Here is a 115,343-nt window from a genome sequence, read left to right as displayed (position 1 = left end):
GAGGACCTTCCGCAGTGGAAGGGCGTCGACGTCGGGTCGCCCTTCGACTATCCGAAACAGGGCATCCTCTACGTCGCCAAGCATCTGTCGCGCCCCGCGCGGGACGGGGACCGCGCCGACATGCTCGACGAACTGACCGAGCTGATCCAGGCCGCGGGTGGCCGCACCCTCGGTCTCTTCTCCTCGATGCGCGGCGCCCAGCAGGCCGCCGAGGAACTGCGCGTCCGGATTCCCGAGTTCCCGGTGCTCCTCCAGGGGGAGGAGACCCTCGGTGAACTGATCAAGAACTTCGCCGCGGACCCCAGGACCTGCCTCTTCGGCACGCTGTCGCTCTGGCAGGGCGTCGACGTCCCGGGCCCCAGCTGCCAGCTGGTCGTCATGGACAAGATCCCGTTCCCGCGCCCGGACGACCCGCTGATGAGCGCCCGGCAGAAGGCCGTCGAGGACGCCGGCGGGAACGGCTTCATGGCGGTCGCCGCCACGCACGCCGCCCTTCTGATGGCTCAGGGCGCCGGGCGGCTGGTACGCGCGTCCGGGGACCGTGGCGTGGTCGCCGTGCTCGACCAGCGGCTGGCCACCGCGCGGTACGGCGGGTATCTCAAGTCCTCGCTGCCCGACTTCTGGTACACCACGGACCGTAACCAGGTCCGCAGGTCGCTGGCGGCGATCGACGCCGTGGCACGGCAGACGGAGGCGGCGGCGCAGGCGGAGTGATCGCGGGTTAGCCTGACCGGCGCCGGTCAGGCTAACCCGCGATTGCGGGCAGCCGATCGCCGGGGTCGGGCAGAGCAGGACCCCGGAACCGGCGCAGAGGTCCCGGGGCCCGGTCGGAGGGCGGGCGGGAAGACCGCCCGCCGCGGCGTCACACGCGCCGCAGGACCGCGACGACCTTGCCCAGGATGGTCGCGTCGTCACCGGGGATCGGCTCGTAGGCCGCGTTGTGGGGGAGGAGCCAGACGTGGCCGTCCTCGCGCTTGAAGCGCTTGACGGTGGCCTCGCCGTCGAGCATGGCGGCGACGATGTCGCCGTTCTCGGCCACCGGCTGGCGGCGGACGGTGACCCAGTCGCCGTCGCAGATCGCGGCCTCGATCATGGAGTCGCCCACGACCTTGAGTACGAACAGCTCGCCGTCACCGACCAGCTGCCGGGGAAGGGGGAAGACGTCCTCGACCGACTCCTCGGCGAGGATCGGCCCGCCGGCGGCGATCCGGCCGACCAGCGGGACGTACGACGCCGCGGGCTTGCCGGCGGTGTCCGTGGGCTGCACGGTCACGGCCTGGTCGGAGCCGCGCACCTCGTACGCGCGCGGGCGGTGCGGGTCGCGGCGCAGGAAGCCCTTGCGCTCCAGTGCCATCAGCTGGTGCGCCACCGAGGACGTGCTGGACAGGCCGACGGCCTGGCCGATCTCCCGCATCGACGGCGGGTAGCCCCGCCGCTGCACCGAGTCCCGGATCACCTCGATCACCCGGCGCTGCCGGTCGGTGAGGCCCGAGCTGTCCGCCCGGATGCCTGGAGGTCGGCCCGGCAGGGAACGCTTGTGTCCCTCGGGATTCACGGCTTCGTTCACGGCATGCACCGGGTCGAGTCGGCCCTGGGAGCGGTCCTGGGCGGTGATGGTGGCACTGTCTGCGGTCGTGGTCACGTCGGCCCCTCTCGATGGTCTCCCTGCTGGACAACGGTAGTTGCTTTCGAAAGGTTGCGCCAAACACACGTTCGAGTGAAAAAACGCGTTTCACCGTACGTGATCGCATGTCTGGGTGTATGGCTCACGCGATACCCGGCAGGCAAAAGGGCTCATTGTTGTACTCTTCACCGCCGGAGGACGACCTCCTGGGGTGTGCCCAGTCTGCCATCCGGACCACCGCCGACCGGGATGTCCGTCCCCATCTGCGCCGGAGTCGCACGTGACCTCCGTGCGGCGCCCACGGTATCTCCGTATCCGCCGTAGCGGTACGTGTGCGACACGCGCAACCTGGTGATGTGTCTGCTCATCACCACATCTAGTGGTTGGATTGCTACAGCTACCCACAAGTTGTGGTCCCCCGGGGCTCCGGTCCCTCTGGGATCGCCTATGCTTGGGGCTGCTTCGAGGGACCCATGTGGCCCAGCGGAGCTATTGAGTCTGCTGTGAGGAGGGTTGGAGATCATGCACTGCCCCTTCTGCAGGCACCCCGACAGCCGCGTGGTCGACAGTCGTACGACCGACGACGGCACGTCGATCCGCAGGCGCCGCCAGTGTCCGGACTGCTCCCGTCGTTTCACGACCGTGGAGACGTGCTCGCTCATGGTGGTCAAGCGGTCCGGAGTCACCGAACCGTTCAGTCGTACCAAGGTCATCAACGGCGTGCGCAAGGCATGCCAGGGACGGCCTGTCACCGAGGACGCACTCGCCCAGCTCGGCCAGCGGGTCGAGGAGGCGGTGCGGGCCACCGGAAGCGCCGAGCTGACCACCCATGACGTGGGGCTGGCCATACTCGGCCCGTTGCAGGAGCTCGACCTGGTCGCCTACCTGCGATTCGCCTCCGTCTACCGGGCGTTCGACTCGCTCGAGGACTTCGAGGCAGCGATCGTGGAGCTCAGGCGGGTGGCCCAGGACCCCGCCGCGGACGACGAAGACGCGGCAGTGGGGGGCCAGGAGGACGATCACGGGCCAGGCGGGGGCGCACAGGCGCCCGCACCCGTTCACATCGCCGGCTGACGGGCGGACCGGAACGGGGCGGAGGGCCCGAATCCGGTAGTCGGACGGCGATCCAGGACTTGTCGCGGGTGGCAGTTGAGGGTGCCCGCGACGTGAATACAGAACAGCGTGTCACGGGAACATCGTGGCATTTCAGGGCGTTTTCGCCCGTAGAGGGAGGCGGCATGACAGAGACGGCGAGCGGTCCGGCACGGAGTTCCCGCGCGAAGGGCACCAAGGCCACCAAGGGACTGCGTATCGAGCGCATCCACACCACCCCCGGCGTGCACCCGTACGACGAGGTGAGCTGGGAGCGCCGTGACGTCGTCATGACCAACTGGCGCGACGGCTCGGTCAACTTCGAGCAGCGTGGCGTCGAGTTCCCCGACTTCTGGTCGGTGAACGCGGTCAACATCGTCACCAGCAAGTACTTCCGTGGTGCCGTCGGCACCCCGCAGCGCGAGACCGGCCTCAGGCAGCTGATCGACCGCATCGTGAAGACGTACCGGAAGGCCGGCGAGGACTACAAGTACTTCGCCTCGCCCGCCGACGCCGAGATCTTCGAGCACGAGCTGGCCTACGCCCTCCTGCACCAGATCTTCAGCTTCAACAGCCCCGTGTGGTTCAACGTGGGCACCCCGCAGCCCCAGCAGGTCTCCGCCTGCTTCATCCTGTCCGTCGACGACTCCATGGAGTCGATCCTCGACTGGTACAAGGAAGAGGGCATGATCTTCAAGGGCGGTTCCGGCGCCGGTCTGAACCTGTCCCGCATCCGCTCCTCCAAGGAGCTGCTCTCCTCCGGCGGCAACGCCTCCGGCCCGGTCTCCTTCATGCGCGGTGCCGACGCCTCCGCGGGCACCATCAAGTCGGGCGGTGCCACCCGCCGCGCCGCCAAGATGGTCATCCTCGACGTCGACCACCCCGACATCGAGGACTTCATCGAGACCAAGGTCAAGGAGGAGGAGAAGATCCGCGCCCTCCGTGACGCGGGCTTCGACATGGACCTGGGCGGCGACGACATCACCTCCGTCCAGTACCAGAACGCCAACAACTCGGTCCGCGTGAACGACGAGTTCATGAAGGCGGTCGAGCAGGGCGGGCAGTTCGGTCTGCGCGCCCGGATGACCGGCGAGGTCATCGAGGAGGTCCAGGCCAAGAGCCTGTTCCGCAAGATGGCCGAGGCCGCCTGGGCCTGTGCCGACCCGGGCATCCAGTACGACGACACCATCAACCACTGGCACACCTGCCCGGAGTCCGGCCGGATCAACGGCTCGAACCCCTGCAGCGAGTACATGCACCTGGACAACACGTCCTGCAACCTCGCCTCGCTGAACCTGATGAAGTTCCTGAAGGACGACGGCAAGGGCAGCCAGTCCTTCGACGTCGAGCGCTTCGCCAAGGTCGTCGAGCTCGTCATCACCGCGATGGACATCTCCATCTGCTTCGCGGACTTCCCGACCCAGAAGATCGGCGAGAACACCCGCGCCTTCCGCCAGCTCGGCATCGGCTACGCCAACCTCGGCGCCCTGCTGATGGCGACCGGCCACGCCTACGACTCCGACGGCGGCCGCGCCCTCGCCGGTGCCATCACCTCCCTGATGACCGGCACCGCCTACAAGCGCTCCGCCGAGCTCGCCGCGGTCGTCGGCCCGTACGACGGCTACGCCCGCAACGCCGACGCCCACAACCGCGTCATGCAGCAGCACGCCGACGCCAACACCGTCGCCGTCCGCGTGGACGACCTGGACACCCCGGTCTGGGCCGCCGCCACGGAGGCCTGGCAGGACGTCGTCCGGCTCGGCGAGAAGAACGGTTTCCGTAACTCCCAGGCGTCCGTTCTCGCCCCGACCGGCACCATCGGTCTGGCCATGTCCTGCGACACCACCGGCGTCGAGCCCGACCTCGCCCTGGTGAAGTTCAAGAAGCTCGTCGGCGGCGGCTCGATGCAGATCGTCAACGGCACGGTCCCGCAGGCTCTGCGCCGCCTGGGCTACCAGGAGGAGCAGATCGAGGCGATCGTCGCCCACATCGCCGAGAACGGCAACGTGATCGACGCTCCCGGCCTCAAGCAGGAGCACTACGAGGTCTTCGACTGCGCCATGGGCGAGCGTGCCATCTCCCCGATGGGCCACGTCCGCATGATGGCCGCGATCCAGCCGTGGATCTCCGGCGCCATCTCCAAGACGGTCAACATGCCGGAGTCGGCGACCGTCGAGGAGGTCGAGGAGATCTACTTCGAGGCCTGGAAGCTCGGCGTCAAGGCGCTCGCGATCTACCGCGACAACTGCAAGGTCGGCCAGCCGCTCTCCGCCAAGACCAAGGAGAAGGAGAAGGAGGAGGTCACCGCGAAGACCGAGGCGACCATCCGCGAGACGGTCGAGAAGGTCATCGAGTACCGCCCGGTCCGCAAGCGCCTCCCGAAGGGTCGTCCCGGCATCACCACGTCCTTCACCGTCGGCGGCGCCGAGGGCTACATGACGGCCAACTCCTACCCGGACGACGGCCTGGGCGAGGTCTTCCTGAAGATGTCCAAGCAGGGCTCGACCCTCGCGGGCATGATGGACGCCTTCTCCATCGCGGTCTCCGTCGGCCTCCAGTACGGCGTACCGCTGGAGACGTACGTCTCGAAGTTCACCAACATGCGCTTCGAGCCGGCTGGCATGACGGACGACCCGGACGTGCGGATGGCGCAGTCGATCGTCGACTACATCTTCCGCCGCCTCGCGCTGGACTTCCTGCCGTTCGAGACGCGCTCCGCGCTCGGCATCCACTCCGCCGAGGAGCGTCAGCGGCACCTGGAGACCGGTTCGTACGAGCCGTCCATCGACGATGACGAGGTCGACGTCGAGGGTCTGGCCCAGTCGGCGCCGCGCGCCCAGGAGCTGAAGGCCGTCGCCGCCCCGAAGATCGAGGTGGCCAAGCCCGCCCCGAGGCAGGCGCACACCAGCGCCGAACTGGTGGAGATGCAGCTGGGCATCCAGGCCGACGCCCCGCTCTGCTTCTCCTGCGGTACGAAGATGCAGCGGGCCGGCTCCTGCTACATCTGCGAGGGCTGCGGCTCGACCAGCGGCTGCAGCTGACGAGTCGATGTGACGTGAAGCAAGGGGCGCCGGCCACGGCCGGCGCCCCTTGCCGTTCGCCTGTCACTGGAGGCCGGCCGCCGTCAGGGTCGGCCGAGTCCGCCCATCTCCCGGCTGAAGACGGCCGGGTCGTCCTCGAACCCGTGCAGACCGGGCCGGAAGCTCCAGTCGCCCGAGCCGTCGCGCACGAACTCCGCGACGGTGGCCGCCGTCGCGCCGAGGACCGAGCCGAAGTCGTCCTCGGCCAGCACGGTGTAGCCCTCGCGGACGCGGACGGCCGGGTTCAGGACGTTCACGAACGTCCGGTGCGCGGCCCGCTGCTGGATGACCACTCCGACGACCACGCGCGCGTACCGGCTGTCGAGCCGGTCCAGTTCGAGCGTCATCACCTCGTCCCAGCCGAAGCCCTTGCCGTCCTGACTGTCCCGGTTGAGGAAAATCGTGCCGTCCGGCGAACGGCTGTCGAAGTGCACCAGATAGGCCGGAGTTCCGTACGGGTCGGCCGTCGTGAACGTCCCGGCGACGACGTCGAGATCGGTGGGCGGCTGCCCGGAAGGGCTGGGATCCCACTTCACCGCGACCTCGACCTTGCGGAGCGCCTTGCTGAAACCGCTCACCACGCGTCCCCTTCCCCCTAGAGGTCACTACCCCAACTGATGTCCTGCCAAGGCTCTTTGTCCATCGTGCCACGTGCGCGGGGGCGCATGCGCGGGTGATCTCAGCCGGAGCGTGACCAACGCCACGCCCTGTGGCCTTACGATGGCGCGGTGCTGGTCAAGTGGATTCGCTGCACCGTGGTTGACCGCCGGGGCTTCGAGCGGGGGCAGCGGAAATGGGCGGGGCTTCCGGGGGAGCCGGGATTTCGGGGACAGGGCGGGGGCTGGAGTCGGCAGCGGCCTGGAGTGGCGCACATCTTCGCCTTCTGGGAGAGCCGTGCCTTCTACGACTCCTTCATGGCGCGTTCGCACGACCGTCTGGCCGCGTCCCAGTCCGGCACGTACAAGGATCAGCAGGTCAAGCTGTTCGAGTACCGGTTCGACGTGAAGACCGGCTTCGAACCCCGCTTCACGGACAGTGACCTGGTCCGAGTGGCCCTCTGCAGGGTGCACGAGGAGCGCGTCGAGCACTTCACGCTGATGCAGGAGAAGGTCTGGAACCCGGCGATGGCCGGCTCGCCCGGCATGATCCGCGGCATGTTCGCGGAGGCGCCGGAGAACGAATTCATGATCCTTTCGATGTGGCGGTCGGCGGCCGAGCACGGCAAGTACCGCACCGAACGGGTGGAGCGGCTGGCGCTTCGGGCCCAGACGGAGGCTGACATCGCGGCCCTCACGGGGGACATCGTGGAGCTCGAACCGAGCTGGATCGTTTGAATATCCAACCCTTGATTTGTGTGACCTGCGCCGTATGGGGCCCATCCGAGTGCTCGATTTTTCGTCACTCGATCTAGGGTTTTGGCATGGCACGACCACGGCGCATCGTCCTTGTCCGGCACGGCGAGTCAACCGGCAATGTCGACGACTCCGTGTACGAGCGGGAACCCGACCACGCACTGGCCCTGACCGAGCGGGGCTGGCGGCAGGCAGAGGAGACCGGAAAACGCGTCCGGGAGATCTTCGGCCAGGAGCGCGTCAGCGTGTACGTCTCCCCCTACCGCCGTACGCACGAGACCCTCCGCGCCTTCCACCTCGACCCGGATCTCATACGCGTGCGCGAGGAGCCCCGGCTGCGCGAGCAGGACTGGGGAAACTGGCAGGACCGCGACGACGTACGGCTGCAGAAGACGTACCGGGACGCGTACGGGCACTTCTTCTTCCGCTTCCCCCAGGGTGAGTCGGGGGCCGACGTGTACGACCGCGTCGGCGGCTTCCTGGAGAGCCTGTTCCGCAGCTTCGAGGCGCCGGACCACCCGCCCAACGTGCTCCTGGTGACCCACGGCCTGGCGATGCGCCTGTTCTGCATGCGCTGGTTCCACTGGACGGTCGCGGAGTTCGAGTCGCTCGCCAACCCCGGGAACGCCGAGATGCGGATGCTCGTCCTCGGGGACGACGGCAAGTACACGCTCAACCAGCCGTTCGACCGCTGGCGGGACCCGGAGCACCACTGGATGAGCGGCTAGGCTGGCCGCGATGACCTCCTCCTCTGATTCCCCGATCCCGGGGCGCCTGGAGCGCGCCCTGGCCAGCCTGCGCGGACTCGCGGTCGGTGACGCGCTGGGCTCGCAGTTCTTCGTGCCGGTGAACTACCCGCTGCTCAAGCGCCGGGAGCTGCCCACGGCTCCCTGGCAGTGGACGGACGACACCGAGATGGCCTGCTCCGTCGTCGCTGTCCTGGCCGCCCACGACCGCGTCGACCAGGACGCGCTCGCCCACTCCTTCGCCGCGCACCACGACTTCGACCGGGGCTACGGCCCCGCCGTCAACCGCCTGCTGCGCCTCGTCCGCGAGGGCGGCGACTGGCGCGAGTTGGCCGCGGGGCTCTTCGACGGGCGTGGATCCTGGGGCAACGGCGCGGCGATGCGGATCGCCCCCCTGGGCGCCTGGTACGCCGACGACCCGGAGCAGGCCACGCACCAGGCCGAGATCTCCGCCTACCCCACCCACCAGCACCGGGAGGCCGTGGCCGGTGCCATGGCCGTGGCGGCCGCAGCGGCACTGGCGGCCGCGCCCGGCGGCCCGCCGAGCCCCGAGGCGCTCCTCGACGGGGTCGTCGCCCTGGTCCCCAGGAGCGCCGTCGGCCAGGGCCTGCGGCGCGCCCGCGACATGCTCGACTACGCCGACGCGGGCACCGTCGCGGCTGTCCTGGGCTGCGGACGCCGTACGACCGCCCATGACACGGTCCCCTTCGCGCTCTGGTCGGCGGCTCGTGCCCTCGGCGACTACGAGACGGCGTTCTGGACGACCGCCCAGGTGGGCGGCGACGTGGACACCACCTGCGCCATCGTGGGCGGCGTGCTCGCGGGCAGCGGGACAGGAGCGCCGCCGACCGCATGGACGGAGCGGACGGAGGCGCTGCCGGGGTGGGTGCCGACGGGGGCGGGGACCGGCGTCGGGGGGTGACGGGCGTCGGGGGGCGACCCGTGTCGGGGGGTGACCGGCTGAGGTCGGTTGCGGGCCGCGTGCGGGCTCTGTGCGGGCTGTGGGCTGGGCCGTGTGTGGACGGCGTGCGGTGGCGCCGCGGTTCGGCGGGGCCTCCTCGGAGCCGGCTCGTGTCGAGAGCCGTGCGGCCGCACCGCCCCGGAGATATCGGCGGCACCGGTGGCACCGGTGGCATCACGGACCTGCGGCGGGGCTGGGCACCGGTGTCTCGTGGCGGGCTCCCCGTCCGGAGACCGTCGCGGCGCGTCAGCACGGAGTCTCGTCGGTCCGAGGCCGGATCAGGCCCTGGTGTCCGTGGCCGGAGCCGAATCCCGCGGTCCGCATAGGGAACTCTCCGTACCCGGTGGGAACTCTGCGTGACCGTCGGGCGTTTTCCCGTCGGCCGCCCCACTCGGCGCATGTGCCGGGAGGCGGGTGGAAGGCGTCGGCTGCGGGGAGGTGCCGGTGGTGTGGGTCGGGTCGGCTCTTCCGATGCTGTGCGCCGTGCTGATGATCGCGGCGACGACGGCCGGGATGCGGGCGGTCGGTATGTGGGCGGCCGGGATGCGGGCGGCCGGACCTCGGCCTCTGCCGTCTGTTCCCCGGCGGAGGTCCGGCCGCCCACGGCTCCGTGTGGACCCGGTGAGGTCAGCCCATCCCCGGGCCGGCGGTCCCGGCGAGCGCGTCGAGGTCGCTCTTGCGGACCTTGATCACCAGCCAGGCGGTGAGCAGCCCGAGGCCGGCCATGACGGCGGCGGGGACGAACGCGGTCGAGATGCCGTGCGCGAGCACTTCGTTCCCCCACGGCGCCGGCAGCTGATGGGTCTTGGCGAACTCGGCCTTCTGTTCCGCCGACCCGCCCGTGAGGAACTTCGGCAGCTGCTTCTTCGCCTCGTCCTTGCTGGCCGAGCCGAACACCGTGGTCAGGATGGACAGACCCAGCGAACCGCCCACCTGCTGCATGGCGTTGAGCAGTCCGGAAGCCGCTCCGGCCTCGTGCTGGGCGACACCGGAGACCGCGGTGACGGTCGCCGTCACGAAGTTCAGCCCCATACCGAAGCCGAAGACCAGCATGGGCCCGAGGATTCCGCCGAGATAGGAACTGTCGGGCTTGATGAAGGTCTGCCAGGTCAGTCCGACGACCACGAGCGCCGAGCCGGTCATCATGAACGGCTTCGGACCAAGGACGGGCAGGAACCGCTGCGAGAGTCCGGCGCCGACGGCGATGGCCGCCGTGACGGGCAGGAAGGCCAGACCGGCCCTGATCGGGCTGTAGCCCAGCACGTTCTGCACGAACAGAACGATGTAGAAGAACATGCCGAACATCGCGGCGGCGAGGCTGAGCATGATCACATAGGTGCCGGAGCGGTTGCGGTCGGCGAACATCCGCAGCGGGGTGATGGGTTCCTTCGCCCGCCTCTCGACGAGGATGAAAGCCAGCAGCAGGACCACCGCCGCGGCGAACGACCCGAGCGTCAGTCCGTCGCGCCAGCCGTCCTCCGCGGCCCGGATGAAGCCGTAGACCAGGGCGGCCATGCCGAGGGTCGAGGTCAGCGCGCCGGTGATGTCGAAGCGTCCGGGGTGCCGCTGGGACTCGTTGATGTACTGCGGGGCGAGAACGGCGATCAGCAGCCCGATGGGCACGTTGACGAAGAGCACCCAGCGCCAGTCGAGCCAGTCGGTGAGCATGCCTCCGGCCAGCAGACCGATGGCCCCGCCGCCCGCGGAGACGGCGGCGAACACACCGAACGCCCGGTTCCGCTCCGGCCCTTCGGGAAACGTGGTGGTGATCAGCGCCAGCGAGGTCGGCGACGCGATCGCGCCACCGACACCCTGGAGGGCGCGGGCCGCCAGGAGTTGCCAGGGTTCCTGGGCGAGACCGCCGAGGAGCGAGGCGAAGGTGAACAACAGGATGCCGGTCATGAACACCCGGCGCCGGCCGAGGATGTCGCCGGCCCGCGCGCCGAGGAGCAGCAGACCGCCGAAGGTGAGCGTGTAGGCGCTGACCACCCACGTGAGGTCCGTGGTGCTGAACTCGAGCGCCTCTTGAATGTGCGGGAGCGCGATGTTCACAATCGTCGCGTCGAGTACCACCATGAGCTGGCAGGCAGCAATCACGGTGAGTGCGATGCCGGGGCGCCCCTGCCGACGGGCCGCGCCCGGTATCTGGTCCGGTATCAGTTGAGAGGTTGTCACTGTGGATCCCCCACGAAGGTGTTAGTGAACGCCAGCGTTCACTGTCGCGTCAACGGTAGTGAGTCCTCGGTAGAGAACGCAAGCGTTCACTTAATTGCGCGTCGCGTGCCGCGTCCCCCCTTGCCGTCGCGCGCCGCGTCCCCCGCTCCGGAATTCCCGCTTCCCCTCGCTCGCTGGAGAAACATCAGATGGTTACCTCGCGCTGGACTGCCGCTGCCCCCCAGGCGGCCTCCCCCCGTCGGCGTGGCGCGGTGCTCGAACGGGCGATCCTGGACGCCGCCCTGGAGCAGCTCAGCACGGTCGGCTGGAACGGCCTCACCATGGAGGGCGTCGCCGCCGGCGCCCAGACCGGAAAGGCGGCGGTCTACCGCCGCTGGCCCTCCAAGGAGGAGTTGGTCGCCGACGCGCTGCAGGCCGGCCTGCCTCGTCTGGAGGAGGCCCCCGACCTCGGGAGCGTCCGCGAGGACCTGTTGGCCCTGTGCCGTCAGGCCCGGGACGCGATGTTCTCGCGCCCCGGATTCGCGCTGCGATCAGTGATTCACGAATGCGATCCGGTACAGGTCGAGCGGTTCCATGGCGTGATCTTCGACGGGGTGGTGGGGCCGACCATCCAGCTGATCGGTGACATCGTCACTCGCGGGATCGAGCGGGGAGAGGTGCGCGCCGATGCGGCCAATGGCTATGTGCTGGACGCCATTCCGGCGATGATGATGTACCGGAACAAGATTTCCGGAAGCGAATGGAACGACCAGGAGATCGAGGAGATGATCGACCGGTTCATGCTTCCGCTGCTCCTCTCGCACGGGGCGTGAGCCGCGGCTTCGGCGGTCTCCGGCGCGGTCCGGGAGGCCGGGGTGTCGCTCGGGGATCGGCGCGGCGTACGCTAAGGGCGCCATGCCGTACGAACCGCCTACTCACACCGTCGAGCGCTCCCTTCGCGCCACGACCGGAGCCAAGGTCATCGCCGGTGTCGACGAGGTGGGGCGCGGCGCCTGGGCCGGGCCCGTCACCGTCTGCGCCGCGGTCACCGGCCTTCGCCGACCGCCCGAGGGCCTCACCGACTCCAAGCTGCTGACCGTCAGGCGGCGTACGGAACTTGCCGAAGCGCTGCGGGGGTGGGTCACGGCCTACGCCCTGGGTCACGCCTCGCCGGAGGAGATCGACGACCTCGGGATGACGGCCGCACTGCGACGCGCGGCGGTCCGGGCCCTGGAGGCCTTGCCGGTCCGTCCCGACGCGGTCATCCTCGACGGGAAGCACGACTACCTCGGTACTCCGTGGCGGGTGCGTACGGTCATCAAAGGTGACCGATCGTGTGTGGCCGTGGCCGCCGCCTCGGTGATCGCCAAAGTTCAGCGCGACAAAATGATGGCCGAACTGGGTATCGACCATGCAGACTTCGGATTTGCGGCCAATGCCGGGTACCCGTCGCCCGTGCACAGGGCCGCACTGGAGGAGCGGGGCCCCACCCCGTACCACCGGTTGTCGTGGGCGTATCTTGATGCGCTGCCCCAGTGGCGGCACCTCAAGAAGGTCCGCAGCTGGGCGGAGGGAAGCGTTCCGGAGATCGAGGGTCAGCTCGGCTTCGATTTCTGACGTTCCGGTCGCACGGTTGTGCCACCCGGTTCACGTGACCTGCACCAATGTTTGATAAATATCAGCTCATGCCTCTCATTCCCGAGGAGCCTCAGATTCACGAGAGTGCCCAGGGTCCCCGCGCCACTCCGGCCAGTGGCCGTACCGCGCCGACCCCTCGTCCCGTACCCGGCCCCCGCCCCGCGGCCCCGTCGCGTCCCGGTCGTCCCGGCCCTCTGCGGCCCACGCCGCCGGTGCAGCGCACGCAGCGTGACGCGGCCAAGCCAGGCCAGTCCGGCCCGGCCGTCCCCGCCGCGGCAGCGGCGGCCCCGCAGATCCAGCTGATCCCGGCCTCGGTCGAGAGCGCTCTCGACGCGGCCGAGGAAGCAGTGGACCTGCTCCTCGAATCGGGTCGTGCCCCCGGCGACGTGCTGGTGATCACCACCGGCGCGCAGCACCCGTGGGCCGACCACGAACTGTCCTTCGGTGAAACCTCCTACTGGGCCCAGCACGACGCGGGCGACGACGTCTTCTACGCGGATGTCGCCGTCGCCTCGCGCGCCGTGACCCGCGCCGTGGTCGTCGTCGCCGTCAACGGCGGCCCCGACACCGCCGCCGCCACCGCACTGCCACTGGCCCTCTCCCGGGCCGGCGCCCTGCTGATCGTCTGCGGTGACCCGCAGCGCATCAACTCGGTGCTGGGGGCGGTCGTCTGAGCTGTCTCCGGTACCTCCGGAGCTCCGGAGGTATCGAAGGGACCGCGGCGGTGATGCGCACGGTGGTGCCTTCGGCATGCCCGGGCGAGGAACGGGTGCCGCTGCCCGTCACGGGCGTGCCCGTCGGGCGGGCGTAGGGTCCGGCGCGCGGGCACCGGGCCGGATCCCCCGGGCCGCCGGACATCGGAACGTCCGCTCCTGCACGCCGGAGAGCTGCCCTGCGGCCGAGCAGTCCGTTGGGTGGCGTCAGGACGCCGTGCCCGGCGGGACGTGCCGGGTCGGCGCGTCCTCGTGGAGGCCGCGGCTCAGCGGGCCGCCGCTCGGCGCAGCACCTCGGAGGCGGCGCCGCCGGTACGCGGCGACAGTGGTGGGGCCTCGGACAGGGCGAAGGGTTCGGGAGGCGAGTCGGCGTTGGGACGCCGGCCGCCGCGACCCTCGCCGAGCACCTGCCAGCCGTCGTGCGTCAGCGTGATGTAGGCCCCGCAGCGCAGCCCGTGGAGAGTGCACGCGTCCCGCAGCCCCCACATCCAGGCACCGTCCTCCTCCGTCCAACGCGCGTCCCCCTCGCGGCAGTAGAGCAGGACGGCGGTCCGCACCGGGGTGCGGCGGCGCAGGTCGTGCGGGATGACCCGGCGCAACTGGGCCAGCAGCGCGTTGCGGAACATCCAGCCGTCGGCCGGGGCCGAGCGCCGGCCGAAGGAGGCACTGGCACACAGCCGCTCCTCCGGATCGAGAACGGCCACGACCGCGGTGCCCGGACGCGGGCGATGCCGGGTGTGCAGGCCGCTGACGACCTCACGGGGGTTACGCAGCAGCGGTATTCCGGCGTCGGCCCACTCCGCGGGCTCGAGCAGGCGACTGGCGGACGCGGACGGCGACAACGATGCCGCTGAGGACGGAGCGAATCCGAAGGTCACGTTCCTCCCTTCGGCTACGCGCCCACACTGCGGGCGAGATCGGATTCGGGGCCGCGCGCACCGCAGCAAAGCCCAACCGGATCACGGACGAGCCGTGCGGGGAGCGGACCTCAATTCTTGCTGTCGAACTTGGATGCGGCAACGAGCAAATGGGGCCACCGACTGTTATCTGGTGGTGCGTGACTTATATCCCTACCCGTTGAGGTGCCGGGCGACCCCTGGGACGTTCGACCACGGCACGTCCGTACGCCGCACCCGGCGTCGGATTCGAGCGGCGGCGGGCCGGTCAGCCCTGAACGGCGAGGACCAGCGGCAGCACCCCCGGCACCCCGGACCTGCGGAGCAGGCGCGCCACCACCGCCAGGGTCCAGCCGGTCTCGGTGAAGTCGTCCACGAGCAGGACCGGTCCCCGGACCTCGCCGAGTGCCGCGGCGAGGCCGGGCGGCACGGTCAGGACACCGTCGAGGGCCTTCAGACGCTGGGCGCTGTTGCTGCGCGAGAGCCGCGGCGCCTCGTCGGCGTACTCGACGGAACCCAGCAGGGGCAGCCTGCCGACCTCCGCGATGCGCGCGCCCAGGGAGTGGACCAGCCGCGGCCTGGAACGCGAGGCGACGGTGACGACACCCACCGGGCGCGGCTGCGGGTCGGCCGCGCCCGGAGCCCAGCCGCCGGGACCCTTCGCCCAGTCGGCCAGCACGTCCACCACGGCACGGGCGACGTCGTCCGGCACCGGCGCGTCCGGGGCCTGGGGAGCGAGCAGCGGTCGCAGCCGATTGCCCCAGCCGATGTCCGACAACCGGCCCAAGGCCCGTCCCGCCGACGCCTGTTCACCGGCCGGAATGCGCCCCTTGAGATCGATGCCGATCGCGGGCAGTCCGGTCGGCCACATCCGGCGGGGCTCCACCTCGACGCCCGCGCGGCCCAGGTCGACCCGCGCGGCGTCCAGCGCCGCCGAGGTGGTGTCGGCCGTGAAGCGGGGCCGCGCGCAGTTGTCGCAGCGGCCGCAGGGCTTCGCGCCCTCGTCGTCCAGTTGGCGCTGCAGGAACTCCATCCGGCACTCCGGCGTGGCCGCGTATTCGCGCATCGCCTGCTGCTCGGCCGCACGCTGCCTGGCCACCCAGGCGTACCGGTCGGCGTCGTACGTCCACGGCTGTCCGGTCGCGACCCAGCCGCCCTTGACCCGCCTGACCGCGCCGTCCACGTCGAGGACCTTCAGCATGGACTCCAGGCGGGAGCGGCGCAGTTCCACCTGCGGCTCCAGCGCGGGCAGTGACACGGGGCCGCCGGCCCGGGAGAGAACGTCCAGGGTGCGGCGCACCAGCTCCTCCGACGGGAAGGCGAGCGAGGCGAAGTAGTCCCAGATCGCCTCGTCCTCCCTGCCCGGCAGCAGCAGCACCTCGGCGTGCTCGACTCCGCGGCCCGCACGGCCCACCTGCTGGTAGTAGGCGATGGGGGAGGAGGGCGAGCCGAGGTGCACCACGAACCCGAGGTCGGGTTTGTCGAAGCCCATACCGAGCGCTGAGGTGGCGATCAGCGCCTTGACCCGGTTCCCGAGCAGGTCGTCCTCGGCCTGCTGCCGGTCGGCGTTCTCCGTCTTTCCCGTGTACGACGCCACCGGGTGCCCGCGCTGCCGGAGGAACGCGGTGACCTCCTCGGCGGCGGCCACGGTGAGCGTGTAGACGATGCCCGAACCCGGCAGTTCGTCCAGGTGGTCCGCGAGCCAGGCCATCCGGTGCGCGGCGTCCGGCAGCCGCAGCACGTTCAGGCTGAGGCTCTCCCGGTCGAGCGGGCCGCGCAGCACCAACGCGTCCGAGGTGCCGCCGGTGCCGAGCTGCTCGGCCACGTCGGCAGTCACGCGCGCGTTGGCCGTTGCGGTGGTCGCCAGCACCGGCACGCCCGGCGGCAGGTCGGCCAGCATGGTGCGCAGCCGCCGGTAGTCGGGCCGGAAGTCGTGGCCCCAGTCGGAGATGCAGTGGGCCTCGTCCACCACGAGCAGGCCGGTCGCCGCGGCGAGCCTGGGCAGGACCTGGTCGCGGAAGTCCGGGTTGTTGAGCCGCTCCGGGGAGACGAGGAGGACATCGACCTCGCCGGCCGTGATCTCCGCCTGGATCGACTCCCATTCCTCCGTGTTGGAGGAGTTGATGGTGCGGGCGTGGATGCCGGCCCTGGCCGCTGCCTCCACCTGGTTCCGCATGAGCGCGAGCAGCGGGGAGACGATCACCGTCGGTCCCGCGCCGGAGGCTCGCAGCAGCGAGGTCGCCACGAAGTACACCGCGGACTTGCCCCAGCCCGTGCGCTGGACGACCAGGGCCCGGCGCCGGTCCGCGACCAGCGCCTCGATCGCCCGCCACTGGTCCTCGCGCAGCCGGGCGGCGCCCGTGCCGTCCCCGACGAGACGGGCGAGGACGGCGTCCGCCCGGGTCCGCAGTTCCGCGTTGCTCGTGTGCTCCATGCGTCCCATACAACAGGACGGGACCGACAGCCGGGCGGGCCTGTGGATACCGGAGACGGCTTGTCGTGCTCCTGATTCGACTTATCCACAGGGCAAAACGGAAGCACGGGATCCGCGAGATCGTCTGCGCATGACGAATCACGGCGAAACCACCGGACCCTCCGAAAACGGCGACATCATCCCGGGCGCGGTCCCGCTCGGGCCGTCCGCCCATGACCAGGTCACCCTGCGCACCCCGGCCGAACTGGCCGACGCACTGCCGTATCTGCTCGGATACCGTCCCGAGGACAGCATGGTGCTGGTGGCCCTCCACGACCGCGCCGGCCGCGGCCGCTTCGGCGGGCGCGCCCGGCTGGGCATCCCCGTCCACCAGGACGACTGGGAGCCGGCCGCGCGGCAGCTCGCACAGGGGCTGGTGACCGGCGGCGAGCGCCGGGGGACCCGGCCCGAGCAGATGGTCGCCTACGTCTGCCAGGAACCGGCGCCCGGCGAGTCGGGCCGGGACGTGATGCAACGGCTCGCGCCGCTGACCCAGCTGCTGCGCGTCGAGTGCGGTCGGCTCGACGTGCCCGTGATCGAGGCACTGTGCGTCTCGGACGGCCGCTTCTGGTCGTACTGCTGCCCGACCGAGGAGTGCTGTCCGCCCGAGGGCGCCCCCATGGGCCTGCCCGGCACCTCGGTGCTCGCGGCAGCCGCCACCTACGCCGGGATCCAGGTCCGCGGCAGCCTGCGCGAGCTGCGGGCCAGGCTGCTGCCCTGGGAGACCGGCGCCGTGCTGGAGCAGGAGATCGCCCTGGACGGCGCCGGCATGGCCCTGGTGCCCCGCATCCTCGACGACGCGTTCCGCGCGGACGTGGCCGAGAAGACCCTCACGCTCGCCGGGCGGGTCATCGACCGCTACGCCGCTGCCGCCCCCGTGTCCGGCACCTACCAGGCGGATGTCCGCGACGACACCATGCTCTCCCACGACGAGGCCGCCACGCTGATTCTCGGACTGCAGGACCGTACGACCCGCGACCGCGCGGCCGCCTGGATGGAGGGCGACGAGGCGGGACCGGCCCTGCGGCTGTGGCGAGCCCTGGCCCGCCGCTGCGTCGGCCCCTACGGCGAACATGCCGCCGCTCCCCTCACGCTGGCGGGCTGGGTCGCCTGGTCGACCGGTGACGACCTGGAGGCACGGGAGGCCTTCGCGATGGCCCTGGGTGCGGACCCCGACTACCTCTTCGCCAAGCTGCTCCACCAGGCCTGCAACGAGGGCATCGACCCGGAGTCGATCCGCCGCTGCCTGCGCACGGACCGCACGGACCGCACGGACCGCACGGACCGCACGGACCGTGCGGAGTGCATGGATCCCGCGGAGCGCACGGAATTCACGCAGCGCACGGCACGGATGGAACTCGCGGACCGCGTCGGCCGCGTGCCGGCGGACGGCACCGCGGCGGACAGCACAGCACTGAACGGCACCGCAGCGGTCGGCACCGCAGCGGTCGGCACCGCAGCGGTCGGCACCGCAGCGGTCGGCACCGCAGCGGTCGGCACCGCCGCCGACGGCAACGCCGGCCCACCGCATCACGACGACGCCGACTCGTCCGCTGCCGCTCCCGGCACCCGCCGCGGCCGCCCGCCACTCACCGGAGACACCGCCGACGACCGACGGCCGCGGCCGGCCGGAGCCCGGCCGCGACAGGTGCGCGCGACGCGCACCCGCCCCGGCACCGCCGGGCCGGGCCGCACGCGCACGCGTGCTGCGGAGAAGGCGGAGCGGAGTGAGACAGGCGGCCGAACCGCACAGGAGGGTGGCCGACCCACGACCGGCCACAACGAGCGGGACGAATGAACAGCGAGGGGACGACCGAACAGGGGACGGTCGTGGCTGGCGGCAGCAGGCCGGACCCGGGCCGGTCGCGTCGGCCGCCGGCCTCGGATCCTCGGCCGGACGGGCGCGGGGCGGCACCGCGGTCACCCGCGCTCCGGCAGGCGCCGCACAGGCCCGCCGGACCCAGGACGTTAGCGGCCACCGCCGCAGGCCGACCGAGGCGAACGACGCGGCATCGCACGGACGTCCGATCGGGTTCGGCAATCGGAGGCGTGACCAGGAGGAGTCCCTCTCCGTTCACCTGAGTGGCGGAACGCCTGGACGGGCCGTGCCGCCGTCCGTCCCTCCGGAGCCCTCCGCCCGGCGCCCGGCACATCACGGGCGCACAGAGCACAGAAGAAGCCTCCCCATGCATCAGCCGACTCCGCCCTCCACCGCCACCGACAACCATCGCCTGCGGGACGGCCCACCCTGGCCGCCGCCGGTGGACGCCGGCCTCGGCCCCGCGCAGCCGCGCGGTCGGACACCCCGGCCCACTCCCGCCCGCGCCCGCCCGGTTCCCCAGGGCCCGGGACGCGTCGGCGGCCTGCCGCCCACACACACCGCCCTGATCTGCGTCGCGCTGCCCGGCCTCGCCATCTCCACGGAACACGGTCAGCTGACCGGCCAGGGGCTGGACGGGTTCTACCGCGCGGGCCGGCGGCTGCTCGCGCGCTGCCAGGTCCGTGTCGCAGGCCGGGAACCGCTCGCCGTCCAGGCCCGGATGACGGGCGCGGACTCCGCCCGCTTCGTCGGCACGCTCCGGGCCTCCCCGGCGGCGGGACCGGATCCGGACGTCGTCGTGGAACGGATCCGGCACGCCGACGGGACGGAGCGCATCGTCCTGCGCAACTGCGCACCCCACCCCCTCCGCCTACCTCTGGAGGTGGCCCTCGGTACGGACCTGGCAGACCTGGGCGCCATCGCCTCCGGCGCACCGGGACCCGAAATCCCGGCCAGTGTCCACGACTCCGGCCTCCGCTGGACCGCAGCCGCCGGCAACGCCTCGGTCACGGCGGACCCGCCACCGTCCGACGCGCTGGCCTCGGCGGGTCTGCTGCGCTGGGAGTTCGAACTGCCGCCGGGCGGGACGGTGAGCGTGGAGCTGCGGGTGCGCCCGGACGGCGCGAGCCCCCTGCGTGCCGTGGGACGGGCCGCGACCAGCCCGTTGGCACCGGCCAGAGCCACCGGCGACGACCCGAGGGCCACCGTCTTGCTGAGGGCGAGCATCGACGACCTCCAGGCGCTGCTGCTCCGCGACCCCGCGCACCCCTCCGACAGCTATCTCGCCGCCGGGGCTCCCTGGCGCTGTGGTCTGGCACCGGCCGACGCGCTCGCCGCCGCCCGGATGACCCTGCCCCTCGGCACCCGCCTCGCCGCCGGCACGCTGCGCACCCTGGCCCGCACCCAGCTCCGCGGCCCGGGGCCCCGGACCGGCATGATCCCCGGCCCGCGCCGCGACGCCGGAGCGCACCTGCCACCCGACTGCACGGGGACGGAGGCCACCCTGCTCTTCCCCGTGCTGCTGGCGGAGGCCCGCCGCTGGGGGCTCCCGGAACAGGAGACGCGGGAACTGCTGCCCGCCGCCGAGCGCTGCCTGACCTGGCTGCGGACCACGGTGGGCGACCGGACCTACCTCTGCGACCCGCAGCCCGGCGGCCCCACCCGTGGCGAGACCCAGGCCCACGCCCACCGGGCCGCCCTGCTCGGTGCCGACCTCCTCGACGTCTGCGGACGTCCCGGAGGCGCCGGGCTGCGGCAGTGGGCCACGGAGCTGAGAAAGGCGTTCCGCGCGGACTTCTGGGTCGACGACCGGGGCGGCGGCCGTCCCGCGGCGGCCCTGACCGCGGACGGCCGCCCCCTGGCCCACCTGGGCTCCGCCGCCGTGCACCTTCTCGACACCGGCCTGCTCGGTGCGGGCGAACTGGCCGTCGGACTGCTCGACAAGGTGCAGACCGAGCAACTCGCCCGGCTGCTCGGCGGACCGGCCATGGACTCGGGATGGGGGCTGCGTGGCCTGGGTGCGAAGGAGCCGGGGCACAGCCCGTTCGGACACCGCTCAGGCTCCGTCCGGGTCCAGGAGACGGCACTCGCCGTCGCCGGGCTGGCGGCCGTGGGCTACGAGAAGGAGGCGGGCGGGCTGCTGCGCGGCCTGCTCGCGGCGGCCGAGCACTTCGGTCACCGGCTGCCGGAGATGTTCGCCGGGGAGCAGCGCTGCGAGGGAAGCGCTCCCCTTCCGCATCCCGCTGCCTGCCGTCCGGCCGCGACGGCCGCCGCGGCCGGGGTCCTGCTCCTCACCACCCTCGCCGGCATCCGCCCCGACGCCCCGGCAGGTACCGTCACCCTCCGCCCGGTCCACAGCGCCCCCCTGGGCGAGCTCGGCCTGACCGGGCTGCGAGTGGCCGGTGCGCCCTTCTCGGTGCGGGTCAGCCGGCTCGGTCTGGCCATGGTCGAGGAGGCCGCGGACGGCCTGCAGCTGGGGGCGTGAACTCCTGTCGGAAGAAACGCGAGCGCACGAGGCGCAACGGCCGCGGCGAACGGACGACCGGGTCGGGAACAAGTGCCGGAAGGAACGGAGGCGCATACCGGATGCGCATACCGGAGGCGCATAACGGAGCGAAGTGGATCAGCCGTCGGAGTGAGTTCCGAAGGGAGTGTTTATCGTCAGGCAGACGACTATGATCACCGCATGCCCTACGACCCGTCAGCCTTTCCGCCGTTCGCCGTCACCGTGGACCTGGTCGTGCTGACCGTGCGCCGACATGCGCTGTGCGCGCTGGCGGTACGCAGAGGCGAGTCGCCGTTCCAGGGGCGCTGGGCGCTGCCGGGCGGCTTCGTGAGGGCCGACGAGGACCTGTCGCAGGCGGCGGCGCGGGAACTCGCCGAGGAGACAGGGCTGCGGGCGCACGACCCCGACGCCCCCGCGCAGGAGGGCGGAGCCCACCTGGAACAGCTGGCGACCTACGGCGACCCCAAGCGCGACCCGCGGATGCGTGTGGTCAGCGTCGCCCACCTCGCCCTCGCCCCCGACCTCCCCGCACCGCGCGCGGGCGGTGATGCCAGCAACGCCCGCTGGGCGCCGGTTGCGGAGCTGCTCGCGCAGGGCGGCTACGGCCGGGACGGCGAACCCGTCGCGCCGCTCGCCTTCGACCACGCCCAGATCCTGTCCGACGGAGTGGAACGGGCCCGGTCGAAGATCGAGTACTCGTCCCTGGCCACCGCGTTCTGCCCGCCCGAGTTCACGGTCGGCGAGCTGCGCCGGGTCTACGAGGCGGTGTGGGGGGTGGCGCTCGACCCGCGGAACTTCCACCGCAAGGTGACCGGAACCCCCGGCTTCCTCGTCCCCACCGGCGGTACTACCACTCGCCAGGGCGGTCGTCCGGCCCAGCTTTTCCGGGCCGGCGGGGCAACTCTGCTCAACCCGCCGATGCTCCGACCCGAGGTGTGACCGTCCGACAGCGCGAACTTGGGCGAGGTTAAAACCTTCTATACCCGGAAAAACGGTCATTCCGCGCTATCTTCCCTAAGGTGATCCAGGCCTTCGGACTGACCAGCAACCCCCGCAAGGCGCACCCGCCCGTTGTCGACGACGTGACCTTCGAAGCGGGGGCGGGCCGCGTCACCGCACTCCTGGGCAAGGCGGCTGCGGGCAAGACCACGACGCTCAGACTGATGCTCGAACTCCAACAGGGCCGCGGCCTCACGTACTTCAGGGGCCGCCCTCTGCATCGCATCGCCCACCCCGCGCGCGAGGTCGGCGTGGTTCTCGGTGATGTCCCCGGCCATCCGTCCCGCTCCGTCCGCGGTCACCTGCGCATGCTGTGCGCGGCGGCGGGGGTGCCCGCCCGGCGCGCCGACGAAGTGCTCGAAGCCGTCGGGCTCGTCAGCCTGGGCGAGGAGCGCCTCGGCACGCTGTCGCACGGCATGGACCGCCGACTCGGCCTGGCGTGCGCCCTCCTCGCCGACCCGCACACCCTCGTCCTGGACGAACCCGCGGACGGCCTCCCCACCCGTGAAGCCCACTGGCTGCACCGCATGCTCAGGGCGCACGCGGCGCAGGGCGGCACGGTTCTGTTCACCACCGCCGACCCCAAGGAGGCCGCCCGCGCGGCCGACCGCGTCGTCACCCTGGAGGCCGGCAGGCTCGTCGCGGACCAGGAGGCCGGCGAGTTCGCCCGCACCCGGCTCCGCCCACGCGTGGCCGTCCGCAGCCCCCACGCCGCCCGGCTCGCCGCCGCCCTCACCAAGGAGGCCCGCACCGCCCACCGCTCGGTGGAGGTCGTGCGGGAGGGTGGCAACCGCCTCTCCGTGTACGGCAGTTCGACCGCCGAGGTCGGCGAGACCGCCTTCCGTCACGGCATCCTGGTCCACCAACTCGCCGATGAGACCGGTGACATGGGAGCGGGCGCCGGGGGTGCGTCCCCGACGGGGGAGGGGCTGGACGGGGGAGCGGCACCGGAGGCGATGCGGCCGAAGCAGGACCCCGGTGAACCGGTCGCGGCCGAGGAGGAGTGGTCGACGGGCGAGCGGCGAGGCGCCGGGAGCGCGGGGGAGCAGGCCGCGGCGCACGGTGCGCGGCCGACGTATCCGCAGCCGGCCGAGGAGACGCCTGCCGCCGGCCGGCCGGACGCATCGCCCGCGGACCCGCGCAGGGACGCGGACCCGCTCACGGTCGCACCGCAGCCCAGGACGGAGCTGGGCGGCCCGCAGCCCGTGCTCGCCCCGGGTCTCGCGCAGCAGCCGCGCACCACCGACCAGTCGCGCACCACCGACCAACCGCGCCCGACCGACCAGGAGCAGGGCCGGAGCCGGTCGACGGCCGCGGTGGAACCCTGCGACGCTGCTGAACCCCAGCCCCGCAGCACGGTCGCGGGCCGCACCGGCCGGCCACCCGCCACGTCCCTGCTTCCGAATCCGGACACGGAGCGCACCACCCGTGTCTGCGCCCCGGGCGAGTTCCCCACTCCGGCAACGACCGAGCAGCCGACCGCTGCCTCGGCCGCCCCCTCGCCCGGCAAGCCGTCGACTCCCCTCGGCTCCGCCGGGACCTCCGCTCACGCCGGGGCGACCAGGACAGCGCCCGCCGTGCCCGCCCAGCCACCGGCCGCCACGTCCGCCCCGTCGCCGAGCCGTCCGGTGTCCGGCCAGGACCCGGCAGCGCAGCGGCCGGCCCATGCCGGGGCCGCCGCAGCCCGTCCGACACCCCACGAGGTGTCCACCGACGCTCCCGCGGACCTCCTCTCGAAGGACGGCATGTCCGCCGAGGCCGTCAGCAACGAGCCGCCGGTCCGCTCCGCATCAGCGGACGTCCCCGCGACCTGGCCCGCCGCCCCCGCCGGAGCCGCCGAAACCGCCGCCGTCCAACGGCCCGCCGGGCACCCGCAGCCGGAGCCGGCGCCCCGCAGCGTTCCGGTGACCGACGAGGAGTCCGCCCCGCCGCCGGTCGCCCCCGCGTGGCGCGACGGCGTCGCCGGCGAGCCGGACCCTCTCTCCCCGCTCCCGCCCCCCATCTCCGTCCGCCCGGCCCCCAGTCCCCTCCGCCCCCTGCGCTACGAACTCCGCCGGGCCGCCGGCATCGGCACCGGCTTCCTCACCTGCGGTGCCGTGCTGCTGGTGTCCGCCCTCACCGCCGTACTGCTGGCCCGGGTGGGGCACACCCCGCAGGCCCGGCTGTTCGCGGCCTGGCCGCGGGAGCTGCCGCTGCCCCCGGCGGCGCTCGGCGCGGGACTGCTCGGGGCGCTGGCCTTCGGCGACGAGTTCCGTCACCCCGCGCTGGCTTCGGACCGTGGCACGGTGCCGCGCCGGCTGGGGCTGCTCACCGCGAAGCTGCTGGTCTCCGGGGCGACCGCGGTACTGCTCTCGTTCCTCACCCTGGGCTGCGACGCCGAAGTGCTCTACCTCGTCTACGGACGGGAGCTCGCGCAGGTTCCCGCGGACTGGATCTCCCTGACCGCGAGTTGGTTCGCACTGGTCGTCGGCTGCGCGTGGGCCGGCGTCCTGGCGGCCGGTGTCTTCCGGTCCACCACGGCCGGTCTCGCCGCGGTGCTCGCCGTACCCGTGCTCGTCGTGCCCGTCGTACACAGGGCCGTGCAGGGGGCGGGCGTGCGGATGGCCGCCGGACTCCCGATGCGGATGCGGGAGACGTTCCTGCTCAAGTGGCCCTTCGGGGGAGAGCGTTATCTGGTCGGCGCGGCCCGGGTGCTGGCCCAACCTGAGGGCGCCGCGCTGGCGTTGTCGCTGGTGGCGCTGGTCTGCGCGTATCTGTACAGCACGCTGCGGACCAGAGCTTGATGACCGCGGACCGGGCGCTTGCGATCCCGTGGCGCGCACAACTCCGCGCAGAACGGCCATTTCTTTCCGATAAGGCGTCAATTGCGATGGGGTGAGCGATCACCCTTTCGTGTGCTTTTCACCAAAGACCTCAAGGGAGTTGGAGGCAGCGCCGACAAAGGATCCGTGAGTACCCTTGCGCACACCATGATGACCGCCGCCCGCTCCGCAGACTCTGGTCTGGTCGGCCCGGGCGAACTCGACCGCTACCCGTATGCGGAGGTCCCCGTCACCGATCGGGTCGGCACGCCCGCCTGGGAGGGCACGGATCCGGAGCTGGGCCGTGTGGGCCGGCGCGCCGCGGGCAGCCGTGGCCGCGGACTGCACGGTCAACTCGTCCAACAGCTGGGTCAGATGATCGTCTCCGGCGACCTGGGCGCGGACCGCCCCCTGGTCCCTGAGGAGATCGGTCAGCGATTCGAGGTCTCCCGCACCGTCGTCCGTGAGTCCCTCCGGGTCCTGGAGGCCAAGGGCCTGGTCAGTGCCCGCCCGAACGTCGGCACGCGGGTACGTCCCGTCAGCGACTGGAATCTTCTCGACCCGGACATCATCGAGTGGCGGGCCTTCGGGCCGCAGCGCGACGACCAGCGCCGCGAGCTCAGCGAGCTGCGCTGGACGATCGAGCCGCTCGCCGCCCGCCTCGCCGCCGGGCACGGGCGCGAGGACGTCCAGCAGCGGCTGTGCGACATGGTCGAGATCATGAGCCACGCCATGGCGCAGGGCGACGCGCTGACCTTCTCGCGCGCCGACGCCGAGTTCCACTCGCTGCTCATCCAGGTCGCGGGCAACCGCATGCTGGAGCACCTCTCCGGCATCGTGTCGGCGGCCCTCCAGGTGTCCGGGGGCCCGGTCACCGGCTGCGAGCGGCCGAACGAGGCGTCCCTGGCCCAGCACGCGCGGATCGTCGACGCGCTCGGCACCGGCGACAGCACCGCGGCCGAGTCGGCGATGCGTCAGCTGCTGACCGTCCACCCCGAGGTGGAGCGCGTGGTGCCTGCTCCGCGCGAGCACTGACCCGCGTCGAGAGCGGTGCGCTCGGTCAGCTCCGCGTTCTCGGGGCGCCGTCGGTGCGGGAACCCGCTTCCGCCGGCCGCCGCCGGACCCCGCCGGATCCTTCAGGGCTCCGGCGGGGCCCGGCGGTGCGGCCGGGCCGGGCGCGGTCCGGGCGCGGCGGCCGGTGACGCGGTAGGTCCATTGCGGTCGTACGATCAGATCGGTCGCGCGGTGGCCGGTCGGGGCTCCCAAGGGGTCCGAACGGCCCGGAGAGATCATCAACGACTACCTCTGCCCATGTCTGACCGTTTTTGAGCGCTTATGGGGTGTGACTCGGGCCACGTAGATTGGGCGTAACGCTCTTGCGAACAACGCGATGACCTAAGAGGTGACAGCCGCGGAGGGAATACGGACGCCATTAATGGCGCTGTGCATCTCCCCGGCCCCCGCCCGCGCCGTCGGCCCATCCCCAAGCCGGCGGTCGGCTCCAGTCCGTCCCGGACGGGGCCGGAAGCCGTTTTCCAACGTTCCGAGAGGTTGTTCGTGTCGGCCAGCACATCCCGTACGCTCCCGCCGGAGATCGCCGAGTCCGTCTCTGTCATGGCTCTCATTGAGCGGGGAAAGGCTGAGGGGCAGATCGCCGGCGACGATGTGCGTCGGGCCTTCGAAGCTGACCAGATTCCGGCCACTCAGTGGAAGAACGTACTGCGCAGCCTCAACCAGATCCTTGAGGAAGAGGGTGTGACGCTGATGGTCAGTGCCGCGGAGCCCAAGCGCACCCGTAAGAGCGTCGCAGCGAAGAGTCCGGCCAAGCGCACCGCCACCAAGACGGTCGCCGCGAAGACGGTGACCACCAGGAAGGCCACCGCGACGGCGGCCCCCGCCGTGGCGTCCGCCGCCGTCGCCGACGACCCGGCCGAGGAGGCGGCGCCCGTGAAGAAGGCCGTTGCCAAGAAGGCCGCCCCCGCCGCCAAGAAGACGGTGGCCAAGAAGACCGCGACCGCCGCCGCCAAGAAGACGGTGGCCAAGAAGACCGCCGGGAAGAAGGACGACGCCGAGATCCTCGAGGACGAGGTCCTCGAGGAGGCCAAGGCGGGCGCCGAGGAGCCGGAGGGCACCGAGAGCGCGGGCTTCGTCCTGTCCGACGAGGACGAGGACGACGCGCCGGCGCAGCAGGTCGCCGCGGCCGGTGCCACCGCCGACCCGGTCAAGGACTACCTCAAGCAGATCGGCAAGGTCCCCCTGCTCAACGCCGAGCAGGAGGTCGAACTCGCCAAGCGTATCGAGGCCGGTCTGTTCGCCGAGGACAAGCTGGCCAACGCCGACAAGCTGGCCCCCAAGCTCAAGCGCGAGCTGGAGATCATCGCCGAGGACGGCCGCCGCGCCAAGAACCACCTCCTGGAGGCCAACCTCCGTCTGGTGGTCTCCCTGGCCAAGCGCTACACCGGCCGCGGCATGCTCTTCCTGGACCTCATCCAGGAGGGCAACCTCGGTCTGATCCGCGCGGTCGAGAAGTTCGACTACACCAAGGGCTACAAGTTCTCCACGTACGCCACCTGGTGGATCCGGCAGGCGATCACCCGTGCCATGGCCGACCAGGCCCGCACCATCCGTATCCCGGTGCACATGGTCGAGGTCATCAACAAGCTCGCGCGCGTGCAGCGCCAGATGCTCCAGGACCTGGGCCGCGAGCCCACCCCGGAGGAGCTGGCCAAGGAACTCGACATGACCCCCGAGAAGGTCATCGAGGTCCAGAAGTACGGCCGTGAGCCCATCTCCCTGCACACCCCGCTGGGTGAGGACGGCGACAGCGAGTTCGGCGACCTCATCGAGGACTCCGAGGCCGTCGTCCCCGCCGACGCCGTCAGCTTCACGCTCCTCCAGGAGCAGCTGCACTCGGTGCTGGACACCCTCTCCGAGCGCGAGGCCGGCGTCGTCTCCATGCGGTTCGGTCTCACCGACGGTCAGCCGAAGACCCTCGACGAGATCGGCAAGGTGTACGGCGTCACGCGTGAGCGCATCCGCCAGATCGAGTCCAAGACCATGTCGAAGCTGCGCCACCCGTCGCGCTCCCAGGTGCTGCGCGACTACCTCGACTGAGCCGCGTCCGTACGGCGCCGACGGCCCGGCCTCCCACCGCGGAGGCCGGGCCGTCGTGCTGCGCGGTGCGGTGCGCTGGATGACTCTGGGTGTCCCAGTCCCACCCAGAGTGAGGAGCGTGCATGCGCCGTTCTGTTGCCCCGGCCCTGATCCGGCCGCTGATCCTGGCGGCCGTCAGCGCGGCCATACCGCTGGCCACCACGTCTTCCGCCACCGCCGACAGCGTCGTGGTCGGCGGCTTCCCCGTCGACGTCTCCCAGGCTCCGTGGACGGTCGCACTGTCCAGCCGTGACCGGTTCGGAGGTACGCGCGCGGGTCAGTTCTGCGGCGGGGTGGCGATCGGCCGGACCACCGTGCTGACCGCCGCCCACTGCCTGGCCGACGACGTCATCGGCGGGCCGTCCGGCCGGGTCCGCGACCTCAAGGTCATCGCGGGCCGCACCGATCTGCTCGCCACCCAGGGCGAGGAGATCCCGGTGACCGCGGCCCGGATCAATCCGGGCTACGACCCTGACACGAACACCGGTGACTTCGCCGTCCTCACCCTTGCCGAGCCCCTGCCGGGCCGCGCGGTCATCGCGATGGCCCCCCGGGGGGACACCGCCTACGCGCCCGGTACCAGTGCCCTGGTCTCGGGGTGGGGAGACATCACGGGCGGCGGTGACTACTCGCGCCGGCTGTACGCGGCGCGGCTCCACGTGCTGCCGGACGCGACGTGCGAGCGGGCCTATCCCGGCGGCCCCGACGGCACCTACCGGTCGGACTCGATGGTGTGCGCGGGCGAGACCCGGGGCGGCCCTGACGCCTGCCAGGGCGACAGCGGCGGGCCGCTGATCGCCAAGGGGAAGCTGATCGGGCTCGTGTCGTGGGGCAGCGGCTGCGGGCGGCCGGGCAGTCCCGGCGTCTACACGCGCGTCTCGGAGGTCGTACGGGCGCTTGGTCCCGGGGGTGCCCTCAGCGGTTCACGCGGGCCTCACGGGCGCTCCTGAGGGCCCTGTAGCGGATACGACGAGGGCGGCCGCTCCCTGAGGGAGCGGCCGCCCTTCACCGGCCTGTGCCGGAGCTGGCTCGTCGTGGATGCGAGAGGTCAGCGCTCATCTTCGGAGGCGGTGGCGGGAACGGAGGTCAGCCGTTCCGTCTCGTCCTGTATCTCAGCGGCGATCTTCTTGAGTTCCGGCTCGAACTTGCGACCGTGGTGGGCGCAGAAGAGCAGTTCTCCGCCGCTGAGCAGCACGACGCGCAGGTATGCCTGGGCGCCGCAGCGGTCGCAGCGATCGGCGGCCGTCAGGTGGCTCGCGGGGGTCAGAACAGTAGTCACGTCGCCTCTTCTCTAGCTCGACGAGCTGTCGTACCAGGGTCAACATCCAACCAGCCCGAAAACGTTCCCGCTCGGGGCTTCTCCTCGAAAAAAATCTTTCGAGGTGGCCGTCTGCTGCCGGTTGGCGGCGAATGTGCCGTATTGCGTCGTCTTAGGTGCTTACGGGTTCGCGCGGTTCATCGGTCTCATCCTCCCGGCCGGGTTGCCGGTTGTTTGTGAGGACGTGCCCGGAGCCTAAATGGTTCATGCCTCGAAGGGAACGTGATATGTACTTCACTCCATCGAGGGATCGAACACGCATACGACCCTGGACTAGTGTGAGTTCATGACGAGGGTGGCGTTACAACGGCTCTACCAGGCCTCGGTACCCTCTGAGCGGCGACCGAAGCCGGCCCCTTACCCCAAAGGGGCCCCATTGAAATTCAGCGAGGAGCGAACCGCGTGACCGCCGATACGTCCGTGCCGTCCACAGCGCTGCTGGCAGGAGCAGACCGGGACGGTTCCAACTACACCGCGCGGCACCTGCTCGTCCTTGAGGGCCTCGAAGCCGTGCGCAAGCGCCCCGGCATGTACATCGGCTCCACCGACAGCCGGGGCCTGATGCACTGCCTGTGGGAGATCATCGACAACGCCGTGGACGAGGCCCTCGGCGGGTACTGCGACCACATCGACGTCATCCTTCACGACGACGGCTCCGTGGAGGTCCGGGACAACGGCCGCGGCATCCCCGTGGACGTCGAGCCCAAGACCGGCCTGTCCGGTGTCGAGGTCGTCATGACCAAGCTGCACGCCGGCGGCAAGTTCGGCGGTGGCTCCTACGCGGCCTCCGGCGGTCTGCACGGCGTCGGCGCCTCCGTGGTCAACGCGCTCTCCGCGCGTCTCGACGTCGAGGTCGACCGCGGCGGCAGCGTGCACGCCATCAGCTTCCGCCGTGGGGTGCCCGGGGTCTTCGCCGGTGCCGGCCCGGACGGCAAGTTCGAGGCCGGGAGCGGGCTGCGCAAGACCAAGCGGGTGCCCAAGACCCGGGTCGGCACGCGCGTGCGCTACTGGGCCGACCGCCAGATCTTCCTCAAGGACGCCAAGCTCTCCCTGGACACGCTGCACCAGCGAGCCCGCCAGACCGCGTTCCTGGTGCCCGGCCTGACCATCGTCGTCCGCGACGAGTACGGCCTCGGCGAGGGCGGCAGCAAGGGCGAGGAGTCGTTCCGTTTCGACGGCGGCATCAGCGAGTTCTGCGAGTACCTGGCCACCGACAAGCCGGTCTGTGACGTCCTCCGTTTCTCCGGACAGGGCACCTTCAAGGAGACCGTCCCGGTCCTGGACGAACACGGCCAGATGACCCCCACCGAGGTCACCCGCGAACTCGGCGTCGACGTGGCGCTGCGCTGGGGCACCGGCTACGACCAGAACCTCAGGTCGTTCGTCAACATCATCGCCACGCCCAAGGGCGGCACCCATGTGGCCGGCTTCGAGCAGGCCGTCCGCGAGACCCTCAACGAGGCGTTGCGCGCCAAGAAGCTGCTGCGCGTCGCCGAGGACGACATCGTCAAGGACGACGCCCTGGAGGGCCTCACCGCCGTCGTCACCGTCCGGCTCGCCGAGCCGCAGTTCGAGGGCCAGACCAAGGAGGTCCTCGGTACCTCGGCGGCCCGCCGGATCGTGAACAGCGTGATCTCCAGGGAACTGAAGGCGTTCCTCACCTCCACCAAGCGCGACGCCGCCGCCCAGGCCCGCGTGGTCATGGAGAAGGTGGTCGCTGCCGCGCGGACCCGCATCGCGGCCCGCCAGCACAAGGACGCGCAGCGCCGCAAGACGGCCCTGGAGTCCTCGTCCCTGCCTGCCAAGCTCGCCGACTGCCGCAGCGACGACGTCGAGCGCAGCGAGCTGTTCATCGTCGAGGGGGACTCCGCGCTCGGTACGGCGAAGCTCGCCCGGAACTCCGAGTTCCAGGCCCTGCTGCCGATCCGCGGCAAGATCCTCAACGTCCAGCGGTCCTCGGTGACGGACATGCTGAAGAACGCCGAGTGCGGGGCGATCATCCAGGTCATAGGGGCGGGTTCCGGCCGCACCTTCGACATCGACGCGGCCCGCTACGGCAAGATCATCATGATGACCGACGCCGACGTCGACGGGTCGCACATCCGCTGCCTGTTGCTGACGCTGTTCCAGCGGTACATGCGGCCCATGGTCGAGGCCGGCCGGGTCTTCGCCGCGGTGCCGCCGCTGCACCGCATCGAGATCGTCCAGCCCAAGAAGGGCCAGGACAAGTACGTGTACACGTACTCGGACCGCGAGCTGCGCGACAAGCTCATGGAGTTCCAGAGCAAGGGCGTCCGGTACAAGGACTCCATCCAGCGTTACAAGGGTCTCGGCGAGATGGACGCCGACCAGCTGGCCGAGACGACGATGGACCCCCGCCACCGCACCCTGCGCCGCATCAACCTCTCCGACCTGGAGGCGGCCGAACAGGTCTTCGACCTTCTGATGGGCAATGACGTGGCTCCCCGCAAGGAGTTCATCTCCGGTTCGGCGGCGACGCTGGACAGGTCGCGGATCGACGCGTAATCGCCGGGCCGGGCTGCAGCCGAAGAGGTCGCCGGTGGGCCCCGGTGCCGGTGCCGGGGCACGCGGCGCGGGGCTCGGGGCCTCGGTGGCCGGGGTGCGGTGGGCCGGACGGCCGAAGTGCGCCGTCCGGTCGGCCCGTCCGGCCAGTACACCGGCGCCGACTGTCCGGCCCGGGTCCGACCGGGTCAGATCGGGTCCGACCGGGTCAGATCGGGTCCGGTCGGAGGCCGGGTGGCGGCGGAGCGGTGGTCTGCGCGGTGTCGTGACTGCTCCGGGATGCCTGCTGCGTCCTCCCGCCATAGCGGGATGCCTGCTGCGTTCTCCCGCCATAGGGCGACCGGCTGTGGTGTGAGGCGTCCGTCGATCTTGGCGCGGTATGCCCGGCGGGTGCTCTGCGGCGAGCGCAGGCCCACGTGTCCGCGTTTCCCTGGTTCTGTTTTCGTGCGAGGCCGGTCCGCCGTGGTGCGCCGGGCCCACCGGTCGCCCTGCGGCGGTGTCCAGCGCGGCGGCTTCGCGAAGCGCTTGCGTTGTGACGCCGGCTGAGCGTTCGTGGTGCTTGCGGTGCCGACCGAGCGCCGGCGGTGCTCGTGATGCCCCGCCCGCCGGTCCCACCGCCCCGTCGCTCGGCTCGGCTGCGGCCTGTCGGCCGCCCCTGTGGCGCCGCGTGGGGTTCTCCACCCGGGGGTGGAGGGATCCCGCTCGTCGGAATCCACCCGTGATCCACCCCCGCTCCGATCTGCTGACCTGCGCATTTCCGTAGCGTTGAAGGCGTCGGCAGCTCCCGCTCCCGGCACCGCCCCTTCCCGCTCACGGAGGCTTTGATGCCCGGGCTCGTCAACGCGTTGCTGATCGTGGCCGTCGTCGTCGTGGTGATCGTGCGCCAGTTCCGCGCCCGTCCGATCGACACGGGCAGGCGCTGGTGGCTGGTGCCCGTGGTCCTCGCGGTCGTCGCGCTGCGTGAGCCCGGGATACTCGACGCCCACCACCGCACCGCCTCCGCCGCGCTGCTCAGCACGGAACTGCTGGTGGGACTCGTGATAGGTGCCGCCTGGGCCTGGACCACCCGGGTGTGGCGAGAAGGCGACGGCGTCGTGTGGACGAAGAGCACCAAGGCCAGCGCATTCGTCTGGTTCGGCGGCATAGCCCTGCGGGTGGGGCTCTACGCTCTCGGAGCCGCCGTCGGCGTCCGCCAGGACAGCGCGGCCCTCATGCTCGGACTCGCGGTGACCCTGCTGGTGCGGGCCGGCATCCTCGTCTGGCGCGCGCAGTCGCTCCCCTCCGCCGCCTCCGCGAGCGGTCCTGCCCGGGCGTACGGTGACGGCATGGCCCGGGTCACCAGGAAGGAAGGCGTGTGACGGAGAACGCCTGGACACGCTGGCCCTCGCGAGAAGCGCTGAGCCGGGAGGGGCTCTCCCGGCCCCGGCGGTCCCTCGCCTGGGGCGTGCGACTGATGGTGCTCGCCCTGCTGTTGTGGAGCGCCTTCACCCAGTCGCACGTCCGCGGCTGGGAGGCGGCCGCCGCGGTGGCGGGGGTTGTCGCGACCGCCGTGGTCGCCTGGGGTTTCTTCCGGACCACCTATGCCCACCGGCTCGTGCCGTCCCTGGGGCTCATCAGCGTCCTCCTCGCCATCGCGGTGGTGGCGGAGACCACCGGCTTCCAGGGACCGGCCCTCGTGATCTGGTGCGGCTGCGGCATCTCCGCCCTGGAGCGGCTGCCGGTCGCGATTGCCGTACCCGTCGCCGCGGTGGCCCTGGCCTCGTACTCCGCGTTCAACAACGACGTGTGGCTGACCACCGCGGCCACCGTCGTCGGAATGGTTCTCGCCGGCTATGTCATGCGACTCGACGCCGAGGCCCGGGGGAGCGCCCAGCGGCTGCTCGCCCAGGAGCGTGCCGCGAGAGCGGCGGAGGCCGAGTCGGCGGCGCTGGGGGAGCGGGCCAGGATCGCGCGGGAGATCCACGACGTGCTGGCCCACAGCCTCTCGGCGCAGATGGTGCACCTGGAGGCCGCGCGGTTGCTGATCGAGCGCGGAGCCGACCGGGAGCAGATCCTCGAACGGGTGGTCGCCGCCCGGGGCATGGCCCGCGACGGACTCGCCGAGACCCGCCAGGCCCTGTCCGCCCTGCGTGGTGAGCTCACCCCACTGGAGGACTTCCTGACCGAACTCGCCGGTTCGACCGACGGCGCCGAGGTCACCGTGACGGGTGAACGCAGATCCCTGTCCGCGGAGGCGTCGCAGACCGTGCGGCGTGTCGCCCAGGAGGCGTTGACCAACGTGCGCAAGCACGCCCACGGCGCCAAGGTCCAGGTGTGGCTGGACTACAGCGAGCACGAAGTGGCACTGAACGTACGGGACTCGGGCGGTCGTCCCGGCGAGCTCAGCGGCGCCGGCGGCGGGTACGGTCTGCTGGGTATGCGGGAACGGGCCGAGCTGTTGGGCGGGTCGCTGGAGGCAGGGCGTGACGACGAGGGGTTCGAGGTGAGGTTGAGGGTGCCCGTATGACGGAGACGGAGGGGGAGAGGAAGCCCGCACGGGTCGTGGTCGCCGACGACCAGACGGTGGTCAGGGAGGGGATCGTGATGCTCCTCGGGCTGCTGCCCGGCGTGGAGGTCGTCGGAGCGGCGGGTGACGGGGAGGAGGCGGTCCGGCTGGTCGCGGAACTCTCCCCGGACGTGGTCCTGATGGACCTGAGGATGCCGCGCTGCGACGGCGTGGAGGCGACCCGGCGGATCCGGTCGGAGTACCCCGGGACGCAGGTGGTGGTGCTGACGACGTTCGCGGACGACGAGTCGCTGTTCCCGGCGCTGCGGGCCGGTGCCCGTGGTTACCTGACCAAGGACGCGGGCGGGGACGAGATCGTGCGCGCCGTGCAGAGCGTGCTGTCGGGAGACGCGGGGCTGTCGCCGAGCATCCAGCGGAGGCTGCTGGAGCGGCTGTCACAGCCCGAACCGGCGCCCGTGGCCACCGAGTCGCCCGACGGGCTGACGGCGCGGGAGACCGAGGTCCTCGTGCTCATCGCGGAGGGGTTCACCAACCAGGAGATCGCCCGGAAGCTGCACGTCTCCACCGCGACCGTGAAGACACACATCAACAACCTGTTCGCCAAGACGGGCCTCAAGGACCGGGCGCAGGCGGTGCGTTACGCCTACGGGAAGGGACTGGTGCGGCCACCAGCGGATTGAGTCACCTGATGGGGTGAAGACCCAGGGGAAGAAGAGTCGGGGATGTTCCCGATCTGTCCATCCTTGGGCATGCAGTCAAGCAACGGGCGTCGCCGCGACGGCGGGGACGGCTCCGAGAGTTCGGCCGGGCGACACGAGGACCAGGGCGAGTACGGCGTGGCCTCCCGGGAAGTCAGGTACGAGGACCCCTGGTACGACGCGCTGGCATCCGGCTGGGGTGAGCGGGACGGCACCGGGGAGCCCCCGCCGGCCGTACCCGGCGCGCGAACGGAGCGGGACGGGGCGGCTGTTCGCACCCGTGACGTCTACCTGGAGGTGCAGCGCAGCGCGGCCTTCCAGGAGGTGCGCAGCCGGTACCGCAGATTCGTGGTGCCGGGGGTCGCCGTCTTCCTCACCTGGTACGTGGCATACGTGGTCGCCGCGACGACGGCGCCCGGGCTGATGGCGCGGCCCGTCGCCGGAGCGGTGAACGTGGCGATGGTGGCGGGGCTCGGGCAGTTCCTCACCACGTTCCTGCTCACCTGGGCCTACGCCCGGCACGCGCGGTTGCGCAGGGACCGGGCCGCGCTGGAGTTGCGCTGGGACACCCAGGAGCTGACCCGGGGTGTGCAGGGTGGAGCGTCATGACGGGGCAGCATCAGACGCTGGCATTGCTGCTGTTCAGCGCCTTCGTCGCCGTGACGCTCGGAATCACGACGTGGGTGAGCCGGAAGCGGCATGGTTCGGCGGATGAGTTCTATGCCGGTGGTCGGCTCTTCTCCCCGATGGAAAATGGTTTTGCCATCGCGGGTGACTACATGTCGGCGGCCTCCTTCCTGGGCGTGACGGGGCTCATCGCGCTGTTCGGCTACGACGGGCTGCTGTACGCGGTCGGGTTCCTGGTCGCGTGGCTCGTCGTGCTGTTCCTGGTGGCCGAACTGGTGCGGAACTGCGGGCGGTTCACGCTGGCCGACGTGGTCGCGGCGCGGATGAGCGAGCGGCCGGTGCGGATCGCGGTGGGGGCGTCGTCGGTCACCGTGTCCGTTTTCTATCTGGTGGCGCAAATGGTGGGTGCGGGCAGTCTGGTCGCGCTGCTGCTGGGGCGGACCAGCGGGGCGGCGCAGGCGTGGACGGTCATCGGGGTCGGCGCGCTGATGGTGATCTACGTGTCGCTGGGCGGGATGCGGGCCACCACCTGGATCCAGATCGTGAAGGCGGTGCTGCTGATGGGCGGGGCGGTCGCGCTGACCGTGCTGGTGCTGCTGCGTTTCCACGGCGACGTCGACCGACTGCTGCTCACGGCCGCCGACCGCAGTGGACACGGGAGGTCGTTCCTGGCGCCGGGGCTCAAGTACGGCGGGAACTGGAGTGCGCGGCTGGACTTCATCAGCCTGGGGCTGGCGCTGGTGCTGGGCACGGCGGGCCTGCCGCACATCCTGTCCCGCTTCTACACAGTGCCGACCGCGCGGGCGGCGCGCCGTTCCGTGGTCTGGTCGATCGGGCTGATCGGGAGCTTCTACTTGATGACGTTCGTGCTCGGCTTCGGGGCGGCGGCCGTGGTCGGGCCGGACGCGGTGCGTGCGTCGAACGAGGCGGGGAACACGGCGGTGCCGCTGCTGGCACTCGATCTGGGCGGCGGTGCGGGCTCCACGGGTGGGACCATTCTGTTCGCGATCGTCGCCGCCGTCGCCTTCGCGACGATCCTCGCCGTGGTCGCCGGGATCACCCTCGCCTCCTCCGCGTCGGTCGCCCACGACCTCTACGCCACCCTGCGCAGGCCGCACGCCAGGCAGCGCAGCGAGGTCGCGGTGGCGCGCATGGCGGCGGTCGGCATCGGCGTCGTGGCGATCGCGCTGGGCCTGCTGGCCCGGGACATGAACGTCGCCTTCCTGGTGGGGCTCGCCTTCGCGGTCGCGGCCTCCGCGAACCTGCCGGTGCTGCTCTACTCGCTGTTCTGGCGGAACTTCACGACGCGCGGCGCGGTCTGGGCCGTATACGGCGGGCTCGTGCCCGCGCTGGCGCTGGTCGCGCTGTCCCCGGTGGTGTCCGGGAGCCCCGGGGCGCTGTTCCCGGGGGTGGACTTCCAGTACTTCCCGTTGCAGAACCCGGGGATCGTCTCCATCCCCCTCGGGTTCCTGGCCGGCTGGCTCGGCACGGTCACCTCGGACGAGGTCCCGGACGAGGCCCGGCACGCGGAGACCGAGGTGCGGTCGCTGACGGGGGCGGGGGCCGTTTAGAGGTGCCCGGAGCGGCTACGGCGCCACCCAGGCGTAGCGGTGCTCCGGGCGGCCCGTGTCGCCGTACTTCAGGGAGAGGCGGAGGCGGCCGGCCTGTTCCAGGTGGCGGAGGTAGCGCTGGGCGGTGGAGCGGCTGAGGCCGGTCTCGGCGGCGACCTCGTGAGCGGAGAGCGGGTGGTCGGCGCGGTGCAGGACGCCGCAGATGAGGTCCGTCGTGGGCTCGGACTGTCCGCTGGGCAGGCCGGGCGCGGACGGCGCCGGTGAGGTGCGCAGGGCGCCGAAGATGCGGTCGACCTGTTCCTGGCCCGTCAGCCCCCGGCCGCCGACCCGGTCGACGGTACGGCGCAGGGCCGCGTAGGAGTCCAGGCGGGTGCGCAGGGCGGCGAAGGTGAACGGCTTGACCAGGTAGTGCAGGGCGCCCAGGCGCATCGCCCTCTGGACGGTGGTCACATCGCTGGCCGCCGTGATCATGATGACGTCGGTGCCGTGACCCTGCTCCCGCATCTGGTGGACGAGTTCGAGGCCGGTCCGGTCCGGCAGGTAGTGGTCCAGCAGGACCAGGTCGATGGCGCCGCGGTTCACGGCGGCCAGGGCCTGGGCGGCACTGTGCGCGCGGGCGGCCACCCGGAAGCCGGGAACCTTCCCCACGTACTTGGCGTTTATCTCGGCGACGCGGAAGTCGTCGTCGACCACCAGGACGTCAATCATCAGGCCTCTCCTTCAAGGCCGGCGAGCGTTAAGCCCGTGTTTCGTCTGCGCAGTTGTAGCGCGAGCAAAAAGAGCACAACAGGTGCTTGCGAGCAAAAGAACGGCTTGCGCCCAGAAGACTGCTGTCGTGGTCCGAGTCACACCTACCGTCCCGGCCCATGAGCGCAGACACCAGCCCCGCCATCGAGCTGCGGGGCGCGAGCAAGATCTTCAAGACCCCGTCGGGGGGTCTGCACACGGCTGTGCGCGACCTCGACCTCACCGTCGGACGCGGTGAGTTCGTGGCCGTCGTGGGGCCGACGGGCTGCGGCAAGTCCACCACGCTGACCCTGGTCAGCGGCCTGGAGGAGCCCACCGAGGGCGAGGTGCTGGTGGCCGGTGAACCGGTCGGGGGCGTCGGCGACAAGGTCGGCTTCGTCTTCCAGCAGGACGCCACCTTCCCCTGGCGGACCGTGCTCTCCAACGTGATGGCCGGCCCCCGCTTCCGGGGCGTGCCCAAGGCGGAGGCCAAGGAGAAGGCCCGTGCCTGGCTGGCCAAGGTCGGCCTCGCCGCCTTCGAGGACCGCTATCCGCACCAGCTCTCCGGCGGTCAGCGCAAGCGCGTGGCGCTCGCCGCGACCTTCGTCAACGACCCCGAGATCCTGCTCATGGACGAGCCGTTCTCCGCGCTCGACGTGCAGACCCGGGCCCTGATGTCGGACGAACTCCTCGAACTGTGGGAGGGCACGGGCGCCTCGGTCGTCTTCGTCACCCACGACCTGGAGGAGTCCATCGCGCTGGCCGACAAGGTCGTCGTCATGACCGCCGGGCCCGCGACCGTGAAGCAGGTCTTCGAGATCGACCTGCCCCGTCCCCGCAAGGTCGAGTCGGTGCGTCTGGAGCCGCGGTTCATCGAGATCTACCGCGAGATCTGGGAGTCCCTCGGCGAAGAGGTCCGCATCACCCGTGAGAGGGGTGCCGCCCATGTCGCCTGAGACGCTCAGCACACCGGTCGTCGACACGGTCAAGGCCGGCCCGGATCGCGCGCGGTCGCGGGCCCAGGCCGCCCGCAGACGCAGGGCGATCGTGTTCGCCGTACGCGTGCTGCTGCTGGTGGCCGTCCTCGGCCTGTGGGAGGTCCTGTCCCGGGCCGAGGTCATCGACCCCTTCAACTTCTCCATGCCGTCGAAGATCTGGGACCAGATCTGGACCTGGATGACCCACGGCACCGCGCTCGGCTCCCTGGGCGAGCAGATCTGGTACACGCTCTACGAGGCGCTGCTCGGCTGGGTCATCGGTGTCATCGCCGGTGTGGTCTTCGGTATCGCGCTCGGGCGGATCGCCTTCCTCGCCGACGTCCTCGGTCCCTACATCAAGGTGCTCAACTCGATCCCCAGGATCGTGCTCGCCCCGATCTTCGTGATCTGGTTCGGGCTCGGCGCATCCTCGAAGGTCGCCTCGGCCGTCGTGCTGGTGTTCTTCCCGGTGTTCTTCAACGCCTTCCAGGGCGCCCGCGAGGTCGACCGCAACCTGGTCGCCAACGCCCGGATCCTCGGCGCGAGCGACCGCAGGGTGACCCTCCAGGTCGTCATCCCGTCCGCCACCTCGTGGATCTTCACCAGCCTCCACGTCAGCTTCGGCTTCGCCCTCATCGGCGCCATCGTCGGCGAGTACATCGGCGCCACCAAGGGCATCGGCCTGCTCGTCGCGCAGTCGCAGGGCACCTTCAACGCGGCCGGTGTGTACGCCGCGATGGTCATCCTCGCTGTCGTCGCGCTCGCCGCCGAAGGGCTGCTCACCTTCGCCGAACGCCGCATCTTCCGGTGGAAGCCGTCGGACTCCGACAGCTGACCCCGCTCCGCCGCCCCTCCCCGCACCGCCTTCTCACAAGGACGTGAACCGCATGCGCAAGTCCGCCAGATACAGCACCCTGGCCGCCGCCGGCCTGCTCGCCCTCTCCTCCCTCACCGCCTGCGCCAACGACGCGGCGAGCACGGCCTCCACCGGCTCCGGCAAGGGCACGAAGGTCAAGATCATGGTCGGCGGCCTGGACAAGGTCATCTACCTGCCCGCCATGCTCACCCAGCGGCTCGGCTACTTCGACGCCGAGGGCCTGAACGTGGAACTGCTGACCGAGCCGGCCGGCGTCCAGGCCGAGACGGCGCTCGTCGCCGGCCAGGTCCAGGGCACCGTCGGCTTCTACGACCACACGCTGGACCTGCAGACCAAGGGCAAGGCCGTGGAGTCCGTCGTGCAGTTCTCGCAGGCTCCCGGCGAGGTGGAGGTCGTCTCCACCAAGGCGGCCGGCGACATCACCTCCCCCAAGGACTTCAAGGGCAAGAAGCTCGGCATCACCAGCCTCGGGTCGTCCACCGACTTCCTCACCAAGTACCTCGCCGTCAAGAACGGGGTGAAGGTCAGCGACTTCTCACCGGTCGCCGTCGGCGCGGGGGCGACCTTCGTCTCGGCGCTCCAGCAGGGCTCCATCGACGGCGGCATGACGACCGACCCGACCGTCGCGACGATCCTGGACAAGAAGGCGGGCAAGGTCCTGGTGGACATGCGGACGCCGGAAGGATCCCAGAAGGCCCTCGGCGGGCCGTACCCGTCGTCGAGCCTGTACATGCAGACGGACTGGGTCAACGGTCACAAGGACACCGTCCAGAAGCTGGTCAACGCGTTCGTCAAGACGCTCAAGTGGATGTCCACGCACAGCGCCGCCGAGATCGCGGCCAAGATGCCCGCCGACTACGCCCAGGGCGACAAGGACCTCTACACGCAGTCCATCACGAGCACGCTGCCCATGTTCACCGACGACGGGGTGATGCCGGAGAACGGCCCGGAGACCGTGGAGAAGGTGCTCAAGGCGTTCAACACGAACATCCAGAACACCGATGTCGACCTGAGCAAGACGTACACCACGGAGTTCGTCGAGGCGGCCAAGTAAGGCAAGTAAGGCAAGTAGGGCAAGTAAGACGAGCGGGACGAGCAGGACGAGCAGAACGCCTCAGCCGCGGGTCGCCCACACGTAACGGTGTTCGGGGCGGCCCGCGTCGCCGTACTTGAGGGTCAGCCGGGCCCGTCCGGTGCGTTCCAGGAGCTTCAGATAGCGCTGGGCGGTCTGCCGGCTCACCCCCGTCCGCTCGGCGATCTCCTGCGCCGACAGCGGGCCCTCGGCGGTCATCAGGGACTGGCGCACCAGCTCGGCGGTGGTGGGCGAGTGCCCCTTGGGCAGCCCCGGTTCGGACGGCGCGGACAGGGCGCCGAAGATGCGGTCCACCTCGGCCTGTTCGGCCTCGCCGCCGCCGTCCAGGGTGCGCCGCAGCTGCGCGTAGGCCTCCAGCTTGGCGCGCAGCCCGGCGAACGCGAACGGCTTGACCAGGTACTGCAGGGCGCCGTGGCGCATCGCGGCCTGCACGGTCGACACGTCCCGGGCCGCCGTCACCATGATCACGTCGGTCTGGTGGCCGCGCCGGCGCATCTCCCGGACCACCGCGAGTCCCGTGTCGTCGGGCAGGTAGTGGTCCATGAGGACCAGGTCGAGGCGGGGCAACGTCTCCAACCGGTGCAGCGCCTCGGCCGCGTTGTGGGCCTCGGCGGCCACATGGAAGCCGGGCACCTTGCCTACGTAGGCCGCGTTGACCCGGGCGACCCGGGTGTCGTCGTCCACGACGAGGACCTCGATCATCGCGCCTCCTCCTCGGCCGGGGTGAGTGCCGGCCCGAACGCCGGCTCCGGTTCCGGTTCCGGCTCGGTCAGCGCCTCGGGGAGTACCACCGTGAACTGCGCGCCCCCGCCCTCCGGTTCGCCCACGGACGCGCTGCCGCCCTGCCGTTCGGCGAGCCGGCGCACCAGGGAGAGCCCGATGCCGCGCTTGCCGTGCGCGGGCGGCTCCTTGGTGGACCAGCCCTCCGTGAACACCACTTCCCGCTGCTCCGCGGGGATCCCGGGCCCCGTGTCACGCACCCGGAGGACCACCGCGCGGCCCTCCGCGCACAACTCCACCTCCACGCGCGCGTGCGGAGTACCGGCGACCGCGTCCAGCGCGTTGTCCACCAGGTTGCCCACGACTGTGACCAGCCCCCTCGGGTCGATCAGCCGGTCCGGGAGCCGGGTGCGGTCGGACACCCACAGGGCGACCCCGCGCTCGGCGGCGACGGTCGCCTTGCCGACCAGCAGGGCGGCCAGCAGCGGGTCCCGGATCTTCTCCGTGACCTGCTCGGCGGTGACCCGGTGGTCGCCGACCACCTCGCCGACGAACTCCACGGCGTCGTCGTACATCTCCAGTTCCAGCAGCCCGAGCAGGGTGTGCATGCGGTTGGCGTGCTCGTGGTCCTGGGCGCGCAGGGCGTCGATCAGACCCCGCGTGGAGTCGAGTTCGCGGCCGAGCTGTTCCAGCTCGGTGCGGTCGCGCAGGGTGGCCACCGCACCGCCGTCGTCGGTGGGCATGCGGTTGGCGACCAGGACCCGCTGGCCGCGCACGGTGAGCAGGTCGGTACCGGCGACCCGGCCGGCCAGGACGTCGGTCGTACGGCCGGTGCCCAGCGCGTCGTCGGGGGAGCGGCCGACGGCCTCGTCACCGATGCCCAGGAGCCGCCGCGCCTCGTCGTTCAGCAGCCGGATGCGTCCGCCGCGGTCGAGGGCGACGACGCCCTCCCGGATGCCGTGCAGCATCGCCTCACGCTCCGCGAGCAGCGCCGAGATGTCGGAGAAGGCCAGGTCGCGGGTCTGCCGCTGGACCCGCCGGGAGATCAGCCAGGCGGCCAGCGCGCCGGCCGCGAGGGCGCCGCCGGCATAGGCGAAGAGGCCGGGGATCGTGCTGAGCAGCCGCGCCCGCACGCTGTCGTACGCGATGCCGACCGAGACCGCCCCGATGATCCGGTGCTGCGCGTCGTACAGCGGCACCTTGCCGCGCGCGGAGCGGCCGAGGGTGCCGTTGTCGATCTGCATGACCTCCTTGCCGTCCAGTGCCTCCTGGGGGGAGGTCGACACATGCCGGCCGATCTCCGAGGGGGTGGTGTGCGACCAGCGGAATCCGCCGAGGTCCATGACCACGATGTACTCGGCGTTGGTGGCCAGCCGGATCCGTTCGGCTTCCTTCTGCACCGGCCCGTTCACGGTCGGCGCGGTGGTCAGCACACCCTGGGCGATCTGCGGGTCCTGCGCCGTGGTCTGGGCGATCGCCAGGGCCCTGCGCATCGCCTCCTGGTCCAGCTGCTTGCTCAGCGGTGCCAGGAAGAGCCCGGTGGCGAGCACGGCGACCCCCGCGGCGATCGCCAGCTGCATCAACAGGACCTGGGAGAACACCTTCCGGGGCAGTCGGGGGCGCAGACGGCGCACGGGGGGCGTGGGGCTCATACCCACGACGGTACGTGCGCGGGTACGCCGTGCTTAAGGGGGTGTGGCGTGGATCTCCTGACCGGTTCTCGGGGAAGTCCGGGTCAGCTCGCCGTCGCCGTCCGCAGCTCCCGCAGCGACACCACGTCCATCCGGGCCGGCGACCCCAGCACCGACACCCCGCAGCTCTCCGGGCGCGGTGGCAGCGAGTCGCCCTGGGCCACGCCCACTCGCCAGCGGCGGCCGTCGGTGTGAGCGACCGTGACCTCCCAGCGCGGGGCCGGGCCCTCGGTCCGCACGACGCTCAGCGCGCCGGCCGTGTACTCGCCCGCCGCCTCGCGCACAGCCAGTTCGGCCGCCTGGCCGGGCCGTTCCCAGGCGGAGCAGCCGCGGCACCCGTCCAGCACCACCCGGCCCTCATGGACGCCGTGCAGGACCTCCTTGACGGCATGGGCCTCGGCGCGGCCGTAGGCGTAGCCGTACGGCAGGACGAGCACCGTCGGGGAGAAGCGATGACCACCCAGATGGGTGACCTCCCAGATGCCCTCCACCCCGGACGCGGCCAGCTCCGCGGCGAGCGGGCGGCCCAGCAGGGCGCAGCAGCGGTCGCGCCTGCCGTTGGTGCAGACGAGCGCGAGCGGGGTGCCCGGGTGCGGCCGGCCGCCGAGGACCGCACCGAACGAACGGTGGTCGCCCGCGCCGAGCGCGGCGAGGTCGAGGTCGAGCAGGCGGGCCGGGTCGCTGGTGGTGGCGCTGTGCAGCCAGATGTTGCCGGGGACCGTGTGGGCGACGTACACCTGGCGCGCGGAGGGGATGCCGGGGTCGGCGTGGCGGCCGGGGCGGCGGATGAGCGCGACCCGGACGCCGGTCCCCTCGGCGGCCGCCTCCAGGGCGCGGCCCAGTGCGGGGTCCAGGTGGCTCGAAGTGAGCGCCTTGGGACCCCACGGGCCGGGTTGTTCCAGCAGCAGCCACGTCGTCGCGGTGGCGGCGGTACCCGAAACGGGCTCGTCGAGCATCCGGGAGACGGTTGCGCACCTACTCACAGAGGTGAGCCTAACCTGACTTCGCCCCCGGTGACTTCCGGCCTCGATCGGACCCGCCTCCGGTGCGGGCTATTCCGGCAGGGGCTGCGGTGGTTTCGGGCCGACGTAGTGGCCGCTGGGGCGCATGCGCAGCGGGTGTTCCCCGTACTCCTCCAGGGCGTGGGCCATCCAGCCCGCCGTCCGGGCAACGGCGAAGATCGTCTCGCCGGCGGTGGCCGGCATCCCGCACGAGGCCGTGAGCACGGCGAGCGCCAGGTCCACGTTGGCGTGCAGTGGGGCGTGCCGGGCGGTCGTCGCGACGACGTCCCGGGCCGCGAGCAGGGCAGGCTCTGCGCGGGGGACGTCCTCCAGCAGGGCGAACAGCGCACGCGCGCGGGGGTCCTCGCCCTGGTAGAGGCGGTGGCCGAGGCCGGGGATGCGGCGGCCCGCGCGGAGTTCGTCCGCGATCACCGTGACCGCGGTGCCCTGGTCGAGGACGTCGAGCAGCATCCGGTGGGCGAGGCCGCTGGAGGCACCGTGCAGGGGGCCTTCGAGCACGCCGAGCCCTGCCGACACGGCCGCGTACGCGTGCGCGCGGGCGGAGGCGGCGACCCGGACGGCGAGCGTGGAGGCGGCCAGGTCGTGGTCGACGAGCAACGCGAGCGCGGTGTCCAGGACGCGCAGCTCGGCCTCGCCCGGGGCGGTGCCGGTCAGCCGGCGCCACAGGCGGTGGGCCAGCGGGCCGTCGTCGTGCCCCGGCCCGCGCCGCACCGGCAGGGCGGCGACGAGCGTGGGGATCAGTACGCGCGCGGTGCCGAGGACGGACTCCTCGGACAGGTCGAAGCGCAGCGGGTCCTCGGCGGCCGCGGCGATCGTGGCCACCCGCAGCCGGTCGGTGGGCGAGGTGTGCTCGGGCAGCGCGTCGACGGCCCGGCGGGCCACCGCGACGGTGGCCCCAGGGGCGGTGAAGGTCGTGCCCCGGATCATGCGGCCCGTCCACAGCCACTCGGCCACCTCCTCGTAGGAGTGGTGCGCGGCGAGTTCGGTGGCGTCGACGCCCCGGAAGAAGTACCGGTCCTGGTCGATCAGCGTGATCCGGGTGCGCACCGCCAGGTCACCGCCGGAGCCCGGACTCCCCGCGGCCTCCCGTCTGTTGCGCCGGGCGAGCGCCGCCACCTCCCCGGCGTCGAAGGTGCTGGCACGGCCCCCGGGCTCGCGTCTGCTGCTGAGCTGACCCCGGCTCACGTAGGCGTACACGGTCTCCGGCTTCACACCGAGCAGTTCGGCGGTCTCCCGGGTGCTCAGCCGCCGCGCGGGACTGCCGGGAGCGGTGTGTTGATCGTGCATGGGCGTCACCGTAGCCGCTCCGGCATGGATTGACTTGATCAATGTTGATGGAGGCCGGGCGGCTCGCGGGAAGACGATGGTGTGGTTGCCGTGCCGGACGCCCCGGCCCTCCGCGTGCCACAGCACGGCCCGGGAGAGCGCGGCCCGTTCCCCCCGTCCGCGCCCCGGCGCCGGAGGTCGGCGCCGGAGGCCGGCGGCGGAGGCCGGCGGCGGTGTCGGCATGGGTGACGCGGACGACGTCCTGTTCGATGATCGGGCCCTCCGGAGCGCGGAAGACGGCGATCCACGCGGAGGTCGCGCGTTTCCCCCCGGCGGTCAGCTTCGCGCGCGGTGGAGCGGCGGTGGAGCGGCGCCGCGAGCCCCGCCGGCGGAGCGCTCCCGTCGCCGCCGGTGACGACAGCGGTCGCCGGGACCATAAGCTCACTGCATGACCGACCACACCCGTACCCTCTCCCTGGTCCTGGGTCTGATCAGGAGCGGAGCGGCCGTGACCAGGCCGGACCTCGGCCGGCAGACCGGGCTGGGCCGGACGATCATCACGCAGCGGGTGGACCACGCGGTCCGGGTCGGCCTGGTGGCCGAGGGTGAGCCGGCCCCCTCCACCGGCGGACGGCCCTCCCGCATCCTGCGGATCGCGTCCGGCCGCGGTGCCGTCCTCGGCGCGGTGTTCGGCGCCACCCATCTGCACGCCGCGGTGACCGACCTCGACGGGACGCTGCTCGCCGACCGGCGGGTGGTGTGGGACATCGAGTCCGGCCCCGAGGCGTCCCTGGCCACGCTGGTCGCAACGGCGGAGCGGCTGCTGAGCCCGGAGCTGCGGGAGCGCCTGTGGGGGGTGTGCGTGGGCGTGCCCGGGCCGGTCGACTTCGCGCGCGGGATGCCGGTGCGGCCGCCCATCATGGCCGGCTGGCACGGCTTCCCGCTCCGGGACCGGCTCGAAGCCCACTACGACGTGCCCGCCTGGGTCGACAACGACGCCAACCTGATGGCGCTGGGCGCCTGGAGCCGGACCCGGGCGGCCGCCGGTGACAACATCCTGCTCGTCAAGGCGAGCACCGGCATCGGCCTGGGCCTGATGTCCAGGGGCCGGCTGCACCGGGGAGCGCGCGGCGCGGCCGGCGACCTCGGGCACACCATCGTCGCCGAGGAGTCCCGGCACCGGTGCCGGTGCGGCAAGTTCGGGTGCCTCGAAGCCTTCGCGGGCGGCTGGGCCCTCAGCCGTGACGCGCGTGCCGCGGCCCTGGAGGGGCGCAGCCCCTTCCTGGCCGAGCGGCTGGAGCGGCTGGAGCGCCGGGACGCGCCGCTGGCCGTCACCGACGTGCTCGACGGCTGCCGGGCCGGCGACCGGGTCAGCACCGAGCTCGTCGCCAGGGCGGGCGAACTGGTCGGCGGGCAACTGGCGACGCTCGTCAGCGTCTTCAACCCCTCGACGGTCTACCTCGCCGGAGTGCTGGCGCAGGCCGGCGACGTGTTCCGGGACCCCGTGGCCGAGGTCGTGGCCAGACGGTCCCTGCCGCTGGCCACCGACGAACTCGTCATCGCCCGGGTCGACCTCGGCCGCGCCGAGGGAGTCGTCGGAGCGGCGACCCTGGCCACGGACGGGCTGCTGCACCCCGACCTGCTCGATCAGTGGGTCCGGCACGGCAGCCCGCGCGGGATCCGCGCCCGCACCGGCGACCTCACCGGGCCGGTTCCCCTCGACGTGCCGCTGGCCGGGGCGCGGTAGCGGCTCACCCGTCCGCGGCCGCTACGTCGACCCAGCCGCCGCCGCGCGCCGAGTCGACGACCGCCCCGGCGAGCTCCGCCGCGCGCAGTCCGTCGGCGAAGGTCGGCATCCCGGTGACCTGTTCGCCGCGGATCGCGGCGTAGGCGTCGGCCACGAAGTCGGCGAAGGCCTCGTAGTAGCCCTGGGGATGCCCGGACGGCAGACCGGCCGCCCGCCCGGTGGGGGCGCCGGGCCGGTTCGGGTCGCGCAGCAGCACCTCGTTGGCGGCCCGGCCCCCGATCCACAGCGACTCGGGGGTCTCCTGGCGGAACGCGTAGCTGGCGTCCGGCCCGTCGAAGGAGAACGACAGTGCGTTCTTGTACCCGGCGGAGACCTGGCTGACCACCACCGAGCCGATCGCACCCGCGTCGGTCTCGAGGAGGACGACCGCGCCGTCCTCGGTCTCGACCGGGCGCGGGGTGCCGTCGGCCCCAGGTCGCGCCGGGACCGCGCGGGCGAAGGACGCGTTCACCCTGGTGATCCGCTGCCCGGTCACGAACTCGGCCAGATCGCACCAGTGGACCCCGATGTCCCCGAACGCGCGCGTGGCACCCCCGTCCGCCGGGTCCACCCGCCAGTTGGTGGCCTCGGGGTCGGCGAGCCAGTCCTGCAGATAGCTGCCGTGGATCAGCCAGGGCGGCCGGTGCCCGGGCCGCCGGATCCGCTCGCGGGCCTCCCGTACGGACGCGTAGTAGCGGTAGACGAAGGGCACGGCTGTGACGAGCCCGCTCTCCGCCGCCAGTTCGGTGAGCTCGCGTGCGGTCGCGGCGTCGGTGGCCAGCGGCTTCTCGCAGACGACCGGCACCCCGGCGGCCAGGGCCGCGCGGCAGAAACCGGCGTGCGTGGCGTTGGGCGTGCACACGTGCAGGACGTCCACTCCGTGCCGCAGCAGGTCCTCGACCGAGTCGAAACCCTGCCCGGCCCGGAACTCCGCGGCGGCGCGTCGGCCCTTGCCGGGCGTCGACCCGACCACGCCCACCACGTCGCCGCCGGCCACGAGCGCGGACCGGGTGTGCACGGCCCCCATGAAGCCGGTACCGATGACACCGACGCGCATGACACGCACCTCTTCTCTCTTCCAGGAGCTGACGGAGTTAACGCGTGAACAGATCGAAAAAACGGAGAGCGATGCCTTCCGCAAGGTCGACTTTTGCTCACCGTAAGCTAAAGTGACGGGAACGCCAAGGAGGCCGCACATGAACCAGAGCCAGGCACAGAGCCGGGAACCGGCCCGGCAACCGGTCACCCTCTTCACCGGTCAGTGGGCGGATCTGCCGTTCGAGGAGGTGGCGCGGCTGGCGAGCGAATGGGGCTACGACGGACTGGAGATCGCGGCCTCCGGCGACCACCTGGACCTGGCCCGCGCCGAGGCCGACCCCGACTACCTGCCCCACCGGCAGGCGATCCTGGAGCGCCACGGGCTGAAGGTCTGGGCGATCTCCCACCACCTCGGCGGCCAGGCCGTCTGCGACGACCCGATCGACTTCCGCCACCAGGCGATCCTGCGCCCGGAGATCTGGGGCGACGGCGACCCGGATGGCGTCCGGCAGCGCGCGGCCGAGGACATGAAGCGCGCCGCCCGTGTCGCCCGCAGGCTCGGCGCCGACACGGTCGTCGGGTTCACCGGATCGAAGATCTGGAAGTACGTGGCGATGTTCCCGCCGGTCTCCCAGGCGGTGATCGACGAGGGGTACGAGGACTTCGCGCGCCGCTGGAACCCGATCCTCGACGTCTTCGACGCCGAGGGTGTGCGCTTCGCCCACGAGGTCCACCCGTCCGAGATCGCCTACGACTACTGGACCAGCGAGCGCACCCTGGAGGCGATCGGCCGCCGCCCCGCCTTCGGCTTCAACTGGGACCCCTCGCACATGATCTGGCAGGGCGTCGACCCCGTCGGCTTCATCACGGACTTCGCCGACCGCATCTACCACGTCGACTGCAAGGACACCCGCCTGCGGCCGCCGTCGGGACGCGCCGGGATCCTCGGCTCCCACCTGCCCTGGGGCGACCCGCGCCGGCGCTGGGACTTCGTCTCCGTCGGCCACGGGGACATGCCCTGGGAGGACGCCTTCCGCACCCTGGCCGCCATCGGCTACGACGGGCCCGTCTCGGTGGAGTGGGAGGACGCGGGCATGGACCGGCTGCACGGCGCGGCCGAGGCCGTCGGCCGGATCCGCTCGGCTCTGTGGCCGCTGCCGAAGGCGTCCTTCGACTCGGCGTTCAGCAACCAGTGACCGCGCCGGGCGGCGGTCGATCGACCCCGCCCGGGTCGCAGCCGCTCCCCCTGCCCGGGCAGCGGCCGGTCACCGTGCCCGGGTCGCAGCAACTCCCCCTGCCCAGGCAGCGGCCGGTCACCGTGCCCGGGACGCAGCAACTCCCGCCGCCCGGGCAGCGGCCGGTCACCGTGCCCCGGTCGCAGCCGCTCCCCCTGCCCGGGCAGCGGCCGGTCACCCCGCCCGGGACGCAGCAACTCCCGCCGCCCGGGCGGCAGCCCGTCACCCCGCCCGGACGCCTCCCGTCCGGCGCCGGGCGCGGACGGCCGGTGCGGGGCGGGACCGGCGGGTCGTGTCGTCGTCCCGTGGCTCATGGCGAGGACGACAGCAGCGCACCGCACGGCGGCGCCGGGCCGGCCGGCTCCGGCAAGCCGACGTCGGGCGTCCGGCAGGGCCGTCCGGCGGGCGGCATGGCCGGCATCGACGGCCGCACGGTACGCGGGGCCGCGGCCTGAGGTGGCCGGCACCGTCGGCGGGTAGCCGGAACGGGGCGCGGTGTCCGGTCCGGCGGGATTTCCTATCCTGGACCGGCCCGCCACACCCCCGCGCGAAAGAGGCCCCCGTTGGAGCACCACCCCACCCCCCGGCAGATCCCGGTGGTCGTCCTCGCCGGATTCCTGGGGTCCGGGAAGACCACGCTCCTCAACCACCTGCTGCACCGCAGCGGCGGCAGCCGGATCGGGGCGATCGTCAACGACTTCGGGGCCATCGAGATCGACGCGATGGCCGTGGCCGGCGCCCTCGGCGACTCGACCGTCTCGCTCGGCAACGGGTGCCTGTGCTGCGCCGTCGACGCCGGCGAACTGGACGTCTACCTGGCGCGGCTCACCGCCCCCGGCACCGGTGTCGACGTCGTCGTCATCGAGGCCAGCGGTCTCGCCGAACCCCAGGAACTCGTCCGGATGCTGCTCGCCAGCGAGCATCCCGGCATCGTCTACGGCGGCCTCGTCGAGGTCGTCGACGCCGCCGAGTTCGACGACACCCGCGCCGAGCACCCCGAGATCGACCGGCACCTCGCCCTCGCCGACCTGGTCGTCGTCAACAAGCTCGACCGGGCCGCGGAGGGCGGGGAGCGCGTCCTCGGGCTCGTGCGGTCGCTCAGCGACCGTGGAGCCGCCGTCGTCCCCGCCACCTACGGCCGTGTCGACCCCGAGTTCCTGTTCGACTGCCGGCCCACCGCCGAGCGCATCGGACAGCTGTCCTTCGACGACCTGCACGACCACCACGACGGCGATGGCGAGGGCGACGTGCACGAGGGACATCTGCACACCGCCTACGACAGCCTCTCCTTCGCCACCGCGCAGCCCCTCGACCCCCGTCGGCTGATGGGCTTCCTCGACAGCCGTCCCGAGGGGCTCTACCGGATCAAGGGCTACGTCGACTTCGGGCCGTACGACCCGGGCAACCGGTACGCCGTGCATGCCGTGGGGCGGTTCCTGCGGTTCTACCCGGAACCCTGGGGACGTGGCGAGGAACGGCTCACGCAGCTCGTGCTGATCGGCTCCGGCATCGACGCGGACGCGCTCCGCAAGGAGCTGGAGGCGTGCACCGACGACGCCCCACACGCCGACGAACACGGCATGTGGGGCGTCCTGCGCTACGTCCAGGGCCTCGCGGAGGGCCCCGGGGACGAGCCCGCGGGGGAGTACGAGGCCTAGACCGGGCCCGCCACCACCGACACCGTCTTCGCCAGCGACACGCCGGAGCCGTCGCGGCGCGGGTCGATCTCCGGCAGGTCGACCGGGGTGCCGGTCTTCTGGGCCGCCTTCGCCGGGACCGGGCCCGCCCAGGCGAAGGACAGGCAGTCCTCGCCCTTCAGGAACCGCTGGCAGCGCACGCCGCCGGTGGCGCGGCCCTTGCGGGGGTACTGGTCGAACGGTGTCAGCTTGGCCGTCGTCTGCACCGAGTCGTCGAGGGTGCCGCGTGAGCCGGCCACCGTGAAGACCACCGCGTCGGCGGCCGGGTCGACGGCCGTGAAGGAGATGACCTTCGCGCCGTCGGTGAGCTTGATGCCGGCCATGCCACCCGCCGGACGGCCCTGCGGACGCACCTGGGAGGCCTGGTAGCGCAGCAGCTGGGCGTCGTCCGTGATGAAGACCAGGTCCTCCTCGCCGGTGCGCAGCTCCACCGCGCCGACGATCCGGTCGCCCTCCTTGAGGGTGATGACCTCCAACTCGTCCTTGTTGGTCGGGTAGTCGGGGACCACGCGCTTGACCACACCCTGCTCGGTGCCGAGGGCGAGACCCGGCGACGATTCGTCCAGGGTGGTCAGGCAGACCACCGTCTCGCCGTCCTCCAGGGAGAGGAACTCGGAGAGGGGCGCGCCGCCGGCGAGGGTCGGGGCCGTCGCCGTGTCCGGGAGCTGCGGGAGGTCGACGACGTTGACGCGCAGCAGGCGGCCCGTCGAGGTGACCGCGCCGATCTCACCGCGCGCGGTCGCGGGGACCGCCGAGACGATGACGTCGTGCTTGGCGCGCTTGCCGTCGGAGTCCTCCGCGAACGGCTCGCCGTTCATGGTGCGGGCGAGCAGACCCGTCGAGGACAGCAGCACCCGGCAGGGGTCGTCGGCCACCTGGAGGTCCACCACGGCCGCCGGGGCACCCGAGGCCTCCAGCAGGACGGTGCGCCGCTCGGTGCCGAACTTCTTGGCCACCGCGGCCAGTTCGGCCGAGACCAGCTTGCGCAGCTCGGCGTCCGAGTCCAGGATCCGGGTCAGCTCGGCGATCTCCGCGGTGAGCCTGTCCTTCTCGGCCTCCAGCTCGATGCGGTCGTACTTGGTCAGACGACGCAGGGGCGTGTCCAGGATGTACTGCGTCTGGATCTCCGACAGCGAGAAGCGCTCCATCAGACGCTGCTTGGCGTCCGCGCTGTTCTCGCTGGAGCGGATCAGCCGGATGACCTCGTCGATGTCGACGAGGGCGGTGAGCAGACCCTCCACCAGGTGCAGCCGGTCACGGCGCTTTCCGCGGCGGAACTCGCTGCGCCGGCGGACCACGTCGAAGCGGTGGTCCAGGTAGACCTCGAGCAGCTCCTTGAGGCCCAGGGTGAGCGGCTGGCCGTCCACCAGGGCCACGTTGTTGATGCCGAAGGACTCCTCCATCGGCGTCAGCTTGTACAGCTGCTCCAGGACCGCCTCCGGCACGAAGCCGTTCTTGATCTCAATGACCAGGCGCAGCCCGTGCTCGCGGTCGGTGAGGTCCTTGACGTCGGCGATGCCCTGCAGCTTCTTGGCGTTGACCAGGTCCTTGATCTTGGCGATGACCTTCTCGGGGCCGACCGTGAAGGGCAGTTCGGTGATGACCAGGCCCTTGCGGCGGGCCGTCACCGTCTCCACCGCCACCGTGGCCCGGATCTTGAAGGTGCCGCGGCCCGTCTCGTAGGCGTCCCGGACGCCGTCCAGGCCGACGATCCGGCCGCCGGTGGGCAGGTCGGGCCCGGGGACGTGCTTCATCAGCGTGTCCAGGTCCGCGTTCGGGTAGCGGATCAGGTGCCGGGCGGCCGCGATGACCTCGCCGAGGTTGTGCGGCGGCATGTTGGTCGCCATGCCGACGGCGATCCCCGAAGAGCCGTTCACCAGCAGGTTCGGGAACGCGGCGGGCAGCGCCACCGGCTCCTGCTCCTGGCCGTCGTAGTTGGGCGCGAAGTCGACCGTGTCCTCGTCGATCGACTCGGTCATCAGGCTGGTCGCCTCGGCCATCCGGCACTCGGTGTACCGCATGGCGGCCGGCGGGTCGTCGTTGCCCAGCGAGCCGAAGTTGCCGTGGCCGTCGACCAGCGGGACCCGCATCGAGAACGGCTGGGCCATGCGCACCAGCGCGTCGTAGATCGACGAGTCGCCGTGCGGGTGCAGCTTGCCCATCACCTCGCCGACCACGCGCGCGCACTTCACGTAGGCGCGGTCGGGGCGCACGCCCATCTCGTTCATCTGGTAGACGATCCGGCGGTGCACCGGCTTGAGGCCGTCGCGGGCGTCCGGCAGGGCGCGCGAGTAGATGACCGAGTACGCGTACTCGAGGTAGGAGCCGCGCATCTCGTCCACGACGTCGATGTCGAGGATTCTCTCCTCGAACGAGTCGTCGGGCGGCGGGGTCTTCGTGCTGCGGCGGGCCATCGCTGCCGGCTCCTTGCTCATGCGTGAACGGGATCTGACGCGGACCATTGTGGACCGCGGCACTGACAACCCGGGCCAGGACCCGGTCTCCGCGGCCCGCCCCGGTGCCCGGAGGCCGCCCGGAGCGCGGCCCGGAGACATTCGAGGCGGGTCGGACGCAGGCTACGCGATCCGCCCGCGCGATCCGCTGTGGGCGTACGTCGTGCGGGAACTTCGCCCGGCCCCCGCACGCTTGCATACAGTGGCAGGACCGGCAGAAAAACCGCGGTTCGGGACCGCTTCCGCGAGCGAAGGGACGTACATGCCCATGGGTCACACGACCACGGCCGAGACAGGCTCCGGGGGCCTGGCAGCGACCGAGCACCGCTTGGCCAACGGTCTGCGCGTGGTGCTCTCCGAGGACCACCTGACCCCGGTCGCGGCGGTCTGCCTCTGGTACGACGTCGGTTCCCGCCACGAAGTCAAGGGGCGCACCGGCCTGGCTCACCTTTTCGAGCACCTGATGTTCCAGGGCTCCGCCCAGGTGAAGGGCAACGGGCACTTCGAGCTCGTCCAGGGCGCCGGCGGCTCGCTCAACGGCACCACGAGCTTCGAGCGCACCAACTACTTCGAGACCATGCCCGCCCACCAGCTGGAGCTCGCGCTCTGGCTGGAGGCCGACCGCATGGGCTCGCTGCTCGCCGCCCTGGACGACGAGTCGATGGAGAACCAGCGGGACGTCGTCAAGAACGAGCGCCGCCAGCGCTACGACAACGTCCCCTACGGCACGGCCTTCGAGAGGCTGACCGCGCTCGCCTACCCGGAGGGCCACCCCTACCACCACACGCCGATCGGCTCGATGGCGGACCTGGACGCGGCCACCCTGGAGGACGCGCGCGCGTTCTTCCGCACCTACTACGCGCCCAACAACGCGGTGCTCTCCGTGGTCGGCGACATCGACCCCGAGCAGACCCTGGCCTGGATCGAGAAGTACTTCGGTTCGATCGCGGCGCACGACGGCAAGCCCACCCCGCGTGACGGCTCGCTGCCCGAGATCATCGGCGAGCAGCTGCGCGAGGTCGTCGTCGAGGAGGTCCCCGCGCGGGCGCTGATGGCCGCCTACCGGCTCCCGGAGGACGGCACGCGCGCGTCCGACGCGGCCGACCTGGCCCTCACCGTCCTCGGCGGCGGCGAGTCCTCCCGCCTCTACAACCGCCTGGTCCGCCGCGACCGTACGGCCGTCGCGGCCGGCTTCGGCCTGCTGCGGCTCGCCGGGGCGCCCTCGCTCGGCTGGCTGGACGTGAAGACCTCCGGTGACGTCGAGGTGCCGGTCATCGAGGCCGCCATCGACGAGGAGCTCGCCCGGTTCGCCGAACAGGGCCCGACGCCCGAGGAGATGGAGCGCGCCCAGGCCCAGTTGGAGCGCGAGTGGCTGGACCGGCTCGGCACCGTCGCGGGCCGCGCCGACGAACTGTGCCGCTTCGCCGTCCTGTTCGGCGACCCGCAGCTCGCCCTGACCGCCGTCCAGCGCGTCCTGACGGTCACCCCGGAGGAGGTCCAGGAGGTCGCCAAGGCGCGCCTGCGCCCCGACAACCGCGCGGTGCTCGTCTACGAACCCAAGTCCCCGGAGACGGTCGAGGACGCCGACGTACCCGAGGACCCCGAGGCCGAAGCCACGGTCGAAGCCGGCGACGACAACGAGGAGACGGCCAAGTGACCGAGCTCGCCACCATGGACTTCCACCCCCAGCCGCAGCCGGGCGAAGCCAGGCCCTGGGCCTTCCCGGCCCCCGAGCGCGCCACTCTGGACAACGGCCTGACCGTGCTGCGCTGCCACCGCCCCGGCCAGCAGGTCGTCGCCGTCGAGGTGCTCCTGGACGCGCCCCTGGACGCGGAGCCGGCCGGCCTGGACGGCGTCGCCACGATCATGGCGCGCGCCTTCTCCGAGGGCACCGACAAGCACGCCGCCGAGGAGTACGCCGCCGAGCTGGAGCGGGCGGGCGCCACCCTCGACGCGCACGCCGACCACCCCGGCGTCCGCGTCAGCCTGGAGGTCCCCGCCTCCCGGCTCGCCAAGGGCCTCGGACTGCTCTCCGACGCCCTCCGGGCCCCCGCGTTCGCCGAGAGCGAGGTCGAGCGGCTGGTCCGCAACCGCCTCGACGAGATCCCGCACGAGCTGGCCAACCCCAGCCGCCGTGCCGCCAAGGAGCTCTACAAGCAGCTCTTCCCGTCCACCGCGCGGATGTCCCGGCCGCGCCAGGGCACCGAGGACACCGTCGAGAAGATCGACGCGGCCGCCGTCCGCGCCTTCTACGACCGGCACGTGCGTCCGGCCACGGCCACCGCGGTCGTCGTCGGCGACCTGACCGGCATCGACCTGGACGAGCTGCTCGGCGAGACCCTGGGCGCCTGGCGCGGCTCCACCGCGCAGCCCCGCCCGGTCCCGGCGGTGACCGCCGACGACACCGGCCGGGTCGTCGTCGTGGACCGCCCCGGCGCCGTCCAGACCCAGCTGCTCATCGGCCGCGTCGGCCCCGACCGGCACGACCGCGTCTGGGCCGCCCAGGTGCTCGGCACCTACTGCCTGGGCGGCACCCTCACCTCCCGCCTGGACCGCGTCCTGCGCGAGGAGAAGGGCTACACCTACGGCGTCCGTTCCTTCGGGCAGGTCCTGCGGTCCGCCCCCGACGGCTCCGGCGCCTCGATGCTCGCCATCAGCGGCTCCGTGGACACCCCGAACACCGGCCCGGCCCTGTCGGACCTGTGGGCGGTGCTGCGCACGCTCGCCGCCGAGGGCCTCACGGACGCCGAGCGTGACGTGGCCGTGCAGAACCTCGTCGGGGTGGCGCCGCTCAAGTACGAGACGGCGGCGGCCGTCGCGGCCACCCTGGCCGACCAGGTCGAGCAGTACCTGCCCGACGACTTCCAGGCCACGCTGTACCGCCAACTCGCCGCCACCGGCACCGTGGAGGCCACCGCGGCGGTCGTGAACGCCTTCCCGGTGGACCGCCTGGTGACGGTCCTCGTCGGGGACGCGGCGCAGATCAAGGAGCCCGTGGAGGCGCTCGGGATCGGCGAAGTAACGGTCGTCACGGCCGAGTAGCGGCACGCGCGTGTGCGGAGCCCTGGTGACCGCCTGGCCACCAGGGCTCTGGAATGTCCGGATTGGGGCGGAGGTTGCCTGTCTGCCCTGTGGGATGCGCGACAAAAACGGTGATTCGTTTGAGCATTGAAGGCGGGCCCTCGTAGGTTCTTCCGGGCTGTCCGTCAGACATCGCGCCGCGTCCGCGGCACCGGACAGCCATCGCCGAGTCCCCGTACGGCGCGAGCCAGGGGAGCCGGGGACCCATGCAGTCCCTGGGGTGAATCGGGCGCCCGCGCGTGTCGCGAGGGGGCCCGTAGGAGACCTTCCTGCTCCGAACCCGTCAGCTAACCCGGTAGGCGAGAGGGAAGGAAAGGACCAGCCTCTACATGGCGTTCATGTGCGCCTCCGGGAAGCACCGTCGTCCCGGCCGGGTGAAGCGCACCACCGCGCAGGCCGCCGGTATCGCGGCCCTCACCACCACGGGTGTGATCGGCACCGTCTCCGCCGCCCCGGCGCTCGCCGCCGAGAACTCCGTGGAGCAGACCGGCCTCACCCCGGTCATCACGATCAGCGACTCCGTCGCCGAGCAGATCGACGCCCAGGCCGCCGCCCAAAAGGCGGTCGCCGAGCGCAAGGCGGCCGAGGAGGCCGCCCGCAAGAAGGCCGCGGAGCAGGCCGCGAAGGAGCGCGCGGCCAAGGTGCGCGCCGCCCGCGAGGCCGAGCGCAAGCGCCTCAACACCTTCGTCGCGCCGATCAGCGACTCCTACGTCTCCACCGGCTACGAGACCGGCGGCTCCCTGTGGTCGTCCGGCTCCCACACCGGCATCGACTTCCACGCCGCGAGCGGCACGGTCGTGCACGCGGTCGGCGTCGGCACGGTCGTCTCCACCGGCTGGGGCGGGGCGTACGGCAACGAGATCGTCATCAAGATGGCCGACGGCATGTACACCCAGTACGGCCACCTCTCGTCCGTCGGCGTCTCGGTGGGGCAGAAGGTCACCCCGGGCCAGCAGATCGGCCTCTCCGGCGCGACCGGCAACACGACCGGTCCGCACCTCCACTTCGAGGCCCGTACGACCCCCGAGTACGGCTCCGACGTCGACCCGGTGGCCTACCTGCGCAAGCACGGCGTGAACGTCTGAGAGAGCTGGACGCGGGTCCGGTGCCGAGAACGACGAGGGGGTTGCGATGCGTGCGCCGGGCGCGGGTACGTCGTGGCTGGTCGCCCAGTTCCCCGCGCCCCTTTCAGGGGCACTGTGCTTGACGCCCCTGAGAGGGGCGAGAGCAACCCCTACGCACCCGCACCCGTCCGGCGACGACAACCCGTGAGATCTTCCGAAGCCCCGGCCTCTGCGCCGGGGCTTTCGTCGTTTTCGTGCCGCCACTGTCCAAAATATATCCCTGGATTCCGGCCCCCCTTCGGAAATTCCGGCTCATTGCAATAGAGTCACGGAACGGGCGCCACTCGGCGGCGTTTCGCGGGGATTAAGACGGAGGTCGGACATGCGTATTCCGGCGCACTCGGTATGCACGGCGATCCGGGACGACATCGTCGCGGGTGTCTACGAGCGCGGCAGCCGGCTCACCGAGGAACTCCTGGCCCGCCGCTACGGGGTCTCGCGGGTGCCCGTCCGTGAGGCCCTGCGCACCCTGGAGGCGGAGGGCTTCGTGGTGACGCGCCGGCACGCGGGCGCGTGCGTGGCCGAACCGACCGAGCAGGAGGCCGCCGACCTGCTGGAGATGCGCATGCTCCTGGAGCCCCTCGGTGCCTCCCGGGCCGCCCAGCGCCGTACCGAGGCCCACCTCAAGGTGCTGCGCGGACTGGTCAGGCTGGGGCAGGAGCGGGCCCGGCGGGGCAACAGCGAGGACCTGCGCTCCCTGGGCGGCTGGTTCCACGAGACCCTCGCGCAGGCCTCCGGCAGCCACGCCCTGACCTCGACGCTCACCCAGCTGCGACACAAGATCGCCTGGATGTACACCGTGGAGACGCCCGCCAGCCCCGTGGAGTCCTGGGCGGAGCACGGCGCCATCGTGGACGCGGTGGCGCGGGGGGACGGCGACCGTGCCCGGGCCATCACGGCCCTGCACACCGAGCGCTCGACGGTCTCCCACCGGCTGCGATTTCCCGGCGCCACCGAACGGGCGAACGGTGTGAGGACTTCGCAACATCCCGTAAACATGTCGGGCCTGCGGCATTAACACGCGCGCCGTATACAAAGAGATGTTATTCGGTGGGGTCTATTTCCGCTGCCCGAATTCAAGCGCGCCGGGAATTCATGGTCGCGCTCGTTTCGCATGTCCGGGGTAAAGTCGGGCGCCGGGTTTCCGCGGACTCCGGGGCGTGACCGTCGTAAAGCCGCCTGCCGCCTGTCACCGGCGGCGGTGAAACGACGGGGCCGCGCCGACCCCTGGCGGAGTGGCGCGGCCCCGGACGTGCGGGTGCAGGTCGCTCAGACGGTCTCGGGGAGCTCCTCGAGACCCTCGGCGACCAGCTTGGCCAGGCGGTCGAGGGCGGCGTCCGCACCCTCGGCGTCGGAGGCGAGGACGATCTCCTCGCCGCCCTGGGCGCCCAGCCCCAGGACAGCCAGCATGGAGGCCGCGTTGACGGGGTTGCCGTCGGCCTTGGCGATCGTCACCGGGATACCTGCGGCCGTGGTGGCCCGGACGAAGATGGAAGCGGGGCGGGCGTGGAGGCCCTCGGCCCAGCCGACGTTGACGCGGCGCTCAGCCATGTGATGCTGCCCTTCGGTGTTCAGGGTTGTCTAGACCAGTTTCCCATATCGTGAAGCGTGCCCGGAGGGGGCGTGCGCCCCCGCGGGTGTGTCGTCGGACCGCGGCCTCGGTCCGACGTCCGTCCTCCACAGACTGCCTCGCGCCGTTGTCGGACGCGAGCCGTACTCTGGGGCCCATGCAGACCCCGGCGGACCCGCAGGACCGGCACGAGTACCCGTCCCACTGGGAGGCTGACGTGGTGCTGCGCGACGGGGGTACCGCGCGCGTCCGGCCCATCACCGTCGATGATGCCGAGCGCCTGGTCAGCTTCTACGAGCAGGTCTCGGACGAGTCGAAGTACTACCGCTTCTTCGCGCCCTACCCCAGGCTCTCCGCCAAGGACGTCCACCGCTTCACGCACCACGACTTTGTGGACAGGGTGGGACTCGCGGCCACCATCGGCGGCGAGTTCATCGCCACCGTACGCTATGACCGCATTGGCCCGGAGGGCGCGCCCGCCTCCGCACCCGCCGACGAGGCCGAGGTCGCCTTCCTCGTCCAGGACGCCCACCAGGGCCGGGGTGTCGCCTCCGCCCTCCTGGAGCACATCGCGGCCGTCGCGCGCGAGCGCGGGATCCGCCGCTTCGCCGCGGAGGTGCTGCCCGCCAACACCAAGATGATCAAGGTGTTCATGGACGCCGGCTACACCCAGAAGCGCAGCTTCGAGGACGGTGTCGTCCGGCTGGAGTTCGACCTGGAGCCCACCGACCGCTCCCTCGCCGTGCAGCGTGCCCGCGAGCAGCGCGCGGAGGCCCGTTCGGTACGGCGGCTGCTGGCACCGGGGTCCGTGGCCGTGATCGGCGTCGGCCGTACGCCCGGCGGCGTCGGCCGCAGTGTCCTCGACAACCTGAGGAACGCCGGCTTCACCGGCCGCCTGCACGCCGTGAACCGGGCCTTCCCCGACGGCCTCAAGGAGGTCGACGGGGTGCCCGCACACCGCTCCGTGCGGGACATCGACGGACCCGTCGACCTCGCGGTGGTCGCGGTACCCGCCGAGCACGTCCCCGAGGTCGTCACCGAGTGCGGCGAGCACGGCGTCCAGGGACTCGTCGTCCTCGCCGCGGGTTACGCGGAGAGCGGTCCCGACGGCCGCGAACGCCAGCGCGCGCTGGTCCGGCAGGCCCGCAGCCACGGCATGCGCATCATCGGCCCCAACGCCTTCGGGATCATCAACACCGCGGACGGCGTCCGGCTGAACGCCTCCCTCGCACCCGAGATGCCCCGCCCCGGCCGCATCGGCCTGTTCGCCCAGTCCGGCGCGATCGGCATCGCCCTGCTCTCCCGGCTGCACCGGCGCGGCGGCGGTGTCACCGGCACCACGGGCGTCTCCACCTTCGTCTCCTCCGGCAACCGCGCGGACGTCTCCGGCAACGACGTCCTGCAGTACTGGTACGACGACCCCGAGACCGACGTCGTCCTCATGTACCTGGAGTCCATCGGCAACCCGCGCAAGTTCACCCGCCTCGCCCGGCGGACGGGGGCGGCGAAGCCGCTCGTCGTGGTGCAGGGCGCGGGGCAGGCGCCGCCGGGCCACGCGGTCCGGGCCACGCGGCTGCCGCACGCCACGGTGTCCGCGCTGCTCAGGCAGGCCGGGGTGATCCGCGTCGACACGATCACCGAACTGGTCGACGCGGGGCTGCTGCTCGCCCGGCAGCCGCTGCCGGCCGGGCCGCGGGTGGCGATCCTCGGCAACTCGGAGTCGCTCGGACTGCTGACGTACGACCGGTGCCTCGCGGAGGGGCTGCGGCCGGCCCGGCCGCTGGACCTGACGACGCGGGCCAGTGCCGAGGACTTCCACCGGGCGCTGTCGCAGGCGCTGGCCGACGAGTCGTGCGACGCCGTGGTCGTCACGGCGATCCCGACCGTCGGGGAGGGGGCGGTGGGGGACGCGGAGCTGGCGGAGGCGCTCAGGTCGGCGGCGGAGGAGGTACCCGGGAAGCCGGTGCTGGTGGTGCACGTGGAGCTCGGGGGGCTGGCGGAGGCGCTGTCGGCCGCGGGCCGTACCGCACCGTCGGCTGCCGCGACGGCACCCGGCACCGGAGGCGGTGCCCACCTTCCCCCACTCCCGGCTTCGCTCGAGCCGGGGGACCCCCCTCGCCCTGTGGAACGGCTGCCCACGGCGGTACCCGCGAAGCCGCCCGCCGCCTACCCCGCCGCCGAGCGGGCCGTGCGGGCGCTGGCCGAGGCCGTCAAGTACGCGCAGTGGCAGCGGGAGGCCGCCGAGCCCGGGAAGGTGCCCGCGTACGACGACATCGACGAGCGGGGCGCCGCCGAGCTGATCGGCGGGCTGCTCGAACGCGGCGAGGGGCTCACCATCGGCGTCGAGGAGACCTGCCGGCTCCTCGGCAGGTACGGCATCGACGTCCACCGCGCACTGCCCGCCCCCACCTCCGGTGCGGCCGTCGACGCCGCCCGCGTCCTTGGCTACCCCGTCGCCCTCAAGGCCACCGCCCCCCACCTGCGGCACCGCGCCGACCTGGGCGGCGTGCGGCTCGACCTGGCGGACGAGGAGCAACTGCGCCGGGCGTACGACGAGTTGAGCGAGCTGTTCGGGCCGCCCGAGGAGCTGCGGCCGGTGGTGCAGCGGATGGCGCCCCGGGGTGTGGACACCGTCGTACGGGCCGTGATCGACCCGGCCGCCGGGGCCGTGGTCTCCTTCGGCCTCGCCGGGGCCGCCTCGCAGCTGCTCGGGGACATGGCGCACCGGCTGGTTCCGGTCACCGACCGGGACGCCACCGCACTGGTGCGCTCGATCCGGACCGCGCCCCTGCTGTTCGGCTGGCGTGGCTCGGCCCCCGTCGACACGCCCGCCCTGGAGGAGCTGCTGCTCAGGGTCTCCCGGCTGGTCGACGACCACCCCGAGGTCGTCGCGGTCACCCTGGAACCGGTCGTGGTCGCCCGGCAGGGCGTGAGCGTGCTGGGCGCCACCGTGCGTCTCGCACCGCCGCCGGCCCGCGACGATCTGGGTCCGCGCACCCTGCCCGCCTACTGACCCGTCCGCCCTCCGCGTCGAACGCCCGCCCGCCCCGGCGGCGTTCGGTGCGGCCGCGGGCGACCGCCGTGGCACCGGACGCGGCCGCGCAGGACTGGCCCGGGTCCCGCTGCCCACGGATTAGGATGGACGCCATGGCCAAGACCAGTACGACGACCCAGGGGCTGCGTGTCGCGATCGAGCGCAGCGGCTACTACCCGGCCCTCGTGGCCGAGGCGGTGGAGGCCGCCATCGGCGGCGAGCCGATCCGGTCGTACCTGGTCCACCAGGAGACGACGTTCGACCAGAACGAGGTGCGGCGGCACGTGACCGTGCTCGTCCTCACCGGCAACCGCTTCATCGTCAGCCACACCGACGAGCAGGCCGCCGACAGCACCTCCCCGACGCCGTACGCGACCACCTCGACCGAGTCGGTCAAGCTCGGCCGGATCTCGTCGGTGGTGGTGAGCCGGGTGGTGGCCAACCCGGAGCAGTACACGCCGGGCACCCTGCCCCGCGAGATCGTGCTGACCATCGGCTGGGGCGCCGTCTCCCGCATCGACCTGGAGCCCGCCGCCTGCGGTGACCCCAACTGCGAGGCCGACCACGGCTACACCGGCAACTCCACGGCGGACGACCTCAGCCTGCGGGTCAGCGAGGCCGGGGACGGCCCGGAGACGGTGCGCCAGGCACTCGCCTTCGCGCAGGCCATCTCCGAGGCGACCGCGGACGTCACCCGCTGATGGCGTACGCCGCCTGGGACCACCCCGAACCCCTCGCCCTCGGTTCCGCGCCGCTGCCCGAGTACGGCAGCGGTTCCCTCGCCGACCTGCTGCCCACCCTGGCCGCGGGCATGGCCGTACCCGGAACGACCGCGTCGATCACGGAGCTGACGCCCGCCGACCGCAACTGCGTCTTCCTGATCGACGGTCTGGGCTGGGAGCAGATCAAGGCCCACCCCGACGAGGCACCCTTCCTCACCTCGCTGCTCGGCAGCTCGCGGGGCGGCACCGGGCGGCCCCTCACCGCCGGCTACCCGGCGACCACCGCGACCTCCCTCGCGTCCGTCGGCACCGGCCTGCCGCCGGGCGCCCACGGCCTGCCCGGCTACACGGTACGCAACCCGCAGACCCGGGAGCTGATGAACCAGCTGCGCTGGCAGCCCTGGACCGACCCGGCCGCCTGGCAGCCGTACCCCACCGTCTTCCAGCTCGCCCAGGACGCCGGCGTGCACGCCGCCCAGGTGTCCTCCCCGCACTTCGAGCACACCCCGCTCACCAAGGTCGCGCTCAGCGGCGGAACGTTTCACGGGCGGCTGACCGGCGAGGAGCGGATGGACCTCGCGGCGGAGCAGCTCGCCGCCGGGGACCGCTCCCTGGTCTACACGTACTACGCCGAACTGGACGGCGCCGGGCACCGCTACGGCGTGGACTCCGACACCTGGCGCGGCCAGCTCATGCACGTCGACCGGCTCGTGCAGCGGCTCGCCGAGCAACTCCCGGCGCGCAGCGCGCTGTACGTCACCGCCGACCACGGCATGGTCGACATCCCGTTCGACGAAGAGCACCGCATCGACTTCGACGAGGACTGGGAGCTCAAGGCGGGTGTCGCCCTGCTCGGCGGCGAAGGCCGGGCCCGGCACGTCTACGCGGTGCCCGGCGCCGCGAACGACGTCCTGACCTGCTGGCGCGAGGTGCTCGGCGAGCAGTTCTGGGTGGCCTCGCGGGACGAGGCGATCGCGGCCGGCTGGTTCGGCCCGCCGGACCGGTTCGAGGAGCGGGTGTACGACCGGATCGGCGACGTGGTCGCGGCCGCGCACGACGACGTCCTGATCATCGCCTCCGAGCGGGAGCCGAAGGAGTCGGCGATGGTCGGCAACCACGGCTCGATGACCCCCGCCGAGCAGCTCGTGCCGCTGCTCGAAGTACGCTCCTGACACCCTGCCGCCTGCCCACCGCCACTGACCCGAAAGGTGTTCGACCTCCCATGCCCGAGCTGGTGTTCTTCTCCGGAACGATGGACTGCGGGAAGTCGACGCTGGCGCTGCAGATCGCGCACAACCGCTCGGCCAGGGGGCTGCAGGGTCTGATCTTCACCCGGGACGACCGGGCGGGGGAGGGGAAGCTGTCGTCGCGGCTCGGTCTGGTGACCGACGCGGTCGAGGCGGTGCCGGGCATGGATCTGTACGCCCATGTGGTCGACCTGGTCTCCAAGGGCGGCAGGGTCGACTACCTGATCGTGGACGAGGCGCAGTTCCTGGAGCCCGGGCAGATCGACCAACTGGCGCGGGTCGTGGACGACCTGGGCCTGGACGTCTTCTCCTTCGGCATCACCACCGACTTCCGCACCAAGCTCTTCCCCGGCTCGCGGCGGCTGATCGAGCTGGCGGACCGCCTGGAGACGCTCCAGGTGGAGGCGATGTGCTGGTGCGGGGCGCGTGCCACGCACAACGCCCGTACCGTGGGCGGCGAGATGGTGGTGGAAGGCGAACAGGTCGTCGTCGGCGACGTGAGCAGTCCCGCGGCGGAGGTCGGCTACGAGGTGCTGTGCCGGCGCCACCACCGCCGCCGTGTGACGAGCGCTTCCGCCCACGTCGGCGCGCTCTCGCCGGACGTGCTCCCGGTGACCTCCGACTGATTCCGGCCGCGCCCGAAGGAGGACCCGCCATGACCGCCCGCTTCGAGGACAGGGTCGCCGTCGTCACCGGAGCCGGAGCCGGAGCCGGCATCGGCCGGGCCAGTGCCAGGGCCTTCGCCCGCGAGGGTGTCACCGTGGTCGCCGTCGGCGCCCGGCCGCAGTCCGTCGAGGAGACCGCGCGGCTGGTCGAAGCGGACGGCGCCACGGACACCAGCATGTCGCTGCGTTCCGGGGAGACCGAGGCCGACCCGGCCGACCGGGCGGGCCGGCCGGCCACGACGGTTCCGATCGCCCGCGTCGCGACCACGGACGAGATCGTCAACGCGGTGCCGTGGCCGGTGTCCGACGAGTCGAGCTTCGTCGTCGGCCACGACCTCGTCGTCGACGGCGGCGTCACCGCCTGATCCGGCGGGGCCTCAGCGCGGGCTCTGGATCACCGAGAAGATCGCGCCCTCCGGGTCGGCGACCGTCGCGACCCGCCCGTGCGCGCTGTCCCGGGCCGGCTTCAGCACCCGCCCGCCGAGTTCCGCGACCTCCCGCAGGGTCGCGTCCGTGTCGGCCACCTCGAAGTACGTCAGCCAGTGCGGCCCCCGGTCCCGGGGCAGTGAGAGACCGACGCCGTGGATGCCGGCCACCGGGCGGCCCCCGACGTGCAGGGTCACGTAGTCGAAGGCGGCGGAGACCACCGGCTCCTCCTCGTAACCGAACACCGCCTCGTAGAACTTGGCGACGCTCGACGTCTCGAAGGTGAGCAGCTCGTCCCAGACCGGTGCGCCCGGGACGCCGGTCAGGGACGTGCCGGGATGGGCCGACCCCTGCCAGATGCCGAACACCGCGCCCGAGGGGTCGGAGGCGATGGCCATCCGCCCGGCCTCGGCCGCGTCCAGCGGGCCGACGCCCACCGTGCCACCGCACAGCCGGGCCGTCTCGGCCGTCAGGTCCACGTCGTCCGAGGCGAAGTACGGCGTCCACGCCATCGGCAGATGCAGGTCCGGCGGCAGCTGCCCGATGCCCGCGACCTCCCGTCCGTCGAGCAGCGCCCGGACATACGGGCCGAGCTGCTGGGGACCGGGCTCGAACTCCCAGCCGAACAGGGCTCCGTAGAACTCCTCGATCGTGGTCAAGCCGTGCACCATCAGACTCACCCAGCAGGGGGTGCCGGGCGCGCGCCGAGCGTGCGTGTCGCCGTTCGGCCCGGCCGCTCCCCGTACCTCGGTCATCGTCACTCTCTCCTCGGCCCCTCGCGGTGGCCGTGTCGCTTCCGCTCTCCGGACCGGCTGCGCCGCAGCCGTGGGCACACCCCGTGCCGATGCTCGCACCCTCCGTGGCGTCCCGTGCCCACGGCCGTGGGGCGGCTTTGCCGCGAGGATGCCTGGTCTGCCGTTTCTCGCCCGTTTCCGGTCGACTGCCGTCGGGTGTCCATCAGCTGTACAGCATGTGCCCGATCCCGTACGCCCGGTGATCGAGCCTGTCCGGCCGAGCAGAGTAGTCGTACCTGGACGATGCGGCCACCCCTGGCGTAAGGATGGGGCCATGGAAGCCATCATCACCGCAAGCGAACTCGCGGACGACCTGACCGGGCCGAACCCGCCCGTTCTGCTGGACGTCCGCTGGCAGCTGACCCCGCCCGGCACCCCGCCCTTCGACGGCCGGGCGGCCTACGCGGCCGGGCATCTGCCGGGCGCCGTCTACGTGCACCTGGACGGCGAACTCGCCGCACCGCCCGGCGTGAACGGCCGTCATCCGCTGCCCGACCTGGCCGTCTTCGGCGCCGCGATGCGCCGTGCGGGGGTGTCGGCGGGCCGTCCGGTCGTGGTGTACGACGGCGGGCCGGGCTGGGCGGCGGCACGTGCCTGGTGGCTGCTGCGCTGGACGGGTCACCCGGACGTGCGGGTCCTCGACGGCGGGTTGCCGTCCTGGACCGGCGCTCTTTCGGCTGACGTGCCCGAGCCGGCCGAGGGTGACTTCGAACCGGCCCCGGGGGCCGGGCAGTTGCTCGACGCGGACGGGGCGGCGGCACTGGCCCGCTCGGGTGTGCTGTTCGACGCCCGCGCGGGGGAGCGGTACCGGGGTGACGTGGAGCCGATCGACCGGGTCGGCGGCCACATCCCGGGTGCCGTGTCGGCGCCGACCACCGACAACGTCGGCCCGGACGGCCGCTTCCTGCCCGCCGCCGAACTCCGGGACCGCTTCAGGGGCCTGGGCGCCTCGGCGGGGTCGGAGGTGGGCGTGTACTGCGGTTCGGGTGTCTCCGGCGCCCACGAGGTGCTGGCGCTGGCCGTGGCGGGCATCGACGCGGCGCTGTACGTCGGTTCGTGGTCGGAGTGGTCCGCCGACCCGTCCCGTCCGGTGGCGGTCGGCCCCGACCCGCAGTAGCGCATCAGCAGGAGGGAGGGGGGCACGCACGCGTGCCCCCCTCCCTCCTGCTGCGGTCTCTCACTCCTGCTTCTTGCGCCGGGTCCCGAAGACGATCTCGTCCCAGCTCGGCACCGCGGCCCGGCGGCCGGGGCGGACGCCGTCGGCCTCGGCCTGGCGGTCGGTGGCACCGATCAGCCGGTCCCGGTGGCTGCCGACGGAGCGGGGCATGAGGACGTCCGCGTAGGCGCTGCCGGCCGAGGCGGCGGGGGCCGGGGGCTCCTCCGCGGCCGGTTCCGGAGCGGGCTCCTCCGGGATCTCCACCGGGCGCTCGGGGACCACCATGTCGCCCCGGAAGCTCGGTACCGCCTCCAGCAGGCTGGTCAGCGAGTCCCGTTCGCCGATCGTCTCCTCGACCGGGTCGGACGACTGCGCGGGCAGGCTCGGCCGCTCGCGGTCCCGGTCGCCGGAACGGTCCAGTGGCCGGTCCCGCGGCAGCCGCGCGATCCGCGGAACGAACGGAAAGCTGGGCTCCGGTACGGCGAGGTCCTCGGACTCGCCGATCAGCGAGCGCGCCTCGTCGTCGACCGCCTGGACGAGCCGCCGCGGCGGGTCGTAGGTCCAGCTCGCCGAGTGCGGTTCGCCCGCGACCCGGTAGACGAGCAGGACCTCCCAGGTGCCGTCGTCGCGGCGCCAGGAGTCCCACTGCACGGTGTCCTTCTCGGCGCCGCGCAGCACCAGCCGCTCCTGCACGGCCTCGCCGAGCAGCGGCCCGGAGTTCTCGCCGGGCCGGCGTACCGGTGTCTTGCGGGCCCGCTCGGCCATGAAGGCGCGCTCGGCCAGTACCGGACCCTCGAAGCGCCGCACCCGGTCGACGGGGATACCGGCGAGCTGCGCGACCTCTTCCGCCGTCGCGCCTGCTCGTATCCGCGCCTGGATGTCCCGTGGCCGGAGATGGCTCTCGACCTCGATCTCGATCTGCCCGAGCCGGGGCCGGTCGCCGCGTACGGCGGCACGGAGCCGTTCGTCGATCGGAAGGGTGTACTCCGTTGAGTCGGCAGCCTTGAGCACCAGCCGTGTGCCGTCATTGGAGACGGCCACGACACGCAGTTCGGGCATGGGGACCTCCCGGGTGGTGCCTGCCGACGTCACGTGCGTCGCTGCTTCCGCTAGTCGAGTGTGGCCTGCCCGGGTGCAGCCTGCCACAACCTTGCCGAGTTGCCCGGCGTGTCGGGCACGGGCCCTGCACCGCCGTTATGGCACGGTTACCTATTCGCAACGCTAAGTGACCAACTCCGTCACCCTGTGCAACTAGCCCCCCTCCCGGCGGCCCTGCAAGACCTCGGACGCCCTGGCGGGAGACCGGAGCCAAGGGTCGTAACGGTACTCCATTCGGGCCACGTGTGTGGGTTGGCGTGCCGCCCAACTTCTGGCAACAACCGCTCCCCGGCCGTTGTTTGCCCGTATCGGGCGATCTTGAACGTGGCGTACTTCACGCAATCCTCAGAAACGGAACTAATGGTTTCGTCCATACGTCCCTTTCTCCTGCAGTCGATCGAACAAGTGCGGGAAAGGCAGGCAAGGTTAGGGAATGCGTGAAAGGCCCGGCTCCGGTGACGAGACCAGCACGGGGGAGGAGGTGAAGGGCGGCCCGAAGCGGATCGATCTCAGCGTGCCCCAGGTGGCGGGCAGCGCGGTGGCCGCGGTGGTGGCCGCCAAACTCGCGTCCTGCTTCGGGGTGTACGGGACGATCCTGGGCGCCGGAGTCGTCAGCGTGATCGCCACCTGCGGCGGCTCGGTGTTCCAGCACTTCCTCCGGCGCACCGGCGAACAGTTCCGCGACGCGACGGTGGCCGCACCCAGGGCCCCGTACCGCCGGGAGCAAGCGCCCCCGGCCTCCGGCGAGTTCACCGAGGGCACCGTCCACCGCGCCCGGGTGCGGACCTGGCGCCGTCCTCTGGTCGCGGCCGCCCTGGTGTTCGGGGTGACCATGGCCGGCATCACGGCCTACGAACTGGTCGCGGGCACCAGCTTCAGCGGCGGCTCCGGTACGACGGTCAGCGGCGCGGTCACCGGCAGGACCACGTCCTCCGGGCCGGCGGGCACCTCCGGCACCGCCGGTTCCTCCGACGCCACGGACTCCCCGGACCCCGCGGGCTCTTCCGGTGCCGGTACCGGTGTCGGTGTCGGCGGCGGTACCGGTTCGGGTGACGGTACGGCCGCTTCGGCCACCCCGTCGCCGTCGTCCTCCTCGGCGGTGTCCCCCGCTCCGCCCGGCACGGAGACCGCGGCGCCGGCGCCGAGCGGGTCCGCGAGTGCGGAGCCGAGCACGGCTCCGGCGCCCGGCGGCTCCGTCGGCGGCTCCGCGGCTACTGACCCAGAACCCTCCGCAGATAGTCGTTCTGGAACAGCCGGCCCGGATCGAGCCGGTCCCGCAGCGCGGTGAACTCGCCGAAGCGCGGGTAGACCCCGGCGAAGTAGTCCGCGTCCCGGGTGTGCACCTTGCCCCAGTGCGGACGGCCCTCGTGCGCGGTGAAGATGCGCTCGGCGGCGGTGAAGTACGCCTGGTAGGGCGTGCCCCGGAACATGTGCACGGCGATGTAGGCGCTGTCCCGCGCGGAGGCGGTGGACAGGGCGATGTCGTCGGCGGGAGCGGTGCGGACCTCGACCGGGAAGTTCACCCTCAGGCCGGAACGGTCGACCATCGCCCTGAGCTCGCGCAGTGTGTCCACCAGCGCCTCGCGGGGCACCGCGTACTCCATCTCCACGAACCGCACCCGGCGCGGGGACGTGAAGACCTTGTAGGGAATGTCCGTGTACGACCGAGCGGACAGCGCCGTGCTGGAGATCCGGGCGATCGTCGGTACCACGGCGGGCGCGGCGCGGCCGACCAACTGGGCGGCGTGGAAGACGCCGTTGGAGAGGAACTCGTCCTCGAACCAGCCGGCCAGCTGCCCCACCGGCTGCGGCGGACCCGCGCTGCGGTTGTTGCGCTTGGTGTTGGTGTTGCCGGTGTGCGGGAACCAGTAGAACTCGAAGTGCTCGTTCTCGGCGTGGAGCTGGTCGAACTCGGCGAGCACCCGGTCCAGGGGCATCGGCTCCTCGCGCGCGGTGAGCAGGAAGACCGGCTCCACCGCGAACGTGATCGCGGTGACGATGCCCAGCGCGCCGAGCCCGACCCGCGCGGCCGCGAACACCTCCGGGTTCTCCTTCTCCGAGCAGGTCAGCACCGAACCGTCCGCGGTGACCAGTTCCAGTTCCCTGATCTGCGCGGCGAGCGAGCCGGACGCGCGTCCGGTGCCGTGGGTGCCGGTGCTGGTGGCCCCGGAGACCGTCTGCTCCATGATGTCGCCCATGTTGGTCAGCGACAGGCCCTCACGGGCCAGGGCCACGTTGAGTCTCTTGAGCGGGGTGCCGGCCTCGACCGTGACGGTCATGGCCTTACGGTCGATGTCGCGTATGCCGGTCAGCAGTTGAGGGCGGATCGAGACACCGTCGGTCGCGGCGATCGAGGTGAAGGAGTGACCGCTGCCGACCGGCTTCACCTTCAGGCCGTCCTCGGCCGCCTGCCGTACGGCCGCCGCCAGCTCGTCCACGGAGGCGGGCACGACCTCCCGCGCGGGGCGGACGGTGACATTCCCTCCCCAGTTACGCCACGTGCCGCTCTTCCCGCTCGCTGTACTGCTCAACGGTGCCTCCCCGACGCGTGACCGGCCTGCTGAGCCGGCGGTACCCGAGGAAACCGACCGCGACCGCGACGGCCCCGGACACGGCCGGGACCCCGTACCCGGCACGGGCGCCGGCTGCGTCGATCACCCAGCCGGCGACCGAGGAGCCGAGCGCCACCCCGACCGCGAGGCCGGTGCTCACCCAGGTCATGCCCTCGGTGAGTTTCGCGCGAGGTACGTGCTTTTCGATGAGGGACATCGTCGTGATCATCGTCGGTGCGATGGACAGGCCCGCAACGAACAGCGCCACGGCCAGAAGCGGCAGGTTTCCGACCAGTAGGAGGGGGATCATACTCACGGCCATCGCGCATATGCCCAGCAGCCATCTGCGTTCCGGTCTCCCCGCGAACCGCATGAGCCCGAAGACCGCGCCGGCCACGCAGGAACCCGCCGCGTACAGCGCCAGGACGACGCTGGAGGCGGCCTTGTGGCCCTGTTCGTCGGCGAAGGCGACGGTCACCACGTCGACCGCCCCGAAGATCGCCCCGGTGGCCACGAACGTCGCCACCAGTACCTGGAGACCGGGCGCGCGCAGCGCCGAACCGCGGCCGTGGTGGTCGCGCGGGTGCGGCTCGGGCTCGGTGGCCCGCTGGGCGGTCAGCCAGAAGACGCCGGCGGCGAGGAAGCAGGCGGCCAGCAACGGGCCCGCCTCCGGGAACCAGGTCGTGGACAGGCCGATGGAGAGGATCGGCCCGAAGATGAAGCACACCTCGTCGACGACGGACTCGAACGAGTAGGCGGTGTGCAGCTGCGGGGTGCCCCGGTAGAGGGCGGCCCAGCGGGCCCGGATCATCGCGCCCAGGCTCGGCACCGCGCCGATCCCGGCGGCGCACGCGAACAGCAGCCAGTCCGGCCCGCCGTAGTGCGCCGCGAACAGCAGCCCGGCCGCCGCGCCGAGCGCGAGCAGGGTGGCGGGGCGCAGGACGCGGCGCTGGCCGTGCCGGTCGACCAGGCGGGACACCTGCGGCCCGAGCGCCGCGGCGGACAGCGCCATGGTGGCCGACAGCGCACCCGCGAGCCCGTACCGCCCGCTGAGCTGGGAGATCATCGTGACCACGCCGATGCCCATCATCGACAGCGGCATCCGGCCGACGAAGCCCGCGGCAGAGAAGCCCTTGCTGCCGGGGGCGGCGAACAGGGCGCGATAGGGGCTGGGCACGGGGCTCTCCGGCAGATGTGCGAGTAAGGCGTGATTGCGGCTGATACAGCTTACGAGCGCGTGTGCCGTGTTGCACCCGTTCGGCACCGGGGATAAACCTCCCGAATCCGACTCTTCACGCTCCTGTTTCCGGGCCGTCAGTGCCGGGTGGCAGGATCGACACATGTCAGACGCGCTCGATGCCACCCCCTACGACGCCCTGCTCCTGCTCTCCTTCGGCGGCCCGGAAGGCCCGGACGACGTGGTTCCGTTCCTGGAGAACGTGACGCGCGGGCGCGGTATCCCGACCGAACGTCTCAAGGAGGTCGGACAGCACTACTTCCTGTTCGGCGGGGTCAGCCCGATCAACGACCAGAACCGCGCCCTGCTGGACGCCCTGCGCAAGGACTTCGCCGAGCACGGCCTGGACCTGCCGATCTACTGGGGCAACCGGAACTGGGCGCCGTACCTGACAGACACCCTGCGCGAGATGGTCGCCGACGGCCGCCGTCGCATCCTGGTGCTCGCCACCAGCGCCTACGCCTCCTACTCGGGCTGCCGGCAGTACCGCGAGAACCTCGCGGACTCGCTCTCCGAACTGGCGGCCGAGGGGCTCGAACTCCCGAAGATCGACAAGCTGCGGCACTACTTCAACCACCCCGGCTTCCTCGACCCGATGATCGACGGGGTGCTGGCATCCCTGGCCGACCTCCCCGAGGACGTCCGCGCGGGTGCCCACATCGCCTTCACCACCCACTCCATCCCGACGGCCGCCGCGGACACCTCCGGCCCGGTCGAGACGCACGGCGAGGGCGGCGCGTACGTCGAGGAGCACCTGGACGTCGCCGAGCTGGTCGCCGACGCGGTCCGGGAGCGCACCGGCGTCGACCACCCCTGGCGGCTCGTCTACCAGTCCCGCTCCGGCGCCCCGCAGATCCCGTGGCTGGAGCCGGACATCTGCGACCACCTGGAGGCGCTGCACGGCGCCGGGGTCCCGGCCGTGGTCATGGCCCCCATCGGCTTCGTCTCCGACCACATGGAGGTCCTCTACGACCTCGACACGGAGGCCACGGCCAAGGCCGGGGAGCTGGGCCTGCCGGTGCGCCGGTCCGCGACCGTCGGGGACGACCCGCGGTTCGCCGCCGCGATCCGCGAGCTGGTCCTGGAGCGCGCCGCCGCGGAGAGCGGCCGCGAGGTCACGCCGTGCGCCCTGGGGGCGCTCGGCGCGAGCCACGACCTCTGCCCGGTCGGCTGCTGCCCGGCCCGCGCCCCCCGCCCCGCCGCCGCGGGCGCCGACAGCCCCTACGCGTGAGGAACCCCGTGACCGACGCCCTGCACACCGACCTGCTGGACCTCGCGCGGGAGGCGGCAGCCCGCGCGGGCGAGCTGCTGCGGGACGGCCGCCCCGCCGACCTCGCCGTGGCCCGGACCAAGTCCAGCCCGATCGACGTCGTGACCGAGATGGACATCGCGGCGGAGAAACTGATCACCGATCTGATCGCCGGCCACCGCCCCGACGACGGCTTCCTCGGCGAGGAGGGCGCGTCGACGGAGGGCACCAGCGGCGTCCGCTGGGTGATCGACCCGCTCGACGGCACGGTGAACTACCTGTACGGGCTGCCGACCTGGGCGGTCTCCATCGCCGCCGAGCAGGACGGGGAGACCGTGGTCGGCGTCGTGGCGGCCCCGATGCGGGGCGAGACGTACCACGCCGTGCGCGGCGGCGGGGCGTGGGCGACCGGGGCGTGGGAGGGCGAACGGGAGCTGCGCTGCCGCCCGGCGCCGCCGCTGGACCAGGCGCTGGTGTCGACCGGCTTCAACTACGTCACCGCCGTCCGCACCCACCAGGCCGAGGTCGCGGCCCGGCTGATCCCGCTGCTCCGCGACATCCGGCGCGGCGGGTCGGCCGCGATCGACCTGTGCGACCTGGCCTGCGGCCGGCTGGACGGCTACTACGAGCGCGGCCTCAACGCCTGGGACTGGGGTGCGGGTGACCTCATCGCCCGTGAGGCCGGCGCCCTGACCGGCGGCCGCCCCGGAGAGCGCCCCGCACGCTCCCTGACGGTCGCCGGTACCCCCGGCGTCTTCGAGCCCCTCCAGCGCCTCCTGGAGGACCTCGGAGCCTGGCACGACTGAGACCCGCCGCATCCCGCGGCCGACAGGCCACGGCACCGCCGGACACCGCCGCCGTGGAGGCGGGGGAGTGGCCGGTGACGTGAGAGGGGCGGCGCCCCGAAGGCCGGGGCCGTCGAGTCTGTCGGGCACCGCCGGGCACCACCGCGGCGGCGGGAGGAGACTCCCGGCGCCGGTCCTGCCGGGCGGGTCCGGCGAAGGCCGCCGGGGTTCGGCCGCTCCCTGTGAGGGCGCGGGGAACCGCGCGGGCAGCCACCACGGCGCCACGGTCGACCCGCACACATCCCGCGGCGCCGACCGTGGAGCGCTCGGAGCTCGGGGCGTCGGCCTCGCAGGAGGTCCCGGGCATCGGCGATGCGAGCGCCCGGGGCCGGGCTCGGGTTCGGGTTCGGGATCCGGCTCGGGTTCGGGATCCGGCTCGGGTTCGGGATCCGGCTCGGGTTCGGGATCCGGCTCGGGTTCGGGTTCGGAAAAAGATCTCGTGCCTTGCCGGTCGGCAGGAATCGAACCCCGATGCGGGGGAAGGGATCGGGTAAGGGCAGGGCCCCGGCGCTGGATTCGCCGGGGCCCTGTTCTCGTGCGTGCTGTGCTGCGGGACTGTCAGACGCTGGCTGCGCCGACCTCCACACCGTGTTCGGCTGCGAGGCGGCGCAGGTCGTCGAGCTCGGCCTGCTCCACTTCGACGAGGAAGTCGTCACCCTCGTCACGAGCCCGGGTGATGTCGGACTCGGTCGCCTTTATGCGCTGCAGAAGTCCTGCGGTGAATGCGTCCATGCTGCGCCCCCTCGTCCTGGGTCGTGGGTCGGTGGCACGGGGGTGTGCCGATCGGGAGGGGCGATCACGTCTCTCGCGGGTGCCCAGCGCTGCCCTGCTGGGCGGCGACGGTGCCGGACACCCCCATCGTCCACTCTGCTGTAGCGGCGGTGTACGTACCGCATGGTGCTGCGGCACATGCAGAGCGTGATCGCGGGGTGTACATGCCGTCCTCCCCCCGCTCCTCTCCGTGGAAACCTCAACCGCAGGAGAAAATCCCGCATTCCCGCTCGGCCGCCTCGGATCCGGCTGCCCCCGCCCCCGTCTTACTGCCGACTTATGGCCGAAAAGGGCAGGATGGAGGTCACACATCCCCATGGAGACCCCTGCCCGGGTGCGCCGGTGCGCGCTGCGCGGGTGGACAGAGGAAGGACAAGCGACGTGCGCGTACTCGTCGTCGAGGACGAGCAACTGCTCGCCGATGCGGTGGCCACCGGACTGCGCCGGGAGGCCATGGCCGTCGACGTCGTGTACGACGGGGCGGCCGCCCTGGAGCGCATCGGCGTCAACGACTACGACGTGGTCGTCCTCGACCGCGACCTCCCCCTCGTGCACGGCGACGACGTCTGCCGCAAGATCGTCGAACTCGGCATGCCCACCCGCGTGCTGATGCTGACGGCCTCCGGTGACGTCAGCGACCGAGTCGAGGGCCTGGAGATCGGCGCCGACGACTACCTCCCCAAGCCCTTCGCCTTCAGCGAGCTCATCGCGCGCGTACGCGCCCTCGGCCGCCGTACCAGCGTGCCGCTGCCGCCCGTCCTGGAGCGCGCCGGCATCAAGCTGGACCCGAACCGCCGCGAGGTCTTCCGCGACGGCAAGGAGGTCCAGCTTGCGCCGAAGGAGTTCGCGGTGCTGGAGGTGCTGATGCGCAGCGAGGGCGCGGTGGTCTCCGCCGAGCAGCTCCTGGAGAAGGCGTGGGACGAGAACACCGACCCCTTCACCAACGTCGTGCGCGTGACCGTGATGACCCTGCGCCGCAAGCTGGGCGAGCCCCCGGTGATCGTCACCGTCCCCGGCTCGGGTTACCGGATCTGATGGCCGTGGCCACCACCCCCGCACCCCCGCAGGCACCGCCCAAGCCCACCTGGGACCCGAGAAGGCCGCAGCCGGTCCTGCCGTGGCTGCGCCCGACCATCCGGATACGGCTCACCCTGCTGTACGGCGGCATGTTCCTGATCGCCGGCATTCTGCTGCTCTCGATCATCTACCTGCTGGCCGCCCAGGCGATCAGCACCGGCAACCAGCCATTCTTCAAGATCATCGACGGCACGAACATCCGGGTCTCCAGCGACAACTGCCCGGCGATCACCGGCACCAACAATCTGCAGATCTCGGACTTCAACGCCGCGATCGCCCAGTGCGTGGACCGGCAGCGCCAGGCGGCCCTGGACAACCTGCTCAGCCGCTCGCTCCTCGCCCTGCTGGGCCTGGCCGTTATCGCCTTCGCGTTCGGCTACGCGATGGCCGGCCGGGTGCTGTCCCCGCTCGGCCGGATCACCCGCACCGCCCGCGCGGTGGCCGGCTCGGACCTGTCCCGCCGGATCGAGCTGGACGGCCCGGACGACGAGCTGAAGGAGCTCGCGGACACCTTCGACGACATGCTGGAGCGGCTGCAGCGGGCCTTCACCGCCCAGCAGCGCTTCGTCGGCAACGCCTCGCACGAGCTGCGCACGCCCCTGGCGATCAACCGCACGCTCCTGGAGGTGCACCTCTCGGACCCTGGTGCGCCCGTGGAGCTGCAGCAGCTCGGCAAGACGCTGCTGGCCACCAACGAGCGCAGCGAGCAGCTCGTGGAGGGCCTGCTGCTGCTCGCCCGCAGTGACAACCAGATCGTCGAGCGCAAACCGGTCGACCTGGCCGAGGTGGCCTCCCAGGCCGTCGACCAGGTGCACGCCGAGGCGGAGGCCAAGGGCGTGACGGTCCGGGGCGTACGGAAACCGGCCGTGGTCCAGGGCAACGGCGTGCTCCTGGAGCGCATCGCCCTGAACCTGCTGCAGAACGCGGTGCGCTACAACGTGCCCGAGGACGGGTGGGTCGAGGTCAACACCGAGATCCAGCACGGGCAGGCGGTGCTGTACGTCGCGAACACCGGGCCGGTGGTCCCGGCGTACGAGATCGACAACCTCTTCGAGCCCTTCAGGCGGCTCCGTACCGAGCGGACGGGCAGCGACAAGGGGGTGGGTCTCGGCCTGTCCATCGTGCGGTCCGTGGCCCGGGCACACGGCGGGCACATCGTGGCCCAGCCGCGGGAGGGGGGCGGACTCGTGATGCGGGTCACGCTGCCGGTGTGATGCCGTTACAAGATCGCGACACACGCGGGGGATGTTCGCTTTGCGCTGAAATTTCCAGCGGCGTGGCACACTCCCCTCTGTGTGATCGATCACAAGGGCGGATTTCCGGCCATACACTCTGTGTGATCATGACTAGGGGAATAAAGCCGGGAAAATCCCTGTTTTCAGGGGTCTTGATCACGGGAAGTACAGGGTGAGGCGCCTTTGAAGTGCCTCGACAGGACCGTGTACGGTCCCCATCGCCATTCAACCCGATCACTCTCGAGGGATCCGGTTGGGTGTCGATTGAGTAACAGACCTTGATGTGAGGCAAAATCTCCGCCTCGGGTCGGGCACAAGTCCGGCCTCTCACGCGTTACGTGCGCTGGAGACACCGCAGACACCCAGAGGGGGAGAGCGACATGGCAACCGATTACGACACTCCACGCAAGACCGACGACGACGTCGACTCGGACAGTCTTGAAGAGCTGAAGGCACGGCGGAACGACAAGTCCACGTCCTCGGTGGACGTTGATGAGTTCGAGGCCGCAGAAGGCCTGGAGCTGCCCGGCGCGGACCTCTCGAACGAGGAGCTGGCCGTCCGGGTGCTGCCCAAGCAGCAGGACGAGTTCACCTGCATGAGCTGCTTCCTGGTGCACCACCGCAGCCAGCTGGCCCGGGAGAAGAACGGTCAGCCGATCTGCCGCGACTGCGACTGAGGGCGGGTCGGGCATGGCTGGCTCGACCCCACCTCGGAAGCGCCGCTTCCCGCTCGGGGGAGCGGACTCGGGGCCGTCCGACGGCCCACGCGCGCGTGATGACGAGCGGGGCTCACCCGAAACGGGAGCCTCGCTCGAACCGGCGGCCGGCCGGGGTGACCTCCCGGCGCCGGCGGACAGCCCCGCGCCCGACACCCGGGTGGGGGTCCCCCCGCTCGAGCGAGGCCGAGAGCGGGGGAGGGCCGCGGCCCTCCGGGACAAGGCCGTGGACATGGCCCGGGAAGGGGCCCGTAAGGGCAGCAGCCGGGCGAAAGCGGGGCTGGCGTACCTCGCGGACCGGATCATCGAGATCGCCCCGCGTGTCCCCGTACGTGACCTCGGGACCCTGCGCCGGCAGTTCCCGGGGCTCGGGCCGGAGCAGCTCGCCGACAAGCTCGTGGCGGGCGCGGCCGGCGCGACCTCGGCGGTCGGGGCCGGTGTCGGGGCGGCGGCGATGCTGCCGGTGCCGCCGGCGATGCCGACCGAGCTGGCCGCGGAGATCACCGGGGTCGCGGCGATCGAGCTGAAGATGATCGCCGAGCTCCACGAGGTGTACGGCGTGCGGCCGCCGGGGAACCTGAAGGCCCGCAGCACCGCGTACCTGTCCTCCTGGTCGGGGGAGCGCGGGATCGACGTGATGAAGCCGTCGACGATCAACAACGCCCTCGGCGGGCACATGAAGCGCGAGCTGCGCCAGCAGATCATGAAGCGGATGGTTCGGGACCTGCCCAACCTGATGCCGTTCATGGTGGGCGCCGCGGTGGGGGCGGTCATGAACCGCCGGGACACCCGGAAACTCGCGGAGCGGATCCGGAAGGACCTGAGAAAGATCCAGGTGCCCTGGGAGGAGCTGCCGGAGCTGCCGCCGCTGGAGAAGCCGGCGGAGCCGCTGCCGATCGCCGAGCTGCCGGAGGACTTCGGCGGCTGAACGGGGCTCCCGCCGCGGCGGGAGAACACACCGAGCCGTCACGGCCGCCGGGGTCGGACAGCGTCGCGTAGGGGCGCTGGAGGTACCCCCGGCCGCAGGATGGGGAAGGAACCGCCCGACCAGCCACGACGGCGCCGCACCCGGCGGATCTCGGCACCCCCGGCGGTGCGCCTACGCCTTCGTGCTGCTCTTCGCCGCCTCGATCGCCGCCGCCAGGGCCTCCGGCTCGCGGGTCGACAGGTACAGGTACGGGGTCGGGTCGTCCGGGTCCGTGACCTCCACCCGCAGGGCCCTCGGGATGTAGGAGCGCAGCAGCAGGAAGGCGCGCACGTCGGCCTTGTACGTGCGCCAGGCGCGCGCCTCGTCGGGCTCCAGGATCTCCGCCGGGCCCAGGGCCGACACCGGGATCTTCGCCTCGCCCGCGATCAGCGAGTCGCCGACGACCCGGATCCGCAGGGAGCCGTACGAACTGGCCACCACCGCTGCCGCGGCCGTCCCGCCGGCCAGGCCGCCCAGCATCGGCAGGGTGCCGAAGGGCAGCAGGATCAGGGCGAACGAGACGCCGACCAGGAAGCTGATGAACCACCAGGACCGGGGGGCGGTGAGGCGTTCTTCGTACGGGGTGGCGGAGAGCTGCATGGAGCCAAGCTTGGCACGGTGTCCGGATTCACCGGACGCGCGGGTAAGGTCTGCGCCTGTGAGTGGTAGTCCCCCAGCTCTTCAGCCTCCCGCCAGTGCCCGGAAACCGGAGCGGCACCCCGACGCGCCCGCGCCCGGCGAGCTCATCGGCGCACACTACGAACACTGTTTCGGGTGTGGGCACGGCCAGTCGCACGGGCTGCACCTGGAGGTACGGGCCGGCGAGGGTGTCTCCCTGACCGCCGAGTTCACCGTGCGTCCGGCCCACCAGGGCGCCCCGGGACTCGCGCACGGCGGGGTGCTCGCCACCGCCCTGGACGAGACGCTGGGCTCGCTGAACTGGCTGCTGCGGAAGATCGCCGTGACGGGACGGCTGGAGACCGACTTCGTGCGGCCCGTCCCCGTGGGCACCACCCTCCACCTGGCGGCCGAGGTGGTCGCCGTGGCCGGCCGGAAGATCTACTCGACCGCCACCGGACGCGTGGGCGGCCCCACGGGCCCCGTCGCGGTCCGCGCCGACGCCCTCTTCGTCGAGGTCCCGGTCGAGCACTTCGTCGACAACGGACGCGAGGAAGAGATCCGGGCCGCCATGAAGGACCCGGACCAGGCCCGGCGCGCCCGCGCCTTCGAGGTGAATCCGTGAACCCTGCAGAATTCCCGGTCCCGGCCCGTTCGGCGGCCCCGCTCGGTGTCCTCGTCCGCCGCGTCGACCCGGAGGTACCGCTTCCGGCGTACGAGCATCCCGGTGACGCGGGAGCCGATCTGCGTACCACCGAGGCGTGCGAGCTGGAGCCCGGGGAACGGGCCGTACTGCCCACAGGGGTGTCGATCGCCCTCCCGGAGGGGTACGCGGCCTTCGTGCACCCCCGTTCGGGGCTCGCCGCCCGGTGCGGTGTGGCCCTCGTGAATGCCCCGGGGACGATTGATGCCGGGTACCGTGGGGAGATCAAGGTGATCGTGGTGAATCTCGACCCGCGCGAGGCGGTGCGGTTCGAGCGCTTCGACCGGATCGCCCAACTGGTCGTCCAGCAGGTCGAGAGGGTCCGCTTCCACGAGGTGGCGGAGCTTCCCGATTCGGCGCGGGCCGAGGGGGGCTTCGGGTCCACCGGCGGTCATGCCGCGGTGGACGACGTGAGCGGCACAAGCGGTCAGGCCGCCGAGGGCGGTCGGACGGGTGGGAATCGATACGCTTCGGTCGTATCCGACCGGGAAGGACAGTGACGTGTTCGGACGTCGCAACAAGAAGGGTGCCGCCGAGGACGCGGCCGGCGAGACCGAGCAGGTCGTCGACAGCGTCGGCACCGAGGCGGACGAGGAAGCAGAGGGCGAGCGCGAGCGCGTTCGTCTGGAGCCGGAGCCCCGGCCCGACGGGCCGTGGGACGACACCGAGGTGCGCGAGCCCGGCGAGGGCCGGGTGGACCTGGGCGGTCTGTTCGTGCCCGGCGTGGACGGCATGGAGCTCCGGGTCGAGGTCGCGGGCGACGCGATCGTCGCGGCGACCGTCGTACTGCGCGACAGCGCCATCCAGCTGCAGGCCTTCGCCGCGCCCAAGCGCGAGGGCATCTGGGGCGAGGTCCGCGAGGAGATCGCGACCGGCATCACCCAGCAGGGCGGCATCGTCGACGAGGTCGAGGGTCCGCTGGGCTGGGAGCTGCGCGCCCAGGTGCCCGTCCAGCTGCCGGACGGCACGGGCGGCTTCCAGGTGGTGCGGTTCGTCGGTGTGGACGGTCCGCGCTGGTTCCTGCGCGGGGTGATCTCCGGGCAGGGCGCGGTGCAGCCGCAGGCGGCCGGCCTCCTGGAGCAGATCTTCCGGGACACCGTCGTGGTCCGTGGCGAGGGCCCGATGGCACCCCGTGACCCGATCGTCCTGAAGCTGCCCAACGACGCCCAGATGGTCCCCGAGGGCGTGCAGCAGGAGGAGTCCTCGCGCTTCTCCGGCGGCATGGGCCAGCTCCAGCGCGGACCGGAGATCACCGAGGTCCGCTAGGCGCTCCGCGGGGAGAACCGTTCGAGAGCCGCACCCTTCGGGGTGCGGCTCTTTTGTGTGCGCGACCCCTTGACGGCGAATTGGTCTGTACCTACGGTCACGGCTCAACGCGTCGTTCATAAAGGCGCCCCACGTTCACCTACATGAACGGAAGGCCTTCAGGTATGCGCAGAACCGGACTCCTCGTGACCGTCGCCGCCCTCCTCGCCGGAGCCCTCTCCTGGCCGGCCCAGGCCGCCCCCAGCACCTTCGTGCACCCCGGGGTCACCGTCTCCAGGAGCCAGCTGGACTTCGCCCGCACCGAGGTGCTGGCCGGCGCCCAGCCGTGGAAGGCGGCCTACGACCAGATGATGGCGAGCAAGTACGCCGACCTGAACCGCACGCCCACCCCCAGGGCGACGGTCGAGTGCGGCTCGTACTCGAACCCGGACTACGGCTGCACCGACGAGCGCGAGGACGCGATCGCCGCCTACACCGACGCCCTCGCCTGGTACATCACCAAGGACGCCCGCTACGCCCAGAAGGCCATCCAGATCATGGACGCCTGGTCGGCCACCATCACCAGCCACACCAACAGCAACGCTCCGCTGCAGACCGGCTGGGCGGGCTCCTCCTGGCCCAAGGCCGCCGAGATCATCAGGTACACGTACACCGGCACCTGGGCGAACGAGGCCCGCTTCGCCACCATGCTGCGCACCGTCTACCTGCCCACCGTCATCAAGGGCTCCAACTCCAACGGCAACTGGGAGCTGTCGATGATGGAGGCCGCCGTCGGCATCTCCGTCTTCCTGGAGGACAAGGCGTCGTACGACACGGCCATGGCGAAGTTCCGCACCCGCACCGCCGCCTACGTCTACCTGGCCTCCGACGGCTCGGTGCCGAAGACCGTGCCCAGCCAGAACCTGGACACCACCGCCAAGATCGTCTCCTACTGGCAGGGCCAGTCCACCTTCGTCACCGGCCTCACCCAGGAGACCTGCCGGGACTTCACGCACACCGGGTACGGCATCTCCGCGATCTCGCACGTCGCCGAGACCAGCCGGATCCAGGGCCAGGACCTGTACGGCACGGACGTCGGCGAGCGGCTGCGGCAGGCGCTCGGCTTCCAGGCCAAGTACCAGCTGGGCACCGCCGTCCCCGGCTGGCTCTGCGGCGGCTCCCTGAACCTGGGCCTCGGGCCCGTCACCGAGGTCGGCTACAACGCCCTCCACAACCGCCTCGGCATCGCGATGACCAACACCCAGACGCTCACCCAGAACAACCGCCCCGCCGGCACCAACAACCTCTTCGTCGCCTGGGAGACCCTCACCCACGGCGACAACCCCAACTGAGCCACCCCCGGCACGGGCGTCGGGGCCGCGGCACCGGCGCCCATCAGGGTTGCGTCAAAGATGCCCGCTGCCGGGGCCCCTGCACCATTCGCCGGGATTGTTGGCCGTAAGGTCGACGCTGCGTTGACGGCAGTTGCAGGAAGACAATAGGACCATGGCACGCGGCAAGCTTCGGATCTATCTCGGTGCGGCACCGGGCGTGGGCAAGACCTACGCCATGCTCTCCGAGGCACACCGGCGCGTGGAGCGGGGGACCGACTGCGTGGTCGCCTTCGTCGAGCACCACGAGCGGCAGCGCACCGAGGTGATGCTGCACGGCCTGGAGCAGATCCAGCGCAGGGAACTGGAGTACCGGGGCGCCGTGTTCACGGAGATGGACGTGGACGCGGTGCTGCGCAGGGCGCCCGCCGTCGCCCTGGTGGACGAGCTCGCCCACACGAACATCCCAGGCTCCCGCAACGCCAAGCGCTGGCAGGACGTGGAGGAGCTGCTGGCCGCAGGGATCGACGTGATCTCGACCGTCAACATCCAGCACCTCGAATCGCTCGGCGACGTCGTCGAGTCCATCACCGGCGTGCGCCAGCGCGAGACGGTGCCCGACGAGGTGGTACGGCGCGCGGACCAGATCGAGCTGGTCGACATGTCGCCCCAGGCGCTGCGCCGGCGCATGGCGCACGGCAACATCTACCAGTCCGACAAGGTCGACGCGGCCCTGTCGAACTACTTCCGGCCGGGCAACCTGACCGCCCTGCGCGAGCTGGCGCTGCTGTGGGTGGCCGACCGGGTCGACGAGTACCTGAAGCAGTACCGCAGCGAGCACCAGGTGTCGGCGATCTGGGGCTCGCGGGAGCGGATCGTCGTCGGGCTCACCGGCGGCCCGGAGGGGCGGACGCTGATCCGGCGGGCCGCCCGGCTCGCCGAGAAGGGCGCCGGCGGCGAGGTGCTCGCCGTCTACATCTCCCGCAGCGACGGCCTGACGTCGGCCTCCCCGAAGGAACTCGCCGTCCAGCGCACCCTCGTCGAGGACCTCGGCGGCACCTTCCACCACGTCGTCGGCGAGGACATCCCCGCGGCCCTGCTCGACTTCGCGCGCGGCGTCAACGCCACCCAGATCGTCCTCGGCTCCTCGCGCCGCAAGGCCTGGCAGTACGTCCTCGGACCCGGTGTCGGCGCCACCGTCGCCCGTGAGTCCGGACCGGACCTGGACGTCCACATCGTCACCCACGGCGAGGCCGGCAAGGGCCGCGGGCTGCCGGTGGCCCGGGGCGCCCGGCTCGGGCGGGGCCGGATCATCGCCGGCTGGCTGGTCGGCCTGATCGGCCCGGCCGTGATGGCGGTGCTGCTCAACACCGTCGACCTCGGCCTCGCCAACGACATGCTGCTCTTCCTGACCTTCACGGTCGCGGCCGCGCTGCTCGGCGGGCTGTTCCCGGCGCTCGCCTCGGCGGCCTTCGGGTCGCTGCTGCTGAACTACTTCTACACCCCGCCCCTGCACCGGCTGACCATCGCCGACCCGAAGAACATCGTGGCCATCGTGATCTTCTTCGGGGTCGCGCTGTCCGTCGCCTCGGTCGTGGACCTCGCGGCCCGCCGCACCCACCAGGCGGCCCGGCTGCGCGCCGAGTCGGAGATCCTCTCCTTCCTGGCCGGCAACGTGCTGCGCGGCGAGACCCGCCTGGAGGAACTGCTCGAACGCGTCCGGGAGACCTTCGGCATGGAGTCCGCCGCCCTCCTGGAGCGGGCGAGCGACGTCGAGCCGTGGAGCTGCGCCGGGCGCGCCGGCTTCGGACCCGCCCTGGAGCGGCCCGAGGACGGTGACGTCGACATGCCGATAGGCGACCACATGGCGCTCGCGCTGACCGGCCGGGTGCTGCCCGCCGAGGACCGCCGGGTACTCGCCGCCTTCGCCGCCCAGGCGGTCGTCGTCCTGGACCGCAGGCGCCTCCAGGAGAAGGCCGAGCAGGCCCGCACGCTCGCCGAGGGCAACCGGATCCGTACCGCCCTGCTCGCCGCCGTCAGCCACGACCTGCGCACCCCGCTGGCAGGCATCAAGGCGGCGGTCACCTCGCTCCGCTCGGACGACGTGGACTGGTCCGAGGAGGACCGGGCCGAGCTCCTCGAAGGCATCGAGGAGGGCGCCGACCGCCTGGACCACCTCGTCGGCAACCTGCTCGACATGTCCCGCCTGCAGACCGGCACCGTCACCCCGATCGTCCACGAGACCGACCTCGACGAGGTGGTCCCGATGGCGCTGGTCGGCGTACCCGACGGCAGCGTGGACCTCGACGTGCCCGAGACCCTGCCGATGGTCGAGGCCGACGCCGGGCTGCTGGAGCGGTCGGTGGCCAACCTGGTCGAGAACGCCGTCAAGTACAGCCCGGCCGAACGCCCCGTACTGGTCTCCGCCAGCGCCATCGCGGACCGGGTGGAGGTGCGGATCGTGGACCGCGGGCCCGGGGTGCCCGACGAGGCCAAGGAACGCATATTCGAGCCCTTCCAGCGCTACGGTGACGCTCCGCGCGGTGCCGGGGTCGGACTCGGACTCGCGGTCGCCCGGGGCTTCGCGGAGGCGATGGGCGGCACCCTGAACGCCGAGGACACGCCCGGCGGCGGGCTCACCATGGTCCTCAGCCTCCGCGCGGCAGGATCGGTCACCGACGCGGCCCGGGCCGCGGCAGAACCCCTGGCAGAACCGGAAAGGCAGGCCTCATGACCCGTGTGCTCGTGGTCGACGACGAGCCGCAGATCGTGCGCGCCCTCGTGATCAACCTCAAGGCGCGCAAGTACGAGGTCGACGCGGCTCCCGACGGCCGTACCGCCCTCGAACTGGCCGCCTCCCGCCACCCCGACGTGGTCGTCCTCGATCTCGGCCTGCCCGACATGGACGGCGTCGAGGTGATCAGGGGGCTGCGCGGCTGGACCCGCGTGCCGATCCTCGTCCTCTCCGCCCGGCACTCCTCCGACGAGAAGGTCGAGGCGCTCGACGCGGGCGCCGACGACTACGTCACCAAGCCCTTCGGCATGGACGAGCTGCTGGCCCGGCTGCGGGCCGCCGTACGCCGCGCCGAGCCCGTCGACGGGGGTGGCGAGGACGACGTCCTGGTGGAGACCGAGGGGTTCACCGTCGACCTGGCCGCGAAGAAGGTCAACCGGGCGGGCCGGGACGTCCGGCTCACCCCGACCGAGTGGCACCTCCTGGAGGTGCTGGTCCGCAACACCGGGCGGCTGGTCAGCCAGAAGCAGCTGCTGCAGGAGGTGTGGGGGCCGTCGTACGGGACGGAGACCAACTACCTGCGCGTGTACATGGCACAGCTGCGCAGGAAGCTGGAGGCGGATCCCTCGCACCCGAAGCACTTCATCACCGAACCCGGGATGGGGTACCGGTTCGAGAGATAGGACCGTTCGGAAAGTGAGGCGGGTCGCGAAGTGAGCTGGACTACGGCGGTGCCGGTGTGCCCCGGTACGCTTCAGACATGAGTGCTGTTCCTCGTTCCGAGAAGCCGGCCGGCCGGTTCCGGCGCATGCTCGACCGGCTCTCCTCGTCCCAGGAGGACCTGGAGTCGGAGGAGCTGCGCGAGGACGCCGACACCGCGGGCTGCACCCGGATCGGCGACTGCCACGACCGGCAGATCGTCACCGTAACTGGTACCTTGCGCACGGTCACCCTGCGGCCACGCGCCGGGGTCCCGGCCCTGGAGGCCGAGCTGTTCGACGGCTCGGCCGCGCTGGACGTGGTGTGGCTCGGCAGGCGTTCCATCGTCGGCATAGAGCCGGGACGCAGGCTGATCGCATCGGGCCGGATCTCGCTGAGCCGGGGCCGCCGGGTGCTGTTCAATCCCAAGTACGAACTGAGACCCCTCGGTAGGGAGTAGCCGGTGACGTCGCTCGACAAGCCGACCGAAGACACGCAGGCGGAGGACGCCCCGCAGCAGGATGCGCGGGCGGTGACCGAGGCCGCGCTCTTCGAGGCGTTCGGCGGTGTCCGGGGCATGGTCGAGACGGTCCTGCCCGGCCTGCTCTTCGTCACGATCTTCACCATCAACAAGGACCTGCACTGGTCGGCCATCGCCGCCCTCGCGGTGTCGGTGGTGCTGGTCGTGGTCCGCCTCGCCATGCGGGACACCGTCAAGCACGCCTTCAGTGGTGTCTTCGGCGTCGCCTTCGGTGTCGTCTTCGCGATGATGACCGGCAACGCCAAGGACTTCTACCTCCCCGGCATGCTCTACACGCTGGGCCTGGCCCTGGCCTACATCGTCACGACCCTGTGCGGGGTCCCGCTGATCGGCCTGATCCTCGGCCCGGTCTTCAAGGAGAACCTCTCCTGGCGCACCCGCAACCCCGGCCGCAAGAAGGCGTACGCCAAGGCCAGCTGGGCGTGGGGACTGATCCTGCTCGCCAAGTGCGCGATCCTCTTCCCGCTGTACTGGTGGGCCAACACCGCCCAGCTCGGCTGGGTGCTGGTCGCCCTGAAGATCCCGCCGTTCCTGCTCGCGGTCTGGCTCACCTGGGTCTTCCTGGCGAAGGCCCCGGCACCGATCGACGTGTTCGCGGAGATGGAGGCGGCGGAGAAGGCCGAGGAGGCCGAGGAGGAGCGCAGGGCGGCGCTCGCCGCGGAGAGCGGCGACGTCTCCGGCGGACGCCACCGCAGGTAGCCGGACGCCACCGCAGGCAGCTACGTGCCACGTATGACAGAAGGGCGCCCCCCGCTACGGGGGGCGCCCTTCTGCTCTGTCCGCGTCAGCCGTCTTCCCGCCGTACCGACAGCAGGTCCTCCAGCTGCTCCTCGCGGGCCTGGGCCGCGACGAACAGCAGCTCGTCACCGGCTTCCAGGGAGTCCTCCTTGGAGGGGGTGAGGACCCGGGTGCCGCGGATGATCGTGACCAGCGAGGTGTCCTCGGGCCACTCCACGTCGCCGACCTGGGTGCCGGCCAGGGCCGACTCCTCGGGCAGGGTCAGCTCGACCAGGTTCGCGTCGCCGTGGCTGAAGCGCAGCAGCCGGACCAGGTCGCCGACCGACACCGCCTCCTCCACCAGCGCCGACATCAGGCGCGGGGTGGAGACGGCGACGTCCACACCCCAGGACTCGTTGAACAGCCACTCGTTCTTGGGGTTGTTGACCCGGGCGACGACGCGTGGCACGCCGTACTCCGTCTTCGCGAGCAGCGAGACGACCAGGTTCACCTTGTCGTCGCCGGTCGCGGCGATCACGACGTTGCAGCGCTGCAGCGCAGCCTCGTCCAGGGCGGTGATCTCACAGGCGTCGGCCAGCAGCCACTCCGCCTGCGGGACCCGCTCCACCGAGATGGCGGTCGGGGCCTTGTCGATCAGCAGGACCTCGTGGCCGTTCTCCAGCAGCTCGCCCGCGATGGAGCGGCCGACGGCACCGGCCCCGGCAATGGCGACCCTCATCAGTGACCGCCCTCCTCTTCCGGACCCTCGGCGAAGGCGGCCTCGACCTTGTCGACGTCGTCCGTCCGCATCATCACGTGCACCAGGTCGCCCTCCTGCAGGACCGTCTGCGAGGTCGGCAGCATCGCCTCGCCGAGCCGGGTCAGGAACGCGACCCGGACCCCGGTCTCCTCCTGGAGCTTGCTGATCTTGTGGCCGACCCACTTCGGGGAGGCGTGCACCTCCGCGAGCTGGACCCCGCCGGTGGGGTCGCGCCACAGCGGCTCGGCGCCCGAGGGGAGCAGCCGGCGCAGCATCTGGTCGGCGGTCCAGCGGACCGTGGCGACGGTGGGGATACCGAGGCGCTGGTAGACCTCGGCGCGCCGGGGGTCGTAGATGCGGGCCGCGACGTTCTCGACGCCGAACATCTCGCGGGCCACCCGGGCCGAAATGATGTTCGAGTTGTCGCCGCTGGAGACGGCGGCGAAGGCGCCGGCCTCCTCGATGCCCGCCTCGCGCAGGGTGTCCTGGTCGAAGCCGACTCCGGTGACCCTGCGGCCCCCGAATCCGGGGCCCAGCCTGCGGAAGGCGGTGGGGTCCTGGTCGATCACGGCGACCGTGTGCCCCTGTTGCTCCAGGGTCTGGGCGAGAGCGGAACCCACTCTGCCGCAGCCCATGATGACGATGTGCACGACCGTCCTTCCGGTGTCCAAAAGTTACTGCTCAGCCACATCAGGTTCTCAGACCGAGGCCCAAGCTACACACGCACCGTCCCGGCCGGGCACCCCTGTGCCACGCTCATCGCCGAGTGATGCTGCGCACGCTCATGGCGGTGAGGATTCCGAGGCCGACGAGGGTGACCGTGGCGCCGATCAGCTCTGCGGTCGCGGGCATGGGACCTCCGAGGTGCGAAGACGGGCGGGGTCTGTCATCTAGGCACGGATCGGGCGTAAGCTGCGGAATCCGCAGTTCCAGGAGTCACCTTTTTCACTCGGGAGGCAGATCCCGCACTGCGGCTGGAGACCTGCCAGGTGGAAGGCCTACGATCCTCTCTCGTGTCCAAACTGACCGACGTGCCCAAACGGATCCTGATCGGGCGCGCACTGCGCAGCGACAGACTGGGTGAAACGCTCCTGCCGAAGCGCATCGCGCTCCCCGTCTTCGCCTCCGACCCGCTGTCCTCCGTCGCCTACGCGCCGGGGGAGGTCCTGCTGGTCCTGTCCATCGCGGGCGTGTCGGCGTACCACTTCAGCCCCTGGATCGCCGTCGCGGTCGTCGTGCTGATGTTCACGGTGGTCGCCTCCTACCGGCAGAACGTGCACGCCTACCCGAGCGGCGGCGGCGACTACGAGGTCGCCACCACCAACCTCGGCCCCAAGGCCGGCCTCACCGTCGCGAGCGCCCTGCTCGTCGACTACGTCCTGACCGTCGCCGTCTCCATCGCCTCCGGTATCGAGAACCTCGGCTCCGCCATCCCCTTCGTCGTCGAGCACAAGGTGTTCTGCGCGGTCACCGTGATCGTGCTGCTCACGCTGATGAACCTGCGCGGCGTCAAGGAGTCCGGCAAGCTCTTCGCGATCCCGACGTACGTGTTCGTCGGCGGCGTCTTCATCATGATCGCGTGGGGTGCCTTCCGGGGCCTCGTCCTCGGGGACACGATGCGTGCGCCGACCGCCGGCTACCACATCAGGGCCGAGCACCAGGGCCTGGCCGGCTTCGCCCTCGTCTTCCTCCTGCTGCGGGCCTTCTCCTCCGGCTGTGCCGCGCTCACCGGCGTCGAGGCGATCTCCAACGGCGTCCCGGCCTTCCGCAAGCCGAAGTCGAAGAACGCGGCGACCACGCTGGCCATGATGGGCCTGCTGGCCGTCACCATGTTCTGCGGCATCATCGCGCTCGCCGCGGTCACCAAGGTCCGCATGGCCGAGAACCCGGCCACCGACCTGATCCGGGGCGGCGTCCCGATCGGCTCCGGCTACGTCCAGAACCCGGTGATCTCCCAGGTCGCCGAGGCCGTCTTCGGCAAGGGCAGCTTCCTGTTCGTCCTGCTCGCCGCCGCCACGGCCCTGGTCCTCTTCCTGGCCGCCAACACGGCGTACAACGGCTTCCCGCTGCTCGGCTCGATCCTCGCCCAGGACCGCTACCTGCCGCGCCAGCTGCACACCCGCGGCGACCGCCTGGCCTTCTCCAACGGCATCGTGCTCCTGGCCGGCGCCGCCGCGCTGCTGGTGGTCATCTACGGCGCCGACTCGACCCGCCTGATCCAGCTGTACATCGTCGGCGTGTTCGTCTCCTTCACGCTCAGCCAGACCGGCATGGTCCGGCACTGGAACCGCCACCTGGCGGTGGAGAAGGACCCGGCCCAGCGCAGCCGCATGATCCGCTCCCGCGCGATCAACGCGTTCGGCGCCTTCTTCACCGGCCTCGTGCTGGTCGTCGTCCTGGTCACGAAGTTCACCCACGGCGCCTGGGTGGCGCTGCTCGGCATGTGCATCTTCTACGCCACGATGACCGTGATCCGTAAGCACTACGACCGCGTCTCCGAGGAGATCTCGGCCCCCGAGGAGCCCGACGACGACCTGGTACGTCCCTCCCGCGTGCACTCGGTCGTGCTGATCTCCAAGATCCACCGCCCCACCCTGCGCGCCCTGGCCTACGCCCGGCTGATGCGCTCGGACACCCTGGAGGCGCTCACCGTCAACGTCGACCCGGCCGAGACGAAGGCGCTGCGCGAGGAGTGGGAGCGGCGCGGGATAGACGTACCGCTGAAGGTCCTCGACTCCCCGTACCGCGAGATCACCCGGCCGATCATCGAGTACGTCAAGGGCCTGCGCGCCCAGTCCCCGCGGGACGCGGTCTCCGTGATCATCCCGGAGTACGTCGTCGGCCACTGGTACGAGCACATCCTGCACAACCAGAGCGCGCTGCGCCTCAAGGGCAGGCTGCTGTTCACGCCCGGCGTGATGGTGACGTCGGTGCCCTACCAGCTGGCGTCCTCGGAGGCGGCCAGGAACCGGGCCCGCAAGCGCCAGGAGTGGAACGCGCCCGGCGCGGTCCGGCGCGGTCCGGCGGAGCACCGGCCCAAGGAGCACAGCGGAGGCTGAGAGGGGACAGGGAGTGCCGGCGACCCCGTAGACTGGTGGGCTGTCGTCGGCCCCCGCCCGGGCCGTTTCCCTCCCCCTTGATCTGGAGTCACCCCGCCATGCAGGCAGAACCGAAGAAATCGCTGGTGGGGACGGAGTACGAGGTCGAGGTCGGCCCGGTCGCGCACGGCGGCCACTGCATCGCCAGGACCGCCGAGGGCCAGGTGCTGTTCGTCCGGCACGCGCTGCCCGGCGAGCGGGTCGTGGCCCGGGTGACCGAGGGCGAGGAGGGAGCCCGCTTCCTGCGCGCGGACGCGGTGGACATCCTGGACGCCTCCAAGGACCGGGTGCCGGCCCCCTGCCCCTACGCCGGCCCCGGCCGCTGCGGCGGCTGCGACTGGCAGCACGCCAAGCCGGGCGCCCAGCGCCGCCTCAAGGGCGAGGTGATCGCCGAGCAGCTCCAGCGGCTCGCGGGTCTCACCCCCGAGGACGTCGGCTGGGACGGCACGGTCATGCCGGCGGAGGGCGACAAACTCCCGGCGGGCGAGGTGCCGCAGTGGCGGACCCGGGTGCAGTACGCCGTCGACGCCGACGGCAACGCGGGCCTGCGCCGGCACCGCTCGCACGAGGTGGAGCCGATCGAGCACTGCATGATCGCGGCGCCGGGCGTCAGCGAGCTGGGCATCGAGGAGCGCGACTGGTCGGGCATGGTCTCGGTCGACGCGATCGCCGCCACGGGCTCCCAGGACCGCATGGTCATCCTGGAACCGCGCCCCGGCGCCCGCCTTCCCCTCGTCGAACTCGACCGGCCCGTCTCGGTCATGCGCGTCGACGAGCACGACGGCGGCATCCACCGCGTCCACGGCCGCGCCTTCGTCCGCGAACGCGCCGACGGCCGCACCCACCGGGTCGGCAGCGGCGGCTTCTGGCAGGTCCACCCGAAGGCGGCGGACACCCTGGTCACCGCGGTCATGCAGGGCCTCCTCCCGCGCAAGGGCGAGATGGCGCTGGATCTCTACTGCGGCGTCGGCCTCTTCGCCGGCGCCCTCGCCGACCGCCTCGGCGAGAAGGGCGCGGTCCTCGGCATCGAGTCCGGCAAGCGCGCGGTGGAGGACGCCCGCCACAACCTCGCCGGGTTCCCGCGGGTCCGTGTCGAGCAGGGCAAGGTCGAGTCCGTCCTCCCGCGCACCGGCATCACGGAGGTCGACCTCGTCGTCCTCGACCCGCCCCGCGCGGGCGCGGGCCGCCAGACCGTGGCCCACCTCTCCTCCCTCGGCGCCCGCCGCATCGCCTACGTCGCCTGCGACCCGGCGGCCCTCGCCCGCGACCTGGCGTACTTCCGGGACGGGGGGTACCGGGTACGGACACTGCGGGCGTTCGACCTGTTTCCGATGACGCATCATGTGGAGTGCGTGGCGATTCTGGAGCCTGCGAAGTAGGACGGCTGACCTGCGGCTTTGCGGCGTTCGTCGGCTGCTCGACCTGTTTCCGGTTGTTCATCAAGTCGAGTGGGCGTTCTTCCACTGAGGGTTGTCCGAGCTGCGATTTCATGCCGAGCTGGCGTGCAGGCCGACTGTGGGGTGCTATGCCGCTCGAAAATCTTGACGCTCGAACGGCGCTCGTCCTGAGCAGCCGGCAGAGCTCGATGAAGCCCCGATCGTCCTGGTGCGAGTGCGGGGGTCTCCGCTGCTGTCGCTGGTTCTGCGATTGCCAGGCGGAGGAGGCCGGCGCCACCGTCGTCGGCGGGTCTCCCGGGGATGGCGTTCCGGCTGACGCCAGCGCTACCGGCGCTGTCCCTTGCCTGTCGGGGCGCCTTCCTCGAGCACCCACAGCGCGGATTCGTTGACGGTGGTGTCTGCGGCGGCAGCGCGGGGACGTCCTGCCAGGCGGTCACCTCCGGTGTCTCGCGGGGGATGGCTCGCGATCACCGTGGGGCTCCTGCGGTCTGGCGCTGGGACTTGTCATCACCGGCGGCCACGGCGGCGGTCTTTCCCGGCAGGAAGAGCAGTACGACGACCGCGCCGAGAAGGGCGACGGCCGCCGACCCTATGGCGGTGACGTGCATGGCGTGGATGAAGGCGTCGTGCGCGGGCCGTACCAGTGCCCTGCCGGCCGGTCCCAGCTTCTGCGCGACGGTAAGGGTCGCCTGGACGGATTCACCTGCGACGTGCCGGTCGGAGGCGGGCAGCGCGCCCAGGTGGCCGTTGATGTCGTTGCGGTAGGTGGTGGACAGCAGCGACCCCAGCACGGCGACCCCCATGGCTCCACCGACCTGTCGGAAGGTGTTGTTGACCGCGGACCCGGAGCCGGCCTTCTCCCTCGGTAGCGACGACATGATCATGACGGTGGCGGGCGGCATCACATGAGCCATCCCCGTGCCCATCAGGAAGAACAGCACTTCCAGCAGCCAGATGGGGGTGTCCTGGCCGAGCAGCAGGAAGCCGGCGAAGGCCACGGCGGTCAGGACGAGGCCAGAGGCGCACACGGCTCGGGCACCGAAGCGGCCCACGACCAGCCGGGCCCGCGGAGCGAAGAACATCTGGGAGGCGGCCAGCGGCAGCACGAGCAGACCGGACTGCAGGACGCTGTAGCCCCGCACGCTCTGGTTGTAGAAGACGGAGAAGAACGTGACGCCCATCAGGGCGAAGAAGACCAGACCGATGGCGGCGACGGAGGCGGAGAACCGCCGGTTGCGGAAGTAGGTGATGTCGAGGGCCGGATGATCGCTGCGGGCCTCGTACACCACGAAACCGGCGAGGACCGCCAGGCCGCCCAGGATCGACGCCCACGCCTCTGGCCGGGTGAAGTCGCCCAACTGGCCGCCCTTGATGATGCCGTAGACCAGCACCGCCAGACCGGTGATCGACAGCAGCACGCCGATCGGGTCGAGCCTGCCGGGCCTGGGGTCCTTGGAGTCGGGGACGATCACGACCATTGCGATCATCGCGGCGACCACGATCGGCACATTGACCAGGAAGACCGAGCCCCACCAGAAGTGCTGCAGCAGGACGCCGCCGGCTATCGGGCCGGCGGCTATGGCGAAACCGACCACTCCGGTCCAGGTGCCGATTGCCTTGGGCTGCTCCTCGGGCTCGAAGACGTTCATGATGATCGCGAGGGTGGCAGGCAGGATGAAGGCACCGCCGAAGCCCATCACGGCGCGGAAGGCGATGAGCTGCCCGGAAGAGTCGGCCAGCGCGGACAGGACGGATCCCACACCGAACACGGCCATGCCGAAGAGCAACACCTTCTTGCGGCCGAGGCGGTCACCGAGCAGGCCCGCGGTGAAGAGCAGTCCGGCGAAGACGAGTGTGTAGGAGTTGACCGCCCACTCCAGCTGACTCTGAGTGGAGCCGAGTCCGGTGGGAGCTGGCTGGGCGATGGTCTTCATCGCCACGTTGAGGATCGAATTGTCCAGCATCACCACCAGGAGGCTGCACGCGAGCACGGTCAGGATGGCCCAGCGCCGACGGTGGACCACCTTGGAAACCCTTCGCCGCTGGGCGGGCGGCACGGGTGTCGAGGACTCGGCGGGAGCGGGCGGTGGTGCCACAGGGATCTCCAGTGCTGTCGATGGTTCTGCGATTGCCGGACGGGGGGCGTCAGCCTCGGACTGCGGGAGGCGGCGCAAGGCCCGGCCTGATCTCCGGGTGGCCTCGTCCGTTAAATAGATGTCGTAATCAAACTAAACGCGGGATAGGATAGATTACAAGCGACAGTTATCTGAGGGGAGTGATCCCGTGGGCCGCGTGTCCAAGGCGCAAGCGCAGGAGAACCGGCAGTACGTCGTCGCCACCGCATCCCGGATGTTCCGCGAACAGGGCACCGCGGTCAGCATCGCCGACCTGATGAAGGCGTCCGGGCTCACCCACGGCGCGTTCTACAAGCAGTTCGCCTCCAAGGAGGACCTGGTCGACAAGGCCATCGCCCATGCCTTCGAGGATCCGGCGGCACACTCGCCGGCTGTGCTGGAGGAGCCCGACGGGGACCACGAAGCTGCCCGCCGAACGCTGATCGAGCAATACCTCTCGATCTGGCACCGCGATCATGCCGGAGACGGCTGCCCCGTCTCCGGATTCGCCGCCGACCTGGGGCGCGAACCCGAGCAGGCCGCCCGCTCCCAGCAGGTCTACATCAACGGGGTACGGAACCGCGCCGCCCGGCTGGCCACCGGCGACGACGACGGCATGGCCCAGCTCTGCACCATGGTCGGTGCCCTCGTCCTCGCTCGCGCCACCCGGGGCAACCCGATCTCCGAAGAACTGCTGCAGGCCGCGCGCACGGCACTCATCGAGAGCGGCACCGCGGCGTCCGACCGGCAGCGGCGCACGGACTGACCGGGCGCCGGCTGACGGCGCCGGCGTCCGCGTCCGGCTGTACGGCCGACCTGGCCCGCAAGCCAGAGCGCCGGCCCTTCGATCAATCAGGCGATGACTTTGTCGACGGCGTGGAACACGCCGTCGACATCCGTAGGCGTGGTGCGCCAGCTGCTGAACGCGGCCCGCAGCCTGGGCGCACCGTCCAGCCGGGACGCGGTCAGGAAGGACTCACGGCCGGCCGCGAGGGCGGAAGGCGCGTAGGCGCCGCCCGCCCCCGGTACTCCGCCGGCCCGCTTGAGGCAGGCCCGGCAGGAGGTCACCATGTCGAGGAGGCAGGTGAGCTGCACGTCGCCCTGGACGTCGCGGAGGCCGCGCTGTTCACCCTTGCGGCGAGCCCGACCGCCTCCGTCTACGGCTCCTCGTCAGAGGGACTCTGTGGGTGCCGTGGGGGAGCCGTGGGGGAGGGGCTGCGCGGTCCGGACCGTCTTCCCGTCGTTGGCGTAGCGGATCCCCCAGTTCTGGGCGAGCTGGGCGCAGATGAACAGGCCGCGACCGCCCTCGTCGACCGTCCGTCCGCCCCGTCAGCTCCTCCGCCTGGTGGTTCCACTGGACGACCACGCCTCCGGCGTCCACGACCATCAGCGGCGTCTCACCGGCCATGGCAACCACCACCTCCACCTCACAGCTTGCCCGGCGGCCAGGGGCTCCGCCGCTGCGGTCGGCGCCGGGCTGCGGCTGCGAACGAAGCGCGGTACCAGGAGACCTCTACGACCTTCGCCAGCCGATTTGAGCGGACTCGCCGTTCACGCCAGTTACGACCGGGCTTACGGCGTCCTCAGGATGAGCGCCCAGGTGCGTGAAACCGGCGAAACAGTGAACGATGAGAGGGGCCCGCCTGACGAGGGTCGCCGCGGATTGCCCGACCGCGGCTGCGTCGCCGCAGCAGGGCCACCCGATCGACGCCTCTTTGGCCACCGCCGCCTGGCACGACCGAGCAGGAGACCGAATGCACACATTGCTCGCAGAGGTCCTCGATGCCCATGGTGGCCTCGAACGATGGAACGCACTCACCACCGTCCGCGCCACCATCGTCAGCGGTGGCGACATGTTCGTCATGAAGGGGATGCCGCAGGACCCGACTCCCCGGGAGATGACCGTCTGGCTGCACGAGCAGCACGCCTCCGTGATGCCGTTCGGCGTGCCCGACCAGAGGACCGACTTCAGAGCCGACCGAGTAAGCATCCGAAAAGTCGACGGCCGCGTCGTGGCCGAACGCGACGAACCGCGGAAGTCGTTCATCGGGCACGACCTCTGCACGCCGTGGGATGCACTCGATCGCGCCTACTTCAACGGATACGCGCTGTGGACGTATCTCACCTCGCCCTTCCTGCTGTCGATGTCCGGCTTCGCCGTCACCGAGATCGAACCGTGGCGGGAAGGAAAGGAACTCTGGCGCGGCCTGCGCGCGACCTTCCCGCCTCACATCGCCAGCCACAGCACGCGGCAGGACTTCTACTTCGGCCCCGACCATCTCCTGCGTCGGCATGATTATCGCGTCGACATCGCAGGAGGCTTCGCCGCGGCACAATACGCCTACGACACCGTGGAGGCAGACGGGATCCGCCTGCCCACCAAACGCCGGGCCTACCGAAGAGATGCGGACAACCGTCCCCTCCTGCAACAGACCATGGTCTCCATCGACGTCAGCAACGCTCGGTTCACCTGACATCGGGACTGTTTCGTGACGCGTCCTGAGCGGGACCGGCGGGCGCGTGCCCTGAGTCCGCGGATTGCCGCGTCTGGTGTGGGCACCACCAGGGCAGAACACGCCATGCGGATCGGACGCGTACACAGTCGTTGGCGCGCTGCTCGTCCGTCCCAAGGTCAGGCGGACATCGTGCTCAGGTGCCAGGATCATAGAGGCTCGGCTAGCTGGGCCAGCGACCCACGATCTTCCCGGTGAGCGGCAGCGCCCCTGCCGAGCTGTCGGCGTACTTGGTAGCGCCACGCGTGCGGTAGTCGAACCGATGGCTGCAGACACACGATCCTGCATTCCCACTGCGACAACGCGGATCAGACGCTGAAGCTGCGTACTTCGACGTCGCCTGGGCCTAGGGGGCGGCCGTCCTGGGCGCGCATGTCGAGGCCGGCGACGCGCTGGCCATCGCGCGACGAGGCCGAGCCACCCTCGTCCGCGTCGAACAGGTGGTCCTCGCCCCACTGCCGCAGCGCGACGAGCGGGACGCGCAGGGCCTTGCCCTTCTCCGTCAGTCGGTATTCGGCGTAGACACTGCCATCGGACGCGGGGGCGGTAGCCAGCACGCCGTGCTCGACGAGCTTGGCCAGTCGGGCCCGAACCGATTCCCGGTGCCGCCGCCCCGCAGCGGTCAGCCCGCCCCCATCCGCATACCTCACACACCACGGGATACAGCCACCGCGTCAGGTCCTTCAGGAACTTCGCAAATATTCACCCTGACGAGCCGAAGTCAGAAACGCCTCGCCGTGTCCCCGGGCCTGTCCCGGGGACACGGCGACGGCGGACGTCGTTCTCAAGGAATTGCCCTTGAAATGCCGGATGTGAGAGGGCAGACGCAGCGGCAGTGCGAGGGGAATGACATCGGCCGTTGCTCTGATCGCCTTCAAATGCGATCTCATCCGGACGTGATCAGTCGATGTCCGGATCATCGTCCTCTTCGAGGAGACGGGCCGCGAGGTCGTCGGCCCACTCGACGGCCCAGGAGCGGAGAGCGGTAATGGTGGCGTCGTCGAGCCCATAGGCGGCGAACGCTTCGTCGTCAGTCCACTCGGCGCCCGTGAGGTTTGCCTGGAGGTCTTCGCGCTCGAAGCTGCCACGCGCGTGACGGCGGCCGAACTCTTCGAGTTCGGTGTTGGTCCATCGCCGCGAGGCTGCAAACACGTCGATCAGATCACGGGGTGCTCCGCGGTCGGCGAGTGCGCGGACCTTGGTCCCGATCACATCCTCCTCACGCGAGGACGGGCCCGTACGGGCTCTGGGCGACTGGCCGCCAGAAGATTTCCTTGAGGATGTCGACTTAGCATTCCTCCCCGGTGGCCGGGTCGGACACGGTGAAGCGGGCGGACAGCGGGGCGGTCTCCAGCGCGTGCACCTTCCAGCCGCGGGCTTCCAGGCCGACGCGGAGCGTGGCGGCGATGTCGGCCATGGGGGCCGGGTTCTCGGTGGCGACGTCGAGGTCCTGGCTGGGGCGGTTCACGAGGCGGTGGGCCCGCACGGCGTATCCGCCGGTGAGAACCAGTGGATACGGCGAACCTAGCGCGATCACATCCGCCAAGAGCCGCGTGTGCAGCTCCGGCATGTCCGTCACGCGGCTGCCCGGGTGCGGTAGGCGAGCTGGGGGAAGGCGTCTTCCCATACGGCGCGCACGGTGCGACCGACGAGGGTGCGCAGCACCGGCCACAGCTGAAGGAGCAGGTCCCGGTCGAGATACCGGGGCAGGTCATCACGCAGGCCCTCGTGCAGGACGGTGCGGTACAGGCCCATGCGCTGACGAGGCTTGCTCATGTCGTACGAGGTCATCCCGGACCAGACCATGTGCAGCGAGAACTCCACGATCCCCTGGGTCGGGCCGTGCAACTCGTCCAGCGACTCCGGCAGACGCCGCCGGAATGACGCGGGGTACGTTCCTGCAGGGGCGGGTGTGGACGCACGACGAGTGGCCGGTGACGCTGTTCAACCAGTCGATGGGCTAGTTGCGCCGCCACCGGGTGCTGCTGCCCGGGGTATCGGTGCTTGCCCGGAGGTGCCGGAGGTGCCGGTGGCGCGGAAGGTCGCGGAGAAGCGGCTGCACGCCACGGTCGCGGGGCCGCGCGGCGTGCGGTCCCGGCGTTGCCCGGCGACTTGGTGGTGACGCTCAAGATGCCGGGGGCTCGCGGTTCTCGGAGCTGGAGCGTTGCACCGGCCGCCGACGCCGGTGACGGGCACCGCGTTTGCCCGCGCGCTGGAGCGCGCGGATGAGATCAGTGCGTATCGGCTCGGCCGGCTGAAGCTGTCTCAGTTCCCACCTGACCGCAACGGCGGCGCAGCCCCGGTACGGCGGAACGACGAGTCGGCCGCCGACCGACGGGGCGCGCCAGGGGCTGCGTGGCCTGGGGCCTCGAAGCCGACCGCCCGCACAGCAGTGGTGTGGGCGGTCGGATCCCGGGCTGTCAGGCGGTGACCCTGCCGAAGAGGTGGTTGGCAGGAGCATCCGGGTCGTTGCCGTAGAAGAACTCGGCGAGGGCCTGATGGAATTCGGCGCGGTCCAGCCCACCGGAGCCGTCCCTGTCCAGAGCGGCGAAGACCGTGGCGCAGTCCTCCCCGGGCACACCGGCGACCGAGTCGAACATCTGCTGGAACTCGGCTTGGTCGATCTTGCCGTCCGCGTTGAGGTCGACGAGGTCGAAGAAGCAGTTGGAGACCGGAGCGATTTGCTGCGGATAGAGGGCGGGGTCGGTCAGGACGCTCCTGAAGCCTTCGGTCATCTCCCGCAGATCGACCTTCCCGTCACCGTCCTGGTCCATCGGGGCGATCACGTTCGTCCAGAACCCGTCCATTCCCTCGATGAGTCGCCGGGCGGTCGCGGAGTCCGGCGCGGTGTCTCGGGCGGCAATGTAGCGCTCGCTCATCGCGCGGACGTCTTGCTGAGTGATGAACCCGTCGCCGTCGACGTCGGCGCCCCTGAACCACTGGCCGTACTTGAGGTCTTGAAGTGCAGTCACGACTGCGCACAGTATTCATCTGATTACGCACATGCAAAACGAGGGGTGGCGTCTCTGGCAGCCGGGGCGGCCCGCTGCGCGCTTGACGACGGCGAACTCGAAGGACACGCCCGAAGAGGCAGGCAGCCTGCGTGTCAGTGTTCGAGGTGTGGTGGTGTGAAGGCGAGCACGTCCGGAAGGGGGCCGTCGTACCGTTCGACGGCGACGAGCGCACTGTGGGCGCTCGGTCCCTGGGACAGGCGGGAGCACCCTCGGTCGGCCGTGAGGGTGTTCGGATTGCCGTGGCGGTCCAAGGTACCGCTCTGGCCTGGCTGGGCCGGGTCCCACCATGCTCCGGTGGACAGTTGGATGACGCCTGGCATGACGTCGTCCGACAGGACTGCGCCCGCCAGGCAGCTGCCGCGGTCGTTGTGGACGCGTACGATCATGCCGTTCTCGATGCCGCGGGACGCGGCGTCCAGCGGGTTGATCGTCACGGGCTCACGGCCGTGGATCTTCGACTTGAGGCTGTGGCCGCCGTTGTCGTACTGGCTGTGCAGGCGTGAGGCGGGCTGATTCGAGATCAGGTGCAGCGGGAATCGGTCCGACAGGCCGGCACGGAGCCACTCCACTGGTTCGAACCACGCCGGATGCCCGGTGCAGTCGTCGTAGCCGAACGAGTCGATCTCCTCGGAGAAGATCTCGATCCGGCCCGACGGGGTCGTCAGGGGGAAACGCTGCGGATCCGCGCGGAGCGCCTCGAAGCTGCCGGGGAACGGGCCGCTCAGCGCCGGCAGTTCAGCCGTGGAGCTTCGCCAGAAGTCGTCGAAGCTCGGCAAGGCCCCGTCGTCGCCGAGGTCGGCCCTCGTCTGCTCGTAGAGGTGCCGGACCCATTCGATCTCGGAGCGTGACTGCGTGAACTCGCGCTCGTATCCGAGCCGGGAGGCCAGGGAGGCGAAGATGTGGTGGTCGGTGCGTGACTCGCCCGCCGGCTCACGGACTTTCGGCATCGCGACGAGGTGGGGGTCGGAGAATCCGGCGGCGAAGTCGTCGCGTTCCAGGCTGGTGGCGACGGGAAGGACGATGTCGGCGAACTTGGCCGTGGTGTTCCACCAGGCTTCGTGAACCACCACCGTGTCAGGGGTCTGCCAGGCGCGGGTCAAGCGGTGGAGATCTTGGTGGTGGTGGAACGGGTTCCCTCCGCACCAGTAGATCAGGCGGAGCTCGGGCAAGGTCAGGCGCCGGCCGTCGTAGTCGATGGTCTTGCCCGGATGCAGCAGGGTGTCGGCGATCCGTGCGACAGGGATGAAATCCGCGACAGGGTTGGGAACCCGGGGAATCGACGCAACGGAGGGCCGGCCGGGGGCGACGCCGGTCGCGTCCATGGTCGCGTAGCCCGCGCCCCAGCCGCAGCCGGGCCGCCCCATCGAGCCCGCCATGGCAGCCAGCACGACCGACATCCAGATCGGCTGTTCGCCGTGGTCCGCCCGTTGAATCGCGTAGTTGACCATGATGAGCGAACGTTGCGTGGACAGGCGGCGAGCCAGTTCGGTGATCGTGTCCCGGCTCATGCCCGTGATCCCCGCCGCCCAGGCGGCATCCTTGGCAACGCCATCGGATTCGCCGGTCAAGTAGGAGGCGAAGCGGTCGAACCCGACGCAGCAACGGCGAAGGAAGTCCTCGTCGTGCCAGCCGTTGACCAGCATGGTGTGTGCGATGCCGAGCATCGCGGCGGTGTCCGTGTTGGGGATGACGGGCAGCCATTCGGCGTCGAGGAAGCCGGCGGTGTCGCTGCGGACAGGGCTGATGTTCACGAACCGCACCCCGGCGGCACGGCACTTTCGCTGAAGGTCCTGCGTCTGGTGTCTGGCCAGTCCGCCGGGGTTGATCTGGCTGTTCTTGAGGGCCAGCCCTCCGAACGCCACCACAAGCTCACAGTTGTCGGCGATCTCGTCCCACATCGGCATCCGTGACTGGTAGCTCCACGGAGCTCCGCCGATCACATGGGGGAGGACGACCTCCAAAGCCGCGGTGCTGTACGTGTTGCGAGAGTCGGTGTATCCCCCGCCCAACGCCAGGAACCGGTGGAGTTGCGCCTGCGCGTTGTGGAACGCGCCCGCACTCGCCCAGCCGTAGGAGCCGCCGAACACGGCGCTGTCTCCGTGCTGTGAACGCACTCGGCGCAGTTCCTCGCTCACCAGGGTGATCGCGTCGTCCCAGCTCACCTCCACGAAGGCGTCCGCGCCCCTGGCCGTGTCGTGGGCGCGCGGCAGGCCGTTCAGCCAGCCCTTGCGCACCGCGGGGCGCAACACGCGGGCGCTGTCGTCGGCGGCTGTCACCATTCCGGGGCCGATGGGCGACGGCGCGGGGTCATCGCCCCTCGGCTCGATGCGCACCAGCCGACCGGAATCAACCACCGCGACAAAACTGCCCCAGTGCGTCGCAACCGACATGCGTCGTTCCACGATGCATCAACTCCGTCTCTGAAGTTCCCCGGCTCTAGGACAGCGGCCACTTATGTCACGGTGGCTCCACGTCAGTTGACGGGCCGCAGGACACAGACTCCCCCTGCGGCCCGCTGCCCAACCGTGCACGTGCACGCCCCTTCCAACGGCCGCACAGAAGCGCCGTCCGCGTCGACGAGTCGGCAGTGTGAATCCGATGCCTGTGGCAAGTACGGTTCTGGCTCTCGCGACGACGAGAGCTGGCTTGATCACTCGGTCAACTGGATAAAGGACGGGCTGCCGGCGGCGATCACGTCCGCGCCGTATTCAGTGAGCGAGGACGACCGACGCCGCATCGAACAGTGGACGGAATCCGGCCTCGTGGCTGCGTTCGGCGGACCGGGTTGGTACGGGTTCGGCACAACACAGATCGTCATGTGGCATCCCAAGCGCCTTACTTCCGTCTACCTGGCAGAAGATGCCGATCGGCTCTTGCGCCACAGCAAGTAGCCGCAGCGAATTACCCTCCCGGGCGTTGTCCAATCCATCCGCGGGGGTGCGGGGCGGACCGATGGTCACGACGACTGGGTGAGCCGAAGCAGACGGCGATCCGTATCGGCAACGTCATGACGATTGCGTCCGTCAGCCCTGGCCTTGTTGGCGCTCATCTGGGAAGGCCGTCGACAAAGCTCACCACGTGGCTTGAGAGCGCTGTCCTTGGGCTATCGCATGCCTTCGGCACACGCGGAGACCGCTTTCGGCAAGCCGGCGAAGTCGGTCTTGAGCGGGCTGAGGCGCTCGATGAGGCTGGACAGCCTGATGGACCTTTGGGTCGGGCAGCGTTCGTCCAGAACACGGGTGGGCAGGACATAGAAGGTCCACTGGTCGAGGTCCAGGGGATCGAGGGTCTGCTTGTCCTGGTGGTGCAGCAGGCAGAAGACGTAGACGTCCGAGCGGCGCATGACCTCGGCTGAGGTGACGCCGGTCTGGGCGTCCCAGCCGGAAGCCGGCGCGATGCTGAACTCGATCTTCGACGGCCGGGGCTGTGCCCACGACTGCAGGTAGGCCGCCGACTTCACCTCCACGCGCCACTTCTCGGGTGTACGGATGTCTACGGTGTCCCATTCGGTGCGGGTGCCGATCGCGGCGCCCAGTGCCGTGGCCACGAGGTACTCGGCCAGGACGCCGCGCATGGTGTTGTTGGCCAGGTCGGAGCAGGCCCAGCTCCAGAGGTCGCCGAGTCTGCCCACCGTTTCGCCGCCCGCCCGTATCGGCTCACTGCTGCTGCGGCGTGTGATGGCCATCGGACCAAACTCGGCAGTCATGGGGTGTCCTTCAGACGACGACGTGGGGCGATGCTGATCCTGACAGCAGGCACTGACACGGGAGTTGGGCTCCCCGGCTCACGCGTGTCACGTGGGCTGCGACGGTTGTAGGGGCCGCCGGACGAAGACAATGACGGGCCTGACCAAGGATCGGTCGGGCCCGTCAGGCATTTACTGGAAACTGTCGGGGCTCCCTCAATGGATTTCGCCGACGGTTGCGTCAGGCGAAGGCGAGAGTGCGGAAGGCGTTGCGGTTGAAGGGGCCCGCATGGCCTTCCCGCCGAGGAGCAGCGGACGTGTGGAGCTGAGAGCGATGACATCTGTCAGGAACGGCGTGTGCAGTTCCGGCATGTCCGTCACGCCGCTGCCCGGGTGCGGGAGGCGGGCCTGGAGGCAGGCGTCCTCCCGTACGGTGTGAACGGCGCGGCCGACGAGTGTGCGTAGCACCGGACACAGCTGGAGAAGCAAGTGCAGCGGCAGCTCCACGATCCCCTGGGTCGGGCCCTGCAACTCGTCCAGCGACTCGGGCAGACGCCGCCGGAACCTCTCCCGACATAGCGCGAGGTTCTCGGTACCCGCGCCAGAGAGGTCCATCGGCGCGGGTGCGGCGCACGGGTCGTGATGTGCGACCTCGCGCCCAGAGGGAGCAGGGCTGGCTCGCCAGTGAGCTGGTTGTCGTGGCCGTTCCGCTCCGTACCAAAGGCACAGGTAGCAGACTGTGACGCTCGTGTGACGCGCTGGGCGTCCGCAATCAAGACAGAGAGTCGTAGACACGGCTCTGACCTGGTCTTTTCCGCGGCACATTCAGACCGACGACTTTCCTATGACGCATCACGTGGAGTGCGTGGCGATTCTGGAGCCTGCAGTAAAGGGCGCCTGACCTGCTGTTCTTCTGGTTTCCCAGGTTGCGTGCGGGTCGTGCCGACATGTGTGCAGGTCCACCGCGTGGAGTGCCGCAGGTTCCTGCCACGTGTCTCACCTGCGGTTTCGCAGCGGGGCGCGGGTCGAGAGCGCTTTGCCTCAACTCCGTGCGGGCCGGGTGCGGCACATGCCTTGACGCTCGTTCGACGCTGACTCTGACGGAGCGTGACGCGGTTGTCCCGGGTGGGACAGCGCGGGTCAATCGCCGGCTGGCACGTCCTGTCGGGGGAAGGCGACGCGCACCCGCACTCCGGGACGGCGGCAGTCGTGTGCGACCTGGTGTCCGAAGCGAGCGAGGGCGGATCCCCGGGGTGAGCTGGTTGCCGCAGTGTGCTCAGCCCTGAGCAGGACGGACTCTCGGCCACGGTGGTCGCCCTCGCCGCCTCGGCGGGCGCCGATGCACCGCGGCGAGCATTCCGATCGCGAGGTCGCCGCCACCACGGCGGCGACCTGGGACCGTGTCAACGATGTCCTTGCGGAGGGGCGGGAGAAGCCGCACCGTGGGCTGTCACGGCTTCACCCCTTCGTTGGTGGCAGGCTCCCTCAGGTACGGGTCCAGCGTTGGTTGTTGCCGTTCGAGCAGGAGTAGAGCTGGATCAGGGTGCCGTTGGCGGTGCCGCCTGAGACGGCGTCGAGGCAGAGGCCGGACTGGACGCCGACGATGGATCCGTCGGAGTTGAGGCGCCATTTCTGGTTGTCGCCGCCCCAGCAGCTGTAGATCTGGACTTTGGAACCGTTGCCTGTGCCGGCGGCGTCGAGGCATTTGTTGCCGTAGACCTTGAGCTCGCCGGCGTCGGTGTACGTCCACTGCTGGTTGCTGCCGCTGTGGCAGTCCCACAGCTGGAGCTGTGTGCCGTCGGTGGTGCCGGCTCCGGGCACGTCCAGGCAGCGGCCCGAACCGACGCCCTTGATCTGTCCGCCATCCGCAGGGGGTGTCGTGGAGCCGCCGCCGTTGAGTGCGTTGAGGACGGCGGTGTAGGCAGGCTTCTTGCTGCCGTCGCCGTTGAACAGCAGCGGCGTGTCCCCCGATCGCCAGGAGTCGGTGTCGCGCACACCCCAGACGGTGATGCCGAGGCAGCGCGAGACGGCCAGGCAGTCGTTGGTCACGTTGGCGTAGGTCGAGGCCGAGGCGCCCTGTATGTCGAGTTCGGTGATGGCCACGTCGACGCCGAGGGCGGCGAAATTCTGCAGGGTGGTGCGGAAGTTGCTGTCGTAGGGGCTGCCGCTGTTGAAGTGCGACTGGAATCCGACGCAGTCGATCGGCACGCCGCGCTGCTTGAAGTCCCGGACCATGGCGTACACGGCCTGGGTCTTGGCCCAGGTCCAGTTCTCGATGTTGTAGTCGTTGTAGCAGAGCTTGGCCGCCGGGTCGGCGGCGCGCGCGGTGCGGAAGGCGACCTCGATCCAGTCGTTGCCGGTGCGTTGCAGGTTGGAGTCCCGCCGACCTCCCGAATTGCCGTCGGCGAAAGCCTCGTTCACGACGTCCCACTGGGCGATCTTGCCCTTGTAGTGGCCCATGACGCCGTTGATGTGGTCGATCATCGCTTGGCGCAGTGAGCTGCCGCTGAGGCTCTGCATCCAGCCGGGCTGCTGGGCGTACCAGGCCAGTGTGTGGCCACGCACCCGCTTGCCGTTCTGCACCGCCCAGTTGTAGACGCGGTCGCCGGCGCTGAAGTCGAACTGGCCCCGCTGTGGTTCGGTGGCGTCGATCTTCATCTCGTTCTCGGCAGTCACCATGTTGAACTCACGGTTTGCGATCGTCGTGTACGCCGAGTCGCCCAGCCTGCCGGAGGCTATGGCGGTGCCGAAGTAGCGGCCGCTCTGAGCCGCCGCGGCGCCAAGCGTGTTCTCGGCAGCGTGTGCGGTCGGCGGTGCGGCCAGTGCGGTGACCGCACCGAGGACGCCGACGACCAGCGCCAGCAGCAGGGTGCGGATCTTCCGACGGGTAACGGATCTGGGAAGGGCGTACGAGCCCATGACGGTGCCTCCGAGGTAGAGATCACTGATCGACTGAAGCGCAGGGGATTGCGTCGTCCGGCCCCGTCCGGCGGACGGGGCCGGGCAGGTCGGAGCCCGGGCAGGACGGAATCACCGGACACCGCAGTCATGGGGACCGGGATGACGCCGACGGCACGGGCGCCGCACCCGGTCGGCCGTCGGGCGACGTACGGCGGGCGGTGGGCGTGTTCCACGTCTCGACATAGGCATGGGGTACTCCAGCGCGGCTCAGCCGGGGGACCGTCACACGGCGTCGTATGCCTCTCCGACTGTCGTATGCCTCTCCGACTGCGGGAAGAGCCAGGATGCGCTGGTGCGAACCTCACCGGAACGGAACGGGGTGGCGCAGGTGATGTGGTGCGCGGGTCTGCCGTGCAGCTGATCGCTGATCTGCCGTGCAGCGTGGATTGCCCAGGCCGAGACAGCCCGGAATCTCGAACCAGGCCCGGTTTCTCAGACAGGGATGATTGAGGCGTGACCATGGATCGTCAATACTTCCGGCCGAAGAAATTTCCGATTGTCGGACGAAACTTTCGGTCATCCGGTAAGCGGGCGGCGGCCCCTGGTGCTCGCGTCGGCGTCGTGTGATTTTCGCTGTCAGGGACGTTGTAGGCGGGCCCGACCGAGTGTCTGCGCCGTCCACGCAACGCTCCCCTCCGGGGTCAAGTCGCTTACGAGCCAGCCACTTGACGGTGTGGCGTGCGCTGGTCGGCGCGTGGTGGTGCGAATGTTTCGGCATTTTAGGCGATGCATGCGAGAGGTATTGACGGCGTTCACCGGTTCTCTATCATCAGGTTGCTCGATAGCTCGACCTCTGTTCGATATCACGAACGCTTCGGGCCGCTCCATCGCACAGTAGGGCCATGCCGGGCAGCACCGCCTGAAGTCGGAATCGCGAGGGCCATGCCGCATGTGTGCGTAACGGATGTGTACGTCGCAGTTGCATATGTCATGGACTCATCCACTTCCCCGGTCCGCCGTGGTGCTCGCGGACTGCTGCACACCGCACAACGCCGACAGCCCGGCCGGCCTCTGACGAGGCCAACCGGAACCGCCTACTCAGGGTCTAGGGAGTATCCATGCGCAGAGGAAGTTCCAGCCGCAGGCATCCGTCAGTGGTGCTCGCCGCCGTGGTTGCGGCCCTGGCCGCGTTGGCGGCGATGCTCGTCGCCGCCCCGGCTCAGGCGGCTTCCAGCGGCGCCTTGCGTGGTGTTGGTTCCGGCCGGTGTCTCGATGTGCCGGGCGCCAGCCAGACTGACGGCACGTATCTGCAGATCTATGACTGCTGGGGCGGGACCAACCAGCAATGGACGTTGACGGACAGCAACCAGCTCACCGTGTACGGCAACAAGTGCCTGGATGTTCCGGGCGACGCCACCACGGCCGGTACCCGGGTGCAGATCTGGACCTGCTCCGGCGGTGCGAACCAGCAGTGGCGGGTGAACTCCGACGGCACGGTCGTCGGCGTGGAGTCCGGGCTGTGCCTGGAGGCTACAGGCTCCGGTACCGCCAACGGCACAGCGGCGCAGATCTGGACGTGCAACGGGGGCAGCAACCAGAAGTGGACCGGCCTGTCCGGGACGACCCCGCCGGGGGACGGCACGTGTTCTCTGCCGTCGACGTACCGGTGGACGTCGACGGGTGCGCTGGCGCAGCCGGCGAACGGGTGGGTCTCGCTGAAGGACTTCACCAACGTCACGTACAACGGCAAGCACCTGGTCTACGCGTCGAACGTGTCGGGGTCGTCGTACGGCTCGATGATGTTCAAGCCCTTCACGAACTGGTCGGACATGGCGTCGGCCGGCCAGACCGGGATGAGCCAGTCCGCGGTGGCGCCCACGCTGTTCTACTTCGCGCCCAAGAACATCTGGGTGCTGGCGTACCAGTGGGGTGCGTGGCCCTTCATCTACCGCACGTCGAGCGACCCCACCAACCCCAACGGCTGGTCCGCGCCGCAGCCGCTGTTCACCGGCAGCGTCCCGGGCTCCGCCCCGATCGACCAGACCCTGATCGCCGACGGCCAGAACATGTACCTGTTCTTCGCCGGCGACAACGGCAAGATCTACCGGGCGAGCATGCCGATCGGGAACTTCCCGGGCAACTTCGGCTCGTCGTACACGACGGTCATGAGCGACACCGAGAAGAACCTGTTCGAGGCGCCGCAGGTCTACAAGGTCCAGGGCCAGAACCAGTACCTCATGATCGTTGAGGCCAGGGGTGCGAGTGAGCAGCGCTACTTCCGCTCCTTCACGGCCTCCAGCCTGAGCGGTTCGTGGACCCCGCAGGCCGCAAGCGAGAGCAACCCCTTCGCGGGCAAGGCCAACAGCGGTGCCACCTGGACCAACGACATCAGCCACGGTGACCTGGTCCGCAACAACCCCGACCAGACCATGACCATCGACCCCTGCAACCTGCAGTTCCTCTACCAGGGCAAGTCCCCCTCCGCGAGCGGCCCCTACGACCAACTGCCCTGGCGGCCGGGTGTCCTCACCCTGCAGCGCTGAACTGGCCCGTGTACCTCGCCGACGGCCGGCCTCGCCCAGATCGGGCCGGCCGTCGCGATGTGGCTTTCCGCCGTCCAGCACACCGGATCCGACACCCGGGGCGGCGGCAGTTCGTCCAGCCTCCCGGCACTGTCCCTCCAGGGGCAGGCCACGCTGCCCAACCGGGTGGACGGTCTGGAGGAACCGCAGAACGTCCCGCCCGTCAACCGGTACCGGCTGCTCTCGCTCACCACGGAGACCGGCGACAACAGGAGGCCCGCTTCACCGACACCGACCGGACAGACGCCCGGCAGAAGAAGGCTGACGGCAGCCGGCGCACTTCCGAGACCACGACGAAGTTCGATTTTGAGAGCACTACGGGGACGGTGGCTGTGCCTCGTTCGGTGCAGGCCGGCACGGCGGCAGATTGTCTCGACGTTCGGATGACGCGCACCCTGACGGCCTGTCAGAGCAGTGTCGACCACGCTCGGTCCGGTGGGCCGCCCGTCGCGTTCCGGCATTACGTGCCGGGGGTACGGCGGTGGGGTCGGCGAGGATCCGTTCGCGTCCGGCGGTGAGGGCGGCGTCGGGGCCGAGGGTGCCGGGGATGACTGGAGAGCCCATGCGGTCCACCACCCTGACGAGCGTGGCCGGGGGTTCGCGGCCCGTCCGGCGGCCACGGCGACTGCGAGCGTCCAGTGCCCGGCTGTCGCGCATGGCGATCGATAACCGGGCAACACGCCAGGTGTGACACGCGTTGGAATCGTTCTCCTGACTCTGGTGGCCGCTCTCGGGGCTTCGGCCGCGGCGCTCGGGATCTCGCCCGACTGGTGGTTCGCGGCCGTTCCGCTCATGTTCACGGGGGTGCTGGGCGCCTGGGACCTGGTGCAGCGGCGGCACTCGGTGCTGCGCAACTATCCCGTCCTCGGCCATGCCCGCTACCTCCTGGAGCGCGTACGCCCGGAGCTGCAGCAGTACTTCATCGAACGGAACTACGACGGGCGCCCCTTCGACCGGGATGTGCGCAGCATCGTCTACGAGCGCGCCAAAGGCACCGCCGCGGAGGAGCCGTACGGCACCGAGCGGGACGTGTACCAGCCCGGTTACGAGTTCCTGGTCCCGTCGATGGCGCCGTGCCCGGTGCCGAAGGACCCGCCGCGCGTGAGGATCGGCGGACCGGACTGCAGCCGTCCGTACGACATGGCACTGCTGAACGTCTCGGCGATGAGCTTCGGCTCGCTCTCCGCCAACGCGGTCCTCGCGCTCAACGGGGGTGCCGCGGCCGGGGGTTTCGCCCAGGACACCGGTGAGGGCGGGCTGTCCGAGTATCACCTCCGTCCGGGAGGCGACCTCGTGTGGGAGATCGGCACAGGGTACTTCGGCTGTCGTACCGAGAAAGGCGATTTCGACGCGGCCGAGTTCGCCGACAAGGCCGCACACGATCACGTCCGGTGTGTGTCCCTGAAACTGTCGCAGGGCGCGAAGCCCGGCATCGGCGGTGTTCTGCCGGGAGCCAAGGTGAACGCCGAGATCGCCAGGGTCCGCGACGTGCCCGAGGGGCGGACGGTCGTCTCCCCGCCGTACCACCGGGTGTTCTCCACCCCGCGCGAACTCGTGCGCTTCGTTGCTCGCATGCGCGAGTTGTCCGGTGGCAAGCCTGCCGGGTTCAAGCTGTGTGTGGGCTCCCGCCGGCAGTTCCTGGCCGTGTGCAAGGCCATGCTGGAGGAGGGCACTGCGCCTGATTTCATCGTGGTGGATGGCGCCGAGGGCGGGACCGGTGCGGCGCCGCTGGAGTTCGCGGACCATGTGGGCACCCCGCTCACCGAGGGCTTGCACACCGTTCACAACGCCCTCGTGGGCACGGGCCTGCGCGACCGCATCAAGATCGGGGCGAGCGGCAAGATCGCCACCGGGACCGACCTGGTCAAACGCATGGTGCAGGGTGCCGACTACGGCAACGCCGCGCGGGCGATGATGTTCGCCGTCGGGTGCATCCAAGCGCAGCGGTGCCACACGAACACCTGCCCCACTGGCGTCACCACCCAGGATCCCCGCCGAGCCCGGGCCCTCCACGTCCCCGACAAAACGGCACGCGTCCAGCGCTTCCAGCAAGCGACCGTGGCCAGCGCCTTGCAGATCATGGCGTCCATGGGCGTCACCGACCCCGCCCAACTGCGTCCGCACATGCTCCGCCGGCGCGTCGACCCCTGCACCGAACGCTCCTACGAGGAGCTGTACGAGTGGCTTGCGCCAGGGCAGTTGCTCGCCGAGCCGCCCGCCTCCTGGGCGGCCGACTGGCAGGCCGCCGACCCCGACCGATTCACCGTGTGACCTGGAGGACTACGTGACCCGTACTGTTGCCCGCGTCATCGTGGACGCGTTGAGCGAACTCGGCGTGCGCCAGGTGTTCGGCGTCGTGGGAGACGCGCTCAATCCCCTGACCGACGCCATCCGCACCACCGAGGGCCTGGAATGGGTGGGCTGTCGGCACGAGGAGGCGGCGGCCTTCGCCGCGAGCGCCCAGTCGCAGCTCACCGGCACCCTCGGCGTGTGCATGGGCACCGTCGGACCCGGTTCCGTCCACCTCCTCAACGGGCTGTACGACGCGGCCAAGAGCCACGCACCGGTCCTGGCCATCGCCGGCCAGGTGCCGCTCGCCGAACTCGGCAGCGACTACTTCCAGGAGGTGGACAACGACGCCCTCTTCAGGGATGTGGCCGTGTTCCGCGCGACCATCACCTCTCCCGACCAGCTTCCGCAGATGCTGGAGACGGCGGTGCGTCACGCACTGGGCCGCAGGGGCGTCGCCGTTCTCACGGTGCCGGGTGACCTGGGCGAGCGGGAACTGACCGCCGATCGGCCGGCCCGGTTCTCCCTGAACGCCCCGGTGAGTCGGCCCGACGGGTCGGCCGTCCGCCGCGCCGCGGAACTCCTCGACCGCTCCGAACGGGTCACCCTGCTCGTCGGTGAGGGCGCCCGCGCCGCTCGCGAGGACGTCCTCACCCTCGCCGACCGCCTGGCCGCACCGATGGTGCTCACCCTGAAGGCCAAGGCGGGCTTCGAAGGCGACGACAACCCCTTCCAGGTCGGCCAGACGGGGCTGATCGGCAACCCCGCCGCCGCCGCGGCCCTCCAGGACGCGGACACCCTGCTGCTGCTCGGCACGGACTTCCCCTACCGGGACTGGTATCCCGAGGGCCGGACCGTGATCCAGGTGGACACCGAGGCCACCCATATCGGACGCCGGGTACCGGTCGACGTCGGGCTCGTGGGAGACACCGGAGCCACCGTTCGCGACCTCCTGGACGACCTCGCCGCCGCGCCCGCCGCGCCCGCCGCGCCCGCCGCGCCCGCCGCGCCCGCCGCGCCCGCCGCGCCCGCCGGGTTCGAGGGCGCACGTGACCGCTCGCACCTGGAGAAGGCGCGTGAACGCTTCGACCAGTGGCGCACCGGTCAGGCCCGGCTCGCCGATCCGTCGCACGACAAGGGCGTGGTGGGCCGTATCCGCTCCGCGCTGGACAACCGCGCCCAGGACATCCGCCCCGAGGCGCTGGCCGCGGCCGTGGACCGGATCGCGGCCGATGACGCCGTCTTCACCTCTGACACAGGCATGGCCACCGTGTGGCTCTCGCGCTTCGTCGAGATGCGCGGCGAGCGGCGCCTCATCGGCTCCTACAACCTCGGCTCGATGGCCAACGCCATGCCCCAGGCCCTGGGCGCCCAATGCCTGGACCGCGAGCGCCAGGTCGTGGCCCTCTGCGGCGACGGCGGACTGAGCATGCTCCTCGGCGACCTCATGACCCTGAAGACGTACCGCCTTCCCGTCAAGCTCGTCGTCTTCGACAACCGCCGGCTGGGCATGGTGAAACTCGAACAGGAACAGTCCGGGCTGCCCGAGTTCGGCACCGTGCTCGACAACCCCGACTTCGCCGCCGTAGCCGAAGCCATGGGCATCACCGGCATCCGTGTGACCGACCCGGCCGACGTGGAGGGCGCCGTGCGACGTGCCTTGGGCAGTCCGGGCCCGGTCCTGCTGGACGTCCTCACCAACCCCGACGAGATCGCCGTCCCGGCCAAGCCGACCGTCGAGCAGGGCTGGGGTTTCGCGGTCGCCAAGGTGAAGGAGATCGTACGCAGCCATGGAGAGTCCGGTGGGGACTGAGAACAGTTCGAGGAATGCCGATCGCCGGACGGGGTAGGCGCGTGCCTGCCGGACGATGGACCGGCGCGGACGAGACTGATCGACTGGGAGGGCGCCATGATGCCGACGACGACCGTGCTGACCGCCGAGCAGATGGTGGATGTGCCGGAGATCACGGATCCTTCCAAGGTCGCGCCGAAGGACGCGCGGGAGCTGTCGAAGCCGTTCTTCGACCGGCTGGCCGTCCTGGAGGAGGGAACGCCCGAGTACCAGTACGCGCGCAACACGCTGATCGAGATGAACATGTCGCTGGTCCGGTTCGCGGCCGGCCGGTTCCGCAGCCGCGGGCCGGAGGAGATGGAGGACATCGTCCAGGTCGGCATGATCGGACTCATCAAGGCGATCGACCGCTTCGAGCTGACCCGCGAGGTCGAGTTCACCTCCTTCGCCGTGCCGTACATCGTCGGCGAGATCAAGCGGTTCTTCCGCGATACCTCGTGGGCCGTACATGTCCCGCGCCGGCTCCAGGAAGCCCGCGTCCAACTCGCCCGCGCCAACGAGGAACTGCGCAGCCGACTGGGACGGACACCGACCACCAAAGAGCTTTCCGAGCTGATGAGCCTTCCGGAGGACGAGGTCGTCGAGGCCCAACTGGCCTCCAACGGCTACAAGTCCGCCTCTCTGGACGCGGCGATCAACGGCAGCGAGGACGGCGAGGCCGCGCTGGCGGACTTCATCGGCGACGAGGACGCCGCCCTCGGCCTGATCGAGGACTTCCACGCCCTTGCCCCGATGATCGCCGAACTCGACGAACGCGACCGCAAGATCATCCACTGGCGGTTCGTGGAGGAACTCACCCAGGCCCAGATCGGTGAACGTCTCGGTGTCTCCCAGATGCACGTCTCCCGGCTGATCTCCCGTCTCCTGGCCCGCCTGCGTGAAGGCATGCTCGACGCCGTCTGACGGTCAAGGACCCGGCAGCCGGACGGCAGCGGGGTGTCCTGCCGAGCGGGGGAGATGTGGGGTGTAGTGCCTCACTTTTGCGAGGTCCTGCGGATCGGGCGGGGCCCCGCGGCCGCGTGGTGCGGTTCGGCCCTCGGCGAGCCGTGGGAAGGGGGCGGCCCCGGGGCCCGCCCGCGCGGCCCCCAGAGACCGGCCGGCCCACCCGAGCCCCCGGGCGGGGGGTCGGGGGCCGCCACCGCGCGGGGCGGGC

Annotated in this window: 93 protein-coding genes, 2 pseudogenes and 1 riboswitch (1 of these 96 running past the window's edge); of the genes and pseudogenes, 64 read left to right on the top strand and 31 right to left on the bottom strand. The window is 71.1% G+C overall.

Annotated elements, in window-relative coordinates; all coding sequences use genetic code 11:
* Positions 1-714 carry the 3' end of an ATP-dependent DNA helicase gene (locus AB0472_RS25055; RefSeq protein WP_366359143.1) on the top strand. It extends 1,275 nt beyond the left edge of the window, so 714 of the gene's 1,989 nt are visible here — the last part of the coding sequence; its start codon lies beyond the left edge, outside the window; its stop codon occupies positions 712-714.
* A 148-nt stretch (positions 715-862) separates the two neighbouring features.
* On the opposite strand, the gene lexA is transcribed toward AB0472_RS25055, so the two are convergent.
* Positions 863-1,642, bottom strand: a complete 780-nt coding sequence (gene lexA, locus AB0472_RS25050) for a transcriptional repressor LexA (protein ID WP_093498700.1) — start codon at positions 1,640-1,642, stop codon at positions 863-865.
* A gap of 504 nt (positions 1,643-2,146) precedes the next feature.
* Here lexA and nrdR point away from each other — a divergent pair.
* Together nrdR and AB0472_RS25040 are read left to right on the top strand one after the other, a co-directional pair.
* Positions 2,147-2,698 (top strand): transcriptional regulator NrdR, encoded by a 552-nt coding sequence (gene nrdR, locus AB0472_RS25045; protein WP_366359142.1) that lies wholly within the window; start codon positions 2,147-2,149, stop codon positions 2,696-2,698.
* Positions 2,699-2,862: 164 nt separating this feature from the next.
* The gene (locus tag AB0472_RS25040) at positions 2,863-5,757 is read left to right on the top strand and encodes a vitamin B12-dependent ribonucleotide reductase (RefSeq protein WP_366359140.1); all 2,895 of its coding nucleotides are present in this window, start codon (positions 2,863-2,865) and stop codon (positions 5,755-5,757) included.
* An 83-nt stretch (positions 5,758-5,840) separates the two neighbouring features.
* Here AB0472_RS25040 and AB0472_RS25035 read toward each other — a convergent pair whose 3' ends face one another.
* The gene (locus AB0472_RS25035; RefSeq protein ID WP_366359139.1) at positions 5,841-6,374 is read right to left on the bottom strand and encodes a TerD family protein; all 534 of its coding nucleotides are present in this window, start codon (positions 6,372-6,374) and stop codon (positions 5,841-5,843) included.
* A gap of 150 nt (positions 6,375-6,524) precedes the next feature.
* On the opposite strand from AB0472_RS25035, the gene AB0472_RS25030 reads away from it, so the two are divergent.
* The 3 genes from AB0472_RS25030 to AB0472_RS25020 all read left to right on the top strand — a co-directional run bounded on the left by AB0472_RS25030 (position 6,525) and on the right by AB0472_RS25020 (position 8,816).
* On the top strand, positions 6,525-7,130 hold the full coding sequence (locus tag AB0472_RS25030) for a YdbC family protein (protein ID WP_351713886.1): 606 nt from the start codon (positions 6,525-6,527) through the stop codon (positions 7,128-7,130).
* An 86-nt stretch (positions 7,131-7,216) separates the two neighbouring features.
* On the top strand, positions 7,217-7,876 hold the full coding sequence (locus AB0472_RS25025) for a histidine phosphatase family protein (RefSeq protein WP_366359137.1): 660 nt from the start codon (positions 7,217-7,219) through the stop codon (positions 7,874-7,876).
* A 10-nt stretch (positions 7,877-7,886) separates the two neighbouring features.
* On the top strand, positions 7,887-8,816 hold the full coding sequence (locus AB0472_RS25020) for an ADP-ribosylglycohydrolase family protein (RefSeq protein ID WP_366359135.1): 930 nt from the start codon (positions 7,887-7,889) through the stop codon (positions 8,814-8,816).
* A 666-nt stretch (positions 8,817-9,482) separates the two neighbouring features.
* On the opposite strand, the gene AB0472_RS25015 is transcribed toward AB0472_RS25020, so the two are convergent.
* A complete protein-coding gene (locus AB0472_RS25015; protein WP_366359133.1) occupies positions 9,483-11,030 on the bottom strand; it encodes an MFS transporter in 1,548 nt (515 codons plus the stop codon).
* Positions 11,031-11,218: 188 nt separating this feature from the next.
* Here AB0472_RS25015 and AB0472_RS25010 point away from each other — a divergent pair, with 188 nt between their 5' ends.
* From AB0472_RS25010 to AB0472_RS25000, 3 genes are all read left to right on the top strand, one after another.
* A complete protein-coding gene (locus tag AB0472_RS25010) occupies positions 11,219-11,842 on the top strand; it encodes a TetR/AcrR family transcriptional regulator (protein WP_366359131.1) in 624 nt (207 codons plus the stop codon).
* Between the two features lie 82 nt (positions 11,843-11,924).
* Positions 11,925-12,626 carry a ribonuclease HII gene (locus AB0472_RS25005; protein ID WP_366359129.1) on the top strand — a complete coding sequence of 234 codons (702 nt, stop codon included), beginning with the start codon at positions 11,925-11,927 and terminating at the stop codon, positions 12,624-12,626.
* A gap of 68 nt (positions 12,627-12,694) precedes the next feature.
* The gene (locus AB0472_RS25000; RefSeq protein WP_366359127.1) at positions 12,695-13,321 is read left to right on the top strand and encodes a hypothetical protein; all 627 of its coding nucleotides are present in this window, start codon (positions 12,695-12,697) and stop codon (positions 13,319-13,321) included.
* 305 nt (positions 13,322-13,626) lie between these two features.
* Here AB0472_RS25000 and AB0472_RS24995 read toward each other — a convergent pair whose 3' ends face one another.
* Positions 13,627-14,238 (bottom strand): hypothetical protein, encoded by a 612-nt coding sequence (locus tag AB0472_RS24995; RefSeq protein ID WP_366359125.1) that lies wholly within the window; start codon positions 14,236-14,238, stop codon positions 13,627-13,629.
* 286 nt (positions 14,239-14,524) lie between these two features.
* A complete protein-coding gene (locus tag AB0472_RS24990; RefSeq protein ID WP_366359123.1) occupies positions 14,525-16,690 on the bottom strand; it encodes a RecQ family ATP-dependent DNA helicase in 2,166 nt (721 codons plus the stop codon).
* A 130-nt stretch (positions 16,691-16,820) separates the two neighbouring features.
* Here AB0472_RS24990 and AB0472_RS24985 point away from each other — a divergent pair, with 130 nt between their 5' ends.
* The 7 genes from AB0472_RS24985 to AB0472_RS24955 all read left to right on the top strand — a co-directional run bounded on the left by AB0472_RS24985 (position 16,821) and on the right by AB0472_RS24955 (position 28,957).
* Positions 16,821-18,527 carry a DUF4192 family protein gene (locus AB0472_RS24985; protein ID WP_366359121.1) on the top strand — a complete coding sequence of 569 codons (1,707 nt, stop codon included), beginning with the start codon at positions 16,821-16,823 and terminating at the stop codon, positions 18,525-18,527.
* Positions 18,528-18,915: 388 nt separating this feature from the next.
* Entirely contained in the window at positions 18,916-21,033 is a 2,118-nt protein-coding gene (locus AB0472_RS24980) for a glycogen debranching N-terminal domain-containing protein (protein ID WP_366359119.1), read from the top strand.
* 201 nt (positions 21,034-21,234) lie between these two features.
* Entirely contained in the window at positions 21,235-21,993 is a 759-nt protein-coding gene (locus tag AB0472_RS24975) for an NUDIX hydrolase (RefSeq protein WP_366359117.1), read from the top strand.
* 80 nt (positions 21,994-22,073) lie between these two features.
* Positions 22,074-24,836, top strand: a complete 2,763-nt coding sequence (locus tag AB0472_RS24970) for an ATP-binding cassette domain-containing protein (protein ID WP_366359115.1) — start codon at positions 22,074-22,076, stop codon at positions 24,834-24,836.
* Between the two features lie 165 nt (positions 24,837-25,001).
* Positions 25,002-25,889 carry a FadR/GntR family transcriptional regulator gene (locus AB0472_RS24965; RefSeq protein WP_366359113.1) on the top strand — a complete coding sequence of 296 codons (888 nt, stop codon included), beginning with the start codon at positions 25,002-25,004 and terminating at the stop codon, positions 25,887-25,889.
* A gap of 522 nt (positions 25,890-26,411) precedes the next feature.
* On the top strand, positions 26,412-27,968 hold the full coding sequence (locus AB0472_RS24960) for an RNA polymerase sigma factor (RefSeq protein ID WP_366359111.1): 1,557 nt from the start codon (positions 26,412-26,414) through the stop codon (positions 27,966-27,968).
* 122 nt (positions 27,969-28,090) lie between these two features.
* A complete protein-coding gene (locus AB0472_RS24955) occupies positions 28,091-28,957 on the top strand; it encodes a serine protease (RefSeq protein WP_366359109.1) in 867 nt (288 codons plus the stop codon).
* A 98-nt stretch (positions 28,958-29,055) separates the two neighbouring features.
* Here the strand turns inward: AB0472_RS24955 and AB0472_RS24950 are convergent, their stop codons facing one another.
* Entirely contained in the window at positions 29,056-29,286 is a 231-nt protein-coding gene (locus tag AB0472_RS24950) for a hypothetical protein (protein ID WP_365712001.1), read from the bottom strand.
* A 441-nt stretch (positions 29,287-29,727) separates the two neighbouring features.
* Here AB0472_RS24950 and AB0472_RS24945 point away from each other — a divergent pair, with 441 nt between their 5' ends.
* The 6 genes from AB0472_RS24945 (at position 29,728) to AB0472_RS24920 (ending at position 37,250) form a co-directional block, all read left to right on the top strand.
* The gene (locus tag AB0472_RS24945) at positions 29,728-31,851 is read left to right on the top strand and encodes a DNA topoisomerase IV subunit B (protein WP_366359107.1); all 2,124 of its coding nucleotides are present in this window, start codon (positions 29,728-29,730) and stop codon (positions 31,849-31,851) included.
* Positions 31,852-32,672: 821 nt separating this feature from the next.
* On the top strand, positions 32,673-33,206 hold the full coding sequence (locus tag AB0472_RS24940) for a DUF1453 domain-containing protein (RefSeq protein WP_366359105.1): 534 nt from the start codon (positions 32,673-32,675) through the stop codon (positions 33,204-33,206).
* Positions 33,203-34,354, top strand: coding sequence for a histidine kinase (locus tag AB0472_RS24935; RefSeq protein WP_366359104.1), 1,152 nt, complete (start codon positions 33,203-33,205; stop codon positions 34,352-34,354). Before AB0472_RS24940 ends, AB0472_RS24935 begins: the two co-directional genes overlap by 4 nt.
* Positions 34,351-35,034, top strand: coding sequence for a response regulator transcription factor (locus AB0472_RS24930; RefSeq protein WP_366359102.1), 684 nt, complete (start codon positions 34,351-34,353; stop codon positions 35,032-35,034). The genes AB0472_RS24935 and AB0472_RS24930 overlap by 4 nt, the downstream gene beginning before the upstream one ends.
* 69 nt (positions 35,035-35,103) lie before the next feature.
* Positions 35,104-35,661 (top strand): DUF485 domain-containing protein, encoded by a 558-nt coding sequence (locus AB0472_RS24925; protein ID WP_366359100.1) that lies wholly within the window; start codon positions 35,104-35,106, stop codon positions 35,659-35,661.
* Entirely contained in the window at positions 35,658-37,250 is a 1,593-nt protein-coding gene (locus AB0472_RS24920; RefSeq protein WP_366359098.1) for a cation acetate symporter, read from the top strand. The genes AB0472_RS24925 and AB0472_RS24920 overlap by 4 nt, the downstream gene beginning before the upstream one ends.
* Positions 37,251-37,265: 15 nt before the next feature.
* Here the strand turns inward: AB0472_RS24920 and AB0472_RS24915 are convergent, their stop codons facing one another.
* Entirely contained in the window at positions 37,266-37,958 is a 693-nt protein-coding gene (locus tag AB0472_RS24915) for a response regulator (protein ID WP_366359096.1), read from the bottom strand.
* A gap of 158 nt (positions 37,959-38,116) precedes the next feature.
* On the opposite strand from AB0472_RS24915, the gene AB0472_RS24910 reads away from it, so the two are divergent.
* From AB0472_RS24910 to AB0472_RS24900, 3 genes are read left to right on the top strand one after another with little or no spacing between them, the layout of a single operon-like run.
* Entirely contained in the window at positions 38,117-38,932 is an 816-nt protein-coding gene (locus tag AB0472_RS24910; RefSeq protein ID WP_366359094.1) for an ABC transporter ATP-binding protein, read from the top strand.
* A complete protein-coding gene (locus AB0472_RS24905) occupies positions 38,922-39,788 on the top strand; it encodes an ABC transporter permease (RefSeq protein ID WP_366359092.1) in 867 nt (288 codons plus the stop codon). The genes AB0472_RS24910 and AB0472_RS24905 overlap by 11 nt, the downstream gene beginning before the upstream one ends.
* 52 nt (positions 39,789-39,840) lie before the next feature.
* Positions 39,841-40,884, top strand: a complete 1,044-nt coding sequence (locus AB0472_RS24900) for an ABC transporter substrate-binding protein (protein ID WP_366359090.1) — start codon at positions 39,841-39,843, stop codon at positions 40,882-40,884.
* A gap of 60 nt (positions 40,885-40,944) precedes the next feature.
* Here AB0472_RS24900 and AB0472_RS24895 read toward each other — a convergent pair whose 3' ends face one another.
* From AB0472_RS24895 to AB0472_RS24880, 4 genes are all read right to left on the bottom strand, one after another.
* Entirely contained in the window at positions 40,945-41,625 is a 681-nt protein-coding gene (locus AB0472_RS24895; RefSeq protein WP_366359088.1) for a response regulator, read from the bottom strand.
* Positions 41,622-43,295 (bottom strand): sensor histidine kinase, encoded by a 1,674-nt coding sequence (locus AB0472_RS24890; protein WP_366359086.1) that lies wholly within the window; start codon positions 43,293-43,295, stop codon positions 41,622-41,624. Before AB0472_RS24890 ends, AB0472_RS24895 begins: the two co-directional genes overlap by 4 nt.
* Before the next feature lie 83 nt (positions 43,296-43,378).
* The gene (locus AB0472_RS24885; RefSeq protein ID WP_366359084.1) at positions 43,379-44,317 is read right to left on the bottom strand and encodes a sucrase ferredoxin; all 939 of its coding nucleotides are present in this window, start codon (positions 44,315-44,317) and stop codon (positions 43,379-43,381) included.
* 69 nt (positions 44,318-44,386) lie between these two features.
* On the bottom strand, positions 44,387-45,643 hold the full coding sequence (locus AB0472_RS24880; protein ID WP_366359082.1) for a citrate synthase: 1,257 nt from the start codon (positions 45,641-45,643) through the stop codon (positions 44,387-44,389).
* A gap of 427 nt (positions 45,644-46,070) precedes the next feature.
* On the opposite strand from AB0472_RS24880, the gene AB0472_RS24875 reads away from it, so the two are divergent.
* A complete protein-coding gene (locus tag AB0472_RS24875) occupies positions 46,071-47,369 on the top strand; it encodes an ROK family protein (RefSeq protein ID WP_366359080.1) in 1,299 nt (432 codons plus the stop codon).
* A 4-nt stretch (positions 47,370-47,373) separates the two neighbouring features.
* Here AB0472_RS24875 and AB0472_RS24870 read toward each other — a convergent pair whose 3' ends face one another.
* Complete coding sequence (locus AB0472_RS24870; RefSeq protein WP_366359078.1) at positions 47,374-48,465, bottom strand: Gfo/Idh/MocA family oxidoreductase; 1,092 nt, start codon at positions 48,463-48,465, stop codon at positions 47,374-47,376.
* Positions 48,466-48,604: 139 nt separating this feature from the next.
* Between AB0472_RS24870 and AB0472_RS24865 the strand changes: the two genes are divergently transcribed.
* The 3 genes from AB0472_RS24865 to AB0472_RS24855 all read left to right on the top strand — a co-directional run bounded on the left by AB0472_RS24865 (position 48,605) and on the right by AB0472_RS24855 (position 51,339).
* On the top strand, positions 48,605-49,642 hold the full coding sequence (locus tag AB0472_RS24865) for a sugar phosphate isomerase/epimerase family protein (RefSeq protein WP_366359076.1): 1,038 nt from the start codon (positions 48,605-48,607) through the stop codon (positions 49,640-49,642).
* Positions 49,643-49,986: 344 nt separating this feature from the next.
* A complete protein-coding gene (locus AB0472_RS24860) occupies positions 49,987-50,136 on the top strand; it encodes a hypothetical protein (RefSeq protein ID WP_366359074.1) in 150 nt (49 codons plus the stop codon).
* Positions 50,137-50,244: 108 nt separating this feature from the next.
* Positions 50,245-51,339, top strand: a complete 1,095-nt coding sequence (locus AB0472_RS24855; RefSeq protein ID WP_366359072.1) for a GTP-binding protein — start codon at positions 50,245-50,247, stop codon at positions 51,337-51,339.
* On the opposite strand, the gene AB0472_RS24850 is transcribed toward AB0472_RS24855, so the two are convergent.
* Positions 51,336-53,792 (bottom strand): DNA topoisomerase IV subunit A, encoded by a 2,457-nt coding sequence (locus AB0472_RS24850; RefSeq protein WP_366359267.1) that lies wholly within the window; start codon positions 53,790-53,792, stop codon positions 51,336-51,338. The two genes, AB0472_RS24855 and AB0472_RS24850, sit on opposite strands and share 4 nt — an antisense overlap.
* Positions 53,793-54,093: 301 nt before the next feature.
* On the opposite strand from AB0472_RS24850, the gene AB0472_RS24845 reads away from it, so the two are divergent.
* From AB0472_RS24845 to AB0472_RS24830, 4 genes are all read left to right on the top strand, one after another.
* Complete coding sequence (locus AB0472_RS24845; protein WP_366359070.1) at positions 54,094-55,488, top strand: pitrilysin family protein; 1,395 nt, start codon at positions 54,094-54,096, stop codon at positions 55,486-55,488.
* The gene (locus AB0472_RS24840; protein WP_366359068.1) at positions 55,485-56,873 is read left to right on the top strand and encodes a pitrilysin family protein; all 1,389 of its coding nucleotides are present in this window, start codon (positions 55,485-55,487) and stop codon (positions 56,871-56,873) included. The genes AB0472_RS24845 and AB0472_RS24840 overlap by 4 nt, the downstream gene beginning before the upstream one ends.
* Positions 56,874-57,065: 192 nt before the next feature.
* Positions 57,066-57,229: riboswitch (cyclic di-AMP (ydaO/yuaA leader) on the top strand.
* 12 nt (positions 57,230-57,241) lie between these two features.
* Positions 57,242-57,997, top strand: a complete 756-nt coding sequence (locus AB0472_RS24835) for a M23 family metallopeptidase (RefSeq protein ID WP_366359066.1) — start codon at positions 57,242-57,244, stop codon at positions 57,995-57,997.
* Between the two features lie 361 nt (positions 57,998-58,358).
* A complete protein-coding gene (locus tag AB0472_RS24830; RefSeq protein WP_366359064.1) occupies positions 58,359-59,054 on the top strand; it encodes a GntR family transcriptional regulator in 696 nt (231 codons plus the stop codon).
* 251 nt (positions 59,055-59,305) lie between these two features.
* Here the strand turns inward: AB0472_RS24830 and AB0472_RS24825 are convergent, their stop codons facing one another.
* Entirely contained in the window at positions 59,306-59,587 is a 282-nt protein-coding gene (locus AB0472_RS24825; RefSeq protein ID WP_019072943.1) for an HPr family phosphocarrier protein, read from the bottom strand.
* Between the two features lie 176 nt (positions 59,588-59,763).
* On the opposite strand from AB0472_RS24825, the gene AB0472_RS24820 reads away from it, so the two are divergent.
* The 5 genes from AB0472_RS24820 (at position 59,764) to AB0472_RS24800 (ending at position 65,639) form a co-directional block, all read left to right on the top strand.
* Positions 59,764-62,619, top strand: a complete 2,856-nt coding sequence (locus AB0472_RS24820; RefSeq protein ID WP_366359062.1) for a GNAT family N-acetyltransferase — start codon at positions 59,764-59,766, stop codon at positions 62,617-62,619.
* Between the two features lie 125 nt (positions 62,620-62,744).
* The gene (locus AB0472_RS24815) at positions 62,745-63,341 is read left to right on the top strand and encodes a DUF5998 family protein (protein ID WP_093498645.1); all 597 of its coding nucleotides are present in this window, start codon (positions 62,745-62,747) and stop codon (positions 63,339-63,341) included.
* Entirely contained in the window at positions 63,341-64,534 is a 1,194-nt protein-coding gene (locus AB0472_RS24810; RefSeq protein WP_366359060.1) for a nucleotide pyrophosphatase/phosphodiesterase family protein, read from the top strand. Before AB0472_RS24815 ends, AB0472_RS24810 begins: the two co-directional genes overlap by 1 nt.
* Before the next feature lie 50 nt (positions 64,535-64,584).
* The gene (locus AB0472_RS24805; protein WP_366359058.1) at positions 64,585-65,235 is read left to right on the top strand and encodes a thymidine kinase; all 651 of its coding nucleotides are present in this window, start codon (positions 64,585-64,587) and stop codon (positions 65,233-65,235) included.
* A 29-nt stretch (positions 65,236-65,264) separates the two neighbouring features.
* Positions 65,265-65,639, top strand: a complete 375-nt coding sequence (locus AB0472_RS24800) for an SDR family oxidoreductase (protein ID WP_366359056.1) — start codon at positions 65,265-65,267, stop codon at positions 65,637-65,639.
* A 12-nt stretch (positions 65,640-65,651) separates the two neighbouring features.
* On the opposite strand, the gene AB0472_RS24795 is transcribed toward AB0472_RS24800, so the two are convergent.
* Positions 65,652-66,455: a VOC family protein gene (locus tag AB0472_RS24795; RefSeq protein ID WP_366359055.1), complete on the bottom strand. Its 804-nt coding sequence runs from the start codon at positions 66,453-66,455 to the stop codon at positions 65,652-65,654.
* A 313-nt stretch (positions 66,456-66,768) separates the two neighbouring features.
* On the opposite strand from AB0472_RS24795, the gene AB0472_RS24790 reads away from it, so the two are divergent.
* A complete protein-coding gene (locus AB0472_RS24790; protein WP_366359053.1) occupies positions 66,769-67,611 on the top strand; it encodes a sulfurtransferase in 843 nt (280 codons plus the stop codon).
* A gap of 60 nt (positions 67,612-67,671) precedes the next feature.
* On the opposite strand, the gene sepH is transcribed toward AB0472_RS24790, so the two are convergent.
* Positions 67,672-68,709, bottom strand: coding sequence for a septation protein SepH (sepH, locus tag AB0472_RS24785; protein ID WP_366359051.1), 1,038 nt, complete (start codon positions 68,707-68,709; stop codon positions 67,672-67,674).
* A gap of 472 nt (positions 68,710-69,181) precedes the next feature.
* Here sepH and AB0472_RS24780 point away from each other — a divergent pair, with 472 nt between their 5' ends.
* Positions 69,182-70,036: a hypothetical protein gene (locus AB0472_RS24780; RefSeq protein WP_366359049.1), complete on the top strand. Its 855-nt coding sequence runs from the start codon at positions 69,182-69,184 to the stop codon at positions 70,034-70,036.
* Here the strand turns inward: AB0472_RS24780 and AB0472_RS24775 are convergent.
* Both AB0472_RS24775 and AB0472_RS24770 read right to left on the bottom strand, forming a co-directional pair.
* A complete protein-coding gene (locus AB0472_RS24775; protein WP_366359047.1) occupies positions 69,960-71,279 on the bottom strand; it encodes a D-arabinono-1,4-lactone oxidase in 1,320 nt (439 codons plus the stop codon). The genes AB0472_RS24780 and AB0472_RS24775 overlap by 77 nt on opposite strands.
* On the bottom strand, positions 71,239-72,477 hold the full coding sequence (locus tag AB0472_RS24770; protein ID WP_366359045.1) for an MFS transporter: 1,239 nt from the start codon (positions 72,475-72,477) through the stop codon (positions 71,239-71,241). Before AB0472_RS24770 ends, AB0472_RS24775 begins: the two co-directional genes overlap by 41 nt.
* A 163-nt stretch (positions 72,478-72,640) precedes the next feature.
* On the opposite strand from AB0472_RS24770, the gene AB0472_RS24765 reads away from it, so the two are divergent.
* Positions 72,641-73,768 carry a ferrochelatase gene (locus AB0472_RS24765; RefSeq protein ID WP_366359043.1) on the top strand — a complete coding sequence of 376 codons (1,128 nt, stop codon included), beginning with the start codon at positions 72,641-72,643 and terminating at the stop codon, positions 73,766-73,768.
* An 8-nt stretch (positions 73,769-73,776) separates the two neighbouring features.
* Positions 73,777-74,592 (top strand): inositol monophosphatase family protein, encoded by an 816-nt coding sequence (locus tag AB0472_RS24760; RefSeq protein ID WP_366359041.1) that lies wholly within the window; start codon positions 73,777-73,779, stop codon positions 74,590-74,592.
* A 597-nt stretch (positions 74,593-75,189) separates the two neighbouring features.
* Here the strand turns inward: AB0472_RS24760 and AB0472_RS24755 are convergent.
* On the bottom strand, positions 75,190-75,363 hold the full coding sequence (locus AB0472_RS24755; RefSeq protein WP_366359039.1) for a hypothetical protein: 174 nt from the start codon (positions 75,361-75,363) through the stop codon (positions 75,190-75,192).
* A gap of 420 nt (positions 75,364-75,783) precedes the next feature.
* Between AB0472_RS24755 and AB0472_RS24750 the strand changes: the two genes are divergently transcribed.
* The 4 genes from AB0472_RS24750 (at position 75,784) to AB0472_RS24735 (ending at position 79,358) form a co-directional block, all read left to right on the top strand.
* A complete protein-coding gene (locus AB0472_RS24750; RefSeq protein ID WP_003993508.1) occupies positions 75,784-76,437 on the top strand; it encodes a response regulator transcription factor in 654 nt (217 codons plus the stop codon).
* Positions 76,438-76,442: 5 nt separating this feature from the next.
* Complete coding sequence (locus AB0472_RS24745; RefSeq protein ID WP_366359038.1) at positions 76,443-77,693, top strand: HAMP domain-containing sensor histidine kinase; 1,251 nt, start codon at positions 76,443-76,445, stop codon at positions 77,691-77,693.
* A 401-nt stretch (positions 77,694-78,094) separates the two neighbouring features.
* Positions 78,095-78,391: a DUF4193 domain-containing protein gene (locus AB0472_RS24740; RefSeq protein ID WP_003997302.1), complete on the top strand. Its 297-nt coding sequence runs from the start codon at positions 78,095-78,097 to the stop codon at positions 78,389-78,391.
* 13 nt (positions 78,392-78,404) lie between these two features.
* Positions 78,405-79,358 (top strand): hypothetical protein, encoded by a 954-nt coding sequence (locus AB0472_RS24735; RefSeq protein ID WP_366359036.1) that lies wholly within the window; start codon positions 78,405-78,407, stop codon positions 79,356-79,358.
* Positions 79,359-79,529: 171 nt separating this feature from the next.
* Here the strand turns inward: AB0472_RS24735 and AB0472_RS24730 are convergent, their stop codons facing one another.
* Complete coding sequence (locus tag AB0472_RS24730) at positions 79,530-79,997, bottom strand: DUF3093 domain-containing protein (protein ID WP_366359034.1); 468 nt, start codon at positions 79,995-79,997, stop codon at positions 79,530-79,532.
* Between the two features lie 58 nt (positions 79,998-80,055).
* Between AB0472_RS24730 and AB0472_RS24725 the strand changes: the two genes are divergently transcribed.
* The 8 genes from AB0472_RS24725 to AB0472_RS24690 all read left to right on the top strand — a co-directional run bounded on the left by AB0472_RS24725 (position 80,056) and on the right by AB0472_RS24690 (position 87,967).
* Positions 80,056-80,640: a PaaI family thioesterase gene (locus AB0472_RS24725; protein WP_366359032.1), complete on the top strand. Its 585-nt coding sequence runs from the start codon at positions 80,056-80,058 to the stop codon at positions 80,638-80,640.
* On the top strand, positions 80,637-81,218 hold the full coding sequence (dut, locus tag AB0472_RS24720) for a dUTP diphosphatase (protein ID WP_366359030.1): 582 nt from the start codon (positions 80,637-80,639) through the stop codon (positions 81,216-81,218). The genes AB0472_RS24725 and dut overlap by 4 nt, the downstream gene beginning before the upstream one ends.
* Position 81,219: 1 nt before the next feature.
* Positions 81,220-81,984, top strand: coding sequence for a DUF3710 domain-containing protein (locus AB0472_RS24715; protein WP_366359028.1), 765 nt, complete (start codon positions 81,220-81,222; stop codon positions 81,982-81,984).
* A 164-nt stretch (positions 81,985-82,148) separates the two neighbouring features.
* Positions 82,149-83,315, top strand: coding sequence for an alginate lyase family protein (locus AB0472_RS24710; RefSeq protein WP_366359026.1), 1,167 nt, complete (start codon positions 82,149-82,151; stop codon positions 83,313-83,315).
* Positions 83,316-83,469: 154 nt separating this feature from the next.
* Positions 83,470-86,028, top strand: a complete 2,559-nt coding sequence (locus tag AB0472_RS24705; protein ID WP_366359024.1) for a sensor histidine kinase KdpD — start codon at positions 83,470-83,472, stop codon at positions 86,026-86,028.
* Entirely contained in the window at positions 86,025-86,711 is a 687-nt protein-coding gene (locus tag AB0472_RS24700) for a response regulator (protein WP_366359022.1), read from the top strand. The genes AB0472_RS24705 and AB0472_RS24700 overlap by 4 nt, the downstream gene beginning before the upstream one ends.
* 77 nt (positions 86,712-86,788) lie before the next feature.
* Positions 86,789-87,187, top strand: coding sequence for an OB-fold nucleic acid binding domain-containing protein (locus AB0472_RS24695; RefSeq protein WP_293992734.1), 399 nt, complete (start codon positions 86,789-86,791; stop codon positions 87,185-87,187).
* 3 nt (positions 87,188-87,190) lie between these two features.
* Positions 87,191-87,967, top strand: a complete 777-nt coding sequence (locus AB0472_RS24690; protein ID WP_366359020.1) for a DUF3159 domain-containing protein — start codon at positions 87,191-87,193, stop codon at positions 87,965-87,967.
* A gap of 85 nt (positions 87,968-88,052) precedes the next feature.
* On the opposite strand, the gene AB0472_RS24685 is transcribed toward AB0472_RS24690, so the two are convergent.
* Positions 88,053-88,724, bottom strand: coding sequence for a TrkA family potassium uptake protein (locus AB0472_RS24685; protein WP_366359018.1), 672 nt, complete (start codon positions 88,722-88,724; stop codon positions 88,053-88,055).
* Entirely contained in the window at positions 88,724-89,395 is a 672-nt protein-coding gene (locus tag AB0472_RS24680) for a TrkA family potassium uptake protein (protein ID WP_123973518.1), read from the bottom strand. Before AB0472_RS24680 ends, AB0472_RS24685 begins: the two co-directional genes overlap by 1 nt.
* A 363-nt stretch (positions 89,396-89,758) precedes the next feature.
* On the opposite strand from AB0472_RS24680, the gene AB0472_RS24675 reads away from it, so the two are divergent.
* Together AB0472_RS24675 and AB0472_RS24670 are read left to right on the top strand one after the other, a co-directional pair.
* Entirely contained in the window at positions 89,759-91,804 is a 2,046-nt protein-coding gene (locus AB0472_RS24675) for an APC family permease (RefSeq protein WP_366359016.1), read from the top strand.
* A 98-nt stretch (positions 91,805-91,902) separates the two neighbouring features.
* Positions 91,903-93,222, top strand: a complete 1,320-nt coding sequence (locus AB0472_RS24670; protein ID WP_366359014.1) for a TRAM domain-containing protein — start codon at positions 91,903-91,905, stop codon at positions 93,220-93,222.
* Positions 93,223-93,707: 485 nt separating this feature from the next.
* Here the strand turns inward: AB0472_RS24670 and AB0472_RS24665 are convergent, their stop codons facing one another.
* Positions 93,708-95,297 (bottom strand): MFS transporter, encoded by a 1,590-nt coding sequence (locus AB0472_RS24665; RefSeq protein WP_366359265.1) that lies wholly within the window; start codon positions 95,295-95,297, stop codon positions 93,708-93,710.
* Between the two features lie 226 nt (positions 95,298-95,523).
* Here AB0472_RS24665 and AB0472_RS24660 point away from each other — a divergent pair, with 226 nt between their 5' ends.
* The gene (locus AB0472_RS24660) at positions 95,524-96,120 is read left to right on the top strand and encodes a TetR family transcriptional regulator (RefSeq protein WP_366359012.1); all 597 of its coding nucleotides are present in this window, start codon (positions 95,524-95,526) and stop codon (positions 96,118-96,120) included.
* An 86-nt stretch (positions 96,121-96,206) separates the two neighbouring features.
* On the opposite strand, the gene AB0472_RS24655 is transcribed toward AB0472_RS24660, so the two are convergent.
* On the bottom strand, positions 96,207-96,449 hold the full coding sequence (locus tag AB0472_RS24655) for a hypothetical protein (protein WP_366359010.1): 243 nt from the start codon (positions 96,447-96,449) through the stop codon (positions 96,207-96,209).
* A gap of 659 nt (positions 96,450-97,108) precedes the next feature.
* On the opposite strand from AB0472_RS24655, the gene AB0472_RS24650 reads away from it, so the two are divergent.
* Positions 97,109-97,828 carry a hypothetical protein gene (locus AB0472_RS24650; protein ID WP_366359008.1) on the top strand — a complete coding sequence of 240 codons (720 nt, stop codon included), beginning with the start codon at positions 97,109-97,111 and terminating at the stop codon, positions 97,826-97,828.
* Positions 97,829-98,175: 347 nt separating this feature from the next.
* On the opposite strand, the gene AB0472_RS24645 is transcribed toward AB0472_RS24650, so the two are convergent.
* The 3 genes and pseudogenes from AB0472_RS24645 to AB0472_RS24635 all read right to left on the bottom strand — a co-directional run bounded on the left by AB0472_RS24645 (position 98,176) and on the right by AB0472_RS24635 (position 99,736).
* On the bottom strand, positions 98,176-98,517 hold the full coding sequence (locus AB0472_RS24645) for a winged helix-turn-helix transcriptional regulator (protein ID WP_366359006.1): 342 nt from the start codon (positions 98,515-98,517) through the stop codon (positions 98,176-98,178).
* 250 nt (positions 98,518-98,767) lie between these two features.
* A pseudogene (locus tag AB0472_RS24640) lies at positions 98,768-99,437 on the bottom strand (nucleotidyl transferase AbiEii/AbiGii toxin family protein).
* 5 nt (positions 99,438-99,442) lie between these two features.
* Complete coding sequence (locus AB0472_RS24635; protein WP_366359264.1) at positions 99,443-99,736, bottom strand: transcriptional regulator; 294 nt, start codon at positions 99,734-99,736, stop codon at positions 99,443-99,445.
* A gap of 23 nt (positions 99,737-99,759) precedes the next feature.
* Here AB0472_RS24635 and AB0472_RS24630 point away from each other — a divergent pair.
* Positions 99,760-100,151: pseudogene (locus AB0472_RS24630) on the top strand (Tn3 family transposase); the annotation flags it as partial.
* Between the two features lie 136 nt (positions 100,152-100,287).
* Here the strand turns inward: AB0472_RS24630 and AB0472_RS24625 are convergent.
* Both AB0472_RS24625 and AB0472_RS24620 read right to left on the bottom strand, forming a co-directional pair.
* Positions 100,288-100,839: an EF-hand domain-containing protein gene (locus AB0472_RS24625; protein ID WP_366359004.1), complete on the bottom strand. Its 552-nt coding sequence runs from the start codon at positions 100,837-100,839 to the stop codon at positions 100,288-100,290.
* A gap of 134 nt (positions 100,840-100,973) precedes the next feature.
* Positions 100,974-103,271, bottom strand: a complete 2,298-nt coding sequence (locus AB0472_RS24620) for a molybdopterin-dependent oxidoreductase (RefSeq protein WP_366359002.1) — start codon at positions 103,269-103,271, stop codon at positions 100,974-100,976.
* A 135-nt stretch (positions 103,272-103,406) separates the two neighbouring features.
* Between AB0472_RS24620 and AB0472_RS24615 the strand changes: the two genes are divergently transcribed.
* A complete protein-coding gene (locus tag AB0472_RS24615) occupies positions 103,407-103,772 on the top strand; it encodes a hypothetical protein (RefSeq protein ID WP_366359000.1) in 366 nt (121 codons plus the stop codon).
* Between the two features lie 212 nt (positions 103,773-103,984).
* On the opposite strand, the gene AB0472_RS24610 is transcribed toward AB0472_RS24615, so the two are convergent.
* Together AB0472_RS24610 and AB0472_RS24605 are read right to left on the bottom strand one after the other, a co-directional pair.
* Complete coding sequence (locus tag AB0472_RS24610; protein WP_366358999.1) at positions 103,985-104,587, bottom strand: hypothetical protein; 603 nt, start codon at positions 104,585-104,587, stop codon at positions 103,985-103,987.
* Positions 104,588-106,051: 1,464 nt separating this feature from the next.
* Positions 106,052-107,485: an endo-1,4-beta-xylanase gene (locus AB0472_RS24605; RefSeq protein WP_366358997.1), complete on the bottom strand. Its 1,434-nt coding sequence runs from the start codon at positions 107,483-107,485 to the stop codon at positions 106,052-106,054.
* A gap of 1,100 nt (positions 107,486-108,585) precedes the next feature.
* On the opposite strand from AB0472_RS24605, the gene AB0472_RS24600 reads away from it, so the two are divergent.
* The 4 genes from AB0472_RS24600 to AB0472_RS24585 all read left to right on the top strand — a co-directional run bounded on the left by AB0472_RS24600 (position 108,586) and on the right by AB0472_RS24585 (position 115,093).
* Complete coding sequence (locus tag AB0472_RS24600; RefSeq protein WP_366358995.1) at positions 108,586-110,010, top strand: non-reducing end alpha-L-arabinofuranosidase family hydrolase; 1,425 nt, start codon at positions 108,586-108,588, stop codon at positions 110,008-110,010.
* A gap of 726 nt (positions 110,011-110,736) precedes the next feature.
* A complete protein-coding gene (locus AB0472_RS24595; protein WP_366358993.1) occupies positions 110,737-112,320 on the top strand; it encodes an FMN-binding glutamate synthase family protein in 1,584 nt (527 codons plus the stop codon).
* 13 nt (positions 112,321-112,333) lie between these two features.
* Complete coding sequence (locus AB0472_RS24590) at positions 112,334-114,151, top strand: thiamine pyrophosphate-dependent enzyme (RefSeq protein ID WP_366358991.1); 1,818 nt, start codon at positions 112,334-112,336, stop codon at positions 114,149-114,151.
* 96 nt (positions 114,152-114,247) lie between these two features.
* Positions 114,248-115,093, top strand: a complete 846-nt coding sequence (locus tag AB0472_RS24585) for an RNA polymerase sigma factor SigF (protein ID WP_366358989.1) — start codon at positions 114,248-114,250, stop codon at positions 115,091-115,093.
* Positions 115,094-115,343 lie beyond the last annotated feature (250 nt).

The sequence above is a fragment of the Streptomyces sp. NPDC086777 genome (assembly GCF_040702065.1).
Taxonomy (GTDB): domain Bacteria; phylum Actinomycetota; class Actinomycetes; order Streptomycetales; family Streptomycetaceae; genus Streptomyces.
This window is presented reverse-complemented; position numbering and strand designations above follow the sequence as displayed.

Coding starts and splice junctions, on each gene's coding strand:
- nrdR (WP_366359142.1), top strand. CDS start 2,147: ATGCACTGCCCCTTCTGCAGGCACCCCGACAGCCGCGTGGTCGACAGT.
- AB0472_RS25040 (WP_366359140.1), top strand. CDS start 2,863: ATGACAGAGACGGCGAGCGGTCCGGCACGGAGTTCCCGCGCGAAGGGC.
- AB0472_RS25025 (WP_366359137.1), top strand. CDS start 7,217: ATGGCACGACCACGGCGCATCGTCCTTGTCCGGCACGGCGAGTCAACC.
- AB0472_RS25020 (WP_366359135.1), top strand. CDS start 7,887: ATGACCTCCTCCTCTGATTCCCCGATCCCGGGGCGCCTGGAGCGCGCC.
- AB0472_RS25010 (WP_366359131.1), top strand. CDS start 11,219: ATGGTTACCTCGCGCTGGACTGCCGCTGCCCCCCAGGCGGCCTCCCCC.
- AB0472_RS25005 (WP_366359129.1), top strand. CDS start 11,925: ATGCCGTACGAACCGCCTACTCACACCGTCGAGCGCTCCCTTCGCGCC.
- AB0472_RS25000 (WP_366359127.1), top strand. CDS start 12,695: ATGCCTCTCATTCCCGAGGAGCCTCAGATTCACGAGAGTGCCCAGGGT.
- AB0472_RS24990 (WP_366359123.1), bottom strand. CDS start 16,690: ATGGAGCACACGAGCAACGCGGAACTGCGGACCCGGGCGGACGCCGTC.
- AB0472_RS24985 (WP_366359121.1), top strand. CDS start 16,821: ATGACGAATCACGGCGAAACCACCGGACCCTCCGAAAACGGCGACATC.
- AB0472_RS24980 (WP_366359119.1), top strand. CDS start 18,916: ATGCATCAGCCGACTCCGCCCTCCACCGCCACCGACAACCATCGCCTG.
- AB0472_RS24975 (WP_366359117.1), top strand. CDS start 21,235: ATGCCCTACGACCCGTCAGCCTTTCCGCCGTTCGCCGTCACCGTGGAC.
- AB0472_RS24955 (WP_366359109.1), top strand. CDS start 28,091: ATGCGCCGTTCTGTTGCCCCGGCCCTGATCCGGCCGCTGATCCTGGCG.
- AB0472_RS24940 (WP_366359105.1), top strand. CDS start 32,673: ATGCCCGGGCTCGTCAACGCGTTGCTGATCGTGGCCGTCGTCGTCGTG.
- AB0472_RS24930 (WP_366359102.1), top strand. CDS start 34,351: ATGACGGAGACGGAGGGGGAGAGGAAGCCCGCACGGGTCGTGGTCGCC.
- AB0472_RS24925 (WP_366359100.1), top strand. CDS start 35,104: ATGCAGTCAAGCAACGGGCGTCGCCGCGACGGCGGGGACGGCTCCGAG.
- AB0472_RS24920 (WP_366359098.1), top strand. CDS start 35,658: ATGACGGGGCAGCATCAGACGCTGGCATTGCTGCTGTTCAGCGCCTTC.
- AB0472_RS24915 (WP_366359096.1), bottom strand. CDS start 37,958: ATGATTGACGTCCTGGTGGTCGACGACGACTTCCGCGTCGCCGAGATA.
- AB0472_RS24910 (WP_366359094.1), top strand. CDS start 38,117: ATGAGCGCAGACACCAGCCCCGCCATCGAGCTGCGGGGCGCGAGCAAG.
- AB0472_RS24905 (WP_366359092.1), top strand. CDS start 38,922: ATGTCGCCTGAGACGCTCAGCACACCGGTCGTCGACACGGTCAAGGCC.
- AB0472_RS24900 (WP_366359090.1), top strand. CDS start 39,841: ATGCGCAAGTCCGCCAGATACAGCACCCTGGCCGCCGCCGGCCTGCTC.
- AB0472_RS24895 (WP_366359088.1), bottom strand. CDS start 41,625: ATGATCGAGGTCCTCGTCGTGGACGACGACACCCGGGTCGCCCGGGTC.
- AB0472_RS24890 (WP_366359086.1), bottom strand. CDS start 43,295: ATGAGCCCCACGCCCCCCGTGCGCCGTCTGCGCCCCCGACTGCCCCGG.
- AB0472_RS24880 (WP_366359082.1), bottom strand. CDS start 45,643: ATGCACGATCAACACACCGCTCCCGGCAGTCCCGCGCGGCGGCTGAGC.
- AB0472_RS24875 (WP_366359080.1), top strand. CDS start 46,071: ATGACCGACCACACCCGTACCCTCTCCCTGGTCCTGGGTCTGATCAGG.
- AB0472_RS24870 (WP_366359078.1), bottom strand. CDS start 48,465: ATGCGCGTCGGTGTCATCGGTACCGGCTTCATGGGGGCCGTGCACACC.
- AB0472_RS24865 (WP_366359076.1), top strand. CDS start 48,605: ATGAACCAGAGCCAGGCACAGAGCCGGGAACCGGCCCGGCAACCGGTC.
- AB0472_RS24850 (WP_366359267.1), bottom strand. CDS start 53,792: ATGGCCCGCCGCAGCACGAAGACCCCGCCGCCCGACGACTCGTTCGAG.
- AB0472_RS24845 (WP_366359070.1), top strand. CDS start 54,094: ATGCCCATGGGTCACACGACCACGGCCGAGACAGGCTCCGGGGGCCTG.
- AB0472_RS24835 (WP_366359066.1), top strand. CDS start 57,242: ATGGCGTTCATGTGCGCCTCCGGGAAGCACCGTCGTCCCGGCCGGGTG.
- AB0472_RS24830 (WP_366359064.1), top strand. CDS start 58,359: ATGCGTATTCCGGCGCACTCGGTATGCACGGCGATCCGGGACGACATC.
- AB0472_RS24825 (WP_019072943.1), bottom strand. CDS start 59,587: ATGGCTGAGCGCCGCGTCAACGTCGGCTGGGCCGAGGGCCTCCACGCC.
- AB0472_RS24820 (WP_366359062.1), top strand. CDS start 59,764: ATGCAGACCCCGGCGGACCCGCAGGACCGGCACGAGTACCCGTCCCAC.
- AB0472_RS24815 (WP_093498645.1), top strand. CDS start 62,745: ATGGACGCCATGGCCAAGACCAGTACGACGACCCAGGGGCTGCGTGTC.
- AB0472_RS24810 (WP_366359060.1), top strand. CDS start 63,341: ATGGCGTACGCCGCCTGGGACCACCCCGAACCCCTCGCCCTCGGTTCC.
- AB0472_RS24805 (WP_366359058.1), top strand. CDS start 64,585: ATGCCCGAGCTGGTGTTCTTCTCCGGAACGATGGACTGCGGGAAGTCG.
- AB0472_RS24800 (WP_366359056.1), top strand. CDS start 65,265: ATGACCGCCCGCTTCGAGGACAGGGTCGCCGTCGTCACCGGAGCCGGA.
- AB0472_RS24795 (WP_366359055.1), bottom strand. CDS start 66,455: ATGACCGAGGTACGGGGAGCGGCCGGGCCGAACGGCGACACGCACGCT.
- AB0472_RS24790 (WP_366359053.1), top strand. CDS start 66,769: ATGGAAGCCATCATCACCGCAAGCGAACTCGCGGACGACCTGACCGGG.
- sepH (WP_366359051.1), bottom strand. CDS start 68,709: ATGCCCGAACTGCGTGTCGTGGCCGTCTCCAATGACGGCACACGGCTG.
- AB0472_RS24780 (WP_366359049.1), top strand. CDS start 69,182: ATGCGTGAAAGGCCCGGCTCCGGTGACGAGACCAGCACGGGGGAGGAG.
- AB0472_RS24765 (WP_366359043.1), top strand. CDS start 72,641: ATGTCAGACGCGCTCGATGCCACCCCCTACGACGCCCTGCTCCTGCTC.
- AB0472_RS24755 (WP_366359039.1), bottom strand. CDS start 75,363: ATGGACGCATTCACCGCAGGACTTCTGCAGCGCATAAAGGCGACCGAG.
- AB0472_RS24740 (WP_003997302.1), top strand. CDS start 78,095: ATGGCAACCGATTACGACACTCCACGCAAGACCGACGACGACGTCGAC.
- AB0472_RS24735 (WP_366359036.1), top strand. CDS start 78,405: ATGGCTGGCTCGACCCCACCTCGGAAGCGCCGCTTCCCGCTCGGGGGA.
- AB0472_RS24730 (WP_366359034.1), bottom strand. CDS start 79,997: ATGCAGCTCTCCGCCACCCCGTACGAAGAACGCCTCACCGCCCCCCGG.
- AB0472_RS24710 (WP_366359026.1), top strand. CDS start 82,149: ATGCGCAGAACCGGACTCCTCGTGACCGTCGCCGCCCTCCTCGCCGGA.
- AB0472_RS24705 (WP_366359024.1), top strand. CDS start 83,470: ATGGCACGCGGCAAGCTTCGGATCTATCTCGGTGCGGCACCGGGCGTG.
- AB0472_RS24700 (WP_366359022.1), top strand. CDS start 86,025: ATGACCCGTGTGCTCGTGGTCGACGACGAGCCGCAGATCGTGCGCGCC.
- AB0472_RS24695 (WP_293992734.1), top strand. CDS start 86,789: ATGAGTGCTGTTCCTCGTTCCGAGAAGCCGGCCGGCCGGTTCCGGCGC.
- AB0472_RS24685 (WP_366359018.1), bottom strand. CDS start 88,724: ATGAGGGTCGCCATTGCCGGGGCCGGTGCCGTCGGCCGCTCCATCGCG.
- AB0472_RS24670 (WP_366359014.1), top strand. CDS start 91,903: ATGCAGGCAGAACCGAAGAAATCGCTGGTGGGGACGGAGTACGAGGTC.
- AB0472_RS24650 (WP_366359008.1), top strand. CDS start 97,109: ATGCACACATTGCTCGCAGAGGTCCTCGATGCCCATGGTGGCCTCGAA.
- AB0472_RS24620 (WP_366359002.1), bottom strand. CDS start 103,271: ATGTCGGTTGCGACGCACTGGGGCAGTTTTGTCGCGGTGGTTGATTCC.
- AB0472_RS24610 (WP_366358999.1), bottom strand. CDS start 104,587: ATGACTGCCGAGTTTGGTCCGATGGCCATCACACGCCGCAGCAGCAGT.
- AB0472_RS24605 (WP_366358997.1), bottom strand. CDS start 107,485: ATGGGCTCGTACGCCCTTCCCAGATCCGTTACCCGTCGGAAGATCCGC.
- AB0472_RS24600 (WP_366358995.1), top strand. CDS start 108,586: ATGCGCAGAGGAAGTTCCAGCCGCAGGCATCCGTCAGTGGTGCTCGCC.
- AB0472_RS24585 (WP_366358989.1), top strand. CDS start 114,248: ATGATGCCGACGACGACCGTGCTGACCGCCGAGCAGATGGTGGATGTG.